This is a genomic window from Pseudomonas sp. 1152_12, from assembly GCF_052850675.1.
This window is the reverse complement of the sequence record NZ_VXCW01000017.1, coordinates 1-89800: the sequence shown is the minus strand read 5'-3', so window position 1 is coordinate 89800 and position 89800 is coordinate 1. Positions and strand designations below refer to the sequence as shown.

Here is an 89800-nt window from a genome sequence, read left to right as displayed (position 1 = left end):
ACGAATGCGGTGTATCAGACAGAGCATCTGTAACTGACAGACCGCTATCGCAGGCAAGCCATCTCCCACAGTTTTTTATCGTATTTCCAGGCCCATAAAAAAACGCCGACGCTATACGAGCCGTCGGCGTTCAAACCTTGAAAGGGGGGTTGGCTTACATCAGAACGCTGGCACTACCGCGCCGTTGTACTTCTTCTCGATGAAGGCTTTAACTTGCGGGCTGGTCAGCGCCTTGGCCAGTTTCTGGACCGCGTCGCTGTCCTTGTTGTCCGGGCGAGCGACCAGGAAGTTCACGTAAGGCGACTTGGCATCTTCGATGATCAGCGCGTCTTTCGCCGGGTTCAGGCCGGCTTCCAGGGCGTAGTTGGTGTTGATCACGTCCAGGTCAACCTGGTCCAGCACGCGTGGCAGAAGGGCCGATTCCAGCTCTTTGAATTTAAGGTGTTTTGGGTTGGCAGTGATGTCTTTCGGCGTCGACAGTGCATTGGTCGGGTCTTTGAGCGTAATCAGACCGTTCTTTTGCAACAGCAGCAGGGCGCGGCCACTGTTGGAGCCTTCGTTCGGGATGGCGACGGTAGCGCCGTCTTTAAGCTCGGAAATATTCTTGATCTTCTTCGAGTAGCCGCCGATGGGTTCAACGTGCACACCGATCACAGTGACCAGGTTGGTGCCCTTGCCCTTGTTGAAGTTTTCCAGGTAAGGCAGGGTTTGGAAGTAGTTGGCGTCCAGGCGTTTCTCGGCAACCTGTGTGTTGGGTTGTACGTAGTCAGTGAAGACTTTGATCTCCAGGTCCACACCTTGTTTGGCCAGGGTCGGTTTGACCAGCTCAAGGATCTCGGCGTGCGGGATCGGGGTGGCGGCAACGATCAGTTTCTCGTTGGCCTGGGCGAAGCTTGCAGTCAGGGCAGCCGCCAGTGCGGTAAACAACAGAACCTTTTTCATGCAGTGTCCTTATCGAAATTCCGGGGCGTCTCTGACGACCGTTTTTTGTGGTGTGCCAGCGAAGTGCTATCGCGGCATGGAATGGACAATACCTAGATTTTTTATTCCCGAACAATATCTTTTATTCACTGTGATATTCCATTTTGCTCATGCAGGAAATTCAGCAAGGTTTGCTGCTCTGCGAGGCTGGCACTCGCGAAAATCCGCTGCACCTGCGCAAGGGGCGAGCCCGCAGTCGGCAGATTCAGATGCTCGGGTAGGATCTCATCGCCGCTGCTCACCAGCAACGCGAAGTGAATAACGTTTTCCAGCTCACGGGTATTGCCCGGCCAGCTGTGATGTTCCAGCACACGTTGGGCAGCGTCGCTGATCAGCGGCACCGGCAGGTCAAGGCGCTGGCTGTAGATGCCGAGGAAGTATTCGGCCAAAGACAGGATGTCGCCGACGCGCTCGCGCAGGGCCGGCAGGTCGAGTTGGCCTTCGCTCAAGTAATGGAACAAGCGCTCGTGAAACTTGCCGACGGCCACGGCCTGGGCCAGGTCGATGCTGGTGGCTGCCACCAGGCGCACATCCACCGGGCTGGGCTGATGGGCACCGACGCGGGTGACTTCGTGGTTCTCCAGGGCAGCGAGCAATTTCACTTGGATCGGCAACGGCAAGTCACCTATCTCATCCAGGTACAACGTGCCGCCGTTGGCTGACCCAAACCACCCGGCCCGGCTGCTCGCCGTGCCACTGTGGCTGCCTGCGGCGTAGCCGAATAACTCGGCATCGGCGTAGGTCGGGCTGATCGCACCGCAGTTGACGGAGACAAATAACCCGCTGCGGTCGCTGCCACGGTGAATATGCCGCGCCAGCAGCTCTTTACCGCTGCCCGTCTCGCCACGAATCAGCACGGGTAAGGCACGTGGTGCGAGGCTTTCCAACGCTTCGCGCAGTTGACGCGAGCGCGGGTCGACAAACACCAAGGCCTTGGCACGGATGCTCAGCGGGCTTTTTTCGGCGTCGGGGAAGGTCAGCAGTGGCTGGCCAAAGGTTTCATGACTCATGGCACGCTCCCGCCCCAAATCCACTCAGGGACGGGGCGTTGAAAAGAATTTAGGCGCTGCGCCGGGCGTGGTGCTCAAGGCGGCTTTGCAGGCGATAGAGGTAGGCAAAACCCTGCTCCCAACGCTGGTGGCCGGACTTCACGTTGATATGCCCGGCACCGGAAAGAATCCCGGCCTCGGCCCCCCAATTACGCGCCAGCTCAAGGGCCCTTGGGGCGCTCACGGCAGTGTCGTTGTCGGAACTGACCACTTGGCTTGGAAACGGCAACAGATCGGTCGGGATCGGCGCGAAATTGCGCAAAGCCGGTAAGCAGGCTGGGCGTTCGACATCCGCCGGGGCCACCAGCAAGGCGCCGCGTACCCGCCGCAGGCAATGCACGGGAGCAGTGGCCGCCCAATGGGCGACGGTGATGCAACCCAAGCTATGGGCGATCAGGATCACAGGTGTGCTGTCGGCGGCAATGGCCTCGGCCAGCGCGGCTACCCAGTCCTCGCGACGTGGCGTCAACCAATCAGCCTGCTCCACCCGCGCACTGTTGGGCAAACTGTTTTGCCAATGACTTTGCCAATGATCTTCTGGCGATCCTTGCCAGCCCGGCACGATCAGATAACGAATCGACTCGCTGTGCATGGGGGTGCCCTCCTGCAGCATTTAACGTTGCGGGTCAGTATAGGGACACGGTTTATATTCGTTAAGGAATAAGAAGCTATTTGTTAATAACCAAAAACCATTAACGCCAAAGATTAAAATGTGCGAGGGCGCCCTATTCCACATCCAGACTCGCGCCAGAGCCTGAATTTCAGGCAACGCCGCAAAAAGGCACTTTACGATGGGTTGTTGGCACATAAATCGAGCAATTGACGCTGCAATGTCTGCCCCGCCGCGCCCAAACCACTGCGGCCGTACAACGCCAGGCGCACGCCTTGCACCATGGGTAAACCACTGTCATCGCCAAGCACCACATGCCCAGGCTGTACCACCCGACATGGCAACAAACTGATCCCCAACCCAGCCGCCACTGCCGAACACACACTGGCCAGGCTGGCGCTAGAGTAGCCGATGCGCCAACGCCAACCGCCTACTTCCAAGTGGTGAAGCATTTCATTGCGATACAACCCGCCCATCGGAAACGCCACCAAGGGCAGCGGGTCGCGCCCCAGCGATGGCGTGCGGCGGCTGTCGACCCAGCACAAAGGTTCCGGCCACGACGCCACGCAGTCATCGCTGTCGCCCATCTGCTTGACCAGCAACACGTCGAATTCGCCCGCGCGGTACTGGCGCTGCAATTCCGGGCCGAGGCCGCTGGTGACTTCCAGGCGCAGCCGCGGGTAGGCCACCACGAACGCCGAGAGCAACGGCATCAGACGTTCTGCGGCAAAGTCCTCGGGTACGCCGAGGCGCAGCACACCGTCGCTTTGCTGGTTGATCAACACGTCGGCGGCCTCCTCATGCAACGCGAGGATGCGCCGTGCATACGCCAGCAGGCGCTCGCCCTCGGCGGTGACCACCACGCAGCGCTGGTCACGATCGAGCAACTGGCACGTCACCGCTGCTTCCAAACGCCGGATCTGCTGGCTCACGGTAGATTGAGTCACGTGCAGGCGCTCGGCGGCGCGGGTGAAATTGCCGCAGTCCACCACGGCGACAAAACTGCGTAACAACACGGGGTCGAACATGCACTTCACCATTCCATTTGCCACTGGTTGGCATGGTTATATTTAATTTCAGAATACTCCCGCAGCTGGCCATACTTCATCTTTCATTCTGCCCAGAGGGTTATTCATGACCGCTGATCATCAGCACCTGCAACGCGCTATCGCCCTGGCTCACGCCAATGTGGCCCAAGGCGGCCGCCCGTTTGGTGCGGTGGTAACACGCAACGGCGATGCGCTGGTCGAAGCCGTGAATGAGATCCACCTGACTCAAGACCCCACCGCCCATGCCGAACTGCTGGCGATTCGCGCCGCAAGCCAACACGTCGGTGCGCGCCTGAACGGCTGCGTGATCTACGCCAGCGGCCAGCCCTGCCCGATGTGCCTGAGCGCCATGTACTTGTGTGGCGTCGAACGCGTGGTGTTTGCCGCCAGCAACGAAACAGCCGAGCCCTTCGGCTTGTCGACTGCGGCGATTGGTCAGCAAGTCGGCCTGCCGCTGACGGAGCAATGCCTATCGATTCAGCACCTGCCCGACGCGGCCATGCCCGCGCTGTATCAGCAGTGGAAATCCCTGCATGCCCCTGAATAAATCCCTCGCTGGCTGGGGCTTGCTGGTGGTGCTCGGCCTCAACCTGCGGCCGATCCTCAGTTCCATCAGCCCGTTGCTCGGCGAAATTCGCCAGGCTACCGGGCTGAGTTTCCAGAGCAGCGCCCTGCTCACCAGCCTGCCGGTGGTGTGCATGGGCCTGGTGGCGTTGGTCGGCGTGCGCGTGGAAGCACACTTGGGTGAACGGCGCGGTATTGCCCTTGGTCTGCTGATGATTCTGCTCGCGTGCCTGGCGCGCTGGTTGATGGGCCATGCGTCGGCACTGCTGGTCACGGCCTTGCTCGGCGGCGCCGGTGTGGCGCTGATCCAGGCGTTGGTGCCGGCGATGATCAAGCGTGAATTTCATCACCGTGTGCCGGTGGCGATGGGCGTGTATTCGGCGTCGTTGATGGCCGGTGGCGGGTTGGCCGCGCTGCTCAGCCCGTTAGTGGCCGCGCACTTCCAGCTATGGCAGGCGGGGTTGGGCGTGTGGCTGTTGCCGGCGCTGGGCGCATTGTTGTTGTGGGCGTGGCTGCCGTTGGGGGCGCCGAGAAAGTTGCAGGCAGCCCCCGTTTTCAAAGACCTGCGCAATCGCCGCGCCTGGCTGCTGGCGCTGTATTTCGGTTTGGTCAATTGCGGCTACATGAGCCTGGTAGCGTGGCTGCCTGCGTACTATCAGCAACTGGGCTGGGGCGTGTTGCCGAGCGGTTCGTTGCTGGCCTTCATGACCATCTTCCAGGTAATCGCCGCGCTATTGATGCCCGTGTTGGCGCAACGCGGCATCGACCGCCGCCCACTGCTCAGCATCAGCCTGTTAGCGCAAACCATAGGCTACCTCGGCCTGATCATCGCGCCGCAAGCGTTTGCGCACGTGTGGGTGGCGTTGTGCGGCTTCGGCCTGGGCGCGTGTTTCGCCCTGAGCCTGCTACTGACCCTCGACCACCACCGCGACCCACGCCAAGCTGGGCAACTGGCGGCTTTCGTGCAAGGCGTGGGCTTTTTGATCAACGCGGTCTCGCCGTGGCTGACCGGTTGGCTACGCGAACTCACCGGCAGCTTTTTCAGCGCCTGGGTGGTGCTGACGGTCACCGTAGTGGCAATGCTGGTGGTGACGCGGGGGTTCAGCCCGGCCACCTACCGCGCCGGGTCAGAAGTCGTAGCGCCCGGTCACGCCTGACGTGCACAGGTTGCCCATTTTTTGGTGATTTTGGCCGATGATCAGTAGGCAGGGAAAGGCTGCAAAGCCCAAACCTGCTTGCTGATTACCGGAGAATCACCATCACACCGGCGCAGCCTGTTTCACTTGAGGCTGCGCCTGCTCCCCGCGCTCAAAGCGATTGGCCCGGGCGAACGTCCCAAAATCATTGAAGCGAACGCCCATTTCCGCCATCACAGGATGCGCCACCCTGGCCGTCATCTGGCGGATGTAAAACGGCTCCTTCACCACAAAATGGTGGATGCCATGGGTGCTGCCGAAATTGAAGCAGAACGCTTGCAGCGGCCACATCCACCAAGGGTTGAGCACCTGGGTTTGCTGGATCACATTGCCCAGTTCCACATCGCCGTAGTAGTGCATGTTGGAGCTGACAAAGTGCAGGCAAAAGGTGCGCAGCACGTTGGGGCCAATAATCACCACGGCGCCGATATTGATCACCTGCATCATCTGCAAGGTACTGGCCGACCACCCAATCGGTGTGCCTAGCAGGCTGGCAATGCCATTGGCGGCATGAAAGCCCAGGAACACATACCACGCGCCCCAATGCAGCAACGCCAGCGGCGCGTAGACCAGCAGCGAGCGCTTGAGGATGCTGAGTTTGTGCTTCCAGGTCTTGGCGCGCAGCATGCGGATGAACGCCGACATGAGGTTGTCACCCACCATTAGCAAGCGCGCGATGCCCCACGGCTCGCCATTGGTGATGGCGCGCTCTTCCATATCGGTCTCGGTGCCCGACACCTTGTGGTGGTTGAGGTGCAGGTGCCGGCGTATCCAAGGGTTGATCGTGCTCGGCCGCGCCAGCCACACCAGGCCCATCATCAGGTTGTGCGGCACACGTTGCTTGCGAAAGTACATGCTGTGGATCAGGTCGTGTTCCAACTCATGGGTCAGCGAGGCGAAGAAGGCATTGAGCAGCAGGCACACCCACCAGGCCATGTGGCCGGTGATGTACAACGCTGCAGAGCCGAGCATGCCGATCAATGCAAACGCCAGAATGCCCGCACCCAGCGCGTCCTGATGCAGCAGCCACGGGTGCTGCTGGCGTAATCTGACCCCTTCGCCGAGGACCACTTCGCGGATATACGCTGAACGCTGTTGTGCGTTCATCTGCTGGGGACTTGCAGAAGTACCGTCCATGCTTCCATCCTCTTGTCTATTGATGCGCCCATCCTGCCCCAAGCGATCTCGCAGGACGCTAGCTCCGGACGCCAACCTGTTGACCGCAAGCGCCAATCGTCATGACCGAACCCACTTCCCTCGCCAGCTGGACCCGCGCCCTGCGCAAGCAGCTCGACGCCCTTGGCCTCGACAGTGCCGCGTTGTGCGCCCAGGCCGGGCTCGACCCGCAGCACATGGACGACCCCAACGCGCGCTACCCGCTGTCGGCCACCACACGGTTATGGGCGCTGGCGGTGCAAGCCAGCGGTGACCCGGCCATCGGCTTGCGGGTGTCGCGTTTTGTCAGCCCCACCACCTTTCATGCGCTGGGTTATGCGTTGGTGGCCAGCGGCAGCTTGCGCGAGGTGTTTGAGCGAATCGTGCGCTATCACCAGGTGGTCAGTGATGCCCTGACGCTAGAGCTTAGCCGAGATGGCGAGCGCTATCGCTTTCGCCTGCTGCAACCGCCGGGCAGCCCGGCGCCGGCGCTGGAAGCGATTGATGCGTTTGCGGCGATCTATGTGCGCACGTGCCGGAATCGGTTGGGCCGTGAATACGCGCCGCTGGCTGTTTATTTGCGGCGTCCGCAACCCATTGATCCAAAGCCCTGGCACACGGTCTTTCGCGCGCCGGTGTTCTTTGACGCCGAAGAAGACCGCCTGGAATTTGCCGCGCACGACTTCGACAGCCACTTGGATGATGCCAACCCCGAGTTGGCCGAACACAATGAAACCGTGCTCAAACGCACCCTCGCACAGTTACAACCGCTGACCTGGGAACGCAAGGTGCGCGCAGCCATCGAGGCGCAATTGCCGGAAGGTGAGCCGAGCGCCGAGCGAATTGCCCAGGCGCTGCACTTGAGTTTACGCAGCTTGCAACGGCATCTGGCCGATGAAGGGTGCCGGTTTGATGCGCTGCTGAATGAATGCCGGGAGAATCTTGCACTCTTGCATCTGCGAGACCTGCAGTGTTCGTTGGCCGAGATCAGCCATTTGCTCGGCTTTGCCGATACCAGCAGTTTCAATCGGGCGTTCAAGCGCTGGACGGGAATGACGCCGGGACAGTTCCGCGATGGGTTGCGGTAGGTAGAGGTGCGGTGCGTCTTAGGGCCTCTTCGGGAGCAAGCCCCCTCCCACATTTGATCTGTGAACACTTTCAAATGTGTGCGCGGGCTTGCCTGCGATAGCGACGGTTCAGGCAGTACACCTATCGGCTGCGATCCCGACGCAGTAACTTCCTTGCCCGCGCCACCAGCGCCTTGGCCTCAAATGGCTTGAGCAAATAATCATCCTCATGCAATTCCAGACCGCGCAGCCGGTCTTCAATCCCGCCCGGCGTGGTCAGGAATAACACCGGCGTCTCGCCCTTCAAGCGAATAGCCTGCTGCAACTTCCAGGCATTCAACCCCGGCAGCATCACATCAAGGATGACCAAGTCGTACTCGGCGCTTTCCACAAAACGCGACGCCGCCATGCCATTGGCCGCGACTTCAACGCTGTAGCCGGCCTCGTTCAAGCCCTGAGCCATCCGCTGTGCCTCTTCGGGTTCGTGTTCCACTAACAGGACGCGCATAACACACCTCGATTGATCAGGCTTGCAGGCTAACACCCTCAGGTGCGCGCCGCCTCACGCAGTCGTTGGGCATCCAGGATTTCGATCTCGCCATACCCCAGGCGCACAATGCCCTGGGCTTGCAGGTCTTTGAGCAAGGCGTTGGTGGTCTGGCGTGACAGGCTCAACATCGCCGCCAGGTCTTCCTGGGGCAGTTGCAGCACACGTTTTGAGTGCTCGGTATCGCCGTAGCCTTCAACGATCATTAACAGACGATGGGCCAGCCGCACCGAGGCCGGCATCAGGCTCAGGTGTTCGATATTGATGAAACTCAGGCGCAGTTTCTGGCTCATCAACAAGGCCAGGTCGCGCCAATATCGCGGGGTTTCATCGAGGGCTCTCAGCAGCGCCTGGTGCGGCACCTGCAACAGCGTGCACGGCCCCACGGCGCAAGCGTCGTGCGTACGCGGCAGGCCGTCGAACAGGGAAATTTCGCCGAACCAGTAGGGCAATTCCACCAGGCTCAATAGCGCTTCCTTGCCGTGTTCATTCACCGCACTGATACGCAGCGAGCCCTCAAGCACCGCATACAAACCACAGGGCGGGTCGCCACGTTTGAACAGGTATTGCCCCGCTGCCAGCTGGCGCTGCCGGGCGTGGGCCAGCAGGCTATGCTGAAAAGAGGCAGGTAACTGACTGAACCAATGACCGGCGGCCAGCCGTGAGTGCCACTGCTCTGCGTCCATGAGAACTCCGAAGATTGTCGCCCAGCTGACAGTCAGTCATAGGCTGACAGGGCATGATCAAACATCCTACAGGAGGAACAACAATGAAAAGCCTCGTCGACCACCTCAGTCAATACGCCGCCTACCATCGCGACCCGCGTAATATCGCCAGCCACTTTATCGGCATCCCGTTAATCGTCGTCGCCGTGGCGGTGCTGCTTTCACGCCCTGAATGGGCAGCCGGCAGCCTGTGGATATCTCCGGCGGTGATTGTCGCGCTGTTTTCGGCATGGTTTTACCTGCGCCTGGAGTTGGCGCTGGGGGTACTGATGACGCTGCTGATGGGCTTGTCGGTATGGGCCGGGCACGTGTTGGCGGCGCAGAGCACGGCGGTGTGGCTCGGCAGCGGTATCGGCATGTTTGTGGTGGGCTGGGTAATTCAGTTTGTCGGCCACTACTACGAAGGCAAGAAGCCGGCGTTTGTGGATGACGTGTCGGGGCTGATCGTCGGGCCGTTGTTTGTGGTGGCGGAGCTGGCGTTTATGGTGGGGTTGCGGGATGAGCTGAAGCAGCAAATTGAGCAGCGGTCTGGGCCGGTGGAACGCCGTGATCTAAAGCCGAGCAAGGTCTAAATGTGGGAGCGGGCTTGCTCGCGAAAGCGGTGTATCAGTCGGTATATCTGTTGACTGACACTCTGCATTCGCGAGCAAGCCCGCTCCCACATGGGTATTGCAGTAGGCTTAGGCTTTTTGCCAGACCTTGGGCTTGAAGAACAGCGTCTCGCCACGGGCCAGGCCGGTGAGGCTATCGTGGTCTTTCACCACTTCAGCTTCAATCAGCTCGCTCTGGCCTTCCACCTTCAAGGTCACCCGTGTAGTCGCACCCAGCGGACGAATATCGCGCACTTCAGCCGCATGGTGGTCTTCCAGCTCATGCCGCGACAGCGACACTTCGTGCGGGCGGAACAGCACGTGCTTGTCCTCACCCAGGTGCAGGCGGTTAGAGTCGCCGAGGAAGTGGTACACAAAATCGCTGGCCGGGTTTTCGTAGACGTCGCCCGGTGAGCCGATCTGCTCGATCACGCCCTTGTTCATCACCACGATACGGTCGGCGACTTCCATGGCTTCTTCCTGATCGTGCGTCACAAACACCGACGTCAGGTTGATGTCTTCGTGCAGGCGCGCCAGCCAGCGGCGCAGTTCTTTACGGACCTTGGCGTCGAGGGCGCCGAACGGTTCGTCGAGCAGCAAGACTTTGGGCTCCACCGCCAGCGCACGGGCCAGGGCGATACGCTGGCGCTGGCCGCCGGACAGTTGCTCCGGGTAGCGATCCGACAGCCAATCGAGCTGCACCATGTTCAGCAGTTCGTGAACCTTGACCGCGATCTGGCTTTCGCTCGGGCGCTGGTTTTTCGGCTTCATGCGCAGGCCGAAGGCGACGTTATCGAACACGGTCATATGGCGGAACAACGCGTAGTGCTGGAACACAAACCCCACGTTGCGATCCCGCACGTCGTGGCCGGAAACGTCTTCACCGTGGAACACAATGCTGCCGTCATCCGGCGTTTCCAGCCCGGCGATGATCCGCAGCAAAGTGGTCTTGCCGCAGCCGGACGGGCCCAGCAACGCCACCAGCTCGCCACTCTGGATGTCCAGATTGATGCTGTTCAGGGCCTTGAAGGCGTTGAAATTCTTGCTGACATTACGGACTTCAATCGACATGACTTATTCCTCACCGGCGCTTTTGCGCAGGCGGTTGATACGGTTCTCGCTCCACTGCTTGAGCAGCAGGATGAAGAGCGCCAGGATCAGCAACAGGCTCGCGACGGCAAACGCGGCGACATGGTTGTATTCGTTGTAAAGGATCTCGACGTGCAGCGGCAGGGTGTTGGTCACGCCACGAATGTGACCGGACACCACCGACACCGCGCCGAACTCACCCATGGCACGTGCGGTACATAGCACCACGCCGTAGATCAGGCCCCATTTGATGTTCGGCACGGTAACGTGCCAGAACATCTGCCAGCCATTGGCACCGAGCAAGCGCGCCGCTTCTTCTTCCTGGGTGCCCTGCTCCTGCATCAGCGGGATCAGTTCACGGGCCACGAACGGCACCGTCACGAAGATCGTCGCCAGCACGATGCCGGGCAAGGCGAACACGATCTGGATGTCATGGTCTTGCAGCCACGGGCCGAAGAAGCCCTGAGCACCGAACATCAGCACATAGACCAAACCCGCGATCACCGGCGATACCGAGAACGGCAGGTCGATCAGCGTGACCAGGATGCTCTTGCCTCGGAACGAGTATTTGCTCACGCACCACGCGGCGCTGACGCCGAACACCACGTTGAGCGGCACGGAAATCGCCACTGCGATGACCGTGAGTTTCAACGCCGACAACGCATCGGGCTCCAGGATCGCGGTGAAGAACGCGCCGAGGCCATTCTTCAAGCCCTGGGACACCACGATAAACAGCGGCAGCAACAGGAATAGGAAAAACACCAACCAGCCCAGGCTGATCAGGATACGTCGCGACACCGCGCTGCCACGACGGGCAGCATTGGCCGAGGACGCGGCGGAAATAGACGATTGGGACATGTTCCGCGCCTCCTTATGGACGTTCGATGCGCCGCTGCAATAAGTTGATCAGCAGCAGCAAGACAAAGGAAACCACCAGCATCAACACGCCAATGGAGGTGGCGCCGCGGTAGTCGTATTGGTCGAGCTTGACCATGATCAGCAGCGGCAGGATCTCGGTTTTCATCGGCATGTTGCCAGCGATGAAAATCACCGACCCGTACTCGCCCACGCCACGGGCAAAGGCCAGCGCGAAGCCGGTCAGCCAAGCGGGCAGTAAGGCAGGCACGAGGATGTAGCGGAACACCTGCAGCGGCTTGGCGCCCAGGCAGGCGGCGGCCTCTTCGATTTCCCGGGGGATATCGGCCAGTACCGGCTGCACGGTACGCACCACAAACGGCAGCGTGACGAAGGTCAGCGCCAGGGTGATGCCCAAGGGGCTGTAGGCGATCTTGAAACCCAGGTCAGCAGCGAACTGGCCCACCAAGCCGGTCGGCGTGTACAACGCGGTCAGCGCGATACCGGCAACCGCCGTGGGCAGGGCGAAGGGCAGGTCGATCATCGCATCGATGATCTTGCGGCCGGGGAAGGTGTAGCGCACCAGCACCCAGGCCAACAGCGTGCCAATCACGCCGTTGATCAGCGCGGCGTACAACGCGGTGCTGAAGCTCAGTTTCAACGCCGCCAGCACGCGTGGTGCAGAAATAATGGCCCAGAACTGATCCCAAGTGAGTTGAGCGGCGTGCACGAACATCGCCGCGAGCGGGATGAGTACGATCAGGCTGAGGTACACCACGGTGTAGCCCAGCGTCAGCCCGAAGCCGGGTATGACGGGGGAAATACGACGCGACATAAGAGTCCTTGGTTGGCGGTTAGATACCACTGTAGGAGCAGGCTTGTGGGGCGCGGGCTCCCACAGAAAGCTGGCTCCTACAGTTTAATTTTGCTTACTGCGCCGAGTAGATCTGGTCGAACACGCCACCGTCATTGAAGAATTTCGGCTGGGCAGTTTTCCAGCCGCCGAAGTCTTTGTCGATAGTGACCAAGTCCAGTTTCGGGAACTGCTGGGCGTACTTGGCGGCGACTTTCTCATCGCGTGGGCGGTAGAAGTTTTTCGCCGCAATCTCCTGGCCAGCGGGGCTGTACAGGTGCTTAAGGTATGCGGTGGCGATTTCGGTGTTGCCCTTTTTCTCGGCGTTCTTGTCGACCACGGCCACAGGCGGCTCAGCGAGGATCGACAGGGAAGGCACAACGATGTCGAACTTGTCGGCGCCGCCGTCTTCTTTCAGCGCCAGGAACGCCTCGTTTTCCCAGGCCAGCAACACGTCACCCTGACCGTTGTTAACGAAGGTGATGGTCGAACCGCGCGCGCCGGTGTCGAGGATCGGCACGTGCTTGAACAGCTCTTTCACATATTCCTGGGCCTTGGCTTCGCTGCCACCGGATTTGAGGCCATAGGCCCAGGCGGCGAGGAAATTCCAACGCGCACCGCCGGAGGTTTTTGGGTTCGGGGTGATGACGGAAACGTCTTTTTTGATCAGGTCGCCCCAATCCTTGATGCCTTTAGGGTTGCCCTTGCGCACCAGGAACACAATGGTCGAGGTGTACGGGGTACTGGCATCCGGCAGGCGGTTTTGCCAATTCTCCGGCAGGGTCTTGCCCAGCTTGGCGATTTCATCGATGTCACCGGCCAGGGCCAGGGTCACTACGTCGGCGCGCAGGCCGTCGATCACCGCCCGGCCTTGTTTGCCCGAACCACCGTGGGATTGCTGGATCTTGACGTTGTCGCCGGGATGGGACTGTTTCCAGTAATTGGTGAACTCAGCGTTGTAGTCCTGGTACAACTCACGGGTAGGGTCGTACGAGACGTTGAGCAACTCGTAGTCCTTGGCAACGGCGGAACCGGCAAACACGGCACTGGCCAGTGCGGCCAGCGCGTAACGGCGAATCGACGACATAGAAGGCTCCTGAAATTCTCGGTGTTGGCTTTTCTTATAGTTGCGGGGGGTCTATCGCCGTCAGTGCTTAGCTCGGTTTGTTACCCGGGTTCTGCAAACGGAATTTTTCCTTGCGTTCGATCTGTACGACTTGAGCGTTATGCACAGTGATTTCCACCGCGCCAAACCGCAAATCGCGCAAGGCGCTCTGGATCTCACGCAAAATGGCTGCTTCGTCCTGGCCGTCGACGCTACGTAGAGATGCGCTCATGGTCTCGCTCCTGAAGTGAATAGTGCCTCGCAGTGGCGGCACTGCTTGCGGCATGAGGGCGATAGTAGATAAGCGTTGATATTCTTAAAAAGACTATTTAAGAATGCTTATATAACCAGAAAGAATTTTCTGACAGGGCGTGGGCTTGCGAGCGGAATCCAACGACCAATACCGACATTAAACGTTGAGAAGATTCAAAGGTGGGAGGGAGCGCCCCTCCTACATTTGACTGAATTTCAGATTGAAACGCGTCGACTATAAAATGGCGGGCGCCCGCTCCCAGTCAATTTCACTTGCGGGCATCGGCCGCCCAAACCAATACCCTTGCCCCATATCGCACTCCTGCTCTAACAGGAACCGCGCCTGCTCCACTTGTTCAATCCCTTCGGCATGCACCTGCATGCCCATACTTTTGGCCAGGGCGATCACCACGCGTACTATCGCCGCGTCGTCTTGATCCCACGGCACCCCGTTGACAAAACCCTGGTCGATCTTGAGTTTCTGCACCGGCAAGCGCTTGAGGCGCAGCAGCGAGGAATAGCCGGTGCCAAAGTCATCGATGGCCAGACGCAAGCCCAGTTCGCGCAGGCGGTGCAACTGCTCAAGGGCAACTTCCGGGTCATCCATCACTGCGCTTTCGGTGACTTCCAGCTCAAGGAACGCCGGATCGAGGCCGGTGGCGTGCAGCACTTGGGCAACTTGCTCGTACAGCTCACGCCGGGCGAACAGGCGGCTGGAAACATTCACCGCAATAAAGCTCAACGGCGCGCCCTCCGTCAGCCATTGGCACATCTGGCGGCAGGCCTGGTCCATCACCCAGGCGTCAATGTCGGCAATCAGGCCGGTACGTTCGGCGATGGGAATGAAATCACCCGGTGGCACCAGACCGCGCTCCGGGTGTTGCCAACGCACCAGCGCTTCGACGCCTATCAAGCGGCTGCCGTGCAGGTCGTGCACCGGCTGGTAGTGGACGCGCAGCTCCTGCTGCTCGAGGGCGCGACGCAGCTCACTGGCGATTTCCACGCGATTCTGCGCGTGGGCAGTCAGCTCTTCGGTGTACAAGGCGTAACTTTCGCGGCCAGCGCTCTTGGCCTTGAACAGCGCGGAGTCGGCGTTGCGCAACAACTGCTGGGCACTCAGGGCATCGCTGGGGAACAGGCTGATGCCGATGCTGGCGCTGATAAACAGTTGATGGCCGTCAAAGATGAGCGGCTGCTTCATCGCATCGAGCATGCGCTGGGCCAAGGCAGCGGCCTGCACCACCTGTGGACAACTTTCAGCCAGCACAGCGAACTCGTCCCCACCCAGGCGCGCCAGGGTCACACCGGGGCCGAACAGCCCCTTAAGTCGCTCGCCCACGGCCTTGAGCAAGCGGTCGCCGACGTTATGGCCAAGGCTGTCATTGATAATTTTGAAGTGGTCCAGGTCCAGCAACAGCAAAGCACAGCCGCGTTTGTGCACTTGCGCCGAGGCCAGCGCCTGCTCGGCGCGGTCAGTGAACAGCAAGCGGTTGGGCAAGTCCGTGAGTGGGTCATGATGGGCGAGGTGCGCCAACTCGTGCTCGGAGTCCTTGATCGCGCTGATATCGGAAAACACTGCGACGTAATGGCTGACCTTACCTTGGTCGTCGCGCACAACGCGGATGGTTTGCCACTGTGGATAAATTTCACCGCTTTTGCGCCGGTTCCAGATTTCGCCGCTCCATTCGCCCGTGCACTCGAGCGCCTGGAACATATTCTGATAAAAGTTCGACGAATGGCGCCCGGACTTGAATAGGCTCGGCCGCTCGCCCATGACGTCTTCGAGGTGGTAGCCGGTGATCTGGATAAACGCTCGGTTGACGTGCACGATCAACCCTTGAGTGTCAGTGACCAGCACGCCCTCGCGGGTGCAATCGAACACGGCAGCCGCCTGGCGCAGGCGCTCGCGGTTTTCTTTCAGGGGTTGCTGCAACGAGTGAACACGGGCAAACCGGGCGCAAATCAGATACAAGATCAACGCGCTAAGGCTCACCCACACACAGCCACGCACCTCCAGCCAGTGCCCCAACTCCCACGGGTCATCGAGAAAGTCGATCAATAGATGATGGCTGAGCTGAAACCACATAATGGAAACCAGCAGGTATACCAGCCCCACACGCAGGGCACCTCGGTATGAAAACAGCATATGGTCAGTAATCCTTACCAAAAAAACAAAATCGCCCTACAAAGGCTGCGGATTATAGAATAAGAAACATCCAGTCACTCCTATCTGAAAGGGCGGCTGGTTTTCTCTGTAGGCTTAGTGATAATGCGTGAGCTGTTTTTTACTTTATCTGAGGGCCATACAGCCTATGTGGTACAACGGTTTTCTTGACCTGTCAGCCTGGCAACTGGTGGCAGTCACTCTGTTGATGACCCACGTGACCATCGTTGGGGTCACGGTTTATCTGCACCGCTATTCAGCCCATCGCTCCCTGGAGCTCAATGCCGGCCTGAAACACTTCTTCCGCTTCTGGCTGTGGCTGACCACGGCGCAGAACACCCGCGAGTGGACCGCCATCCACCGCAAACACCACGCCAAATGTGAAACCGTCGACGACCCGCACAGCCCGGTCATCAAAGGCCTGTCCACCGTATTGCGTAAAGGTGCCGAGCTGTACCGCGCCGAGGCCGAAAACCCTGAGACGCTGCGCATCTACGGCAAGAACTGCCCGGACGACTGGATCGAACGCAAGATCTACACGCCCTTCCCGCTGCTGGGCGTGGCAATCATGGGCGTGATCGACCTGCTGCTGTTCGGCACCATCGGCATCACCATTTGGGCGATCCAGATGATGTGGATTCCGTTCTGGGCCGCCGGCGTGATCAACGGCCTGGGGCATGCCATCGGCTATCGCAACTTCGAATGCCGTGACGCGGCCACCAACCTGGTGCCGTGGGGCATCATTGTCGGCGGCGAGGAGCTGCACAACAATCACCACACCTACCCTAACTCGGCCAAGCTGTCGGTGAAAAAGTGGGAGTTCGACCTGGGCTGGGCGTGGATCAAAGTGTTCAGCTTCCTGCGCCTGGCCAAAGTGCAGCGTGTAGCGCCTATCGCACACCGTGTCGAAGGCAAAGGGCATCTGGACATGGACACTGCCATGGCGATCCTCAACAACCGCTTCCAGATCATGGCCCAATACCGCAAGTTGGTGATTGGCCCGCTGGTCAAGCAGGAGCTGGAGAAGGTCGATCATTCGGTGCGCCACCAGTTCCATCGTGCCAAGCGCCTGCTGTCGCGAGAAACCAGCTTGCTGGACGACCGCCACCACGTGCGTATCCAGAGCATGCTGGAACACAGCCACGCGCTCACGGTGATCTATGAGAAGCGCCTGGCGTTGCAGCAGATCTGGCTGAAGACCAGCTCCAATGGCCATGACATGCTGGCGGCGATAAAAGAATGGGTGCACGAGGCTGAAGCCAGCGGCATCCAGTCCCTGCGTGATTTTGCCCATCAACTGAAGACCTATTCGCTACGCCCTGCAGTGGTCTAACGGACCTGTGGGAGGACTCGCCCTCCCACACACCCTCTTTTTGGCGCCATTTTCCGGGCACCGCCAATCCGCGCCGTTCACGGAACTTCACCGCATTTACCCTCTCTCAAAGAACACTTCGCCATCATGGTGACCCCTTGTAGTGACCGCTGCTCCATCCTACGGCGCGCCCAGAGAGAGTTGTACCGATGGTCCACGAAAAGCCTTACTTACCCGACGCCCCCATTGCTGAGCCTACCCGCCCGGCTGCGGCGGCAACCCTGTTGGCGCTCATGCACGCCCAAGGTGAAGTCGAGCGGCTGAGTGAGCGCGAGCAACTGCTCAGTTCACTGCTGGTCAGCGTGAACGCCGTGCTATGGGCTATCGATTGGGAAACGCGTCGCCTGCTGTATGTGAGCCCGGCCTACGAGCGAGTGTTTGGCCGCTCGGCCGGTTTACTGTTGGCCGACCATCGTGAGTGGCGCAACAGCATTCACCCCGAAGACCTCGACTACGCTGAATACAGCCTCGCCCGTGTGCTGGAGCAAGGCGCCGTGGAGGACCGCGAGTACCGCATCATCACCGCTGATGGGCAGATTCGCTGGCTGAGCGACAAGTGCTATATCAATCAGCAGGTCGAGCCCGGTAAGCCAGTGATCGTGGTCGGCATGGCCGAAGACATCACCGAAAAGAAACAGATGGAGCTGGAGCTGCATCGACTCGCCACCACCGACGTACTGACCCAAAGCAGCAACCGCAGGCACTTTTTCGAATGCGCCAACCAGGCCTTTGACAGCGCTTGTGCCCAGGGTGCGCCCCTGGCATTCCTACTGCTCGACATCGATGACTTCAAGGACGTCAACGACACCTACGGCCATCTGGAGGGCGATCAGGTGTTACGGCGTATCGCCGACAGCGGTCGCGGTGTACTGCGCCGTGGCGACTTGTTTGGGCGCATTGGCGGCGAAGAGTTCGCCGCGATACTGCCCGGTTGTGCACCGCATATGGCATTGCAGGTGGCCGAGCGGTTGGGCAAGGAAATCCAGGCGCTGAGTTTCAGCTATGAAGGCCGGCAATTCAACGTGACCGTCAGCCAGGGTCTGGCCAGCCTGCGCGAAGAAGATTCGACGCTCGACAGCCTGTTTGCACGGGCTGATGCGGCGATGTACGAGGCCAAACGCCAAGGCAAGAACCGCGTCATTGCGAGTTAACACCCATCAACTTGTGGGCGCGGGCTAGGCTTTGCGCACCCGCATCAACTCCGACAACCCGACCCTCAGCAAGCGCGCCGTCTTGCTGCCAGCCAGTTCTTCCAGCCCTTCGTGCTCGGTCAGTCGCGCCATTTGCGCTGCCAGATTCATCACCAGCGACTCGCGTGAATACACCCCACCTTCGAGTGAGTAGATCGCCGCAATCAACTGGCGCAGCTCCAACGGCAAGCGCCACCGCGTGCGCAATGCTGAACCATAGGCGGCACCAAACGTATCGAGAGACTCACCAATCGCTTCGTCATCCAGCGCCCCGCCGCCCTGGCGCCAGTCTTCCAGGCAACGCAACAACGCCAAATCACCGAGCCGATGCAGGATGCCGGCGCTGTAGCAGCGCTCGTGGTCCAGCTCGAGCATGCGCGCCAGGCGGCGGGCATAGTCGGCAGTGTCCTGGGACAGTTGCCAGTGGCGCTCGGCATAGGCCAGCAGCGCCGAGTCGCCCAGCACCACGTTGTGCTTGAGGGCCAGGCCCAAAATCAGGTTCATGCTCTGCCCGGCCGCCAGTGTGTGCAGCGCAGCTGACAGTGTTTGCACAGGGGTGCCGTGGTGACCTGCGCTGTTGGCAGCAGCGATCAGGACAGCGGTAATTTGTGGGTCCGTGCGCACCTGGTCTTCCAGGCGCTTGAGGTCCAGGCCATCCGGCTCAAGGCTGTGTTGCACGGCGGCTTTCACATCGACGCGCAACGGCGCGCCGTCAGAGACCTCGCGGCGCCGCTCCAGAAACACCGGCAAGGTCATGCCGGGCGCCAGCGGCGGAATTTCGCAATACACGCTTTCGCCCTCGTTAAGCAGCAGGTCTTGCAGGCGCTGGGTCAGGCCTTCCATGTTCAGCGGTTTGGTCAGGTACGCCGTAGGCGCCAGAGGCAAGGCTTCGCGCACGCTGGCGGTATCATTGCGACTGCTCAGCAGAATAAACGGCAGTGAAAGGCGCTGCTGGCGCACGCTGCGCAGCAAGCTCAGGCCATCGACACCCGGCAGTTCCCAGTCCGCGAGGATGAGGTCGTAGGTTTTTTCTCGTAACAGCGTGGCGGCTTGCTGCCCATCAGCACACACATCCAGCCGTGCGTCGCAGCGCACATTCAATAACACTTGCTTGAGCAGGTCCCGCGACCAAGGGTCCGCTTCCGCAATCAACACTCGGGGTACAGCCGGTAAATCAACAGCAGTCATCCAGCACGCTCCATCGGCAATGCTTGCACCTTAGACAATCAAGCCGTCTGCGTACAATGAACACGGCCTGAATGTGCTGCATCGGGCACAAAAAAAAACCCGCCGGAGCGGGTTTTTCTGTCGATCAAGTCAATCCGCTTACAGCTCGCAGAAGCACTCTTCGATGATCGCCAGGCCTTTGTCCAACTGCTCGTCCGGCGAGGTCAGCGGAACCAGCACGCGCAACACGTTGCCGTAGGTGCCGCAGGACAGCAGGATCAAGCCCTTGTCACGCGCCTTGGCCACCACGGAGGCGACGGCAGCGGCGTTCGGCTTGTGCTTGTCGCCACCTTCGAACAGCTCGACCGCGATCATGGCGCCCAAGGCACGCACTTCGCCGATCACCGGGTACTTGGCCTGGATGGCCTTCAGACCGGTCACCAGACGCTCGCCGACCGCTTTGCAGCGGTCCAGCAGGTGCTCTTCTTCGAACACTTCCATCACCGCCAACGCAGCCGCGCAAGCGATCGGGCTACCCGCATAAGTGCCACCCAGGCCGCCCGGAGCAATGGCGTCCATGTACTCAGCCTTGCCGCACACACCGGCCAGCGGGAAACCCCCAGCGATGGATTTGGCGAAGGTGGTCAGGTCGGCGGCAACGCCCATCTGTTCCATGGCGAAGAACGTACCGGTACGGCCGGCACCGGTTTGCACTTCGTCGGCGATCAGCAGGATGCCGTGCTTGTCGCACAGTTCGCGCAGGCGCTTCATGAAGGATTTAGGCGCGACGTAGAAACCGCCTTCGCCCTGCACCGGCTCAATGATGATGGCCGCGATATCACGCGGCTCGGCATCGTTTTTGAAGATGCGTTCGATGCTGGCGATAGAATCGTCGTCGCTCACACCGTGCAGTTCATTCGGGAACAGCGCACGGAACACGCCGCCTGGCATCAGGCCCATGCCGGCCGAATAAGGCACGACTTTACCGGTCAGGCCCAGGGTCATCATGGTGCGGCCGTGGTAGGCGCCGGTGAAGGCGATCACACCAGCACGGCCAGTGGCGGCACGGGCGATTTTCACGGCGTTTTCGACAGCTTCGGAACCAGTGGTGACCAGCAGGGTTTTCTTGGCGAAATCACCTGGAACCTTGGCGTTGATTTTCTCGCACAGCTCCACATAAGGCTCGTAGGCCAGAACCTGGAAGCAGGTGTGAGTCAGCTTGTTCAACTGCGCAGTCACAGCGGCGATGATTTTCGGGTGCACGTGGCCGGTGTTCAGCACGGCGATACCGCCGGCGAAGTCGATGAACTCGCGACCTTCAACGTCGGTCACGGTGGCGTTCTTCGCGGATTCGGCGAAGATCGGGTGAATCTGGCCAACACCGCGCGGTACAGCGGCTTCGCGGCGTTTCATCAGGGATGCGTTGGTCTTGCTCATAAAGTCCTCATTCGCCACTCATCGGGTGGCGTGGTCCAAGGAATACGTGGCGGGGAGGCAACTACGGCAGCATGCGATGATCGACTGCCGCAGCGTTCCCGGCCACTACGAATAACCTCTTGAAACACGCAAAGGGACAGCGCTCTCGTGCCCTCTGCGTTTGCTGCAATCTCTTGCTGAGCTTAGATGCCCAAGCAGAGGTATTTGATTTCCAGGTAATCTTCGATCCCGTACTTGGAGCCTTCACGGCCCAGGCCCGAAGCCTTAATGCCGCCGAACGGCGCCACTTCGTTGGAGATCAACCCGGTGTTCACGCCGACCATGCCGTATTCCAGGGCTTCGGCCACACGGAACACACGGCCCAGGTCGCGGGCGTAGAAGTAGGAAGCCAGGCCGAACTCGGTGTCGTTGGACATCGCGATCACTTCGGCTTCGTCTTTGAAGCGGAACAGCGGCGCCAGTGGGCCGAAGGTTTCTTCCTTGGCGACAGCCGCGTCTTTGGGCACATTCACCAGAATAGTCGGTTCGAAGAAGTTACCTTCCATGACCTTGCCACCGGCCAGCAGCTTGGCGCCTTTGCTCAGGGCATCAGCAATGTGCTCCTGAACCTTGGCCACGGCTTTTTCGTCGATCAGCGGGCCGGTGGTGGTGCCTTCTTCCAGACCGTTGCCGATCTTGAGTTTGGCCACGGCCACTTTGAGTTTTTCGGCGAACGCGTCGTACACAGAATCCTGGATGTACAGGCGGTTGGCGCAGACGCAGGTTTGGCCGTTGTTACGGTATTTGGAAATGATCGCGCCTTCGACGGCCTTATCCAGGTCCGCATCGTCGAACACGATAAACGGCGCGTTGCCGCCCAGCTCCAGGGACACTTTCTTGATGTCCTTGGCGCATTCGGCCATCAGCTGGCGACCGATTTCGGTGGAGCCGGTGAAGGACAACTTACGCACAATCGGGTTGCTGGTCAGCTCGCTGCCGATATCGCCGGCGCTGCCGGAAACCACGCTGAACACCCCTTTTGGAATGCCCGCGCGCTGGGCCAGTTCAGCCAGGGCGAACGCCGAGAACGGGGTTTGCGACGCAGGCTTGAGCACCATGGTGCATCCGGCGGCCAGGGCCGGGCCGGCTTTGCGGGTGATCATAGCGGCCGGGAAGTTCCACGGCGTGATGGCGGCGGTAACGCCGATCGGCTGCTTGATCACGATCAGACGCTTGTCCGGCTGATGGCCGGGAATCACATCACCGTAGACGCGCTTGGCTTCTTCAGCGAACCACTCGATAAACGAGGCGGCGTAAACGATTTCGCCTTTGGCTTCGGCCAGCGGCTTGCCCTGCTCCAAGGTCATCAGGCGAGCCAGGTCGTCCTGGTTCTCGATGATCAGCTCGAACCAACGGCGCAGCTTGTTGGCGCGGTCCTTGGCGGTGAGTGCACGCCAGGCCGGCAGCGCCTTGTCGGCGGCTTCGATGGCGCGGCGGGTTTCGGCTGCGCCCATCTTCGGCACCGTGCCGAGAATTTCGCCCGTGGCCGGGTTATTGACCTTGATGGTTTGACCGTTGTCCGCATCCACCCAAGCGCCGTCGATAAAGGCTTGTTGGCGGAACAACTGGGTATCTTTGAGCTGCATGTCGGCTTTCCTTAACAGCACCGCGCGCACGCGGAGCGAATTAGAGTTGTTGAAAGGCGCCTTGTGGGCTGCCGTCAGGGAAATCAGCCCCAGCGCGCGGAGAAAGTGAAAGAGCGCACGGGAGACAGAGCGTTTGAAATCTCAAACGAATCCTAGGATCAATGGGGGTACAGGGCAATAGTCTGTTCGAAAAAAAGAACGAAAACGGCGCATTTGACTCATCTTTCAGATCAAACGACAACACCCCCTTCGCCTTGCGGGCGACGGGGGTGTTGAGGGCTGCGGTCGCTACTTAAGGTTGGAACGATTTGAGGATGGTCAACAGACTGGTCAGGTTGTCGGCCACGCCGCCTTGGGCGACTTTTTCGGTGGCGGCGGCGCCAGCGGTGGTGTCGACGCTGTAGATCTGCATCACGCCCTGGTTGGTAGCGGCCTGTGCCAGGGTGTTTTGCTGCTGCTGGGCCGAGACCGAGTTCTGGAACAGGATCGCCGTGGCCTGGCCCATGGATTGGTAAATCGTGCTCATCGCCATCGCTGGCGACTCGGCCACGACCTTGACGTTGGTTTGGGTGACGGCATCGGTGATTTGCGGGCTGACTGTGCTCATGGTTGGAACTCCTGGGTTGAGAAAGAACAACATCCGTTATCGCTCAGTGCTTAAGCCTGGAAGGACTTGAGCACGGTCAACAGGCTGGTGAGGTTATCCGACACGCCGCCTTGGGCGACTTTTTCGGTAGCGGCCGCACCGGCCGTGGTATCGACACTGTAGATCTGCATCACGCCCTGGTTGGTGGCTGCCTGGGCCAGGGTGTTTTGCTGCTGCTGGGCCGACACCGCGTTCTGGAACAGAATCGCCGTGGCCTGCGCCATCGATTGGTAAATGGTGCTCATCGCCATCGCTGGCGACTCGGCCACTACTTTGACGTTGGTCTGGGTGACCGCGTCGGTAATTTGCTCGTTAACAAATGCCATGATCAATTTCCTTATTTAGTACACGGTGCATTCCGTGTTCATGAATGAACGTTGCCAAGCAGGCGCTGTGAAACGTGGGGCGTTCAAGGTTTGGCAGCAGGGCCCAACGCCGCTTCAATCTGCGTGATCAAGCCTTGGATCAGTGCCTGCACTTCCTTGCGTTGCGCGTCCTTATCTGGGGCCGCGCCTTCCAACACCTGGCGTAGCGCCGCCTCACGCTGATCGGCGGCGGCTTTGAACGCTTGCTCATTGGCCTTCGACTGCTCAAGCACTTGTGTGGCCCGCTTGAGGGTTTCATCGACGATGGCTTGTGGCGTTCCGGCGAAGATCTGCGGGTTGCGCAGCATCGCTTCGAGCCGTTGGCGATCAGCGGTGGACAAGACCGACGGTTTGGCTGAGGCCGTCATTTCAACCTCCTCGGGCAGTACGTTGCTGGCGAAAGGGCCGCTAAAGCCGCACCTCGACGTTGTCCTGCCAGAAGCCCGAGAAGTAGAAATACGCCGAGGCATCACAGAACGTCGCCAGCTCCGCAGGTGTAATCGCGCTGGGTTGGTTGCCGAAAATCGCCGGCGGTGGCGGCAGCAGGTTGGCGGAGTTATAGAGGTTGCCCACTTCATAGCAGTTGGCCGCGAACTGCGAACAGAACGAGCCGCTGCCAATCGCCACCGACTCGTTGATGCGTTCCAGGAGGCTGGTGTTGGAGGTCCAACGCCGGAATGCAGAAATCATTGCGTTCCACACGCTGTAACGGCCACGGATATCGCCGCTGATCTTGTCGAAATAGAACTGCTTGGCCGCCACGACTGCCGCTTCGCCCAACTCACTGCTCACGCAAGAAAAGACCATCGCCGAGCGCGGCGGCTTCTCGATGCTGAGATCGGTCAGCGACAGCCCCTCACCCACGCTTTCAATCACCAGGGTGTCGCTCACCGCTATCGCTGGATGCACCACATTCAAGTACGTCGTGTCCTGGGAAAACACCTTGGCCTTGACCAACTGGCCCGCGCGAATAAACGCCCGCGTCGCGCTGTCGTCTTCTTGCTTCACCGAAAAAATAATATCTCCAGGCTGCATGATGTCGCTCCTCACTTAAGAAAAGTTGCTTTCAAGTTGCTGTTGCACCGCTTCAGAAGAACGCTGAAGCGCTGTGCTCGGTTCAGGCCGCTGGCGCAGCCCGGTTGGCCAAGGTGTCGGCGTACTTGGCGATGCTCTGGTCGATCTTATCGATGGCTACGCTGGCGGCTTCGGCTTCCATGGCACCGGCAGCGGCGGCCACGGCGGCAGCGGCGCCCACCAGCAAGTCGGTGGCTAAGGCGCCCAAGGCGTCTTCGGCAGCGGCCGGCAGGTTGTCCTTGACGATGTTCTCGGTCATTTGCTGCAGCAGCACGGCCTGGGCCGCCAGCGCGATCTTGCTGACGCCGTCGAAATACCCCGCCGCCGCCTGAGCCACCAGCCCCGCCGCCTGGCTGATCATCATGTCGGCTGGCACCGCAATCTGCGCCGGTGCATAGGCAAAGTTCTGTGCATTGGTGAACTGCACCGCCTGGACAATCTGACTGTTGAGGGCCGCCGTACTGTCGGCCGACGGCGTACTCACCTGATTGAGCAGATGCTCGTTCATGCGCGCCATGACGGAGCGCGGGGCCGGGCTTTCAGGTGCGGGCGGAGTGGCCGCCGAGGCCGCTTGTGCTGAGGCAGGTTTTTTTCTGCTGAACCACGACATAATGGATCTCCCCAGGGCTCAGCCCTTCTCGCCAATCTGCATGATCAGCGCCACTGCCTTGGAGATCACGGCATTGGAAATCTGGTTCATCGCCTGCTGGCTGTTGACCGCGTTCTGCAACGACAGGCCCGCCGCACTACTGGCCACCTGGTACAGCGACGCAATGGCCTGGGCCGGCGCCTCCGCCACCACCTTGACGTTGGTTTGGGTTACCGCGTCGGTGATCTGGCTGTTGACCTCTGTCATACATCTCTCCTTGATGGCATTCACCCAGGCATGGGCGTGGATGGTGGCGGCGTGGCGCACTCATACAACTAGAACGCCCCGCGCCAGCCTTTGTGAATCCAGCTCAGCGCAAGGCACTTCGCAGCAGTTGCACACGCTTACGCACCAGAGGCAGCTTGACCTGCAGTTCGGCGGCGATTTGTGGGTAAGGCAGGTCGTCGACAAAACGCATCTCAAACAAACGCTGCTGCAAGATCGGTAACTGCGCCACATGCGCCTCGACATGCTCCAGGCGCTCATAACACTCCACCCGCTCCAACACCGAAGCGCAGGGGGCGGCGAGCACGGCGAGGTGATCGTGCTCAAGATCAATCGAATGATCGAACAGCCGCCCCTCGCGCTTGCTGCGTCGCAGGCTGTCGAGAAACACATGGTCGAGCACCAGAAACAGAAACCCCTCAGGGTCGCGAATGCGTTCCGGCGAGCGGCGAAAAAACAGCAGGGCTTTGATGGCTGTGGCCGATAACCACTCCTGGCCCTGGTCCTGATTGCCCTTGGCACGCCGCAGGGCGCGGCGCTTAAGCTCGCCCTGGACTGCACGCCAACTCGCTTCGAACAAGCGGTCATCGGCGCCCCATTGATCCTTGAACGGAACAGTCATCCCCATCGCAAGCACTCCTGTGCATCCTGAATGAAGGGCCAGTCTGCAAGGACTCGACAGGAGGGCGCTGTTACCTGGGGAACACTGGCGCGACTAATTCAAGGCAAATGCCTTGCGCCGCAAATGCTCGAGATCGTTGATCACCATCCGTTCCAAACTGCCGCTGATCAGGCCACTGCGGCGCCACAATTGCAGTTGAACATTGAGCTTAGGACGACTGGTGTTGAGCATAGACGCCAACACCCCCTGGCTACCGGGCAATGACACGCAGGGCATCGCAAGAGCGCGGTCGATATCGCCCACATTGGCCAACAGGAACCGCGCCAACCGCGACTCCAGCCGGTGCAGGCACACCAACTCCAGCAACTCGATGGCATGGAGCAAACGCACCATCATCAGCATCAACAAACGCCGCAGAAACACCGGCTCCTCAAATAGCCGTGCAAAATGTCGGCGCCCTAATTGCAGCAAACGAGTGGGGCTGCTGGCGAAGGTCGAAGACTCGCGACCATGGCCATTGATCAACGCTGTTTCCCCCACCACCTGCCCGGCGCCCGTACAGCCGATGATCTGCTCCCGGCCATCTGGCCCGTGCACCACCGAATAAATCCGGCCCTCCACCACCAGGGCAAGAAACTCGAGCGTGTCGTCCTTGAAATAGAGCAGTTCACGATCCTCCAGCGTGCGCTCCACCATATGGGTGGCGACGTAGCGCAAGAGGTGCTCCGGCATACCTCGAAACAGATCGGAGCGGGCAAGCAGGGTTTGTTTCAGCGGGAGATCGAGCATCACGGTTCCTTTGGAATGCATGCGTTCACCTGGCCAGGGGAGGAGAATTGCGGCGTGACAGCGGTGCTAAAGCCACAAGAGCAAAGCAAACAAAAGGACGTACGGTGCAGCGAGTTGTGAAAGGTTCTGGCAAATAGCCACTTTTTTGCTAACACAGCCTACGATAGTCAGCGAAAACGCCGGAATGGACGCACCTGGCGGACATGGGTATGATGTCGCCCGCACAAGCATCCGTAGCTCAGCTGGATAGAGTACTGCCCTCCGAAGGCAGGGGTCGTGGGTTCGAATCCCGCCGGGTGCACCAGATACAGATGAAAAAGCCCCAGGTCGAAAGGCCTGGGGCTTTTTTGTGGGTGTCGATTTAACGCTTCTGCAACGCCTCCAACCGTACCGGCAAATCCTCCTTGGGAAAGCGTTTATACAGCGCCAGCAGCTTTTCATCCGCTGCTCTGGTTTCCCCCGCCAGGCGCAGGTCCACAATTTCCTGCAGCCCTTGCTCCAACGATGGCAACGCCACCGCCGCGCGCTTGCTGAGTTTGGCTGCCGGCTCATCCGCCAACGCGTCGGCGACCTCAGCCTGAACCGGCGGCGCGGCGGCCATGCGGGCCATGGGCGCGGGTGCAGGTGCCGAGAGCGCTTGCGGCGCCGGGCGGGCGGCTTCCGGGTGGCGCGCGGTGAAGGTGGCTGTGGATATCTCTGGCTGCGGTACAGGCGAACGCATGACTACGCCGATCATCAGCGCCACGCCTGCGACGGTGGCGAAGGCCATCTGCCAACGCGGTTGGCGGCAGGCCTGTAGCCAGCGTTGCCACAGGCTCAGCTGTGGCGCCGGGGCTTCGCGGCGAGCGGTGTTGAGGATGAAGGCGTCGAGGGACGCAGGCGGTTCGCCTGTGCTGTGTTGACGAAAGTGTTGGAGTATCACGTCGTCGGGGTCCTGGGTGTGTCGGGAGTCGGTCATGCGGGTATCTCCTCGGCCAGCAGGCGGCGCAGTTTCTGCTGGGCGTAACGCAGGCGGCTTTTTACGGTTTCCAGCGGGGCGTTGGTGAGGGCGGCGATTTGCGGCACTTCGAGGTCGCCGTGCAGGCGCAGCAGGAAGACTTCGCGCTGGTCTTCAGGCAAGTCTTGCAACGCCGCGTCAAGGCGTGCCTGGTCGCGGCTCAGGCTCAGTTGCTGATCCGGCCCGGCGCTGTCGTCGGGCTGGGCGTGCAGTTGCTCATCGTAGCTGTCGTGCAAGGGGGTGTGCACGCCGTGCTTGCGCCAGTGGTCGATCAGGCGGTTGCGGGCAATCTGGAACAGCCATGTCCGAAAGCTCGCCCGCCCTTGTGGCTGGGTGCTGCTGCGAATCAGGCTGAGCCAAGTCTCCTGAAAAACTTCTTCCGCCAGTTCGACCCTGTTGCTCAGCGACACCAGAAACCGGTACAGGCCTTGGCGGTGCCGTGCGTACAAGACCTCGAACGCGGCACCGTCACCGGTTCGATAACGGGCCAGCAGCGCTTCGTCGCTGGGTGAATCATCTGGAACGGCCATGTAGGTGGCGAACTCCTTTCTAGACGTAGAAACCTTTCAATTGTGGGAGCCGGGCTTGCCCGACTCACACACTGGATCTTCATTGGACCCAATGATTAGTGTTTGAGGCTCTGCGCCAACTCCACCATTTGCACGAACTCGTTGCGCAGCCCGAACGGGTCATCACCTCGGGCTGAGCGGGCCAGTGCGGCGGTGTCCTGCAGGCGCATGCTGCCAGTGTAGCGGCCATCGCCCTTGAGCTGTTGGGCGAAGGCTGCAACGGCCGCCGAGAAGCGCAGGTCATCACTGCCTTTGGTCGACTCGGTGCTGATGGGCCGCTCAATCAGCTGGCTGTCACCGCCCGCCGCCGGTTTGTAGCGCACGCGCAGCATCGCCAACTCAGTGGAGGTGTTTTGCGTCGCAGGGGCGGCGGCGTAGCGCAGAGGCTCCAGCCAGCCCTTCTGGCCCTTCGGCACAATTTCGTACAGCGCGGTGACGGTATGCCCTGCGCCGATCTCACCGGCGTCGACCTTGTCGTTGTTGAAATCTTCACGTTTCAAGGCGCGGTTTTCATAGCCCAGCAGCCGGTATTCGCTGACCTTGGCGGGGTTGAATTCCACCTGCAATTTCACATCCCGCGCGACAACGGCCAGGGTTGAGCTGAGCTGATCCACGAGCACTTTTCGCGCTTCACGCAGGTTGTCGATGTAGGCGTAATTGCCATCGCCTGCGTCGGCCAATTGTTCCATCAGGTGTTCGTTGTAGTTATCCACACCGAAGCCCAGGGTGGTCAGGGACACGCCGCTTTTACGCTGATCGGCGGCCATCTGCTTGAGGCTGTCGAAGTCGCTGACGCCCACATTGAAGTCACCGTCGGTGGCCAGCAGGATGCGGTTGATGCCTCTGTCGATATAGCCTGTGCGGGCCATCTGGTAGGCCAGCTCGATGCCGGACGCGCCCGCTGTGGAGCCGCCCGCCGCGAGTTGGTCGATGGCGTTACGGATCTTGGTTTTGTCGCGGCCGGACGTAGGTTCGAGCACTACGCGAGACTCACCGGCATAGACCACCAGCGACACACGGTCTTGGTCGCGGAGCTGGTCCACCAGCAATTTCAGCGTGCTTTTGACCAGCGGCAAACCTTCGCGTCGGTCCATGGAGCCGGACACATCCACCAGGAACACCAAGTTGGCCGGCGCCAAGTCAGCCACCGCGCTGTCGGATGCCTTGATGCCGATGCGCAGCAGTTGGGTGTGCGGGTTCCACGGCGTGGTGGCGACTTCGGTGGTCACACCAAAGGGCGAGCCGCCGGTGGGGCGGGCGTAGTCGTAGGGGAAGTAATTGACCATTTCCTCCAGTCGCACAGCACCTTCAGGCGGTAGGCGGCCCTGGTTGAGAAAGCGTCTTACGTTGGCATAACTGCCAGTGTCGACATCGACACTGAACGTCGAGACGGGGGTTTCAGCAACACGATGCACCGGGTTGTCCGGCAGGTTTGCGTATTGCTCGCGGGGCTCGCTGCGGTAGGCCATCGCCGCCGAATCCTGACTCAACAGGCGCATGGCCATCGGCGCAGGCATCGGCATACGTTTGCTCAGCGCCCCCTGCACAGGTTCGCTTTGCAGTTCTGCGACAGGTGCAGCGTGCTCAGGCTTGGCGACATCACGGGAAGAAGACAACCCACAACCGGCCAGTGCAACCAGCAAGGTAACGGTAAAGCCCTGGGCGACAGGACGCACGTGCAAAAGAGGGCGGGACATTGGCTTAACCTCGTGAATGAATAATGCGATCACAAGGTAAGACGCGAGGCCTTAGAGGTTCGGGTTAATTCCTGGCGTCTCTTGGGAAAATCGCCACAAACCGATAGCACACGTCAGCCTCCTATCGCCCCCCCCAGCTGTGACGAGCCTAAACGTTAAGAACCAGCAGCACGGGTATAAACCCCCAGCGACTTCATGACGTTATGAATCACACGCTGAAGACTTACTGAGTCACATATTGGCCTTTGAAAATGTCTTCTATCACTGCCAGCGTTGCGCTTAGCGCAACGGACTTTGCGAATTTTTTTGTAGGGAGAAACGCAACTAAACACTGGGAATTATCACGTTGAGAATAGATTTCAGAGCGCCCGCCTTCTCCGCCCAACCAAATGCCGCACATCAGCCCCAAAGGCCCCCTCGCCTTTCTTTTTTTGGGGCGATGTTCCGGCCATTTACTCCCCCTGCAAGGGCGCATCGTTTTGTGCGTGCGCCTCAACAGCAAGACGCTCAAGCGCACCGCCGTTGGGACGCTTCTAGGGCAAGCCCGGGTAACACGATTGGTGGCAGTTATGACGCTACCTTGCGCCAAAACGATCCGTATATAGCCAAAATCAACAAGTGGTCCTTTGATAGACAGCGGGTTATTGAACAGCTCACACGGGGAACGGGCACATGGCAGGACGTTAACCGTAACAACAAGACTGAGATTTCTTACTACTTCAATAGCAGCTGGGGTAGCCCATTCAACGAAAACCAAAAACAACAGGCCCGGCGCTCAATCCAATCGTGGGGCGATGTGGCGAACATAGCCTTCACTGAAAACGGCGGGCGGGCAGAAGGACGGTTGACCTTCAATATTTCCGAGGAGATCCATTCCGCCGTGGGCCACTTCCCCGGTAACGCTTGGGACAGCGGCGATACCACTTACAACCCAAGTCGGGTGACACGCCACGACTTGACCCACGAAATCGGTCACTCATTAGGTCTGACCCACCCAAGTCATTACAATAGCGGCAAGCGAGACAGGCGAACTCACGACGATCTAGACAGATTGCGTGCCCATGCTCAGGACTCCCACCCCCACACTGTCATGAGCTACTTGCCAGACAGATACAGCGCAAAATCTATTGGACAACTACCAACGGCCCCAATGATGGATGACATCAGTGCCATCCAACACAAGTACGGCGCCAACTATCAAACCCGCAGGGAGAACAACACCTATGGTTTCAACTCCAACACCGGGCGGGATTACTACTCACTGAACAGCAACCGCGACATGGCTGTTTTTTGCATCTGGGACGGCGCCGGCAACGACACCCTGGACGTCTCGGGCTATGACACTGACCAAGTGATCAACCTCAAGGCCGGTTCGTTCTCTGATGTGGGCCACGGCCGGGGCAACGTCTCCATCGCCCGGGGCGTCACCCTCGAAAATGCGATAGGGGGCTCAGGCCATGATGCGCTGATCGGTAACGACGAGAATAACCGGCTCACGGGCGGCGGCGGTGCCGATCGATTACGCGGTGGCAGAGGTGCCGATAGTTTTGTGTATAACTACGCCAGCGACTCCACACCGCAAAATCCGGATGAAATCATGGATTTCACCAGCGGCAGCGATAAGATCGACGTGACGCAGCTGTTGAGAAATGCGGGCCTGTCCTCACTGTCCGTTGTGAGTGCCTGGAGCGGCAAAGCCGGTGAGGCGCTGCTCTCCTACGATGAAAGAAGCGGTATGGGCTCTGTGTCCATCGACCTCAACGGCAATGGCAGAGCAGACCTGTTTATCAAGACCCATGGGCAAGTCAGGCCAACTGACCTCGTGCCCTACAGAGCTGGCGGGGTAAGAACACGTAGCCTGCCCCCACTGACTACAACGCGCGCGCAGCCACGTGTGAGTACCCCCGTGGCAGAACCGCGTTTCATCTTCAACAGCGCCCGCGATTCGACCTTTTCCAATGCTCGGTTACTGACGGATTTCACCACCGGCACTGACAGTATTGACCTTCGCGGGGTGGAGAAGGAGGCCAACACGCGCCTCACGCACGTCAATGAGTTTACCGGGCGTATTGGCGATACCCGGGTGAGCTACAACCCGCAAAGCGGCCGCTACTTCATCGCCATCGACCTGACCGGCAACCGCACCACGGACTTCCTAGTGAAAAGTACGCAATGGATCAGGCCCAAAGATATCATTGTGCACTGACGGCGATGCGTGATGCTGGCCTATAAGAGCCAGCAAACGCTTTTCACGGGCACACAGGCAAATCAGTCGGTGCCGTACTTCGGGTTACGTGGGCCATACAGAATCCCGGTGCGTTGCCCCGCCGACAGCAGACGCGCACTGGTGATACCGGCAATCGGGTGCGCCGCATCAGTGGAGCTGTTGATCACTTGCTTGACCGCCGCCGTGATCAGCATGCCCACCAGGCCGCCGCCATTGTTGTTGCCTTCCTCGCTGGACGCCCGCGCCGAACCGGTCCACAAGGTGGTGCCGGTGCGCAGGTCCACCAGTTTGGCCGAGGCCGTCACTGAGGTGTCGCTGGAGATCAGCATGTACTTGGTGCCGTACTCACTCACCGTGATGTACAGCGCCGCGTCGGCGCCAAAGATGTCATGCAGTTTGGCCGGTGCCACGCCTTGGATATCGTTGGCGGTGGTCAAGCCGTTCTGGCGGAAGGTTTCGTCCACCAGGGCAATCGGCAACACGTAATAGCCAGCTTCGGCCAACGGGTAGGTGACCTGCGACACCATGCTGTAGGACGCCTGCACTTCCGGTGACTCATTGATCGGCGGCAGTACCAGTATCGACTTGGGCCGCGCCTGTTTGTATGCCGTGTAATCAATGGTCTTGGGGGCTGCGCAACCGCCGAGCAAGGCCAGGGCCAGCAAGGCACCAGTGAGTTTTAACAGGCTCATTTAGTGGCGACTCCGGTCTTGGCGTTTTTCAGCAAAAAGTCCATGTACGAGGCGGACTCGGGGAACAGCGCCTTCTCGGTGCGAAACTCCTGCACCATCTGGTCATCCTTGCCCATGGTCATGTACAGCATGCCCAGGTGGGCGTGGTAACCCGGCGGGGCCTTGCGACCACTGGCGTTGATCTTTTGCAGATCGCGCTCCAGTGCCTCGACCTGCGCTTCCTTGGGCTCGCCCTTGAAGTACTCGTAAACCTGCGGCTGGTAGCTTTCCCATTGATACAGGGGTTGGGGCGCCGTGTGGCACCCGGCGACCGTCGCGATTGCTGTCAGCATCAGCGCCAACTTAACTGCCTTGCTCATCCGTGTACTGCTCCTTGAGGTGCTGCTGATCAGTTGCGCGGGTTCCAGGCGCCGGCATTGATGCCGTCGACGAGGCGGTTGATGGCTTCGCGCATGGCCAGGTCCAAGACCTTGCCATTGAGGGTGGAGTCGTAGCTGGCGGTGCCGCCAAAGCCGATGACTTCACGGTTAGACAGGGCGTATTCACCGGCGCCCTGGGTGGAATACACCACTTCGGACGTACTGATGTTGACGATATTCAGCGCGACTTTGGCGTACGCCACTTGAGTCTTGCCACGGCCGAGAATGCCGAACAACTGGCGGTCACCGGTTTCTTTGCGGCCGAACTCGGTCACGTCACCCGTCACCACGTAGTCAGCACCTTTAAGCTTTTGCACGGTGCCTTTGATCGCGGCTTCCTGGGAGATTTCACCCATGTTGTCGCGGTCCAGCACGCTGAAGCGGTTGGTCTGCTGCAGGTGGGTGATCAGGATGGTCTTGGCCTGGCCACCGAGGCGGTCAACACCGTCGGAGAAGATGCCGCGCATGTAGCTGGAGCGGTTATCGAACTTGCCTACGGCAATCGGCACGCGCACGCCGGAATAGGCAATGTTGGCGCTGGCGACCTGTTCTACCGGCATCGCGCGGTTGCTCTCCGTGGCGCAACCGGCCACGGTCAGCAGCGCTGCGGCGGTGAGGCCCGACAGCAGGATTTTGGACAGTGTTTTCACAGAGTGCTCCTAGAATGAGAAATCGGGTGCGGCAGATAACGCTAGCGGGACGGAATGTCGCGTAAGTCATCGACAATGAAGCGGCTCAACAAACCGGTGTAGAAAGGCTCCACACTGGAATTGCCGGTGTTGGTCAGCGCACCGGCCATGGTTTTCATGTTCTGCCAGTCGCCTTTGTAACCCTTGGGCATCAGTCCTTGGCGCGCCTGGGAAAAGTGCAGTATCTCGGCACCGGCCTTCTTGATCTTGACCGAATAATTGAAGTCGACACTGGCAAGGATCGTGTTGTCGTCGACGATGGCCGTCATGAAGCCGCCTTGGGTGTCTTGGATGCGCCGCGTGTAGATAACGCTCACATCCAGCAGGTAATCGGCCTTTTCCTTGCTGGTGGCGTAGCGCTTGGCCTTGAGCAGGCGGTCGATCAGATCGACGCCCAATTGCTGGCGAACCTTGGCATCCGGCATAAAGCGCTCGTTCTTGCCCACCACCTCAACGTCGAAGGTGTCGAGCCAGTAGGTAGCTGTCTTGGGAATGGTGACCGGAGCCGGGGAGATGTAGTAATCCGGCTTGGAGGCGCAGCCCAGCATGAGGCAGGCGGCGAGTAATACGGCAAAGGCGCGCATCTCTGATTTCGTCCCTGAAAAGTATCGTGTTTAAAACAATCGCGGTATTTTACGGGGTTGAGAGGGCTTCTCAAGCTGTTTCGGTGACCGTCTTGCAGTCACGCATACGCCTCAAGTTATCGACCGCCCGGTCGAGACCCTGACTTGGCTCGTTCATTAATAGGGAAATTTTGTGCTGAACACCCTCTGCCGCGCTGCGGCGCTGATCGCGACGCTGTCGATGACCGGCTGCGTCTCTTATACCGTCACCGGCCCCATTGGCGCCCCGCTCCACCCCGCCACTAGCAGCAGCCCGCGCAGCGCGCAAATTGCCGATGTGGCGGTGAACGCCGCCGACGTTAATGACGTCAACAAAACCGCGATCAGTCGCTCGCTCACCGCCCAGCTCAACCAGTACGTGCGCGCAGCGGGCTATTTCAAGCAAGTCACCGAGTACCCCACCCGTCTTGAAGAGAACGACGTGGTGCTCAAGTTCAACATGACCTCGCTCAAAGGCCATCGCGCGCCGCACCCGGCCTACATCCCCGGCGCCTTGCTGACGCTGACGATCTGGATCTGGGTCAACGGGCCGATCTATGTGGACAGCTTCGAGGTGGCAGGCGACCTGGTGATCGTCGACCGCAACGGCAAAGAACTGGCCACGGCCAAAGAAAACCTCAAGTTCGAACACAACGTGGGCCTGTACGGCCGCGAATACTGGGCACCATCCATGGGCGCCCAACAACTGAACACACTCGTCGCGCAACTGCTCGACACTGCCACCGCCAAACTGGCCAAACCCTGAATTCAAGGAGCAACACATGCAAGGATTGATCAAGCACAGCCTGGTACTCGCCGCCGTCTTACTGACCGGCTGCGTGTCCTACTCGCAACACGAACTGCCACCGGTGCAAACCTGGCCGCCGACCGCCAACGCGCCGGCACACAAACCGACCGCTTACGTGCGCACCACAGCGCTGAGCCAGGTCAACGGCGGCCCCGGCAACGCCACCGCCGGCGCGCCTGCGGCCCTTTGGGAAAAATCCGTGGCCGATGCGTTTCGCCAGTCCAACCGCTTTGCGCGGGTGAGCACTGATAAGGTCGACTCGGACATCTACGCCGACGCCACGCTGTACAACAACGAACAGTTCAGCATGGCCTCGGCAATCATCACCGGCGTCACCTTCTTCATCATCCCGTCCACGGCGAAGAACACCTTCACCCTGGAGACCGTGTTCAAGGACAAGGACGGCAAAGAGCTGGGCCGGGTCAAGAAAAGCGAATCCGTGCGCACCTGGATGCACCTGGTGCTGATCGTGGGTATTCCGTTCCAGGCCAATACCGGTGAAGTGGTTGAAGCGTTGACGCGCAGCACGTTGGATGAGGCGGTGCAGCGCAAATTGCTGTAAAGCCTTCGAACGCGGGGCGCGCGACCTGTGGCGAGGGCGCTTGCTCCCGTTGGACTGCGTAGCAGTCCCATTTTTTTGCGCCAGGGTTCTACGACTTACTGATCCGCCGATAGCGCTCACAAACAGCCGCGTATGAAAGGTTCACCGCGTCAACATCGCTCAAGGTGCAGTCCCACGTGCGGCCGAACCCCTAAACGAACCAATCACAAAGCGCCCTGGAACCATGGGTGTGCCCTAACTGGATTTCGATCAGGCTCTGAGGCTGCGCCCCCCAAGTGTTCAGCCCACTCAAACACATCCTGCTCAGCATAAAAATCAGCCCATTGCTCAACGGTTAACAGCCCCAAGTATAAATCGCCCTCATCCTGACTGATTGACCCACGAGAGGGTTTGCCAGCACTGGCGGATCCACCTAACGACTCGATAAACGCCGCAAACGTGCGCTCATTCATTTCAGCAGCGCAGACAATCATTGCAGAGTCGCTCATAGCCTGACCGATCCCTACATGAGAGCGCAGCGCCGGTTTTTCCGCCGCCATCTGATAGGTTTATTTCGGCTCCCGCTCGCGCTTCTCCGCGCAAAATGGCTCCCAGCCTTTCACGACAGTGCCGGAGTACTCGCCACAGCTCGCCCCCTCCAGGCTCTCGTCGAGCGCGTCGCGCTCAGGTGCAAACCACACCGAGTCGACCAGGTACGCCGCGCCCGCTGCCAGCATGAGCACCACCGCCAAGCGCGTCACCATATAGCGCGCCGTGGCCCGAGGCGTGCGCGAGCGCTCGAATACAAACGCGAACAACAGCCCAATGGCGCCCATCAGGAAAACACCCAGCGCCGAGCCGAAAGCGCCGGAGGTAGAGCTGTCGAAGTAGGCCCACGCCAACATAGAGACGCTGGCACTGACGAACATCAGCAGCAGGCAAATTCCCTGCGCCAACCGCCACCCTATTACCGCTAAACCTGCCATTGAAACCTCACGCGTCATGGGAACCTCGTACCAATGCGCACCGGTTCATTCGAGAACCAGATGCCGGTGACTTTGCCGACAACATCCTCAACAGCCACCTGGCCCATGAAGCGGCTGTCATTGCTCACATCGCGGTTGTCGCCCAGCAGGTACACGTGCCCCGGCTCGACCAAAAACGGCGCCAGTGTCAAGGAGTAGTCCTTCTTCACCCGCTCGGCCGGGGCGTGGAACAACCCCAGGTTTTCGCCATTGCGGATCAGCTCGCCGTTGACGAGGGCCAGCGTGTCGCCGCCGACACCAGCCACACGCTTGACCGCCTCGGTGCCGTTCCAGCGATACACCACGATATCGCCGGCCTTGGGTGCGCCGGGGCGCAAGTCGGACACGATGTAATCACCAATCGACAGCGTAGGAATCATCGAACCCGACGGTATGTAATAGTTTTTGAAACCCAGCAGCGGCGCGCGAGACGCGTCAAATATCAGCAAGGTGATCACGATCAGTACGCCCACATACAGTACATGGAAACGCTTGCGTGGCACGCCCGGTGGGCCGTCGTAACGGCGGGCCAGCACCGCGGAGGCAATCGCGGAGGCCAGCTTGACGAGGATGGTGAACGCCAAGAGCACGTAGAGCCCGACAGGCGTGGCGGCCAACCCGGTGACCCCCAGCAACACCACGCCGACATACAGCAACGCCGCAACCCGAATGCCCCATTTGATGCGGCCGACATACACCAACCCCCAGCCGACGACCAGGCAGGACATCAGGAAGGCGAGAAGGGAGAACTTGCTGGATTTCATGGGTCTTCCTTGATTAAGCAACTCATCCTCTTAAAACGAGGGCGAGAGAAAATAATAAACAGAGCAGCCTGCCAGCGCAGTGCCTGTGGCGAGGGAGCTTGCTCCCGCTGGCTGCGCAACAGCCCCATTTTTCTGGCGACCGGCACCACCCACCTTCAGGCATTGGCGCACTCAACCGACTCACTCGTTGCCTTGGGCAAAACCCAATACGCTGCGCCCCCCATTGAGATCCCGCCATACACAAAACACAGCAACGCGGGCATCAAGCCCCCCATCATCCGCGCCTTCCCCCCATCATTTGTAAGGCTCAACAGCAAAAAAACCGACCACGCCGCCGCGACCGTGGCACCCACCAGTGAAACCGTCAGGTAGACCCTTTTTGAGCCTCTGGCCTTGAGCAGCGTTACAACGAGCGCCATGACCAATGCGGGGATAAAAAACAGGATTTGCGCCAGGATCGGAGTGCTGAAAAAAATCGAGAACGCCTGCAAGCCATTGATGCCGCCAAGCAAGTGTGGGCGGGTGAGCATCGTGGTAACGAGCGTGAGCAGCATCAAAGGGACGACTGCCAAGCCGGCAAATAAGGGGCATAACAGAAAGGCGAAAAATACTTTTACGGCTGGGTAACCACTGCCACTCATGGGCTATTCCCTTAGCTGCGTGAACAACAACACGTTGAAACCTGAGCGACCACTCTCAAGCAGTGCCGGGCTTCCCGTCGTCATAGATGTCGGCAAGGCTGCGGACCTTGGTCAAGTGGCCGGTTTGAATCACGATGGTCTTGGCGAACATATCGCCGAGACGGGTTCTGGACTCCAGAAAAATCCACACCCAGTCGATGATCACCAGCACCCCGGCATTGCGGGTGAACGACTGAGAAATGCTGCAGCCCTTACGGGTTTTACGGTCGACGACCGCGATGCTCAGCCAGCGCTTGCCCAGGCTCTGACCATTGGGCAGCGCGTCTGCGAGCAAGAGGTAGGCAAAGCCTGCGAAGAACGCCGCGAGGAACCCGCCCTTGGCCGTCACGGCGGGGACGAACGCCGACAGCGCCTCGGCGCCGAACTTGACGATGAAAAAGATCAGCACCGCGATGCCAGCGTCGATGATTCGCGCCAGCAGGCGACGGCCGATACTGGCCAGAATGGTCGGCCGTTTAGCGGGGGAAATTGTGTTCATGCGGTGTCATTCCGGCTTATGTCGAGTGTCAGTCAAAGAGGGTTGAGAGCGCCGGCGATTGACCGGCGCGGGCGCTTTGATACGTTTAATCATCGCCAGTGTGTCGGCCATGGGTCTGCATACATGAGGCCTTGTGCGTGGGCCAGTACTTTGATGCCTTGCGTGGGTTTGGGCACGGGGCTTATAGTCCGGGCCGTCGCCCAAATGGCGATCAGGTTTGGCGACCTGACAACAGAGTGCAAAAGCAACCCGCTTCTATGCAGGTGTTTTTGCACCCGCAAAGCTGTGCATGTTATGGCGGCTGTGCGCGGGAGACCTTCGGGTCTGCCGGTTTTCTCTGTTGCCGGTTCGCCAACCTGCGTACAGCTGCCACCCTTTCGTTTGGCGACGAATGAGTGGTGGCTTAATCCACTAACAGAGAACTGAAAATGAACCAATACATGCCCCTTACGGGCCACGACAGCACCGTCCCCGCTCTGCTCATCGACACTTGTGCGCCCCTCGACGTCCTCCACGACGCCGCCGTGTACCGGATTCGAGCCGTCACCCAACTGCTGGAAAACCTGGCCTTTCGCGAACAACTCAGCAGCGATGCTGTGGTGCTTCAAGACTTCGCCCAATTGCTGGCTATTCCGCTGCGCGATGGGTGTGATTTGCTTGATGTCATCATGCGCAGGCTCCATGCCGATCCATCCTGAGTAAAAGCCGGGCGGCCCTGGCGCCGCCCAACTGATACGCGCAACGTCACCCATACAACTGACGAAAATACGCATCAACCCAATCGCTGGACCAAAAAGACAGTTCAGAAAATTCAAACGACTCACACACCGCGATGCACCCTCTGAGTGGCGCAGGTATATCCTCAATGCTCGCCGTAATAGTGGGCAGCAAATACCTGAAATAATCCCCTATCTGGCTCTGCCCCTGATAGCCCACCGGGTAATCTTCATTGGGCACGCTGCCTTCCACCCCATGATAAACATAGAACCCTTTGATCGACGGCACGTTATATTCCGTCAACGCCAACTCCGCTGACGAGCGCTCACCGATGAATGCTTCTACGTCTGCTCTTCGGGCAAGGTGCCGATAGGTGCGAGCGGAATACAGGCCAAGTATCGTTTCACCCTGTTTGCTCTCAGGGTAGGTATCGAACTCGGCAGACTCCTCCCACAGGTATTCGCTCAATCGATCCAACTTCGACTCTACATCAGGCAGCGCTAACACCACGGCCGGCAAACCGCCAAAGCAGTTATTCACCATCACGGCGATTGCGCCTGCCTTGTCCATGGCGAACCATGTAACGATCTCGCCGAACCCAGGAACCCAGTCTTTGTTGATAGACATTTATTGCCTTCCGTTCGTTTATAGCTGTTTCGATAAGGGAAGCGAATCTATTTTAAAGAGAGATATTGCAACACGTGGCCTGAATTCTATCCCCCGTGCTTTATCAACTCCATCCAATAATCATAGGTTTCTCGAAGCCGCCCGCTTGTTCGTGAGCCGTCAGCAAGGCCGCACGCAAATGCATTAATAACACGCACCGGATTGGTCGGGAGTGTACCGGAAGCAGATATGACAGGCTGGCCATAATCCGCTTGCTTTTTATTACCCTTCAACTGCGACCACGTAAGCCGCGCATTATTTCTAACGGCGACCTCACCGTAATACATACCGACCAAAACAGTTAAAGACTTTTCTTCATCGGTTATATCAGGTGCCTCATCGCCCGCCGCACTGGCCATTGAGTCCTCTGCGAGTGTGCTGCCTTTCGACGACCGGTTGGTCTTGGTCATTTGAGAAGCCAACCACTCTGCTAATAGACCCAGAGACTCCGGGGAGAAATCTGCACGCCAATCCTCATACCCAGGCGTCTGCCAAACAGCTTGAATTAAATCATCTAAGCAGTAGGGTTTGTTAAGCATAAACCACTCGTAGAAATCATCGAGTTCTTTCGTGGTCATAGACGCAAACGCTGTGGTCACTGGCGTATAGGCTGTGGTGTGCATCATCACTAACTCACCTTCATCTTTGCGGGGAAATAGAGGTCAAACCACCATCTTCTCTATGCGTTTTACTCACACTTTTGGGTTCCTGATACACCCAAAAACGTGGTCTACACCCTATTTCTCTCACGGATAAAAAAATTTGTCTTCACCTGACCACCGACAGTGTAACTCATCACAAATGAACGCCAGTTTTCACCGCGCGAAGCAGCACTAGCTTTCAGTTCATTGACGAGCCGATACAATATTGCCCCATTAAAATCCGTTTTTGGACTTTCATTTAATATTCCATTTTTTTCAATGGAGATTTCTTCAACCATATAGCCTTCACATACTTCTGCTTCGTACCTGAAGGCGTCATAACCCTCAACAATTCCAGACTGAATCAGCTCAAAAATTTTTTTAACAGTTTCTATATCTTCAGTAATCATTTTTTATGCTCCGGAATTTAGCGAGCTTCATTTTCAAAGCGGGCAGTTTGACGCGCCCCATCAATTGTATAAGTAAAATCCAACGTATCTGGCCGGGTAAATAGGGAGTCAGACTACGATTACACGGCCAACAAACAATCGTCTTCGGACGTCCCGCCAACCCTCGGACAACTCGTTTGCCCAAGGCGAGTAAGCAATTGTAAAATGGGGTCTGCCCCCTATTTCCCTATTTCTTCGCCCCCTTTGCTTCTGCGAATTCTCAATCCACTTTTCCCTCAATCAAAGACTAAAAAAGTCAAACACCTCAACAAACACTCTTTTAACCTCTGGCAATGCATCAAGATTGGCAAGCGCTTCATCTGGGGATACCGGCATATCATAGGTTTCAAATCCTCGACCGACCGCAATGCCGTATAGTGCATATTTATAGGCGTCAGAATGCTCCCAGTGAGGCACGTACCCAATCAATTTACATATTTTGATCGCTAATACAATTCAGCGAACTTAAAATATAGATAGCGAAAAAGATCAGCCAATCTCACTCTCTCCTAAGGCCTTTGACGCCTACCCGCTTTCTTTTTTGATGACGATTAATTTTCCGGGCATTTTCAGCTATTTCCGTATCGGAGAGACCTAATCGCCCTCCCCATTCAAGGTAACGATTTAAAGCAGGCTCACCCTCTAGTACATATTCCACATCATAACAAGTACTTGAAATATGTTCTTCGTGAGTGGCGATGTAAAATTTCAGCAATGAGACAACATGACGCTCATGCACCAGCACCTTTAAATCTTCTTCAAACTCGCACTCTGAAAATATGTATTCCCCAGCGACCCCCACCGTATGGGCGTTACCAGTTCCTAAATATCCTTTTGACTCTGCACTTTCCAAAGCTTCCAAACGCGCAACCCATCCAATTGCTGACAAATGGCTATTCACATCATCAGATAACCAAGCTGCAATTTCTCTAACGCCCACACTCTGCGGTGAAGATATCCGCGGGTCCGCGTTTGGCTCCGTGGCCAAGACCTCTAAACGATTGAATTTAGAGGACCTTACAAAATAAATTTTACCGTTAGCCATACTGATCAATTTATCCCTTGATAGACCGGCCAAGCTGTTGTGCCAGGACCGTTCGGCTTGCCGTAATAACCTTCTATCTTCAACCCACTTGGAGAGGCTCCCTGCCACTTAGATGCACCCGGCATGGGCGTGGAATTTTGGAACGCCCCTTCAATCTCCACCTGAGTCGGTGTAAATAGGGGTCAGACTACGATTACACAGTTCTATTTACACGGTAAATCTCGAAACGTAAGAACCCGTATCTTTTTTCGAAAAAAAACAAATAATATTTTATCAAAGAGCCAAGTCTAAAATCATATTCATAAAATCGTGGCCTGAACCCGTTCTAGCGTTTTATTTATTCTCCTGTCGCTTTTGGACTAGGCCTTTCTCAAACATTTTTCATCGCACAATCATTATTCAACTGAAAGAAATTATTCTTTTCTCTAAGAGCTCGATAAAATTTTTCGCATACAAACTAGAAGTTTTATTAGAAAGATTAAGCCTATAAACAGGATACTCCCCATCATTAAGACCATCGCCTGTGGCGAAATAAAATGACTCCCCCGCACCCGGCGGCTCACAGATAAACAGCCTATCCTTCCCACACAACCCATTTCGACCGTTAACGATTGACATATAAACGATATCACCACCACATACACTATCAAAATCCATTTCGTAAATACTATAAATCTCCTCCCCCGATATTTCCCCGCCAGAATAACACTTCAACCACCATTTATAGCTATCAGGCAATTTCAACGCAAGACGAGTTTCAGCTTTATAAATCCACTCATCAGCAATACCGTCCCCATAATCAGCAAATTCAACGAAATCCGACTCTTTAATAATATCAATTATTCTTGAATAATCCACGCCTAATGACTCCCCGCTTCGAGCCCGTAATCTCCAATAATCCGACTGATAAGAATTAAACTCTTTAGCCTGTTTCGTCAAATTTTTTGCATTCAAATCCGTAAGAACTGAAACATAGTCAGCCGCAGGATTTCTGTATTCTGCAGCGCCTTTGAAACGAGTATACCTAAAGCTTTGAGCGGCATTAGATGGGACATGAAGAACACTGTTATTCTGGCTATGGAAAACAGAACCAACTTCTGCAAGTGAACCACGATCACCCACTAATCCACTAATTGGGTGGTATGCCGCCCTTTCCTCCAACAGGTTGATAGGTTGGCTAGCACCTGCTGTCGCTTTTGCACCAGATAAATGCGCGCCCTTTCCACTTTTTTAGGCTCAGCACGCTATTATGCCTAATCCGATAGGGTGTAAGAAATATCTCCCGAGTCGCGCCAAACTCCATTCGCAAAGCTTATCGGCCGCTGTGGATAACATACCAACACCCCTTCGATGAACTGACGAAACGACAAGTCAAGTCGCGTTATCCAACGCATATTGTCGATTTCCAACAATCGCCAGTTGTCTCCACTGTCGAAACCGAAAGCAGTCCCGGTGCTATCCCAACCGAACAGCCACACCTCGCCCTTAGCACACGATTCATAGGGTCCGTCTTTATAAAACCCATCATCACCAAAGTAGTCTACCGCCGGACATAATGTGGGTTGAATCGTCAAAAGCGACAGCGCGAAGTCGTCCTCCTTTATCTCACCATGCCCCCGCTCCTGCATAAAAGCAAAGTATTCATCGGGAGCCGCTGGCCACTGCTGTCGCATCCCACTCACGTCACCAGAAGAAACAGGGTTCAGCCGCTCTAATAGCACGCATGCGAGTGCATTGAAGGCCTCTAATTTTTCGTACATGGTCATGGGCGCCTCGGAGGTTTCTGCGCAAATGCTGTAGTTGTTGGACTTGCTGGGGCATGAACGCCACCTTGGTGAGCACTCCCACCAGGCACCGGATGCAAATTCCACCATTGGTTAGGTCCACCATACTGCTGTGGTATCACATGGTGCGCTTGGAAATCCACACCACTCTCCGTCTTGGGCTATGTCAAACCAGTATTCAACTCCCACTCACGCTTGAGATTATTTCGCTGCCTATTGTATTCACGCTGTAAGGCTTGATAGTCGCTTCTGGGCGCGACATAAGTGTGATCCACCTGACGCAACTCCTCTGCGCGTTGCGTGTGCTGGTTAGAGGGTATCGGCACACCTGAATGGTACTCGACGTCCCGGACCACCGCGCGAGCGTCAATCGAGATGCTCGTCCATCCTGATGTGGATGTTGCTGTCAAACTTGCATCATAAGCCGCAGCTTTACCAGTTCCTACAACTCCAGTTTCTCCAGAAACCAAACTGGATGGAGTTGCTTTTGTACCCCTAAAAATGCAACGCTGACAATCAGCCCGCTGCGCGTCTTTCAACTAACGACTTGACGTGCTTCAACCGTCCTAAGATAAAATCAGAAAAACTTGACGCTAACACATCAACCTCATCCAACTCAGAGCTAATCTCTACGATCTGCCAATTATTTTTTGCGTCGAAAGCATATAGCACATCACTCGAATTCCCACCGAACACATAAAACCCCTCATAACCCTCAACTTCTCGACCACATACAGTTGAATACTTCTCCGGGCCATCATCGAGATGAAATGCCGCATCTAATTCGCCGAAACCAAACTCAGTAAGAAACTCCAGATAGTCAGCCGGGGCCTGCTGTCGATCTGATTCATCAACATTGCTTAACATCGCACTCGTGCCTGTTATGCGATAGCCGTAATTACCCTCGTACTCTTTTGAGTACATTACAGCTTCAACCAACGCTTTTAACTCTTCTTTATTTTTCATAATCACTTACCAAGTATTTTTTCCGCTGGCCCTTGAACCCTGTGAATATCACCTTGGTGCTCCACACCTCTCATGGCGGGCAGGGGCATAGGAGTCGGGAAATAGGGATCAGGCCACCATTTTCTCTATTCGTTTTACTCACACTTTTTTGGGCGTCCTGATACACCCAAAAAAGTGGTCTGCCCCCTATTTCTCCAATCTTATTACACCTCCATCTTTGCAAACCGTCGTTTACCCACTACTTCCCGCAAATACAATCAACGACTAACACTTCTTTATTCTTCATGATCATTTACGCAGATAAGAGGAAGCGGGTGTACTTCGAGTTATCGCATCACCGTCCGCCACGTCACCAGCCCGTCCAAGCCATGTTCAGACTTCAGGAATTTGAGTAGTATCGGCGGTCATGCGAGCGACCCAACCGCTGCGACCTCTCAAAGCAATCGGCTCCACTTGCGCCCCGCAGTGCTTACAGCGAGAGGCCGCCGCCTGGATGGATTGGTTGCAGGCTGGGCAAGGCCGCAGGTCCGGGTGCACCAGGGCATCAACACCGGTCTTCGCCAGCCGGGGCATTAATAACTCGGCAACCAGGGCAACACAGGGAAGAAAGAGCGAGATTGCAAACCACCGGGGCCCTGAGCGCCCGCGCGTACTTGCAACGTAAGCCGTGACGGCTGTGATGATGAGCCAGAAGGGGAGTGGGATGCCCATTGAACTTCCTTGTTTAATGGTTGAGGGCTTCGCCCTGTGAACGAGTCGCTAAGAGGAATATAAAGGTGGCAGATTCATTCAAGTCGCAAAGGACTTAAGTACTCAAATAAATCCGCCGCTTCTCGCTCATAGTTCAGGTGTTAAACAACTCTTTCCTCAGCGACGCCTGCCTCTCAGCCTGAGCCCCTGCGGCGTTAGTGAAAAACGTTACTCACCCAGTAGCGCCTTTAATCGTTCACCCGCGCTCATTATTTCGTTGGAGGACAGAGGAGTATAACTAACGACAATCAATACGCCCCCCGCGAGCTCGGAAACTTCTTCAACGTGCCCCTTTAAGCAGTCAACGACCTGTTGCGGACTTTTTCCAAAGGCGCGAAGGCACAATTCTCCATCAAAAAAATTAGCCGCATTTATACGAAAAACACCGTCTCTACCATTAATATCTTTCTGGGTAGCATCGCAGGCAGCCACAACTTCGGGCCAATCGCCTCTCGTAATAGACCAATCATGCAGCGCCGCCCTGTAGGCGCCAAAAGCCTCTACATACCTAGGGAAAACTCTTTTCAATAAATCTGAGTAATCAACTTTATTGCTTGAGAACTCAACAAAGAGCGTGTCATCAAATTGAGCGTCATCTTCTAAATATTTCTCACTCCGGAGCGCATATGAAACTCGCCCCTTCACGCCCGACGGGAGCACCTTGTCTAACGAGACAGAGACAATAAGCTCGCTCCCACTATCTGGAGCTTTAGGAGTACCGGCCAAATCCCATGGAGAACCTAAGCTAGACAACTTTTCCAGAAAGCGACTGTGCCTACCTTCAATAGGCTCTGAAAATAGGGGTCTATGACGAAACTCAAGTTTGTACTTAGTCATTAGGGTGCCACCCTCACAGTAATGTTTCTGATATTTTGCTCAATCAAAATATTAGTTGCTCTATCAGCCGCTTTTTGATTTGGAAATTCAAAAACCGCTTTTATGCCAGGATTTTGCTTCAACGCACTCGACACTCTCTGAACGCTTTGAATTTGTTTATCAAACGATGTAAGTGCTGTTTTTCGGTCAATTAAAGTGATGCCGCCAATGTCTTCTACACCGTCAAACTTCACGAAATTGTTACCGTTGGGATTGGGGTTGTCAAACCGTATCGCAGGTACTGCCTTACGCTGCGATAGGACATCGGAAAATGCTCCCGTTGTACCCGCTTCGAATTTCACGAACGGCTTGCTGAAGTCACCTTGAGGCTCTTGTACAAAGATTAAACCTTTATTTTCGCCCTCAAGCTTGCGCGCATCCTTAATGGTCAAAACGTCGACCTTCGACAGGTCCAATCCACCCTTAACAGGCGCTGGGATCTCTTTCGGTACTACCTTGTTTGTCGCAGCAAGCTCTCCAGCTAGCTGACCACTAAAGTATTTACTGGCTCCACCAAACAGAGCCGCCTGAGCCGCGGATTTTGCCGCTCCCCATGCCAAGTCAGACGTTGCGCTCGACTCGCCAGGAAAGGTTTGCGGAAAGAAAGAAGCCATTACTCGGTCGGGCTCGCTGGACTTGAAATCCGCCGTAATCCGGCTTGCAGAATCCCATGCCCCCACCATCGAGGTGGTGCCAAGCGCGCCCAACCCGATCGGCAAGGCACACGTAACAACACCAACACACGCGGGTGACGACAGCAACATGCCCGTATAAGCGGTGGCCCCTCCCGCAAGACCCAACGCAGTGTCTTTGCTTGCGCCAATGACCTGCACCGCCTTGCCATGAGCATTGAGCGTATCGTCGCTCCAATCTTGCCAACTACGCCCGCCGAACTGGCCGGTCGATTCAAGCAAGGCGATCTCCGCAGCATAAGTCGCGCCGCGATCCTGAAGTGCCTTGAAGTCCTTATAGGATTCATGGTCGGTCGGGATCGACTCGGCGCAACCCACCAAAGCACAGGCCGCGGCATTCAAACGATCAGCTCTTTCCGGATGGAAGCGTCGCTGCTCATCCAGCGCATCGGCTTGAGACTTGTGAAGTTGATGGTTGTACTGCGTAGCGTTTTTTGCCACCCAGCCGCCCTTCTCCAGCTTGCTCGCGTCCGCATCTTTTTGTGTGGCCGCTGCCAGCACGCCGACCAGTTGAGAACTCATGGACAACAATGTCTTGTCGCCCTTCACTATGTCGTTCAGTTGTACAACAAGTGCCTCATTGGCCCCGGCTGCCAATGCGCCTGTACGGAAGTCTCCACCTGTGGCTTCGGCCAACAGGCCACCGACCATTGCATGGATCGCAATCTTCGGAATTGAACCGTTATCGATGTTCCATTTTTTCGTGTAGTCGCCGACGGCATTGAAGCTTGCCGCTGCCAAGGTATTGAACAGCGCAGTTTTCAGTGCCTCACTTCCGCTACCGCCCTGCCCCAACGCTTTACTCAATAGCGTTGAAGTCCCGCCTTGCAATGTCTGGTTCGCGGCAAACTGCCCTACACCTGTCCATGTGTTGAGCTGTGGCCCCGTAATTTGCTTGGTCGCCTGATCAGTATGAGTTCCGGTCCAGCCATCAAAATAAGCTGCGGTCAATCCAGCGGTGACACCGGAAATCGCATACCCCTTCAAAGCATCCGAAGAGGTGACATCCTTGAATACCGCGCCCAAGTTGCCGCGATTATTAACCACGCTGACCGTCGCATTGGTCGCAGCACCCGCGGCTACGGCCCCCGCTCCCGCCGCGACGGCTACGCCAGCTCCGGCACCCGCGGCAGCAGTCATTGCCAACGGCCCGACAAATGCGGCCATCAGGATCGCAATGACGATCTGCGAACCTGCACCTAAGCCGGAATTGCTGTATTTGAAGCTATCGTGGATCTCTTTGACTTGGCGCCAATCCACGTCACCGCGCTTTTCAGCATCCTTGAGCCAAGCCATATTCGGATCGGCTTTGACCATGGTATCAATGGTCTGACTTACCGTTTGCTGGTCCACCTGCCGGACATCGATCTTCAACCCATCGACCGCTTTGATAACGACCTGCCCTTGAGCGATCATTTCACTCTGGCGAAGTGTTTCGTCGGTGTTGCCTTTACCCTTGGCGCTGAACCAGGCCAGGTCGCCCTTGCTCTTGGTATGGCTTTCATCATGAAGGTCTTTGACGCCTTCAAAAGCGATGGCCCCGCCACTGTTGAGAATGATGTCCTTACCACTATTCAGCTTGGCGACCTGGTAACGCTGATCACCTTCACTGATCAAGGTGAGGTTGCCGCCAGTCTTGATCTCAGTGCCGACGTTGGTGGTTTGGGTGACTTCGTCGCGCTTGGCTTTTTTCGCGCCCCACCCACCGTTCTCCTTCATGTCATACAAGGTATGCGTGCTGTTCTGCGCCGCCAGCAGGTTCAACTTATCCCCGCTGTACAGATACGCCTCATTGCCCGCACTGATCTTGCTCGCCACCAACGTGGTGTCGCGCCCGGCCTGGCTGGTAAAGTCGCCGCCCGCCGTCAACACGCTGGCCACTTGCGTGGTCTGCTCGTCCGCCGTCTTGATGCGTTTTTTGCCGTGTTTTTCTTTGCCCTCGACGTTGTGCATGTCGCTGACGGAGGCGACGTTGAAGTCGCGCCCAGCCTGGATATTCAGGTCTTTGCCGGCGGTGGCGTTGCTGCCGATGATGTTGACGTCTTGCCCGGCTTGCATGTTGAGGTTGCCGCCTGCCGTGACGGTAGCGGCGAGGTTTTTGACGTCGGTGGTGATGCTGGATTTGTGCCCGCCGTTGCTGAATTCATGTTTCACGCTGGTATCGCTGGCGGCGACGAGGTTGAGGTCGCGGCCAGCAGTGAGGGTGGCGTCGTTACCGGCGACCAGTGCGCCGCGGTTGGTGAGGTCGCGCCCGGCATCGATGGCCAGGTTGCTACGCGCGGTGATAGTGCTCGCGCTGGCATCGGTGAGGGTGCGCATGCCCACGCCGTCACGTACTTGGATCGCGGTGTTGTCGTTGGTGATGTCGCCTTTGATGGCAGCAAGGCTGACTTGGCTGCCACGAATTTCGCCGCCCATGGCGTTGCGGATGCTGTCTTGGGCCAGCAGGCTCAGGTTGTTGCCGGCTTCGATCAGGCCGCCGTTGTAGATGCTGCCACTGCTGACGGCGGAGAGGTTGTTGCTGGCGCGCAGGGTGCCGACGTTAACCAGGTCGCCACCGGTGACGAGGTTGAGGTCGCGACCCTGGATCAGGCTGTTGCCACGCACGTTGCGCGATTCGGCCTGGGCCAGGTAGAGCACCGGCACGAGCACGGTTTGGCCGTCGACCACGCGGTTTTCCATCCACACGATGTCGTGGGTCAGGGCGCCGACTTGCTGGCCGGTGAGTGTCACGCCGACGCTCAGGCGCAGCGCGTCTTTGCTGGCTAAGGCGTTGTCCATCAGGTAGCGGAACTGGTCGGCGTCGCTGAGCAGGCCGCCCGCCAGGAAGCGCTGGCCGGTTTGTGCGAGTACCGCGTCGCGAATCAGGCGGGTCTCGTATTGGCCATCGCCGAGGCGGCGCCAGGCGTTGTCGGCGGTGTAGCCGAGTTTGCCGAGCATGTAGTCGGAGCTAAAGAAGCCCGATGCGGTGGTGAACTCGGGGTTGGTTTCGATCAGGTAGTGGCTGGTGGGGTCGGCGCTTTTGACGAACAGGCCATAGTCGCCCTTGGGCAGTTGGAAATACGGCGAGGTGGTGGGGTCGACCGGGGCGAACGGCGTGCCGGTGTAGTCCACGGGTACGAAGCCGCCGCCCGGCGCGAGGGTCACCACGGGCAGCACGGAGCCTGGCGCTTGGGCGCTGGCATCGTTGGCGTGCTTGCTGAGGCTGATATTGATGCCACCGACGGGGATGCCGGTCTGGTCGTCGCCGAGGGTGCCGGTCAGTTGTGCTTTTTGGTTTTCAAGCAGCGTGCCGTTCTGCACGTTGTTGGCGACTTTGGACAGGTCGACGGTGCCACCTGCCTGCAATGTGGCGTTGTAGGCATTGCCGTCGTTGGCGGTCCAGGTGGTGACGTTGCTCATCTCCACAAATCGCTCATCGCTGGAGCGTGCCTTGAGCGCTTCGAACTTCGCCAGGTCAAAACCGCCCGCTGCGACGGCAGCGTTGTAGGCCGGAATCTCGGTGAACTGCACCAGGTCCCAGTAATCCTTGACGATCTTCATGCGGTTGCCGATGACGATGTGGTTCTGCCCGGTACGGGTGCCTGCGCCTTGGTTGAGCAGGTCGTTGGCGATGATGCTCAGGTTGCGGTTGGCGGCCATCAGGCTGTAGCGGTTCTGTACGTTATCGCCCTGGATCAACAGGTCGGCCCCGGCTACAAGGCGTGCGGCGGCCGAGTCTTTGATCGCCGATTCAACGTAGGTTTGGTCGATAAAAGTCTGGCCGCGCTTGAACCAATCATGCCCCTTGCAATGCTGGATGCACTGCCACACCACGCTGCCGCTGGTCAGGGTTTTACCCAGTTCGAATTCAGCCTTGGCGTTTTCGACGAACGCGGCGCTGATGCCGATGTTGCCCTCACTTTCGACAGTGCCCGACAGGTTGCTGAATGCCACCGCCCGCCCGCCATCTACGCCCGCAAACGTGAGGTTGCCTTTGCTGTAAACATCGCCATAGGTGTTGCTGAAGCCATTGGCGCGCAGCGTCAGGTCGCCACCGCTGAACAGCAGCGAATCGGCGCCGTTGGTGATGCCGTTGACGGCAGTGAGGTTCACTGCGCCCTGGGCGCCCATCGTGCCACGGTTGCCGATTTGTGCCGCCGCGATGTCCAGCTGCTGACGCGCAGTAAGGAAGCCGAGGTTGTCGAGGGTGCCGCTCAGTTTGAGCTGGGTGTTGTTGCCCGCCAAGCGCCCGCCATTCTGGCTGAGGTTGTTGGCCGTCACGCTGAGGTTTTGCTGGGTCGCAATGCGGCCGCTGTTGTTCAGGTCGCCGCTGAGCGTGATGCTCACGTTGCCGTCGCTGAGCAGTTCGCCGCTGTTGTTCAGGCTGGCCACGTCGAGGGTCAAGCCCTTGCTGCTGGCCATGCGGTCGCCGGCCTTAAGGTTCAGGCCTTGGCTGCTTTTGTAGGTGAGGGCTTCGTTGAGTTGCACGCGGCCCAGGCCATCGACGTTGCCAAACGCCCAGTCAGCCGTGCCCAGGCCATTGATGTTGCCCTGGCTGCCGGTGAGGCTGGCGGTGTTGATGCGGAACAGGCCGGTGCCCGCGTGTTGCAACTGGCCGCCTTGGTTGTTCAGTTGCGTGGCGTCGAGGCTGAACGCCGCGCTGCCGAATTCGAGGGTGCCGTTCTGGTTGTTGAGGCTGTTACTGAGGTTAAGGCTGCTGCTGGCGCCGCCCAGCGCGCGCAGTTGCCCGCCTGCGCTGTTGTCGAGGTTGCCGCCGTTGAGGGTCAGGCCCTGGTTGGCTTCGATCAGGCCGCCTCGGTTGGTGAGCGTGTCGCGTGAGATGAGGTTGATCTGGTTGCCGCTGATCTGGCCGCCCGCGCTGTTGTCGAGGGTGGCGCCGGTGATCGCCACCTGTTCTTTACCGAACAGCTTGCCGCCACGGTTGGCCAGGGCTTCGACGGTCAGTTGCAGGTTGCCGAGCAGGCTTGCCATCAAGCCGCCGCTGCTGTTATCGACCGTGTTGGCAGTGACGGTCAGGGTGTCGCCTTGCACGGTGCCGCCGAGGTTATCCAGGCTGGCGGTGTCGAGCTGAGTGTGCGCGCCGCCGCTGAGGATCAAGCCTTTGCGGTTGCTCACGTCCTGGCCGCTGTAGCTCAGGCCTTGCTTGCCGGCAAGCAGTTGGCCGCCGTCGTTGTTCAGGTGCTGCGCGGCGATGTCGAGGCGCTTGCCGCGCAAGGTGCCGCCGCTGTTGTTCAGGGTGGTGAGGGCTTTGACCAGCACGCTGCGCTCGCCCGCGTCGATCACGCCGCCAGCATTGGTCAGCAGGTTGCTGACGTTGAGGGTTACGTCGCCGTCGTTGCTGACCAGCGAGCCTTTACTGCTGTTGTTGAGGTGCTGCGCGGTGACGTCAACCGACGTGCCGATCAGGATGCCGGCGCTGTTGTCCAGGCGCTCGCCTTGCAGCTGCAACAGGCCTTCGCTTTGAATGCGGCCTTGGGCGTTGAGCAATTGGCCCGGGCCTTTGAGCAGCAGGCTCACACCCGGCGCACCACCAGCAAGCAGGCCGGTGTTGCGGTTGTCGAGGCCCGAGGCGCGCACGTCGAGGTGGTCACCCACCACGCGCCCGGCGCGGTTGTCGATGTTGCCGCCCGTCACGTCGAGCAGCAGCTGCTTGCCGACGATCACGCCGCTTTGGTTATCCAGGTTCGCCGCATGCAGCTCGACATCGCCCTGCCCGGCCTGCAAGCGGCCCTGGGCGTTGTTGAGCTGTTGCGCGGTGGCGAGGGTCAACTTGCCGGTGTTGGCGCTCAGCACGCCGTTGACGTTGCTGCTGAGGCTGCCGGCGTTGAGGTTCAGGTCGGTGCCCGCCTGGGCGAAACCCTGGCTGTTGTTGAAGGCATTGGCGACGCTGAGGTTGAGCGCGCCATTGTCGGCCTGGATCAAGCCCTTGAGGCTGTTGTCGAGGTCGCCGGCATTCACGGTGAGGGCACTGGCCACCAGCACGCCGTTCTGGTTGTTCAGGCTGCCCGCGTTGACGGTCAGGTTGTTGGCGATGACTTGCCCGCCGCTGTTATTGAGCGCGGTACTGGTCAGCACCAGGCTGCCGCCGGCCATTTCGATGCGGCCTTGGCGGTTGTCCAGGGCGGCGCTGTCGAGGGTCGCGGCCTGGCCTTCACCGAAGCGAATCAGCCCGCCAAGGTTGGCGATGGCCGGTGCGCTGAGCGCCAGGTTTTGCTCGCCGTACAAGCGTGCCGTGGTGCCTTGGTTGGTCAGGTTGGCGGTGCTGACGCTGACGGTTTTGCCCTGAATGATCGCGCCCTGGTTGGTCAGCGCTTGCGCGGCAGTGATCGCTAAGGCGCGGCTAGCCAGCAAGTTGCCGCTGGTGTTGAGGGTTTGCGCGTTCACCACCAGGTCGCCGGTGGCGTTGCGGGTGTTGTCCGCCGCTACGCCAGCTTCGATGATGCCGGGGTTGGTGACGGTGGCCGCGTTGAGTTCGATGCGTTGGCCGGCAGCCACGCTCTGCTGGTTGACCAAGCCTTGGGCGCTGGTGACCTGCACGTTGCCGGTGGCGTAGACCTTGTCGGTGAGGTTGACGTTCTGCGCGGTGACCTTGACGTTACCGGTGGCCGACGTCTGCGCCATGCTCAAGTGGCCGTTGGCATCCAGCTGGATATCGCCGCCGCTGGCGGCCAGTGTGCCGTCGAGTTTCACGCCCACACCGGCTTCGGTGCCGACCAGTTTGATCGCACCGGCGTACATGCCGCCCAGCGCCGAGGAATCGATGGCCAATTCTGGTTTGGCGCTGCCGTCGTCAGCGCGCGCGGTGGTTTTCAGGCTTTGCGCATCGACGTCGTTACGCCCAGCGATCACGGTCAATTGGCGCGCGTTGATCTGCGCATTGATCTTGGCCGAGCGGGTGATGATTTCGAAACGGTCGACGTTACTGGCGTTGAGGCCCTGGCCGTCGATGGTCACGGCGCCGCCGTCGACCTGATAACGCTGCAACTGGCCGCTCGCGTCGAGCACCGGTTTGCCGGTGGTCAGGGTCACGTTGGGGGTGTTGATAAAACCGCAACCGCTGCACGTGATGCCGTAAGGGTTGGCGACGATGACCTTGGCCGACTGCCCCGCCACTTCGGTGTAACCGCGCAACTGGCTTGGGCTGCCGCCGTTGACTTCGTTGAGGATAACGCTGGCCGCGCCGCCCTTGAGGTTGGGGTTGCCGATGATATAGCCGCCCAGCTGGGTGTTGGTCACCGCGCCCGTGGCGTTGTTGAGGATCACGCCGTTGGGGCCGACGTTGTAGTCCTTGAATTGGTTATGCGACAAGCCACTGCCATTGGGCGTAGCGATGTTCACCACGGGCACGCCATTGCCGGCTTGGCCGACAGTGGTACCCGGCGCGCTGACCACGATGCCTTCGGCCTGGGCCAGCAGCGGCTGCCAGAACAGCGCGTTAGCCAGGATCAGCACCAAGCCACGCTTGGGCAGGCCGAAGAACGAATCTCGCGGCTTCAGCGCAGCAGAAGGTTGGCGGGCCAGGAAGGCAAAGTGGCGAACATCCATTGTCATAGTCTCGATGTAACGGGGCGTTGAATTACAGGAAGAAATCCATACGGAAGTAGATCGGCGCTTCGCGCTCGCTCATCACTGCCGGGCGTTCCAAAGAGTGCGCAAAGGTCACGCTGGTGCTGACGTATTTGCCACGGGCGAACAACTCCAACGAGTTGCTGGAGACCCGGCCGTGCAGTTCGCCGTTGTAGCGGCCGTTGCTGATCACGCCTTGGTCGTAGCCGACGCTGGCGCCGTACTCGGCAAAGGCTGGGCGCATCCAATCCCAGGTCACCGGGCGGGCCCAGCGCACGTCGTTGCGCCAGTAACCGCCGCTGTCGCCGTTGAGTTGCTGGTCTTTGAAACCGCGCACCGAGGCCGAGCCACCCAGGCTCATGCGCTGGGGGCTGAACAAGATGTCTTCGCTGTGTTGGCCGGTGGCCAGGCTGGAGAAGCTGAACGACTCGCCCCACAGCGTGAACGGCTGCAGGTAGCTGACGGTGGCCGTGTATTTGCGATAGCGCGCACTGGGCTGGCGATTGCCGTACTGATCCCGCTCATCGTTGGCTTGAGCATCGAAGGCACCGATGCCGTTTTGCATGCCCAAGTCGAGGTTGACGAACGCATTGCCGATACGCCGGCCATGGTTGATGCCCAGTTGCAGTTCGCTGAGGCGGTTGCTGCTGGTCTCGAGGTGAGCCTCATTGATGTAGTTGTTGGTGCGCAGGTGCGCCAGGCCAACGTTGAGCGAGGTCTTGCTCACGTCGTCACGATGGATCACCCGCTCGGCGCGAAACTGGTGGTTCTGGTTGTCGCCCGACTGTTTGAACTTGAAGGTGTTGGTGTAACCCAGGGCGCGGTAATCGCTCTCGCTGTAGGTGTAACTGAAGTTCCACCAGCCCCACGGCACGTTGTAGTAGAGCATGCTGTTTTTCGAGGTTTTCTGGTGGTCGCTGACGGCATCGTGGCCGCCGCGCAGTACCAGTTGGTCAGCCAGGCCGAGCGGGCTGTCCCACTCAAGGCCAGCGCCCCACTGCTGTTCGCCGGTGCTTTTCTGGCCGTCGTTGTTACGCGACAGGCTGGCGCGCCAGGGCTTTTGCGCGGTGTTCTTGACCACCACGTCGCTGCCGCCGATCTGGCGGCCGGGGGTCAGTTCCATTTGCGCCTGCTTGGAGGGCAAGCGATTCAGTTGGTCCACCAGTTGCTCGACTTCGCGCAGGTTCAGCGCCTCGCCGACCTTGCCGGGAAAGGCCATGGCCAGTTCGCGGTCGGTCACCGTGCTGCCTTCGGCGCTTTTCAAGGCTTCGAGTTTGCCTTCGACCACCAGCACTTGCAGATGGCCGCTGGAGAGGTCTTGTTGCGGCAGGTAGGCGCGGCTGGTGACGCGGCCTTTGGTGATGTAGTAGTCGGTGATGACCTTGAGCAACTCATTGAGCTGCGAGACGCCCAGGCACTCGCCGATATAGGGCTTGAGCAGACGCTCGCGGTCGGCGGCTGCCAGGCTGTCGGCGCCCTTGAGTTCGATGTCTTTGATCGGAAAGCAGCGCGTGTCTGCCGGCAAGGCCGGGGCCTGGGGCTTGGCTTCTTTGCCGGGCAGGTCCTGCAGTTCTTGCAGGCGCCGTTGTTGCTCTTCGAGCAAGCGGTTTTGCCGGTCACGGATCAGGTCTTGATCCCCTGGCGTGGGGGCGGCCATGGCAGTGTTCAGGCTCAAGTAAGCGAGCAGAAAAGTGCACAGCAAGTACCGAGTCCGTGGCAATAACGAAGACATGTTCGATCCATCGAAAATCAAGGGGCGGCAAACTAACATCGAACTTGCGCTTATCCAAGAAACTGGATTAGTTGCACATTCGTACTAGCTAAACCTGTAAACCATTGATAGATAACAATAAATAATCATCAAAAAAGAGTTGCAGCCTGTTTCTGGAAGTTTTATTCCGACAAGCGGCAACTGTTTTGATAGCGGTCCGAACAAGCGTTGACAATAGGACATTAGTTAGCCATCAAGTGCTTGCCGAGTTAGGTTAGTACCGGGAAATACAGAAAAGTTCGCGGTGGTTTTGTGAATTGGATCCCATTTATCGGATTAGTCTGGCGCAGTGCTTCTTGTGGAGACAGAGCTTGTTTTAGCCAGCGGGCTTCCTGTGGCGAGCGGGCTTGCCACAAGGCGCCCAGTGCTTCTAGCCTGCGTCTTTGTCCTTTTGCGCACCCGGCACCAAGGTCAGCCCTGGCCGCTCCACATCGCGGGACACGTGCGACTTCACGTCTTCCACCCCGCCCTCCTCGTCGTTATGGATCACCAGTACACCGGGCTTGCGAAACTGCTCCAGGTGGCCGTCGCCCAACTTGAAACTTTCGCTCAGGTTCTTGTCAGTGAGCGCATTGGCCTCGGCGCGACGCTGGGCAAACTTGCGGCCGCGACGTTGTTGATAACGCGCCCAACTGATCAAGATCACGGCATTGAACAGGGCGATCCACAAATAGATTTGCAAGGTATTGAGCGCCGCAAAAATCGGCGCTTCAATGCGTGGGCCGCCGTGGGTTTCCAGCATTGCGGTAATACCACGCGCCAACAGCCAAATCAGCCCGGCCCAGGCCAGCAATGTCAGCAGCACATCGATGACCCACATCACTGAGTTCTGGCGAGTTCTGACCAGTTTCATGGTCACGCCTCCTCTTCACTAGGTTTAATACCGCGGTCTGGGCTGACCCAGCGCGCACGTTTCTGGTGCTGGTTGAAGAGCACCTTGGGAAAGCTGACCAAGGTGGTGAGCAAGCTGACCAGCCAGAACACCATCGGGTACCACACGGTCCAGAACAGGGTTTTCCACAGGTCTTTTTCGTAGCGCCGGTCAATCAGGATGCTCACCGCAAACTGCAGCAAGCACACCATCGCCAGCACCAGCCCGGTAAACGCTGGCGGCACCAGCGAGTCCACGGCAATCGCCTGTGGTAGCACCACGAATTTACCCACGCCCCAGAAGATCACCGACAGCAGGAAGGTGAAGGCCCAACCGGTGGACAGGCAGTATTCAAACAGCAGCGGCCACAGGTAGCGGTGGCGCCATTGCCAGACGCCACGGATGTTTTTGAACAGCACCTCGGCACCGCCCTGAGCCCAGCGCAGACGTTGTTTCCAAAGGCCACCGACGGTTTCGGGCATGAGGATCCAACACAAGGCGCGTGGCTCGTAGAAGATCGCCCAGTGATCGAGTTGCAGCTTCCAACTGACATCGATGTCCTCGGTGATCATGTCGGTGCTCCAGTAGTCGATGCGGTCCAGCGCCTTCTTGCGAAACGCCACCACCACACCCGACACCGTGAAGATCCGACCGAATACCCGCTGAGTACGCTTGATCAAACCGATGATCGAGGAGAACTCGCCCACCTGCACGCGGCCGATCAAGGTTGAGCGCGTGCGGATACGTGGGTTGCCGGTGACGGCGCCCAGGCGCGGGTTGTCGAGCATTGGCGCCACCATGTAGGCCGCCGCATTTTTATCGAGCAAGGCATCGCCGTCGATGCACACCAAGTATTCACTGCGCGCGGCCACGGCGCCCATGCGCAAGGCCACAGCCTTGCCCTGGTTCTGCGCCAGGTGCAACACCCGCAGGCGTGGGTGCTGCAATGCCAGGGCATCGAGGACCGCAGCGGTGTTGTCTTTGGAGCCATCGTTGACGGCGATTACTTCGATGTTCGGGTACAGCTGGCCCAGCGCCGCGTGAATCGTTTCGGCGGCGTTATCACCCTCGTTGTAGCAAGGGATGATGATCGAGATCAGCGGGTTGCCGGCCAGAGTCGGCGCGGGAGTGTCTTCTTTCCAGGGCCAGTGGCGCTCCCAGTGCAACCAGAAGTACAGCCCGCCAGCGATCCACAGCGCCGACATGAACAGCGGGTAAAAAAACACGAAGTCCATCAGGAACTGCCCGGTGACCAAAAAGATCAGGCCAAGGGGCACACCCAACACCAGTGCCAACACGAATAATGCCAGGAGTCTGTCGAACATGGTCAAGGGTTCCATTGGTTGGACAAGGCCGGACGGACTGTCTTCAGGTCCGGCGAGTTTTCCAGGAAGTTGTCCGGGTAGTAGCCAAAACTCTTGACTCCCTGGCGCTTGAGCACACCCATCCATTCGGCCATTTGCGCACCGCTGAGGTCTGGGGCGGCAGGCGTACGCCAGTCCTTGGCTTGCAGCTCGAAGACAGTTTTATCCAGTGCGCCGGGGCGCGCCTTGACCGTGGCGACCAATTTTTTCAGCCAAACGTTGGACGTTTTCAGTTCCTGCCCTTCCATCAGTGGCATGGCCATCGGCGCGGTCCAATCGTAGGCCTGGAGGAAGTCATCGAGGTTCTGTGCAAACCAGGTTTCGCTGGCCGGGTTGAGCATTGGCTCGGCGAAGATATTGCGCGCGGTCAATATCTGCGGGCCACCGATGGCGCGGACCTTGGCGGTCAGCTCATGGGTGAAGTCGATCAGGTAGCGGCTCTTGAAGCGTGTCCAGCGTTGCATCACCGCCGGGTCGGCGCGCAACGCAGCGATGCTGTCCGGCAAGCCGTTAGCGGCATAGGCCTTGAGCGCGGCAGGGCTGGCGTCTTCGAAGTCGGAGAGCACCGCATCGTCGTGGTACAGCACACCGTCGATGGCACTGTTGCGCGCCAGGTCTTCGTAGATCTCGCCAATGATCTTGCGTACCTGCGGGTCAAACGGCGACAAGCGCTTGTATTGATCCGGGTCGAGGCCAACCTTGCCGGTTTCCGGGTCCCAGCGGGTCACCCGTGGCAGCTTGGCGTCGAGGGCAAAACTGAGCACGGGCATCCACGCATACACACTGGCATGGGCGCGAGTGTGCAGTTGCCAGGAGACACGGTTGAACAGGTCGGCGCGCACCGGCAAGTGGCGGTTGGGGAAGTACAGCGAATGCACCAGGCCGTCACCCTTGGGGTCGGCGAACGCTTGCAGGAACACAGTGCCTGCGCCCATGTCCACCACCCGTTGCACCAGTTGGTCGAGGTTGCGCGCCTGTTGGGCCGGGTCCGGGTCGTAGACGTTGTCCAGGTCCACGTGCAACACGCGCAGCGGAGCCTGGGCTTGCACCGCCACCATACTGTTGGCGAAGTGCTCGCCGTCCGGGTCGGAAGCTACCAGGAAGCGTGGGCTGTTCATCAGGTTGCCGAGGCTGTCGAGGCCGTCTTCCAGGGTCAGGGCCATCTGATAGCCCTGCTCACCGACGATCTCCAGGGACGTGCCCTTGGCCGCGCCATATGGCCACACCCATACACGTGGTGCTTTGCCGGTCACGGTGCGGATCTTGTTGGAGATCGCCGCGACATCAGCCCGCATGCGCGCATCGAATGTCGCCTGGTCCTCATAACGCCCAGTGGCCGGGTCGAAGCGCAGGCTGGTGGCCGCCGGTTCCAGGTTGCCCTGCGGGTTGGCGAGGATCCCTTTGTGGTTGTTGTCGGTGTGCGCGGCGATTTCTACCAGGCCGGACTGGGACACCTCGCGGATCTGTTGCCAGGTGAGGAATTCCCCACGTGGGCGCGGCGAGCCGGCGAAGTCCACCGGTTGATTGAGCGGCGTATCGATCCAATACCCCACCGGCGCCAGCAAGGCCGGCCAGTGATAGGCGCGCAGAATCGGCATGACACGGGTGTAGAAGCTGGAGTAGCCGTCATCGAAGCTGAGCATGATGGCTTTGGGCGGCAGCTCGGGTCCGCCACGACGCGCGGCCAGGATCTGGTCGACGCTGACCGCTTGGTAGCCGTTCTCGCGCAGCCAGGCCAGTTGCTCGATCAAACGCTCGGTACGCACCGCCACCACCGCCTGATCAGGGTCGCGGTCTTCGACATCGTGGTAGGCGATGCCCAGGAAATGGTTTTTCGGCCACGGCGCTTCATTGGCCAGGGTCGGCCGCTCGGCGGGTGGAGTAAAGGGCGCGGGTTGCTGGGCGCAGGCAGTGGCCAGCAATACACCCAGTACCAACAAGCAACGGCTGAGGACGGTCATGGTCAGGCTCTTTTAGAAACGGTAAGTGAGGTCGACGAGCAAGCGCAGATCGCGCTCGCGATCACCGTCATAAGGTCGGCTGATCAGGCTCAGGTTCGCGCCAGCTTCAAGCACATCGTTCCAGCGAACGCGCTGGCCATAGCCGATCAAGCCAACACCACCAGTGGAATAGTCCCGTTGGCTATACGTACCCGCACCGACTTGGAACTGCTGACTCCACTGGGTCTCGTAGCGGTGATAGAGCACGTGGTTGACCGTGACGGTGGGCAACACGCTGAGGTCAGACTTGGGGTTGAAGTACACCGCGTCTGTTTTGGTGTTGCGGCTGGCGCCGACTTCCAGGCCCAAGTCCACTTGCACGCTCGGCGAGCTGTAGATGCCCTCGCGGCCGGTGAGCAACGCTTCGAGCCGGTTGTTACCGTCGCTGAAGTGCGACGGGCTCAAAGACAGCTTCCACTCGCGGCTTTCATTCGCGCGCCAGCGGATAAAACCACTGCCGCCGTTGGCCGTGACATCGGCGTTCAGTGCCCGCAACGGTGTGGTGGCCAGCAGGTAGCCGAGGCTCGCGCCGTACTGCCAGTTGTCGTTGATGTCGCGAGCAATCGACACGCTCGCGCCTTGCTTGGAGCCATAGCCATAGGAGTGATTGGAGACTTGCGCCTGCAGAGTCATGTCGCGGGTGCGACGCTCCACGCCGACACGCTGCCAGCGGTGCTGGCCGGTGCCTTCGGTGAAATCGGCAGTGGCATAACCGGCTCCAGCGAACAGGCGCCAGTCTTCGTCGATGGGCGGCGTGTAGAGCACGCTTTCGATGCCCCAATCACGGCTACCGGCGACCGCGCCGGTGTCGCCGTTATTGCCGCCGCCGTAACTTTTACCGGTGTAAGCCTCGACGCGCAGCTCCGCCATGTGGTGCACATCACGCAAGCGACGCAGGCGCTGCACCTGGCGGCTGTCCGGGTTGCGGGCCAGCACGTCATCGGTCAGCACATCCATTTGCCGCCACTCCTGCAGGTCCATGGCGGTGTAAGCCTGGTTCACTTCCAGGCCTATATCACGCGGGGCCTGGACTTCAGTTTCCTTGAGGGTGCCTTCGGCGCGGCGCGGCCAGTCACGGGCGCGGTACATATCGGCCTGGGCCAGGCGCAAGCCCACGTTACCTGGGGCTTTTGCCACCAACGCTTCCAGGCCGGCTTCGCTGCCAGGCAGGTCGCCACCGTAAGTGCCGGCCTGCGCCGACAGTTGTTGCGCGTCCATCCAGCTGTCGTTGGGGTTGCCGATGGGCAGGCCCTTGAGTTCGACGCGGGGGTTCTGGGTGTTGGCCAGGTTGCTGGCGACTTCACGTGCTTCTTTGACCTTGTCGCTTTCGAGCAGGGCGTAGAACAACGCAGTGCTGTCTTCGACGTGATCGCCCGGGTCCGCATCCGGGGCCGTCAGCGCCTGGCGATACAACGGCTCGGCTTTTTCCGGCTGACGTTGATCGAGGTAAGCGGCGGCCACCCAGCGCACGGCGTAGGTGGGCAACTGCACGCCTTCGCCTTTAAGGATTTCGTACTCGCGGACCACATCTGCCGTACGCGCCCGCGCCTTGAGGGCACCGAGGCGGTCGATGCGCCAGCGCACTACGTCTTCGCGGGCGCTGGGGTCCGGTGTCCAGCGCGTGAGCAGCGTGTCGTAATCGTTGAGGGCACGGTCGGCGATCACGTAACGTTCTTTTTCGGTGCGCGTGGCAAACTCGGCCATGCGCACGCGCTCGGCGGCGAGGTCGCCCTCCAGGCGGCGCTGGGTCACCGCGTCGAGTAGGCCCGGATGCTTGGCCGACAGGCGCAACGCCGGTTCCGGCAGGCGGGCCCGTTGCAGGGCGATGATGTATTCGCGGACCACTTCAGGTGTGTCGCCCGCGCGAATAAAGGCCTGGTCGAACTCGAACAGGGCGTCGTAGTTCAGCCCCGAGCGGGTCAGCGCATAGCCCAGGGCCATGCGGCGGTTGGGGTCGTTCGGTTGCGCCGCCACCAATGCACGTGTGCGTTGCACCGCTTCATTGGTTTGGCCGCCGTCGGCCTGGGTCAGGGCCTGGCCGAGTTGCAGGTCGACATTATTCGGCTCGCGCAGCAGCGCTTTTTGATACACCGCCAGGGCCTGCGGCCACTGCTTTTGATTGCGATAAGTACGGGCCACTGTGGCCAGTGCCTCGGGGCTCAGGTTGCGATTTTTGCCCTGGGCCTCATACACCTTCAACACTTCGGCGTCTTGCCCGGCCCAACCGGCAATCACAAGGTGATCGCTGATCTGGCCTGGCGTCTGGCGCTCGGCAGGCAGTTGGCGTAATTGAGTGAGGGCCGGCGTGAAGTTGCCGTTGCGCGCCTGAATGATCAGGGCATCGTAGGCGGGATCGGCCATGGCAAGGCCGGGTATCAACAATTGACTGCATAAGGCGGCCCCGATGAGCAGTCGCAACCGGCCTAATGCACTGATGGGTAGGGTTTGCAACATATCGTGAGCTTCCTTACACACGGAAAGCTATAACGATAGGTGGTCCTGAGCAGTTCGCATCAGGGCGCCGGCGTCTAATGACCCGACCAAGCTTTCCTGTAGGAACTATCCCTTATTGGTTTAGAGAAAAGTCCAATTCAGAACAATTGTTCAGAATTGTCCAAGCAACAGAAAAGCCAATGGGGGAGCAGACTTGCCTGAGCTAATCGGTCAGCATCGGCCTATACGCCGACGATTTGACCGCTGCCTCAAGCAACGCTGCTCCCCCACTATTTATTTCTTAACGATGTAAGAAATCTTACTGAGCGCCGCTGACCGCACCGACTTTGGCCATCACGAAACCCATGAACTGCTCAACGGTCATCTTCTGGCCGTTGAAGGTCACTTCATTGTTGGCGTAATGCAGCTTGGAGACCACGTCAGTGCCCACCAGGGTTGCCAACTGCGTGCCGACCGCCATGCCGCTGACCATCTCGGCCGCCATCTGCGATTGCTGCTCGATGGCTTTAGGGTCAGTCACGCCGCCCACCTGCGCTTGCAGTGCCGCCACGTCGCCGATCATTGGCTTGGACAGGGTCAGGTTGGCATCCAGCATCGCGATAACCTGTTTAGCCAGCTCTACCGGCGGCAGTTCCATTGAGGCTGGTTTGGTCAGGTCCATCACCAGGTTGAATTTGCTTTCGCCATGGGTGGTTTTCAGCGACAGGTTTTCCACCGCCACTTGCGGTTTGGCGGCCAGCACTTGGTTGACGTTGGCCTCGGCCAGGGTCTGCTCGGCTTCGGTCAGTTGCAGCTCAGGCACCGGCTGGCCGGCAGCGGCGGCGGCTTGCACCGGCTGCATCTTGTCCTGGTAAAGCCTGGTCAGCACCAGCATCGCCGGAATGTCGACGTTCTTCATGCTCAGGGCCATGGCGGCCGAGCCCACAGGCTTGCCCTGATAACCGATCTCGTCGATCTTGTAGTCGATGCGGCCGGCCAGGTTGTTGTCCTTGGTCTCGCTGGCGTCTTTCTGCTCAAAGCCCTTGAGGGTCAGCACAGCTTTTTGCGGACCGAAGGTAACTTTGGTGTCGGTCAGCTCAACAGTGTTTTGCCCGGTGTAGAAACCGAAGGTGGTTTTTTCCAGGTTGCTCGCCACAGTGAGGCCGGATAGTTCAGCTTCGAAGGGCACGCCATTAGCATCGATCACTGCGACCTTGAGGCTGTTCATGTAGCCATCAGCCTTGACCTTCTGGCCTTCGGCGGTGCCGTCGAAGTTCAGGTTGGCGCCGGAGAAACTTACCGAGGACTTGTCGTCCTTGATCTCCAGGGGCAGCAGTTCGACGTTACCGCTCACCGAACGGCTGTAGCCGATGTTAGCCACACCTTTAAGTGGCGATACATCTTTGCTGGCGGCGAACCATTTTTCAGTGGTCGCGTTCTTTTCCAGCTCATAGTGACTGGTGGCCATGACCGGCAGCCACTTTAGCGAAACCAGACGCGAGAACGGCAGCGGGCCGTGTTCGATGTGGTCGACAAACAGCAATTCAGGGTTCGGGTTGTCTTCACCGAACACGCTGCCTTGGCCTTTAAGTCGGTAGTGCGCGGTGCTGCTGAACAGGCCACGGTCCAAGGACACCAGCTCCAAGTTCACGCTGCCGTCGACACCCGCCATGGAGGTCTGCAGTTCCTTGTTGGCGTTCTGGATCGCGGTCTGCAGCACCGGCTCCAACTGCTTACCGGTGTACCAGGCGCCGCCTGCACTGACGACGCCGACGGCGACAACGAAACCCAAAAGAACAACTGCTGGCTTATTCATGAAGTGACCTGATCAAATCCTGTGAGAAGTGGGCTGTCTTCCTTGGCCCCAAGAGGGGTTGGCTCGAACCCGCCGAAAACGGGGGAAGATTAGCACTGGCGGCCGAGAACGGCCCAGCTTTTCAGAGAGATCAGGTCAGCCGTTGGTTCACGAGTACTCCAATTCAATCTCGTCGAGTTGGTGATCAAAACTCTTCAAACGTGCGGTCCAGGTGTACACCAACACCTCAAACTCTCGGTGTATCACCGCGTTGCTCGGGGTGTCGGCCTTGGGGTCGCAGAAATCCAGTTGGTAGCGCTCGCGGGCCATGGCGTTAGCCACGTCGGACAATTCCCGAGCGTTATTCAGCCAATGCCTACCTTCGTCTACCTGCTGGTCGAGCAGCACACATTGCTTTTTCAGGGCTTCGAGGCTTTTTTCCAGGGGCGTACCGGTGAGTTCACCCATGACTTCCTGGAAGGTGCGCCCAGGCTGCCAGTAGCTACCCCAGAAATAGCGGTCGAACACGGTTTCGACGCGGCGCAGCGCGACCTTGGTGTCCCAGATCGCCACCCGGGTCTTGCCCTGTTCGAGGAGCTTTTTCTTCACGCGCTGGCTTTGGTAAGACGCCCACGCCACCACGCCAATGGACAAGGTGCCAATCACCAGGCACGCGCTGTCGAGAAACACCAAGGCCTTGTCAATTTGATGGGCGAGCATGACGCCGTAGAAATAGGCAGCCGATAACAACACCAGTGCGAAACACACGCACCAGAAAGCGGGAGCATAAGGGTTTTTCATTATTGGAATCCCCATGAGCAAACGCGAGCAGTGTCAGGCGGGCCTCACTGTGGCCCGCCTGTCAAAGCATAGCTATTCGCTCAGGGTTTGCCGGGCTGTGACGCGTGCGTTCGTCCGCTTTCCCAGCCGCCGCCCAAGGCCAGGAACAGATCGATCTGGCTCATGGCAACCTGGGTGTTCGCTGCCGCCAGTTGCGCGCGCACATCGGTGTAGGTGCGAGTGGCTTGCAGGTCGGCCAGGAACGAGGCGCGCCCGGCCTGGAAGAAGCGGTGCGTCTGCTCCGAAGCTTTTTTGGCGGACTGCCCGGCATCGGCCAGTGCATCGCGGCGTTGCAACTGCGCGGTGTATTGCGCAAGGCCGGTCTGGGTTTCGCGAATGGCGTTGAGCACCACGCCGTCGAAGTGGGCCAGGGCGCCCTGGGCCGCGGCTTCAGCTTCGTGGATACGCGCACGGGCACCGTTGGTCGGTACCGACCAACTGATCAACGGGCCAAAGCCCCAGCGGTTGGTCGCAGGCGTACCCAGGTCGTCGAGAAGACCGACCGTGCCCACGGTGGCGCCGATACTGATATCCGGGTACAACGCGCCAGTGGCCACGCCGATACGCGCGGTGGCGGCAGCCAATTGGCGTTCAGCCTGGCGCACGTCGGGGCGACGCTTGAGCAGGGTCGCGCCGTCACCCACGGGTAACAACTGGGCGATGTGCGGCAGCTCGGCGCAGGTGCCGGTACCGGTCGGCAGTTGGTCTACCGGCTTGGCCAGCAGCATCGACAATCGGAACAGGCCCGCCTGACGCGCCGCTTCGTAGCGCGGCATGTCGGCGCGCAACGATTTGTATTGGGTTTGCGAACGCGTGACCTGGGTCTCGTCACCGCGTCCGGCGTCCCGCAGGCGCTGGGTCAATTGGGTGCTCTGGGCTTGCAAGTCAAGGGATTCGTTGGCAATCGCCAGTTCTTCGTTGGCCGCACACACTTGGGTATACGAACGCACCACATCCGCCACCAGCGTAATGCGCGCGGTGTCAGCGGCGGCCTGGGCGGCGTCGGTGGTGGCCTGGGCGCTTTCGATGCCGCGCTGCAAGGTGCCGAACAAGTCGAACTGATAGGAGGTGCTGATGCTGGCGCTGCCGATGTTGCCGACCGGGACTTTTTCCGTCAGCAAAAACGCTTCACCCGATTCCTGCAAACGTTGGGCCTCAGCCTTGGCGCCGGCGCTCCAGCCGCCTGCGGATTGCGCCTCCTGGGTCTGGAAACGCGCGCGTTGCAGGTTGGCGGCGGCTACACGCAGGTCGGTGTTGGAGGCCATGGCCTGGCGTACCAGCTCATCCAGGCGCGGGTCTTTGTAGAGTTTCCACCAATCGGCTGGCATCGGCGCCGAGACCACGTTGCTGCCCTCGCCTGCGATCTGCCCTTGCAGATCGCCACGGTTGATCGCGGCCTTATCCGGCAGCTTGTAATCAGGCCCCACCACTTGGCAGGCCGACAGCAGCAAACTCAAGCTGGCCGTGGCCAGCAACGCCGCCGGTTTCATGGTTTTTCTCCCTGCTGCGCTTTTTCTTTGGCGGCGCTCTTGTCGTCGATGATCGACACCGTAGCCGTACGCCCGGCGATCATGCGGAAGTCCGCCGGCACGTCATCAAAGGCAATGCGCACCGGAATCCGCTGGGCCAGGCGTACCCAACTGAATGCCGGGTTGACGTTGGGCAACAGGTTGGAGCCGCTGCTGCGGTCGCGGTCTTCAATACCGGCGACGATGCTCTGCACATGGCCGCGCAGGCGCGCCTTGTCGCCGATCACCCGAATATCGACGGCCATGCCGATGTGAATGCCATCAAGCTTGGTCTCCTCGAAGTAGCCGTCGATGTGGAAGGAATTACTGTCCACCACCGACAACACCGGGCGCCCGGCGGTGACGAACTCCTGAGCACGCGGCGCGCGGTCGTTGACGTAGCCGTCCACGGGGCTACGGATCACCGAGCGGTCGAGGTTGAGCTGCGCGGCGTCCACGCTCACCTGCGCTTCGGCCAAGGCCGATTGAGCGCGGGCCACGCGCGACTGGCTTTCTTCCAGTTGTTCGCTCGGCACCAGGTTACCCAGGCCACGGTTTCGCTTGTTCTCGCGCTGCGCCTGGGCCAGGGTTTCCTGGCGGTCAGCCACGGTGGCCTGGGCTTGGCGCAGGGCCAGCTTGAAGCGGTCTTGGTCCACGGCGAACAGCACCTGGCCCTTGGTCACTAACTGGTTATCGCGCACGTCGACTTGCTGGATCAGCCCGGATACGTCCGGGGCGATCTGCACAATGTCGGCACGGATATGCCCGTCACGCGTCCAGGGTGCAAACATGTAGTACATGACCATGCGCCACACAACGACGACAGCAAAGGTCACTATCAATAACGTCAGGACTACACGGCCGATGGTCAAAAAAGGTTTTTTCATGTCATCAGGTATCGACTGAGTGAGTCCACCGCGCCCAGCAACAGCGCGTAGAGCCCCACATTGAACAATGCCCGGTGCCAGACCAGGCGATAGAAGTGAATGCGCGTCAACAGCCCGTGCACCACCAGAAACAGCACATACGTAATGCCCATCAGCACCAGCAGCGTGGGCAGGAACACCCCGCTGATATCCAGATCACCGATCATAAAGGTGCTCCATCAGGCAGCGGCGCTTCCATTTCGGTGCCGCCAATAAATTCCACGCCGGGCAGCAACGACAGGCGCAAGCCGGCCAGTGCGTGCAGCAGATGCAGGCGGGTGTCGTCTTCGTCTTGCAGACCTTGGCCGTTGAGGGCGCGGCGCGTGCGGTCGAGGGTCATCAGCAGACCGCTCGGCGCGGGCAAGCGTTCACCCGCGTTGAGGCAGGCTTTGAAGTAGCCGCCGACACCTTCCACCACCTGGTTGAGCAGCACCCGTGGCACGCCGTAGATGCGCGGCGAGTAAGCCAACAGGTCAAGCAGGTTCAGCGCCACGCGCAAATCGCGCAGGGCGGTGCCGGTGTCCTGGCCGATAAGGCCCAGGCGCGGCAAATGCTGCATCAAACGGTCGAGCATTTGCGCGGCCATGTGCCGGTGTTCGGCCAGGGTCGCAGGCTCGGTCATGCTGACGATGTCGCGCCAGCTGAACCGGGTCAGGCGTTTGGCCGCCAGTTCGGCGCCGAAAGGCCGTGCAATCAACGTCCACACAAATGCAAACAGCAAGCCGACCGGCCCGGCCAGGTTGACGTTGGCGAAGTTCAGGAAGTCCGCATCGTAGGCGCCCTGGATGCTGATGAATGACGAGGTGTTGACCAACGTCAGCAGCATGCCGAGGTAGAAACGCGGCTGCACGGTGAGCGTGCCGATGCAGATAAACGGCACGGCAAACGCCAGCACCAGCATCGGAAAATCGTGCAGGTTCGGCAGCACCAGAAACAGATAGAGACTGGCGAACAGCACCGACATGGCGGTCCAGAAAAAGAACCGGTAGATCTGCGGCGCCGGGTCGTCCATCGAGGCGAAGAAGCTGCAGGCCACGGCCGCCAGAATCACCGCGCTGCCACCGTCGGTCCAGCCCAACAGAATCCACAGCACCGACGCGACGATGATCGCCGTGACCGTGGAAAACGCCGAATAGAACATCAGGCCACGGTCGAGGAACGGCGTCAGCCGGCCCAGACGCCAGTGGCGGTACACGGCGCGCCAGGTGTCCTGGCTTTCGCATTGGATGGCGGCTTGCAGGCTGCGACAGTCTTGCCACAGGTCGACCCATTCGCCGAGGCGATAGAGGGCGTTGGAGAACAGCAAGGTGTGGCGGTCGTCCAGTGCTTCACCGCAGGGCTGGGCGGCGTCGATCTTGTCGCGCAGCACACGCCAACGTTCGAGGGGCGCCTCTTCGGTGGCGCTTTGCAGCCAAACATTGGCCTCTTGCAGCAACGGCGTGAGCTGATCAAGAAATTCCGGGGCACGGTGCTCGATTGCGTAGACCGCGTCGTCAAGCGCATCGATCACCGGCAACAGGTGAATCATCCGCCCGCGCAGCTCCTTGGTGTTGCGCACCGTCTGCGGACGTGCGCCTTCGTGGGGCAACTGGCCGATCATCAATTCCAGGGTGTTGAAAGTCGCGACCATGCCGCCGCGCAAGGTGCTGACTTCTTCAGGCACCACGTTGCGCGTCAAAAAGCGCTGGCTGTAGACCTGGGCATCGGCGAACCACTTAACCACCGAGCCGTCAAACACCGGCATCAGCCGACGCGGCCAGAACATCGCGCCCACCACGGCCGCCACGGCGATGCCGAGGAAAATTTCTTCGGTACGCGCCTCGGCCACATCCCACACTGCCAGCGGGTTGTCCACCACCGGCAGCGCGATCAACGGCAAGGTGTAGCCGGCGAGCATCAGCGCGTAGTTGTTGGCGGTACGCAGGTGCATGGACAGGAACAGCAAAATGCCCGTCCACAACGCGATCACCACCACCAGCACGTACGGCGCCTGCACAAACATCGGCACAAAAATCACCGCCGCCGCCGCGCCCATAAAGGTGCCGATGGCGCGGTACAAGGCCTTGGAGCTGGTAGGGCCGACAAACGGGCTGGAGACGATGTACACCGTGGCCATCGCCCAGTAAGGACGCGGCATTTGCATGAGCATGGCGATGTACAGCGCGATCATCGACGCTGCGAACGTACGCACCCCATAGAACCAGTCGCGGGCGGGCGGGAAGCCGGCAAAAAATCCCTTCAAGGCGTCGCAACCCCTGCCGCTTCAAACGCCCGCAGCACGCGCAGGGCGGCTTCAAGATCGCTGTCAGCAATATCCGCCAGCACTTCGCGGCGCAGGCGCACCAGTTGCACTTCCACCGCCTGCACCAACTCGCGGCCGCGCTCGGTGAGGCTCAAGGCCTTGGCGCGACGGTCGTGGATGTCTTCGGTACGGCACACGTAACCGTCATGGCACAGACGATCAAGCAGGCGCACCAACGACGGGCTTTCCATCCCGGACGCCTGGGCGACTTTCACCTGATGCACACCGTCGCCCAGGCGGCCGATCATCAACAGTGGCACGGCGCAGGCTTCGGAAATACCGTAACTCACCAGCGTGGTCTGGCAGATTTTGCGCCAATGACGAGCGCCCACCACCATGCTGCTGCTGAGGTTCATGTGGAGTTGTTCGAGGGTTTGAGGCACTGGAGCGCTCGCATACAGTTAGTTTGCTAACTATCAATATGGTCGATGGATCTAGAGCAGTCAAGTTTTGAAACAAATTTGTGATGGGTGGCGCGGGGTTGGCGTAAGGGTTTCCAACAGTTCAGTGCCGATACGCACGCGGCTACGGGCCGTTCGTGGAGCAGGTGTGAGGGTGCGAAGGTGTTGAGAAGATCTCCCGCGCACAGCCAACGCGAGACATCGCGTAACCTCAGAAAAAGTTCACCTACGCGAATAAAGCCCAGTTTTTTCAAGTTCTGGCCTTTTTACTGAGTTTTTTGCACCCCTCTTCCAGTTCGCAACAATACATTCAACTCATCCACCACCTCCGCCCAATCCGCATCGTCCAGCATCCCATCGCGCAAAAAAGCGCGCTGACTGGGGGTCCAGAAAAACGCATCCGCCAATTTCAAATCTGGCTTGAGCGGCGAATGAACCGCCACAAACTTCTCAATACTCACCGGGTCATCCGGCAGCCCCAGCTGTTTGAACAGTGACGGCAAGCTGTGCACAGGCGATTCCATGGCAGGCTCCAGATGAAGAAGTGTTTACTGAGTCTAGTGGCAAGCTTCGGGTTGCGGCGGCGCTACGTTGCACAGCACGAACAACCGAGCCCTGGCACCGCCGCCATCCTGACGACTCAGCTCGCGCCAACCTTCAGGCAACGGGGCGAACTCATCCGGCGCTTCGTTGCTGCTGATCAGCCACACACGTCGGGTTTCGGCAGGCAGCGCCGTCAGGCGGTCGAGGTAAATACGCCCACCGTCCTGGTCCACCAGCGTACCGAAGCCGTAGGCATTTGGCCGGGTCGACGTTCCGTCGGGCTTGGGCGGCGTGTAAAGCTGCAACTGGGCATCGGTCTCGTCGTAATACACGTAGGGGAGGTACCACAACATGTCACTGAGGACGATGCGGTCATCTTCCTGGTAATTGCGGTTGACGAACTCCACCGGCACGTTGAATTGATCATGCTCATCGACGGTGAAGTTGTTTTTCAGCCCCGCCAGTTCCATACCCACGAACACCACTAGCAGTGCCGCGCCTAGCAGTGACAGGCGCGCGGGCAGACGGTCAATAGCCAAGGCCACAAGGATTGGCAAGCCCAGTGCATACACGGTGAGGTAGCGCTCGATAAACACTGGCGAAATGAAAGACACCCCGTACACAAGCAGCAGCGGCAGTAAAAAAAACAACGCCAAAAGGCTAGCCAGCCTGTAGCGTTCGCGGTCTCGCCAGGCAGTCACCCCAACAACCGCGACCAGCATTGACGGAAACAGCCAGAACAACGGCGGCCAGAGGCCAACACCTTCGTCCTGGAGCAAAAACTGCCAGATCATTGACGGCAGTGAGAACAGGTTGACCGGGGCCTCCCAGCCAATATCACCGCCTACCTTGAGCGCATCAACGTGATGCATCAGGTCCAGCAGATTTGGCAGCCACGGCAGGTACAACAACACGATCGCGCAGTTGGCCACCCACCACGCCGGGCGCTTGATCAAACGCGGGCATGACAGGCGAGAGGCGCCCAACAACCCCAGGTAGGCCCAATGCACCAACACACACAGCGCAGTGAAGTAATGGGTGTAGAAACCGGCAGTCATCAGCAGCACATAAGCCACCAAATAGCGCGTGCGCTCGGGTTGCCGCACCCAATACACCAACGCCAGCGTAGCGCCCAGAAGCCACACGCCCAGCAACGAATACATGCGCGCTTCCTGGCTGTAGCGCACCGCTGTCGGGAACAGCGCCAATAGGACGCCGGCCAGCACCGCCACACGACGGGTCGACAGTTGCCGCGTCAGCCAGATGCCCAGGCCCACGGCAACTACGCCGGGGATCGCACTCATGCCGCGAAGGGATAAAATCCCATCGCCAAACAGCCCAATCCAGCCGCGCAACAAGAAAAAATACAACGGCGGGTGAACATCATGGGCGGCGTGAAACCACAAATCGCCCGCAGCGTATTCGCTGAGCAGCAGGCTTGAGGCTTCATCCCCCCAGATAGCGGACGCCGTCAGGCCGTAAAAACGTAACCCCGCAGCCAGCGCCAGGAGCGGCACCCACCACAGCAGGCCAATCCAAGCAGCACCTGCCCCAGACTGCGAGAGGTGATTGAACGCGGGTAATGAACCCACTTTATCGTCTTGCTCTGCCACAGAACGTCGCACCTCGATTCCCCTACCATTGCCTTTTTGGGCCGGCAAATAAGCCCTATGCGTGAATGACCGCCACTCTAGGACAAAAGCCCATTATTCGCTGCTGGTATCCGACAAATCAGCGATTTGTGTAGGCATTTACCGAAGCATTTGTCAGATCACGCTATGATTGCCTCCCTCCAAGGACTAAGGATCAAGGACACGTCATGCGCATCGGTTTTTTCTCACCTCTGGCCCTGGCACTGCTCACCGGCCTTTCCTTCCAGGCCCAAGCCAGTGGCGATGACTCGTGCTACCCCGACTGGCGAGTATCCCGCGACAGCCTCGAAGGGTGCAGCAACTTGCCCTTTCTGAGCCCAGGCAATGACAGCCGGGTCAACCTGCGCCTGTTACTGGCCGACAAACAGGTGGCGCCCCTGACGCCGAATGCGCTAAGTGAAACCGATCTGGAAGAAGGCTTTGGCCCGGTGCCGTTCCCGGTGTATCGCCTCACGCCGATGACCGATGGCAACGTCGAAAAAACTGACGCGACGCCCACGCCCAGCCAACTTGATGAATTGCTGGCCGCGCAAGGTATCGCGCGTGAAAACGACAAAGCCGCGGGGGATGCCTTCCTAAGCGGCGAAGGCAGCCGCTGCCGCAGCAATGACGACAGCAGCGCAACGGCGTTTGTCAGCCAAGTAGTCAAAGCCGATCTACCTGAAGCGGAACGCCGCTTGCTGATCACTGGCCGCTTGCAACTGCTCGGAGCTTGTACCTGGGAAGGCGCAAGCCTGGGTGACCCGGAGCAAATCCAGTCGGCCCCTGGCCGCGAGCTGCGCACTTACCTTCAAGCCGCTGGCGACTTTTACAGCGGCCGGTTTGGCGACGCGCAACGCGGCTTTGTCGCGGCCGCCAGCGGCAGCCTGCCGTGGGTCAAGGAGACGGCGCTGTACATGATCGCCCGTACCGAGCTGAACCAGGCCCAGGAAAACGCCTTCGACGAATACGGCATGCCACAACTGGAGCGTGTGGATAAGTCCGTGCTGTCCAATAGCGGGGCCGCCTTCAACCTGTACCTGAGAACATACCCACAGGGCGAATACGCCGCCTCTGCCCAAGGCTTGTTGCGCCGGGTGCATTGGCTGGCGGGCGATACCGACAAGCTGGCAAACGAGCTGGCCGCGCAATTGAGTGCTGAGCCGCGCAATGTGTCGTTGGATGACCTGGTGCAGGAAACCGACAACAAACTGCTGAGCGCTACCCAAACACCTACGGCCAACCCACTGATGCTGGCGCTCAATGACTTGATGTGGATGCGCGCCGGCAACCCGCCCAAGCTGACCCGCGAGGCCTTGAGCGAACAAAAGGTGGTGTTCGCCCAGGAACCGGCGCTGTACGACTACGTTCAAGCCGCGTTTGCCCTGTATGTCGAGCACCAACCCGACAACGCCTTGAAACGGCTGCCTCAGGACGTGCCTGCGAGCCTGAACTACTTCGCCTTCAGCCAGCAGACCCTGCGCGGCCTCGCCCTGGAAGCCAAGCAAGACTGGAAGAGCGCCGAAGCGTTGTGGCTAAAGCTGTTGCCACTGGCCAAGCAACCCTTGCAGCGCGATCAGTTGGAGCTGGCCCTGGCGATGAATTACGAGCGCAGCGGCCAACTGGCCAAAGTGTTCGCGGCCGACTCGCCGATCAGCGCCAAACAGGTGCGCTATATCTTGCTGCGCAATATCGCAGGCCAGGAACTGCTGCGTCAGCAGATCACCCAGGCCAGTGACCCGGCCGAACGTGAAACCGCGCAGTTTGTGCTGCTCTACAAAGACCTGCTGCGCAGCCAATATGCGACCTTCGCCGACGACCTCAAGCAACTGCCGGCGCCGGTGCCGCAGGGCAAACTCGGCACCAGCCTGGGTTATGTCTATGGCGATGGCCACTCGTTGCAGTTGTTCCAGTGGAACGGCGCTAAGGCTGAAGCTGGCTACGCCTGCCCGAGCATTGCGCAAGTCGCCAGTACCTTGCAAGCCGATCCAAACAGCCCCAAGGGCCTGAACTGCCTGGGTGAGTTCATCCTGAGCAACCATCTGGATGGCATGCCGCTGGACCAGGCGCGCGCCGCCGGCAGCCTGGGCAGCAGCGCCTCGCTGTTCAAAGGCGAAGTCTTTTCGCGACTCGACGGTTACCGCCAAGTTATCGCTAATCCCAAGGCACCACATAACGACAAGGCCTATGCGCTGTTTCGCGCAATCAACTGCTATGCGCGGTCCGGCTATAACAACTGCGGCGGTGAAGATGTCGACAAGTCCGTGCGCAAAGGCTGGTTCCGCCAGCTGAAAACCGGGTTTGCCGACACCGAATGGGCCGAGTCGTTGAAGTACTACTGGTGAGGCACCTGTGGCTCGGCTTGCTGTTGCTGGCAAGCCCCGCCTTTGCTGCGGTTGATGCCCGTGATTACGACGCCTTCTGGCTATGGAGTGGCGTCGCGCCGCAGCCGGTGCTCAAGCAGGCGAAAACTCTGTACATCCTGCAGGGCCAGATCAATTCCACCCGCCGTGCGCCACAGCGCGGCGTGCAGTTCATCGCCCAGGGCATCAGCGTGCCACGCATTACCCAAGGCGACGTCTGGGTGGTGTACCGCGCTCACACCCTGCACTGGCCAGAACAGGTCTACACCCAGTTGTTCGGCCAGGTGCAACGCTGGCGCGACGCGGGCAACCCGGTGGCGGGCATCCAGATCGACTTCGACGCCCGCACCCAATACCTTCACGAGTACGCTGGCTTCCTGCGCGACCTGCGCCGACGCCTGCCCACTGACCTGCGCCTGAGCATCACCGGCCTGATGGACTGGAGCAGCAATGCCGACCCCACCGCCATCGCCCAGCTCAAAGGCGTGGTGGATGAAGTAGTGGTGCAGACGTACCAAGGGCGCCACAGCATCCCGGATTACGCGGCGTATTTGCCGCGGATGAGCCGGCTCGGGCTGCCGTTCAAGGTCGGGTTGATTCAGGGTGGCGTATGGGACGAACCGGCGTATTTGAAGGGGAGTGAGTGGTTTCGGGGGTATGTGGTGTTTTTGCAGAACCCGTAATCACGCAATATCCCCTGCGGCGGCGTTGTATTCAGCCTGCAGGAAGGGAGGCGGTTTCAGGGTAGACGGATTGCCAACCGCCGCCCAACGCCTTGTACAACCCGACCATGGCCAATGACACGCCCGTGGAGCTTTCAACCCACTGTTCCTGGGTCGCCAACAACGCGCTTTGCACAGTGAGTACGTTGACGAAATCCACCACACCTTCGACGTACTGCTGTTGCGCGGTGCTTAAAGCGATCCGGTTCTGGCGCACCGCTTCGGCGAGACTATCGCGGCGCAGTTGGCTGGCATTGTAGCGGGTCAGTTGGTCGTCGATTTCATGCCAGGCGCGCAGTACGGTTTGTTGGTAGGCCAGCGCGGCTTCCTGTTGCTGCGCTTCGCGCAGGTTCAACACGCCTTGCAGGCGGCCGCCATTGAACAGCGGCAGGCTGAATTGCGGGCCGAAGGCGAACGCACGGGAGCCCCATGTGCCGAAATCCGAGAGCTGCATAGCCTGTGAACCGAGGCTGCCGGACAAGGTGATACGTGGGTAGAAGTCGCCCTTGGCCACGCCGATGTTGGCGGTGGCCGCGTGCAAGCGCGCCTCGGCCTGGCGGATGTCGGGGCGGCGTTCAGCCAATTCGGACGGCAGGCCGATGGCGACCTGGCGCGGGGTTTGCGGCACGTCGGCGTCCTTGGACAATTGCGCGTGCAGCGCTTGCGGCGGCTCGCCCATCAACAGGCTCAGGGCGTTGATCAGTTGGTCCTGGCGCTGCTGCAAATCCGGCAGACGTGCTTCGATGGCGGCCACCTGGGCAGCGGCTTCCGCCACGTCCAGGTCGGTCGCTACACCGTCGGCAAGGCGCAGTTGCGAGAGCGTGAGGCTATGGCGCGCGACGTCGAGGTTTTGCTCAGTGACGGCGCGGGTGTTCTGCACGCCGCGCAGTTGGATGTAGTCCTGGGCGGTCTCGGCAAGTACCGACAGCAGCACCGCGCGGCGCTCGTTTTCGGCGACTTGCAAGGTGGCGTCGGCAGCTTCGGTCTCGCGTTTGACCCGGCCCCAGAAGTCCAGCTCCCAGGCGGCGGAGAAGCCCATGTCCCACTGGTTGAACGCCGAACGGCCATTCTCGCCGGAGGGGTCGCTCAAGCCTTTGCCGCTATTGCGTCTGCGCTGGTAAGCGCCCGTGGCATCGACATTGGGATAACGCTCGGCGGTCGTCACCTGGCGCGCGGCACGGCTTTGTTGCAGGCGGCTGCTGGCCAGCTTCAGGTCGAGGTTGTCGGTGATGGCACGGCGTGTGAGGGCCGAGAGCTGCGCGTCGTGGAACACGTCCCACCAGCGCTCTTGCACAGGATCGGTGACGACGCGGCTGACGGCCTGTCGGCCCTGGGGCTCGCTCCATTGGGTGACTTGCGGGCTTTGTGGCCGCTGGAAATCCGGGCCGACGGTGCACGCACTCAGGCTGATCAGACTCAAGGTGAGCCAGGCTAACTGTCTCATTGCTGGGCCACCTCACGCGACTGGGTGACCGGCTGGGTGTCGACGCTGGCTTCCACCGACATGCCGACGCGCAGGCGCTCGGTCAATGGCTGGTTTGGTTCGAGCACGATTTTTACCGGAATGCGCTGTACCACCTTAGTGAAGTTACCGGTGGCGTTGTCAGGCTTGACCGAGGCGAACGTCACGCCGGTGGCTGGCGCGAGGCTTTCCAGATGGCCCTTGAGCAGTTCGCCGTCGAGGCTATCGACGCGCACCTGCACGGCTTGGCCGGCGTGCATATGCCACAGCTGGGTTTCCTGGAAGTTGGCCACCACATAAGCCTCGGCCAGCGGCACCACGGCGAGGATCTTGCTGCCGGGCGTCACATAAGCACCGACGCGCACCGCGCGCTCACCGACCATGCCGTCCACCGGCGCAACGATGCGCGTGTAGGACAGCTGATAGCTGGCCATTTCCAACGCCGCCTGGGCACGCTTGAGCCCACCTTCGGCGGCATCACGCTGGGCGGTGAGGATTTCCACCTGCTTGCGCTCAGCCGCCAGCACCGCGGTGGCATTGGCCAGGCGTGCGGTAGCCTGGTCGATACGGGTCTTGGCTTGCTGGGCGTTCTGCACGGTGCCCGCGCCCACGCCAGCAAGGTGGTTGTAGCGGTTCAGTTCGTGCTCGGCGAACGCCACTTCGGCGCGGTCTGCCGCCACGGTGGCCTGGGCCTGGGCGATCACCGAGCTTTGGCGCTCGAGGGTCGCGGTGGCGTTTTTCAGCTGGGCCTGGGCGACGAGCGTGTCGGCGTCGGCCGCCTGGGCGGCGGCGCGAAAGTCGCGGTCGTCGATCAGCGCCAGCAGTTGGCCGGCCTTGACCCGCTGGTTGTCTTCTACCAGCACCTCCTTGATAAAGCCGGCCACACGCGGCGCCACCAGGGTGAAGTCGGCGGCGACGAAGGCGTCGTTGGTGGTCTGGCGCTTGCTGCCCAACAGGCCGGGCGCGACCAGGTAGACCAGCACCCCGACAGCAAACACGGCGATAACGGAGACGGCAATTTTGTCTTTGCGCTTCATGAAAATTCCTTGTGGCTAGGTCGGTGCGCGCGGCGGAAAGATCCGCGTGGGCATCCAGAAAATCAGCAGGATCAACGCCATTGCGACACCCGCCATGACGTAATAAAGGTCCGATGAGGTCAGCACCACGGCCTGCTCATGCAGCCGGTGCGCCAGGCCCGGCGCGTCGCCGTCGGCCAGGGGCGAGTTGCCCAGGCGGTCCACCAGCATGGTCGAGTGGAAGTGCAGGCGTTGGGTGGTCAGCGTGTCCAGCACGGCGGTGGCAATCACGGCCGCAAGGCCTTTGACGGTGTTGAACCAAGCCGAGGCGAACGGCCCATCCATCGGTTGGATGCTGCCGGTGGACAGCATCAGCAGCGGCAACACCGCCATGGGTTGCCCGAAGATTTGCAGCAAGTACAGGCCATAGAAATCGTCACGAATCCACTCCGAGGTCAGGTGCGCGCTGCCAATGCAACACAGCACCAGCATGCTCAACCCGATCCCCAGTACCCACCGGCAATCGACCCAACGCAGGTTACACAGCGCTGCCACCAGCGGCAGCGCGATCAACTGCGGCAACGCCATCAGCAGCATCAACGGCGCGGTTTGCAGCGGCCGGTAACCCTGGACCTGGGCGAGGAAACTCGACGGGATGATGATCACCGAGGTCATCACCATCAGCACGCCCGCCAGCACGATCAAGGCGAAGGCCAGGTTGCGCAGGCCAAGCATCTGCAACTTGAAAAACGGAATCGGCTGCGACCATTCATTCACCAGAAACAGCACCAGCAGCAGCGTGCCCGCGCTCAACAAGAAGGTGATCAGGCCGGACTCGAACCAGTCCAGGCGATTGCCCTGCAACAGGCCGATCACCAGCATGCAGATCGCCGGGAAGCCCAGCAGCAGACCACGCCAGTTGAACTGCTTGAAGCGCTCCAGGCGCAGCGGGTCTTGCGGCAAACCATAGGCCACGGCGGCCATCGCCAGCAGGCACGGCGCGACGATTTGCCAGAACGCCCACTGCCAGCCGACGTATTCGGTCCACAAGGCGGCCAGCGGTGTGCCCAGGCTTGGGCCAAAGGTGGCGGTGAGCGCGTAGCCGGCCAGGCCGTACAGCTTGACGTTGGGCGGCAGGAAACGCAGGGCCACGGTCATCAACATTGGCGGCAACGCGCCACCGGCCAGGCCTTGCACGGTGCGCAGCAGCAACAGGCTTTCGTAGTTCGGCGCAAACGGGCACAGGATGCCCAGCACGGTGAACAAACCAATCGCGCACAGGGTGAAGCGGCGCAGAGAAAACGTCACTGCACACCAGGGCGCGAAGGCCATGGCCGCCACGGACGTCGCCGTATAGGCCGCCACCAGCCAGGTGCCTTCGTCAAAACCGATGTACAGCGCACCCCGGATATCGGCGAGGGCAACCTTGGTGACCATCTCGTTGAGGCCGGACACCAGCACCGCCAGCAACACGCCGACCAGGCCGATGATGATCCGCGGGCCGAATACGGGCGGGTTGAGCGCAGTAGGTTTGGCTGCAGCCTGTAGGGCCGGGGCAGCGAGGGATGTCATGAACAGGTAACTCGGGATTAGAAATACCCGAGCAGTTTAATCAGGCACACACATGACAAAAAAGTTACTTGTCGGCAGGTTATAAGTGCGTCAGGCGCAATCCTGAATCCACCACCGGGCTAATGTGGGAGGGGGCACTTAGGTGGGTTGCGCTTCCAGCCAAGTGGCATGGCAGCTCTCGCGCATGGTTTCGCGCAGCCATTTGTGGGCGGGGTCTTTGTCGAAGCGTGGGTGCCAGGACTGTGCGAGCACCAGGGTCGGCAGGGAAATCGGCAGCGGGAACGAGCGCAGCGGCAGGTTCAGGCGGGTGGCGCTCAAGAGCGCTTCCTTGGGCACCGGCAACAGCAGGTCGGAGTCGGTCAGCATGAACATCGCGCCATGGAAGCCTGGGGCGATCATCGCGACGCGGCGCTCAAGACCCTGGGCATTCAGCGCGGTGTCGATCGGCCCACGGGCGATACCGCGACGCGAAATACTGATGTGGGAATAGCTGGCGAAACGTGCGGCGGTGATTTCTTCGTCGAACAACGGGTGATCTTGCCGCGCCAGGCCGACAAAGGTGGTCGAGAATAGGTTCTGCACCTTCACTTCGGGGCTGGCGGGCATAGTGTTGCTCACCCGCAGGTCCAGCCGCCCTTCGCGTAGCGCCTCGTCATCGGTGTTGCCTTCGGGCACGAAGCACAGCTCGCACAGCGGCGCCATGCGCTCCATGGTGTCGAACAGGCGACCGCCATACACACCGATAAAGAAGTCATTGGCGCGCACGCTGAAGCGTCGGCGCAAGGTGCTCAGGTCAACCTGATCCGCCGAGCGAAACAACAACGCCGCCTGCTCCACCACATTGCGCACCTGGCCTTGCAGTTGCAACGCCTTGGGTGTTGGCACCAGGCCGCGACCGGCGCGCACCAGGATCGGATCACCCACTGCCTCGCGAATGCGCGTGAGGGTGCGGCTCATCGCCGCCGGGCTGAGGTTCATCCGCCGCGCGGCGCCGACCACGCTGCCCTCGTCGAGCAAGGCGTCGAGGGCGACCAACAGGTTCATGTCCGGTAGTTGCATGCCAAGCACTCGTGATCAGTGGGGAGTGTATTGCGTGCAATCGTAGCAGGCTGAAGCGTCGCGGTTACAGGCGCACGCGCACGGTTTCGGGTAGGTGATCGATGAAGCGCCCCTTAGGTTGGCTGCGGCACTTGCGCACGACCTCCGGCAACGCGATATCGAAATCGTCCGTGGCCGACAGGCTGGCGGGGTATTCAATGCTGCCGCTCAGTACTGGCAACACCAAGTAGGCATGAACCAGCGCGAAGCTGCGCATTGCACGGAGTGGGCGGCTGGGCTGATCGTGGCGCCATTGCGCGACCTCATCGTTGAGTGCACGGCAGGTTTGCGATACCACGGCGGAGACGGGTTTTTGAAACGGGATGGTGATGTCGTTCTGCGGTGCAAAGATCATGTCGTTGTTGGCGTCGATGATCGCAGGCATATCGGCAGAGGGCGTCCACGGTTTGAAGCGCCACAATTTGGCGGCGTTGATAGCGGCCTCGGCAAAGGCCGGATGGGTGGCATTGAGCACCTTGACGTCGCTGACCGAGCCGTCGTTGTGCAGGTTGAGGCTGATTCGCGCGTGGCCGCGAAGGTTGCTCATGCCCTCCGGGTACACCGGCTTGGGCATGTATAGCGCCTCCGGGCTGGTGATCGCCCACACCTGAAGTGAGCAAACTAACGCCGCCGCTAACACCAGAAATCGCATGTTCGTAAATCCCTTTACCAGACCATTGCGACGCCCTCAAGGCGTCGGACTCAGTCGGCATTATCGGGGCCATAAGCACCGCAGGGCAATTATTCCTATTTAGCGTAGTTGTGCCCGGCCATGCGCAGGGTTTCGGAGACGCCGAGAAACCCGGAATAGGTGCTCAGCGCACGGTCTTCAGCTTCGGGACGCTCAAAGTTTGCGACGCCAGCAGCGGCGTGGCAGCGTTCAGGTGGCAGGCTGCGTGGCCTCGCAGGGGCGCGTTCATTTCAACTCTCAGAGCCTGGGATTAGAAAGGCGCACCGCCCTGAATGGTGGTTCGAAACAGCTTGCGGCACAGGTGCTCGTGCGTGATGCGCTGGTCGCAGGCCACCACGACGCGGTGATCCAGGCCGATGATCCAGGCGCCAACGCTGCCGGGGAATGGGCCAACCTTGAAGGTCTGAGCGGTAAAGGTGACGGACCCTTCGGGACAATCCCCCTCCCACATTTTGATGTGTGAATACATTCAAAAATGTGGGAAGGGGCTTGTCCCGTTGAGGTCCCGGCAGGCACTAGAGATCAGCGCTCGTGCAACGCCTCGGCCCGGGCCTTGATGATCGGCTTGAGCAGATAGCTCAGGATGCTTTTCTTACCGGTAATGATGTCCACCGAGGCGACCATGCCGGGGATGATCAGCAGTGGTTTCTCATCGGTACCCAAGTGGCTGCGGTCGGTGCGCAGGGTGATCATGTAGTAGGTGGTTTTCTTGTCTTCATCGGTGATGGTGTCAGCGCCGATGCGTTCGAGCTTGGCCTTCAGGCCGCCATAGATGGTGTAGTCATAGGCGGTGAATTTGACGATCGCTTCTTGCCCGGGGTGCAGGAAGGCGATGTCTTGCGGGCGGATCTTGGCTTCCACTAGCAAGGTGTCGTTAAGCGGCACGATTTCGACCATGTCGCTGCCCGGCTGGATCACGCCGCCGACGGTGTTGACCAGCAACTGCTTGACAATACCGCGCACAGGCGAGGTGACCAGCGTGCGGCTGACGCGGTCTTCCAGGGCGCGGCCGGTGGATTCGGCCTTGTTCAGTTCGGTGCGGGCTTCGTTGAGCTGGGTCAGCGCTTCGCTGCGAAATTTTCCACGGGTTTCGTCGATCTTGCGCTGCACTTCCTTGATCGCCGACTCGGCGCGGGGAATCGCCAGGGTGGTGGCGTCCAGTTGCCCACGGGTTTCCATTTCGGCACGCTTGAGGCGCAGCACTTCCACCGGCGATACCGCGCCCTGAGCCACCAGCGGCTCGGACATGTTGATTTCCTGGCGTTGCAGGGACAACTGGCTGCGGTACTGACCTTGCTTGGAGGTGAACTCGCGCAGTTCTTGCTGACGCTGCACCAGTTGCTCTTGCAAACCACCGACTTCGTCTTTCAACTGCTGGCGGCGGCTTTCATACAAGGAGCGTTCGTTGGCGGCCTGGTTGGGCGCGGCCTTGAGCACATCGTCGGGGATGTTCAGCGGGCGGTCATCCACCTGCGCACTCAAGCGCTCAACACGCAGTTGCATGGCCAGGCGCAAGGCTTCGGTTTCACCGGCGTTGGAGACAAACCGTGTGTCATCGAGGCGTATCAGCGGCGCGCCGGCTTCGACAATCTGGCCTTCCTTGACGTACAACTCGGCGACGATGCCGCCTTCCAGGTTCTGGATTTTTTGCAGCTTGGACGAAGGAATCGCTTTGCCATCACCTCGGGTCACTTCATCGATGCTGGAGAAACCTGCCCACACCACCAGGAATATGAAGAACCCAATGATCGCCCAGATGGTCAGGCGGATCACCCGCGGTGCATCTTCGATCAGCGCCTTGTTGACCTCTGGCAGGGGTTGGCCCTGCAGCGAGTCGGTGCCTTTGAAGTAGCGGCCGACCGCGCTTTTAATGGAGTTAAGCAACACTGATCTGCCCCTTTTTCAACGCTTCCATAACCACGGCTTTCGGACCGTCCGCGAGGATCTGCCCACGGTCGACCACCAGCAGGCGGTCCACCAGAGAGAGCAGTGAGGCTCGGTGGGTGACCAGCACCACGGTCTTGTTTTGCACCACGGCTTGCAGGCGTTGTTTCAAGCGTTCTTCACCAGTGTTGTCCATCGCACTGGTGGGTTCGTCCAACAGCAGGATGGGCGGGTTGAGCAACAGCGCGCGCGCCAGGGCGACGTTCTGCCGCTGGCCGCCGGACAGGTTCTGCCCGCGTTCGCCGACTTGCAGCTCATAGCCTTGCGGGTGCAGGCGGGCGAATTCGTGTACACCGGCCAGCTCGGCGGCTTGCAGGACCATTTCGTCCTCGACGTAGCGTGCACCGCAAACCAGGTTGTCGCGCAAGGTGCCGGCCAGCAATTGGATGTCTTGCGCGACGTAGCCGATGTTGTGGCGCAACTCGCTCACGTCAATCTGGCGCACGTCAACGCCATCCACCAGCAAAGCGCCGGAATCAGGCTGGTAAAGCCCCACGATCAGTTTCGCCAGGGAGCTTTTACCCGAGCCGCTGCGGCCGATGATGCCGATTTTTTCGCCCGGTTTGATCACCAGGTTGATGTTCTTCAGCGCGGCGTTCTGTTGGTTCGGGTAGGTGAAGTTCAAACCACGGCATTCGATGGCACCTTGCAGGGTGCGACGGCTCATCGGGCGCTCGTCGAAATTGCGCTCCTGGGGCAGCTCCATCATCTGGTCCACCGAGGTCATGGTGACCTTAGCTTGCTGGTAGCGGGTGAGCAGACCCGACAGCGAAGCCAGTGGGCTCAACGCGCGGCCACTGAGCATGTAGCAAGCAATCAGGCCGCCCATGCTGAGGTTACCGTCGATGATCTGGTACACGCCAAACACGATCATGATCACACCGGCCAATTGTTGGATCAGCAAGGTTATGTTCATCGACAAGCCTGAGAGCAATTTCACACGCAGCTCGAGCCGACTCAGAGTACCAATGGTCTGTTCCCAACCGTACTGGCGCTCGCTCTCGGCATTGTTGACCTTGACCGCGTCCAACCCGGCGAGGGTTTCGATCAGGCTCGACTGGCGCTCGGCGGCGAGGGCCATGGTGCGCTCCATGGTCGCCACCAGCGGTTTTTGCAGAGCGTAGCCAATGCCCAGGGCGATTGGGAAAGCCAGCACCGGGACCCACACCAAGTGGCCGCCGAGGATGGCGATCACCAAGAAGATCAGCAGGGTAAACGGCAGGTCGATCAGGCTGGTGAGGGTCAGCGAGGCGAGGAAATCGCGCAGGCTCTGAAACTCATGGATGTTCTGCGCGAAGCTGCCGACCCGTGCCGGACGGTATTTCATGGACATGCCGACAATGCGTTCGAACAGCGTGGCCGAAATGATCAGGTCGGTCTTTTTACCGGCCAGGTCCAGGCACAGGCTGCGCAGGCTTTTGAGGATGAGGTCGAACAGGTACGCACCGCAGATGCCCACAGCCAGCACCCACAAGGTCGCCGTGGCCTGGTTCGGCACAACGCGGTCGTACACGTTCATTACAAACAGCGGCGCGGCCATGGCGATGATGTTGATCAGGAAGCTGGCGGCAATGGCGTCGGTGTAGAGCCAGCGAGAACGCTTGAGGGTGTCGCGAAACCACGAACGCGCCCGCGGAATCAGGGTGCCGTGGTTGACGTCGAATTTGTGCTGCGGCTGGGCAAAGAAGACTTTGCCGATGTAGTCATCGGCCAACGCCTCGCGCTTGATCAGCACTTCACCGCCGTCGCTTTCGCTGAGCAGGATCCGTGCTTCATCTTCGCCTTGCCAGCCCACCAGCACGGTACTGCGACCGTCCTTGAGCAGCAACAGCACCGGCAGTGCGATCGTCGGAATCTGTTCCAGTTTGCGTTGCAGCACACGGCCTTGCAGCCCGGCGCGCGCGGCTGCACGCGGCAGCAGTTCGGCACTGAGTCGCTGCGAGGGCAACGGCAAGCCCGTGGTGAGCATGGCCGCGCTGGCCGTTTTTTGATGCAAGGCACAGAGCGCCAACAACCCGTCTAATAACGGGTCGTCGTGCAGCGTGCGTGGATCATGACTGAGATGAACTCGACCGACTTCGGATTCCACGCGCTGCACTCTCGACTAACAATTGGGCTATAGGTGTAGCTCAATTCATGCCAGGCAGTTGGACTTTTGGCTTCACGTCGTTCTGCACGACGGAGGCCATCGGTGCGACCACTCCCTGGCTCTTGAGCAATTCGCCCATGGTCGCCTTGATTCGATATTGAGTAAATAACTGAATGTTCTTGATCTCTTCCAAACGACGCGAAGCGGTGAACAATTCGTTCTCGCTGTCGAGCAAATCCAGCAGGGTTCGCTGACCCAGACTAAACTGCTGCTGATAGGAAGTACGCACACGGGTGCTGTGATCCACGTACTGCTGGGCCACCGGCAACTGCGCATTCGCGTTGTTCAAGGCGTTCCAGGCCAGGCCCAGTTCTTCGTTGAGCTGGCGCAAGGCGTTGTTGCGGATGTCCAGTGCCTGGCTTGCCTGGTACGACTTGGATTGCAGGTCAGCCTTGTTGCTGCCACCGGCAAACAGATTGAAGCGCATGCGCACCATGGCTTCCCAGCCGTTGTTGTGGCTGGCATCGCCGGAAACATTGTTGTCGGCGTTGGTGCCAAGCTCGGCATCAAAGCGCGGGTAGAAGGTGGATTTGGCGGCTTCGTACTGGCTTTCGGCGGCGGAGATATCCGACTCGGCCGAACGCAGGATCGGGCTGTTGTCGAGCATCTGGCGACGCGCTTCATTCAGGTCCGCCGGTAGCATGGCCATGAACGGCGCTGGGCGCTCGAGCTGGTCGGGCATCTGGCCGACGGCGCTGAGGTAGTTGACCTGCGAGTCGGCGAGGTTGGTCTGCTCGGTAATCAGGTTGTTGCGGGCCTGGGCCAGACGCGCTTCAGCCTGATCTTGGTCGGCACCGTTACCGACGCCGCGCTGAGTGCGCAATTTGATCTGGTCGTAGATGCGTTCGTGGTTGCGCAGGTTTTCTTCAGCCAGGCGCACGAACTCACGACGAGTCAGCACGTCCAGGTAGACCTGGGCTACGGTCAACCCGGTGCGCTCGGACGTGCCAAGCAAGGAGTAAGCACGGGAGTTGACATTGGCTTGTTGACGGCCGACTTCGCTGGACGTGGCGAAGCCGTCAAAAATCATTTGCTGCAGGCGCAGGCTGGATTCGCCGCGGTTGAGCGTGTCCCAGTGGTTGCCGTTTGGGCCGTTGGCGGCGCGGGTGGTGGAGTTGTCGGTACCTTCACGGCCGTAACCGGCGTTCAGGTCAACCCGAGGCAGATAACCACCTTGGGCAGCGCGCAATTGGTAATCGGCGGCGATACGGCTGTTCACGCCGGCTTGAATCTCCGGGTGCACATCTAAGGCCTGCTGCATGGCTTGGGGCAATGTTTGGGCTTGGACAAAACTGGCGGCGAGAGCGAACGGTATTGCCATGAACAGGTGCAGACGCATTTAAAATTCCCCAGGACTTCTTGTCTCAAATCACAGCGATTGGCCTCGCTGAGTCGGATAATGGCTACCGTAATGACCGTACGTCGGAAAGTTCGAAAAGCGGAACTGCTTCACATATGTAGGACGGTTCGCCGCATAAATATCAATGTGACATTACGAGGTCAATTGTTTAGGATGGCGACCAGAAGGTCAATAGTTTGGCATAAACTAGATTACTAAAAAATCTAGCCAATTATTTGACGTCATTAACATCATAGACTACGCCCCTCCTGTCTGGCGTCCTAACTTGGGCTGCCATATGGATTTCATCAGAACGGAACGCCGGAGAAAATTTTAATGAGCAGTGTTGTGGCCATCGTCAAAAGCATTGTTGGTCAAGTTTTCGTTATTTCTCCGGAGGGGGCGCGTCGCGTTCTGGTTGAGGGCGATCGCCTGTTCGCGGGTGACCAGATAGACACTGGCATGTCCGGCGCGGTGAGCCTGGAACTGGCCGATGGCCGCACGCTGGACTTGGGTCGGGATACGCAGTGGAGCGCCGATCTGCCGGACTCCAGCCTCGACCTGGCCGCCGCCGCCGAGCAAGCAGCGCCTTCGGTTGCCGAGCTGCAGCAAGCCATCGCCGCCGGCGCCGACCCGACCACCGACCTGGAAGCCACTGCCGCAGGCGCAACCGCTGCCGGTAACGGCGCGGCGGGCGGCGGCCACAGCTTCGTGGTGCTGGACGCGACCGCTGGCCGCGTCGACCCAACTATCGGTTTCCCGACCGGCCCGCTTGGCCAAGGTGCCTCAACGCAAACCCAACTCACGGGCGCCCAAGGCTCCAACGAGACAGGCAACCTGGTGTTGCAGGCTTCGACGCTCACCCTGAGCGCGACACCGACCATCACCGAAGCCGGCGGTGTACTGACGTACACCGCGACCGTGACCCAGGCGCCGTCCAGCGACCTGAGCATCACCCTGTCCAATGGCGCGGTGATCACTATCACGGCTGGCCAGACGACCGGCACCGTCAATGTTCCGCTGGCGCCAAATGACAGCCCGTACATAGACCCAAGCCAGATCAGCGTCACCGTCACCGGCACCACCGGCGGCAACAACTTGGTGCTGACCATCGACCCTAACCCGGCCGTGACTCAGATTACCGACACCATCGACACCACCACCGTCACGCTGACGGCGGGCGAGACCGTGACCGAAGGCGGCCAGATCACCTACACCGCCACCTTGACCAACCCCGCGCAGACGCCGGTGACTGTCACGTTAAGCAATGGCTCGGTGATCACCATCAAGGCTGGCGAGTCGGTCGGTACCGTAGTCGTCGACACCCCGCCGAATGATGTCTACGTCAACGGCAGCACTGTCAGCACCACCATCACGGGCGCGACGGGCGGTAACTTCGAAAACTTGGTGCCGAGTACTACACCTGCCGTCACCACCATTACTGATTCGATCGACACCACGACCGTGACGCTCACCGCGCCGACCGAGGCGAACGAAGGTGGCCAGATCACCTACACCGCTACGCTTTCCAATAAAGCGGGCACTGACGTAACGCTGAAACTCGACAACGGCTCGACCATCACCATCAAGGCGGGCGACACCGTCGGGACCGTTACTGTCCCAGCTCCGAGCGATGACGTGTTCATCGATAAGAGCACTCAGACGGTCAAGATCACCGACACT

Annotated in this window: 82 protein-coding genes and 1 tRNA gene; 14 read left to right on the top strand and 69 right to left on the bottom strand. The window is 59.5% G+C overall.

Going from position 1 to position 89800, the window contains the following annotated elements; all coding sequences use genetic code 11:
• Nucleotides 1-159: 159 nt before the first annotated feature.
• The 4 genes from FW764_RS25320 to FW764_RS25305 form a co-directional block, all read right to left on the bottom strand.
• The gene (locus FW764_RS25320; RefSeq protein ID WP_446436268.1) at nt 160-942 is read right to left on the bottom strand and encodes a MetQ/NlpA family ABC transporter substrate-binding protein; all 783 of its coding nucleotides are present in this window, start codon (nt 940-942) and stop codon (nt 160-162) included.
• Nucleotides 943-1067: 125 nt separating this feature from the next.
• Entirely contained in the window at nt 1068-1991 is a 924-nt protein-coding gene (locus tag FW764_RS25315) for a sigma 54-interacting transcriptional regulator (RefSeq protein WP_446436267.1), read from the bottom strand.
• Between the two features lie 49 nt (nt 1992-2040).
• Nucleotides 2041-2622: an alpha/beta hydrolase gene (locus FW764_RS25310; RefSeq protein ID WP_446436266.1), complete on the bottom strand. Its 582-nt coding sequence runs from the start codon at nt 2620-2622 to the stop codon at nt 2041-2043.
• A 194-nt stretch (nt 2623-2816) separates the two neighbouring features.
• The gene (locus tag FW764_RS25305) at nt 2817-3668 is read right to left on the bottom strand and encodes a LysR family transcriptional regulator (protein WP_446436265.1); all 852 of its coding nucleotides are present in this window, start codon (nt 3666-3668) and stop codon (nt 2817-2819) included.
• A gap of 106 nt (nt 3669-3774) precedes the next feature.
• Here FW764_RS25305 and FW764_RS25300 point away from each other — a divergent pair, with 106 nt between their 5' ends.
• Nucleotides 3775-4236 (top strand): nucleoside deaminase, encoded by a 462-nt coding sequence (locus tag FW764_RS25300; protein ID WP_446436264.1) that lies wholly within the window; start codon nt 3775-3777, stop codon nt 4234-4236.
• Nucleotides 4223-5410, top strand: a complete 1188-nt coding sequence (locus FW764_RS25295) for a CynX/NimT family MFS transporter (protein ID WP_446436263.1) — start codon at nt 4223-4225, stop codon at nt 5408-5410. Before FW764_RS25300 ends, FW764_RS25295 begins: the two co-directional genes overlap by 14 nt.
• A gap of 102 nt (nt 5411-5512) precedes the next feature.
• Here the strand turns inward: FW764_RS25295 and FW764_RS25290 are convergent, their stop codons facing one another.
• Entirely contained in the window at nt 5513-6586 is a 1074-nt protein-coding gene (locus tag FW764_RS25290) for a fatty acid desaturase (protein WP_446436262.1), read from the bottom strand.
• A 101-nt stretch (nt 6587-6687) separates the two neighbouring features.
• On the opposite strand from FW764_RS25290, the gene FW764_RS25285 reads away from it, so the two are divergent.
• Complete coding sequence (locus FW764_RS25285; protein ID WP_446436261.1) at nt 6688-7692, top strand: AraC family transcriptional regulator; 1005 nt, start codon at nt 6688-6690, stop codon at nt 7690-7692.
• A gap of 121 nt (nt 7693-7813) precedes the next feature.
• Here FW764_RS25285 and FW764_RS25280 read toward each other — a convergent pair whose 3' ends face one another.
• Nucleotides 7814-8179, bottom strand: a complete 366-nt coding sequence (locus FW764_RS25280) for a response regulator (protein WP_446436260.1) — start codon at nt 8177-8179, stop codon at nt 7814-7816.
• A gap of 38 nt (nt 8180-8217) precedes the next feature.
• Entirely contained in the window at nt 8218-8904 is a 687-nt protein-coding gene (locus FW764_RS25275) for a Crp/Fnr family transcriptional regulator (protein WP_446436259.1), read from the bottom strand.
• An 83-nt stretch (nt 8905-8987) separates the two neighbouring features.
• On the opposite strand from FW764_RS25275, the gene FW764_RS25270 reads away from it, so the two are divergent.
• Entirely contained in the window at nt 8988-9515 is a 528-nt protein-coding gene (locus FW764_RS25270) for an Mpo1 family 2-hydroxy fatty acid dioxygenase (RefSeq protein WP_446436258.1), read from the top strand.
• Between the two features lie 108 nt (nt 9516-9623).
• On the opposite strand, the gene FW764_RS25265 is transcribed toward FW764_RS25270, so the two are convergent.
• The 6 genes from FW764_RS25265 to dibA all read right to left on the bottom strand — a co-directional run bounded on the left by FW764_RS25265 (nt 9624) and on the right by dibA (nt 15833).
• Nucleotides 9624-10604, bottom strand: a complete 981-nt coding sequence (locus FW764_RS25265) for a sulfate/molybdate ABC transporter ATP-binding protein (protein ID WP_034101869.1) — start codon at nt 10602-10604, stop codon at nt 9624-9626.
• Between the two features lie 3 nt (nt 10605-10607).
• Nucleotides 10608-11480 (bottom strand): sulfate ABC transporter permease subunit CysW, encoded by an 873-nt coding sequence (gene cysW / locus FW764_RS25260; RefSeq protein WP_116627616.1) that lies wholly within the window; start codon nt 11478-11480, stop codon nt 10608-10610.
• 13 nt (nt 11481-11493) lie between these two features.
• Nucleotides 11494-12312 carry a sulfate ABC transporter permease subunit CysT gene (gene cysT / locus FW764_RS25255; RefSeq protein WP_064450147.1) on the bottom strand — a complete coding sequence of 273 codons (819 nt, stop codon included), beginning with the start codon at nt 12310-12312 and terminating at the stop codon, nt 11494-11496.
• Nucleotides 12313-12406: 94 nt separating this feature from the next.
• On the bottom strand, nt 12407-13417 hold the full coding sequence (locus FW764_RS25250; RefSeq protein WP_446436257.1) for a sulfate ABC transporter substrate-binding protein: 1011 nt from the start codon (nt 13415-13417) through the stop codon (nt 12407-12409).
• Nucleotides 13418-13484: 67 nt separating this feature from the next.
• Entirely contained in the window at nt 13485-13667 is a 183-nt protein-coding gene (gene oscA / locus FW764_RS25245) for a sulfur starvation response protein OscA (RefSeq protein ID WP_003170956.1), read from the bottom strand.
• Nucleotides 13668-13922: 255 nt separating this feature from the next.
• Nucleotides 13923-15833 (bottom strand): phosphodiesterase DibA, encoded by a 1911-nt coding sequence (gene dibA / locus FW764_RS25240; protein ID WP_446436256.1) that lies wholly within the window; start codon nt 15831-15833, stop codon nt 13923-13925.
• A gap of 166 nt (nt 15834-15999) precedes the next feature.
• Between dibA and desA the strand changes: the two genes are divergently transcribed.
• Both desA and FW764_RS25230 read left to right on the top strand, forming a co-directional pair.
• On the top strand, nt 16000-17184 hold the full coding sequence (gene desA / locus FW764_RS25235) for a delta-9 fatty acid desaturase DesA (protein ID WP_446436255.1): 1185 nt from the start codon (nt 16000-16002) through the stop codon (nt 17182-17184).
• 188 nt (nt 17185-17372) lie between these two features.
• Nucleotides 17373-18374, top strand: coding sequence for a GGDEF domain-containing protein (locus FW764_RS25230; protein WP_446436254.1), 1002 nt, complete (start codon nt 17373-17375; stop codon nt 18372-18374).
• Between the two features lie 24 nt (nt 18375-18398).
• On the opposite strand, the gene FW764_RS25225 is transcribed toward FW764_RS25230, so the two are convergent.
• From FW764_RS25225 to FW764_RS25175, 11 genes are all read right to left on the bottom strand, one after another.
• A complete protein-coding gene (locus FW764_RS25225; RefSeq protein WP_446436253.1) occupies nt 18399-19601 on the bottom strand; it encodes an HDOD domain-containing protein in 1203 nt (400 codons plus the stop codon).
• Nucleotides 19602-19739: 138 nt separating this feature from the next.
• Nucleotides 19740-21017, bottom strand: coding sequence for a 4-aminobutyrate--2-oxoglutarate transaminase (gene gabT, locus FW764_RS25220; protein WP_446436252.1), 1278 nt, complete (start codon nt 21015-21017; stop codon nt 19740-19742).
• Between the two features lie 182 nt (nt 21018-21199).
• A complete protein-coding gene (gabD, locus tag FW764_RS25215) occupies nt 21200-22642 on the bottom strand; it encodes an NADP-dependent succinate-semialdehyde dehydrogenase (protein WP_017136690.1) in 1443 nt (480 codons plus the stop codon).
• Nucleotides 22643-22934: 292 nt separating this feature from the next.
• Nucleotides 22935-23249, bottom strand: coding sequence for a RebB family R body protein (locus FW764_RS25210; RefSeq protein ID WP_104995182.1), 315 nt, complete (start codon nt 23247-23249; stop codon nt 22935-22937).
• Nucleotides 23250-23299: 50 nt separating this feature from the next.
• Nucleotides 23300-23614 carry a RebB family R body protein gene (locus FW764_RS25205; protein WP_083355834.1) on the bottom strand — a complete coding sequence of 105 codons (315 nt, stop codon included), beginning with the start codon at nt 23612-23614 and terminating at the stop codon, nt 23300-23302.
• 83 nt (nt 23615-23697) lie between these two features.
• The gene (locus FW764_RS25200; RefSeq protein WP_446436251.1) at nt 23698-24021 is read right to left on the bottom strand and encodes a hypothetical protein; all 324 of its coding nucleotides are present in this window, start codon (nt 24019-24021) and stop codon (nt 23698-23700) included.
• Nucleotides 24022-24061: 40 nt separating this feature from the next.
• Complete coding sequence (locus FW764_RS25195) at nt 24062-24688, bottom strand: hypothetical protein (RefSeq protein ID WP_446436250.1); 627 nt, start codon at nt 24686-24688, stop codon at nt 24062-24064.
• A gap of 82 nt (nt 24689-24770) precedes the next feature.
• Complete coding sequence (locus FW764_RS25190; protein ID WP_446436249.1) at nt 24771-25337, bottom strand: hypothetical protein; 567 nt, start codon at nt 25335-25337, stop codon at nt 24771-24773.
• An 18-nt stretch (nt 25338-25355) separates the two neighbouring features.
• The gene (locus FW764_RS25185) at nt 25356-25583 is read right to left on the bottom strand and encodes a RebB family R body protein (protein ID WP_003187543.1); all 228 of its coding nucleotides are present in this window, start codon (nt 25581-25583) and stop codon (nt 25356-25358) included.
• 103 nt (nt 25584-25686) lie between these two features.
• A complete protein-coding gene (locus tag FW764_RS25180; protein WP_446436248.1) occupies nt 25687-26229 on the bottom strand; it encodes an RNA polymerase sigma factor in 543 nt (180 codons plus the stop codon).
• 87 nt (nt 26230-26316) lie between these two features.
• Nucleotides 26317-27033, bottom strand: a complete 717-nt coding sequence (locus tag FW764_RS25175) for a Crp/Fnr family transcriptional regulator (RefSeq protein ID WP_446436247.1) — start codon at nt 27031-27033, stop codon at nt 26317-26319.
• Nucleotides 27034-27239: 206 nt separating this feature from the next.
• On the opposite strand from FW764_RS25175, the gene FW764_RS25170 reads away from it, so the two are divergent.
• Nucleotides 27240-27316 (top strand) — tRNA-Arg (locus tag FW764_RS25170).
• Between the two features lie 57 nt (nt 27317-27373).
• On the opposite strand, the gene FW764_RS25165 is transcribed toward FW764_RS25170, so the two are convergent.
• From FW764_RS25165 to FW764_RS25155, 3 genes are all read right to left on the bottom strand, one after another.
• Nucleotides 27374-27970 (bottom strand): hypothetical protein, encoded by a 597-nt coding sequence (locus tag FW764_RS25165; RefSeq protein ID WP_446436246.1) that lies wholly within the window; start codon nt 27968-27970, stop codon nt 27374-27376.
• Nucleotides 27967-28539, bottom strand: a complete 573-nt coding sequence (locus FW764_RS25160; protein ID WP_446436245.1) for an RNA polymerase sigma factor — start codon at nt 28537-28539, stop codon at nt 27967-27969. The genes FW764_RS25165 and FW764_RS25160 overlap by 4 nt, the downstream gene beginning before the upstream one ends.
• A 95-nt stretch (nt 28540-28634) precedes the next feature.
• Entirely contained in the window at nt 28635-30275 is a 1641-nt protein-coding gene (locus FW764_RS25155) for a vWA domain-containing protein (protein WP_446436244.1), read from the bottom strand.
• A 580-nt stretch (nt 30276-30855) separates the two neighbouring features.
• On the opposite strand from FW764_RS25155, the gene FW764_RS25150 reads away from it, so the two are divergent.
• Entirely contained in the window at nt 30856-32481 is a 1626-nt protein-coding gene (locus tag FW764_RS25150) for a M10 family metallopeptidase C-terminal domain-containing protein (RefSeq protein WP_446436243.1), read from the top strand.
• Between the two features lie 62 nt (nt 32482-32543).
• Here the strand turns inward: FW764_RS25150 and FW764_RS25145 are convergent, their stop codons facing one another.
• Genes FW764_RS25145 through FW764_RS25130 form a run of 4 tightly spaced genes read right to left on the bottom strand, consistent with a single transcriptional unit; the run spans nt 32544 to nt 34886 of the window.
• Nucleotides 32544-33194, bottom strand: coding sequence for a DUF799 domain-containing protein (locus FW764_RS25145; RefSeq protein WP_106577342.1), 651 nt, complete (start codon nt 33192-33194; stop codon nt 32544-32546).
• Nucleotides 33191-33553, bottom strand: a complete 363-nt coding sequence (locus FW764_RS25140; RefSeq protein ID WP_110622924.1) for a DUF4810 domain-containing protein — start codon at nt 33551-33553, stop codon at nt 33191-33193. Before FW764_RS25140 ends, FW764_RS25145 begins: the two co-directional genes overlap by 4 nt.
• A 29-nt stretch (nt 33554-33582) precedes the next feature.
• Nucleotides 33583-34263 (bottom strand): CsgG/HfaB family protein, encoded by a 681-nt coding sequence (locus FW764_RS25135; RefSeq protein ID WP_406999584.1) that lies wholly within the window; start codon nt 34261-34263, stop codon nt 33583-33585.
• A gap of 41 nt (nt 34264-34304) precedes the next feature.
• Nucleotides 34305-34886, bottom strand: coding sequence for a hypothetical protein (locus tag FW764_RS25130; protein ID WP_446436242.1), 582 nt, complete (start codon nt 34884-34886; stop codon nt 34305-34307).
• A gap of 172 nt (nt 34887-35058) precedes the next feature.
• Here FW764_RS25130 and FW764_RS25125 point away from each other — a divergent pair, with 172 nt between their 5' ends.
• Together FW764_RS25125 and FW764_RS25120 are read left to right on the top strand one after the other, a co-directional pair.
• Nucleotides 35059-35670, top strand: coding sequence for a hypothetical protein (locus FW764_RS25125; RefSeq protein ID WP_446436241.1), 612 nt, complete (start codon nt 35059-35061; stop codon nt 35668-35670).
• Between the two features lie 16 nt (nt 35671-35686).
• A complete protein-coding gene (locus FW764_RS25120) occupies nt 35687-36274 on the top strand; it encodes a hypothetical protein (RefSeq protein ID WP_446436240.1) in 588 nt (195 codons plus the stop codon).
• A 203-nt stretch (nt 36275-36477) separates the two neighbouring features.
• Here FW764_RS25120 and FW764_RS25115 read toward each other — a convergent pair whose 3' ends face one another.
• From FW764_RS25115 to FW764_RS25095, 5 genes are all read right to left on the bottom strand, one after another.
• Complete coding sequence (locus FW764_RS25115) at nt 36478-36762, bottom strand: hypothetical protein (protein WP_446436239.1); 285 nt, start codon at nt 36760-36762, stop codon at nt 36478-36480.
• 60 nt (nt 36763-36822) lie between these two features.
• On the bottom strand, nt 36823-37257 hold the full coding sequence (locus FW764_RS25110; RefSeq protein ID WP_446436238.1) for a hypothetical protein: 435 nt from the start codon (nt 37255-37257) through the stop codon (nt 36823-36825).
• The gene (gene lepB, locus FW764_RS25105; RefSeq protein WP_446436237.1) at nt 37254-38042 is read right to left on the bottom strand and encodes a signal peptidase I; all 789 of its coding nucleotides are present in this window, start codon (nt 38040-38042) and stop codon (nt 37254-37256) included. Before lepB ends, FW764_RS25110 begins: the two co-directional genes overlap by 4 nt.
• Before the next feature lie 155 nt (nt 38043-38197).
• On the bottom strand, nt 38198-38683 hold the full coding sequence (locus FW764_RS25100; protein ID WP_446436236.1) for a hypothetical protein: 486 nt from the start codon (nt 38681-38683) through the stop codon (nt 38198-38200).
• A gap of 55 nt (nt 38684-38738) precedes the next feature.
• Nucleotides 38739-39221 (bottom strand): RDD family protein, encoded by a 483-nt coding sequence (locus tag FW764_RS25095; RefSeq protein ID WP_446436235.1) that lies wholly within the window; start codon nt 39219-39221, stop codon nt 38739-38741.
• Nucleotides 39222-39661: 440 nt separating this feature from the next.
• Here FW764_RS25095 and FW764_RS25090 point away from each other — a divergent pair, with 440 nt between their 5' ends.
• Nucleotides 39662-39919 carry a hypothetical protein gene (locus tag FW764_RS25090; RefSeq protein ID WP_083360333.1) on the top strand — a complete coding sequence of 86 codons (258 nt, stop codon included), beginning with the start codon at nt 39662-39664 and terminating at the stop codon, nt 39917-39919.
• A gap of 46 nt (nt 39920-39965) precedes the next feature.
• Here the strand turns inward: FW764_RS25090 and FW764_RS25085 are convergent, their stop codons facing one another.
• The 24 genes from FW764_RS25085 to FW764_RS24970 all read right to left on the bottom strand — a co-directional run bounded on the left by FW764_RS25085 (nt 39966) and on the right by FW764_RS24970 (nt 73755).
• Entirely contained in the window at nt 39966-40565 is a 600-nt protein-coding gene (locus FW764_RS25085; protein ID WP_406999577.1) for a hypothetical protein, read from the bottom strand.
• An 86-nt stretch (nt 40566-40651) separates the two neighbouring features.
• Complete coding sequence (locus tag FW764_RS25080) at nt 40652-41230, bottom strand: hypothetical protein (RefSeq protein ID WP_446436234.1); 579 nt, start codon at nt 41228-41230, stop codon at nt 40652-40654.
• Between the two features lie 104 nt (nt 41231-41334).
• The gene (locus tag FW764_RS25075) at nt 41335-41655 is read right to left on the bottom strand and encodes a hypothetical protein (RefSeq protein WP_446436233.1); all 321 of its coding nucleotides are present in this window, start codon (nt 41653-41655) and stop codon (nt 41335-41337) included.
• 279 nt (nt 41656-41934) lie between these two features.
• On the bottom strand, nt 41935-42111 hold the full coding sequence (locus FW764_RS25070; protein ID WP_446436232.1) for a hypothetical protein: 177 nt from the start codon (nt 42109-42111) through the stop codon (nt 41935-41937).
• A gap of 82 nt (nt 42112-42193) precedes the next feature.
• Nucleotides 42194-42739 (bottom strand): hypothetical protein, encoded by a 546-nt coding sequence (locus tag FW764_RS25065; RefSeq protein WP_446436231.1) that lies wholly within the window; start codon nt 42737-42739, stop codon nt 42194-42196.
• 399 nt (nt 42740-43138) lie between these two features.
• The gene (locus tag FW764_RS25060) at nt 43139-43582 is read right to left on the bottom strand and encodes an SMI1/KNR4 family protein (RefSeq protein WP_446436270.1); all 444 of its coding nucleotides are present in this window, start codon (nt 43580-43582) and stop codon (nt 43139-43141) included.
• A gap of 410 nt (nt 43583-43992) precedes the next feature.
• The gene (locus FW764_RS25055) at nt 43993-44505 is read right to left on the bottom strand and encodes a hypothetical protein (protein ID WP_130908819.1); all 513 of its coding nucleotides are present in this window, start codon (nt 44503-44505) and stop codon (nt 43993-43995) included.
• A gap of 534 nt (nt 44506-45039) precedes the next feature.
• On the bottom strand, nt 45040-45489 hold the full coding sequence (locus FW764_RS25050; RefSeq protein WP_083355855.1) for an SMI1/KNR4 family protein: 450 nt from the start codon (nt 45487-45489) through the stop codon (nt 45040-45042).
• Nucleotides 45490-46407: 918 nt separating this feature from the next.
• Nucleotides 46408-47076, bottom strand: coding sequence for a hypothetical protein (locus FW764_RS25045; RefSeq protein ID WP_083355856.1), 669 nt, complete (start codon nt 47074-47076; stop codon nt 46408-46410).
• Nucleotides 47076-55355 (bottom strand): two-partner secretion domain-containing protein, encoded by an 8280-nt coding sequence (locus FW764_RS25040; protein ID WP_446436230.1) that lies wholly within the window; start codon nt 55353-55355, stop codon nt 47076-47078. The genes FW764_RS25045 and FW764_RS25040 overlap by 1 nt, the downstream gene beginning before the upstream one ends.
• Before the next feature lie 31 nt (nt 55356-55386).
• Nucleotides 55387-57108: a ShlB/FhaC/HecB family hemolysin secretion/activation protein gene (locus FW764_RS25035; protein ID WP_446436229.1), complete on the bottom strand. Its 1722-nt coding sequence runs from the start codon at nt 57106-57108 to the stop codon at nt 55387-55389.
• Between the two features lie 409 nt (nt 57109-57517).
• Nucleotides 57518-58000 carry a poly-beta-1,6-N-acetyl-D-glucosamine biosynthesis protein PgaD gene (gene pgaD / locus FW764_RS25030; protein ID WP_446436228.1) on the bottom strand — a complete coding sequence of 161 codons (483 nt, stop codon included), beginning with the start codon at nt 57998-58000 and terminating at the stop codon, nt 57518-57520.
• A 2-nt stretch (nt 58001-58002) separates the two neighbouring features.
• Complete coding sequence (gene pgaC, locus FW764_RS25025) at nt 58003-59343, bottom strand: poly-beta-1,6-N-acetyl-D-glucosamine synthase (RefSeq protein ID WP_446436227.1); 1341 nt, start codon at nt 59341-59343, stop codon at nt 58003-58005.
• 2 nt (nt 59344-59345) lie between these two features.
• Nucleotides 59346-61343 (bottom strand): poly-beta-1,6-N-acetyl-D-glucosamine N-deacetylase PgaB, encoded by a 1998-nt coding sequence (gene pgaB, locus FW764_RS25020; RefSeq protein ID WP_446436226.1) that lies wholly within the window; start codon nt 61341-61343, stop codon nt 59346-59348.
• A 12-nt stretch (nt 61344-61355) separates the two neighbouring features.
• Nucleotides 61356-63836: a poly-beta-1,6 N-acetyl-D-glucosamine export porin PgaA gene (gene pgaA, locus FW764_RS25015; protein WP_446436225.1), complete on the bottom strand. Its 2481-nt coding sequence runs from the start codon at nt 63834-63836 to the stop codon at nt 61356-61358.
• A gap of 298 nt (nt 63837-64134) precedes the next feature.
• A complete protein-coding gene (locus tag FW764_RS25010; RefSeq protein ID WP_446436224.1) occupies nt 64135-65631 on the bottom strand; it encodes a YdgA family protein in 1497 nt (498 codons plus the stop codon).
• A gap of 147 nt (nt 65632-65778) precedes the next feature.
• Nucleotides 65779-66411 (bottom strand): NADH:ubiquinone oxidoreductase subunit N, encoded by a 633-nt coding sequence (locus FW764_RS25005; RefSeq protein WP_446436223.1) that lies wholly within the window; start codon nt 66409-66411, stop codon nt 65779-65781.
• Between the two features lie 80 nt (nt 66412-66491).
• Complete coding sequence (locus FW764_RS25000) at nt 66492-67940, bottom strand: efflux transporter outer membrane subunit (RefSeq protein ID WP_446436222.1); 1449 nt, start codon at nt 67938-67940, stop codon at nt 66492-66494.
• The gene (locus FW764_RS24995; RefSeq protein ID WP_446436221.1) at nt 67937-68845 is read right to left on the bottom strand and encodes an efflux RND transporter periplasmic adaptor subunit; all 909 of its coding nucleotides are present in this window, start codon (nt 68843-68845) and stop codon (nt 67937-67939) included. Before FW764_RS24995 ends, FW764_RS25000 begins: the two co-directional genes overlap by 4 nt.
• Nucleotides 68842-69051, bottom strand: a complete 210-nt coding sequence (locus FW764_RS24990) for a DUF1656 domain-containing protein (protein ID WP_016969155.1) — start codon at nt 69049-69051, stop codon at nt 68842-68844. The genes FW764_RS24995 and FW764_RS24990 overlap by 4 nt, the downstream gene beginning before the upstream one ends.
• Nucleotides 69048-71126, bottom strand: coding sequence for an FUSC family protein (locus tag FW764_RS24985; RefSeq protein WP_446436220.1), 2079 nt, complete (start codon nt 71124-71126; stop codon nt 69048-69050). The genes FW764_RS24990 and FW764_RS24985 overlap by 4 nt, the downstream gene beginning before the upstream one ends.
• Complete coding sequence (locus FW764_RS24980; protein WP_446436219.1) at nt 71123-71542, bottom strand: MarR family winged helix-turn-helix transcriptional regulator; 420 nt, start codon at nt 71540-71542, stop codon at nt 71123-71125. Before FW764_RS24980 ends, FW764_RS24985 begins: the two co-directional genes overlap by 4 nt.
• Before the next feature lie 311 nt (nt 71543-71853).
• Complete coding sequence (locus FW764_RS24975) at nt 71854-72111, bottom strand: DUF2789 domain-containing protein (protein WP_446436218.1); 258 nt, start codon at nt 72109-72111, stop codon at nt 71854-71856.
• Nucleotides 72112-72144: 33 nt separating this feature from the next.
• Complete coding sequence (locus FW764_RS24970) at nt 72145-73755, bottom strand: glycosyltransferase family 39 protein (protein WP_446436217.1); 1611 nt, start codon at nt 73753-73755, stop codon at nt 72145-72147.
• A 194-nt stretch (nt 73756-73949) separates the two neighbouring features.
• Between FW764_RS24970 and FW764_RS24965 the strand changes: the two genes are divergently transcribed.
• The gene (locus FW764_RS24965) at nt 73950-76106 is read left to right on the top strand and encodes an outer membrane assembly lipoprotein YfiO (RefSeq protein WP_446436216.1); all 2157 of its coding nucleotides are present in this window, start codon (nt 73950-73952) and stop codon (nt 76104-76106) included.
• Nucleotides 76103-76807, top strand: coding sequence for a DUF3142 domain-containing protein (locus FW764_RS24960; protein ID WP_446436269.1), 705 nt, complete (start codon nt 76103-76105; stop codon nt 76805-76807). Before FW764_RS24965 ends, FW764_RS24960 begins: the two co-directional genes overlap by 4 nt.
• A gap of 31 nt (nt 76808-76838) precedes the next feature.
• On the opposite strand, the gene FW764_RS24955 is transcribed toward FW764_RS24960, so the two are convergent.
• From FW764_RS24955 to FW764_RS24915, 9 genes are all read right to left on the bottom strand, one after another.
• The gene (locus FW764_RS24955; protein WP_446436215.1) at nt 76839-78290 is read right to left on the bottom strand and encodes an efflux transporter outer membrane subunit; all 1452 of its coding nucleotides are present in this window, start codon (nt 78288-78290) and stop codon (nt 76839-76841) included.
• Nucleotides 78287-79345, bottom strand: a complete 1059-nt coding sequence (locus tag FW764_RS24950) for an HlyD family secretion protein (RefSeq protein ID WP_446436214.1) — start codon at nt 79343-79345, stop codon at nt 78287-78289. The genes FW764_RS24955 and FW764_RS24950 overlap by 4 nt, the downstream gene beginning before the upstream one ends.
• 15 nt (nt 79346-79360) lie before the next feature.
• Nucleotides 79361-80896 carry an MFS transporter gene (locus FW764_RS24945; RefSeq protein ID WP_446436213.1) on the bottom strand — a complete coding sequence of 512 codons (1536 nt, stop codon included), beginning with the start codon at nt 80894-80896 and terminating at the stop codon, nt 79361-79363.
• Between the two features lie 138 nt (nt 80897-81034).
• Nucleotides 81035-81955, bottom strand: coding sequence for a LysR family transcriptional regulator (locus FW764_RS24940; RefSeq protein ID WP_446436212.1), 921 nt, complete (start codon nt 81953-81955; stop codon nt 81035-81037).
• A 64-nt stretch (nt 81956-82019) separates the two neighbouring features.
• Complete coding sequence (locus FW764_RS24935; protein ID WP_446436211.1) at nt 82020-82646, bottom strand: TonB family protein; 627 nt, start codon at nt 82644-82646, stop codon at nt 82020-82022.
• Between the two features lie 289 nt (nt 82647-82935).
• Nucleotides 82936-83154: a hypothetical protein gene (locus FW764_RS24930; RefSeq protein WP_446436210.1), complete on the bottom strand. Its 219-nt coding sequence runs from the start codon at nt 83152-83154 to the stop codon at nt 82936-82938.
• A gap of 53 nt (nt 83155-83207) precedes the next feature.
• Nucleotides 83208-84572, bottom strand: a complete 1365-nt coding sequence (locus tag FW764_RS24925) for an HlyD family type I secretion periplasmic adaptor subunit (protein ID WP_446436209.1) — start codon at nt 84570-84572, stop codon at nt 83208-83210.
• The gene (locus FW764_RS24920) at nt 84562-86718 is read right to left on the bottom strand and encodes a type I secretion system permease/ATPase (protein ID WP_446436208.1); all 2157 of its coding nucleotides are present in this window, start codon (nt 86716-86718) and stop codon (nt 84562-84564) included. The genes FW764_RS24925 and FW764_RS24920 overlap by 11 nt, the downstream gene beginning before the upstream one ends.
• Nucleotides 86719-86758: 40 nt before the next feature.
• Entirely contained in the window at nt 86759-88117 is a 1359-nt protein-coding gene (locus tag FW764_RS24915; RefSeq protein WP_083355879.1) for a TolC family outer membrane protein, read from the bottom strand.
• A gap of 336 nt (nt 88118-88453) precedes the next feature.
• On the opposite strand from FW764_RS24915, the gene FW764_RS24910 reads away from it, so the two are divergent.
• Nucleotides 88454-89800: retention module-containing protein (locus tag FW764_RS24910; RefSeq protein WP_446436207.1), on the top strand; the 1347-nt coding region annotated here is incomplete at its 3' end.

Excerpts from the sequence above, each read along its gene's own strand:
- FW764_RS25320 (WP_446436268.1), bottom strand. The coding sequence starts at position 942 with ATGAAAAAGGTTCTGTTGTTTACCGCACTGGCGGCTGCCCTGACTGCA.
- FW764_RS25315 (WP_446436267.1), bottom strand. The coding sequence starts at position 1,991 with ATGAGTCATGAAACCTTTGGCCAGCCACTGCTGACCTTCCCCGACGCC.
- FW764_RS25310 (WP_446436266.1), bottom strand. The coding sequence starts at position 2,622 with ATGCACAGCGAGTCGATTCGTTATCTGATCGTGCCGGGCTGGCAAGGA.
- FW764_RS25305 (WP_446436265.1), bottom strand. The coding sequence starts at position 3,668 with ATGTTCGACCCCGTGTTGTTACGCAGTTTTGTCGCCGTGGTGGACTGC.
- FW764_RS25300 (WP_446436264.1), top strand. The coding sequence starts at position 3,775 with ATGACCGCTGATCATCAGCACCTGCAACGCGCTATCGCCCTGGCTCAC.
- FW764_RS25295 (WP_446436263.1), top strand. The coding sequence starts at position 4,223 with ATGCCCCTGAATAAATCCCTCGCTGGCTGGGGCTTGCTGGTGGTGCTC.
- FW764_RS25290 (WP_446436262.1), bottom strand. The coding sequence starts at position 6,586 with ATGGACGGTACTTCTGCAAGTCCCCAGCAGATGAACGCACAACAGCGT.
- FW764_RS25285 (WP_446436261.1), top strand. The coding sequence starts at position 6,688 with ATGACCGAACCCACTTCCCTCGCCAGCTGGACCCGCGCCCTGCGCAAG.
- FW764_RS25280 (WP_446436260.1), bottom strand. The coding sequence starts at position 8,179 with ATGCGCGTCCTGTTAGTGGAACACGAACCCGAAGAGGCACAGCGGATG.
- FW764_RS25275 (WP_446436259.1), bottom strand. The coding sequence starts at position 8,904 with ATGGACGCAGAGCAGTGGCACTCACGGCTGGCCGCCGGTCATTGGTTC.
- FW764_RS25270 (WP_446436258.1), top strand. The coding sequence starts at position 8,988 with ATGAAAAGCCTCGTCGACCACCTCAGTCAATACGCCGCCTACCATCGC.
- FW764_RS25265 (WP_034101869.1), bottom strand. The coding sequence starts at position 10,604 with ATGTCGATTGAAGTCCGTAATGTCAGCAAGAATTTCAACGCCTTCAAG.
- cysW (WP_116627616.1), bottom strand. The coding sequence starts at position 11,480 with ATGTCCCAATCGTCTATTTCCGCCGCGTCCTCGGCCAATGCTGCCCGT.
- cysT (WP_064450147.1), bottom strand. The coding sequence starts at position 12,312 with ATGTCGCGTCGTATTTCCCCCGTCATACCCGGCTTCGGGCTGACGCTG.
- FW764_RS25250 (WP_446436257.1), bottom strand. The coding sequence starts at position 13,417 with ATGTCGTCGATTCGCCGTTACGCGCTGGCCGCACTGGCCAGTGCCGTG.
- oscA (WP_003170956.1), bottom strand. The coding sequence starts at position 13,667 with ATGAGCGCATCTCTACGTAGCGTCGACGGCCAGGACGAAGCAGCCATT.
- dibA (WP_446436256.1), bottom strand. The coding sequence starts at position 15,833 with ATGCTGTTTTCATACCGAGGTGCCCTGCGTGTGGGGCTGGTATACCTG.
- desA (WP_446436255.1), top strand. The coding sequence starts at position 16,000 with ATGTGGTACAACGGTTTTCTTGACCTGTCAGCCTGGCAACTGGTGGCA.
- FW764_RS25230 (WP_446436254.1), top strand. The coding sequence starts at position 17,373 with ATGGTCCACGAAAAGCCTTACTTACCCGACGCCCCCATTGCTGAGCCT.
- FW764_RS25225 (WP_446436253.1), bottom strand. The coding sequence starts at position 19,601 with ATGACTGCTGTTGATTTACCGGCTGTACCCCGAGTGTTGATTGCGGAA.
- gabT (WP_446436252.1), bottom strand. The coding sequence starts at position 21,017 with ATGAGCAAGACCAACGCATCCCTGATGAAACGCCGCGAAGCCGCTGTA.
- gabD (WP_017136690.1), bottom strand. The coding sequence starts at position 22,642 with ATGCAGCTCAAAGATACCCAGTTGTTCCGCCAACAAGCCTTTATCGAC.
- FW764_RS25210 (WP_104995182.1), bottom strand. The coding sequence starts at position 23,249 with ATGAGCACAGTCAGCCCGCAAATCACCGATGCCGTCACCCAAACCAAC.
- FW764_RS25205 (WP_083355834.1), bottom strand. The coding sequence starts at position 23,614 with ATGGCATTTGTTAACGAGCAAATTACCGACGCGGTCACCCAGACCAAC.
- FW764_RS25200 (WP_446436251.1), bottom strand. The coding sequence starts at position 24,021 with ATGACGGCCTCAGCCAAACCGTCGGTCTTGTCCACCGCTGATCGCCAA.
- FW764_RS25195 (WP_446436250.1), bottom strand. The coding sequence starts at position 24,688 with ATGCAGCCTGGAGATATTATTTTTTCGGTGAAGCAAGAAGACGACAGC.
- FW764_RS25190 (WP_446436249.1), bottom strand. The coding sequence starts at position 25,337 with ATGTCGTGGTTCAGCAGAAAAAAACCTGCCTCAGCACAAGCGGCCTCG.
- FW764_RS25185 (WP_003187543.1), bottom strand. The coding sequence starts at position 25,583 with ATGACAGAGGTCAACAGCCAGATCACCGACGCGGTAACCCAAACCAAC.
- FW764_RS25180 (WP_446436248.1), bottom strand. The coding sequence starts at position 26,229 with ATGGGGATGACTGTTCCGTTCAAGGATCAATGGGGCGCCGATGACCGC.
- FW764_RS25175 (WP_446436247.1), bottom strand. The coding sequence starts at position 27,033 with ATGCATTCCAAAGGAACCGTGATGCTCGATCTCCCGCTGAAACAAACC.
- FW764_RS25165 (WP_446436246.1), bottom strand. The coding sequence starts at position 27,970 with ATGACCGACTCCCGACACACCCAGGACCCCGACGACGTGATACTCCAA.
- FW764_RS25160 (WP_446436245.1), bottom strand. The coding sequence starts at position 28,539 with ATGGCCGTTCCAGATGATTCACCCAGCGACGAAGCGCTGCTGGCCCGT.
- FW764_RS25155 (WP_446436244.1), bottom strand. The coding sequence starts at position 30,275 with ATGTCCCGCCCTCTTTTGCACGTGCGTCCTGTCGCCCAGGGCTTTACC.
- FW764_RS25145 (WP_106577342.1), bottom strand. The coding sequence starts at position 33,194 with ATGAGCCTGTTAAAACTCACTGGTGCCTTGCTGGCCCTGGCCTTGCTC.
- FW764_RS25140 (WP_110622924.1), bottom strand. The coding sequence starts at position 33,553 with ATGAGCAAGGCAGTTAAGTTGGCGCTGATGCTGACAGCAATCGCGACG.
- FW764_RS25130 (WP_446436242.1), bottom strand. The coding sequence starts at position 34,886 with ATGCGCGCCTTTGCCGTATTACTCGCCGCCTGCCTCATGCTGGGCTGC.
- FW764_RS25120 (WP_446436240.1), top strand. The coding sequence starts at position 35,687 with ATGCAAGGATTGATCAAGCACAGCCTGGTACTCGCCGCCGTCTTACTG.
- FW764_RS25115 (WP_446436239.1), bottom strand. The coding sequence starts at position 36,762 with ATGAGCGACTCTGCAATGATTGTCTGCGCTGCTGAAATGAATGAGCGC.
- FW764_RS25110 (WP_446436238.1), bottom strand. The coding sequence starts at position 37,257 with ATGACGCGTGAGGTTTCAATGGCAGGTTTAGCGGTAATAGGGTGGCGG.
- lepB (WP_446436237.1), bottom strand. The coding sequence starts at position 38,042 with ATGAAATCCAGCAAGTTCTCCCTTCTCGCCTTCCTGATGTCCTGCCTG.
- FW764_RS25100 (WP_446436236.1), bottom strand. The coding sequence starts at position 38,683 with ATGAGTGGCAGTGGTTACCCAGCCGTAAAAGTATTTTTCGCCTTTCTG.
- FW764_RS25095 (WP_446436235.1), bottom strand. The coding sequence starts at position 39,221 with ATGAACACAATTTCCCCCGCTAAACGGCCGACCATTCTGGCCAGTATC.
- FW764_RS25090 (WP_083360333.1), top strand. The coding sequence starts at position 39,662 with ATGCCCCTTACGGGCCACGACAGCACCGTCCCCGCTCTGCTCATCGAC.
- FW764_RS25085 (WP_406999577.1), bottom strand. The coding sequence starts at position 40,565 with ATGTCTATCAACAAAGACTGGGTTCCTGGGTTCGGCGAGATCGTTACA.
- FW764_RS25080 (WP_446436234.1), bottom strand. The coding sequence starts at position 41,230 with ATGATGCACACCACAGCCTATACGCCAGTGACCACAGCGTTTGCGTCT.
- FW764_RS25075 (WP_446436233.1), bottom strand. The coding sequence starts at position 41,655 with ATGATTACTGAAGATATAGAAACTGTTAAAAAAATTTTTGAGCTGATT.
- FW764_RS25065 (WP_446436231.1), bottom strand. The coding sequence starts at position 42,739 with ATGGCTAACGGTAAAATTTATTTTGTAAGGTCCTCTAAATTCAATCGT.
- FW764_RS25055 (WP_130908819.1), bottom strand. The coding sequence starts at position 44,505 with ATGACCATGTACGAAAAATTAGAGGCCTTCAATGCACTCGCATGCGTG.
- FW764_RS25050 (WP_083355855.1), bottom strand. The coding sequence starts at position 45,489 with ATGAAAAATAAAGAAGAGTTAAAAGCGTTGGTTGAAGCTGTAATGTAC.
- FW764_RS25045 (WP_083355856.1), bottom strand. The coding sequence starts at position 47,076 with ATGACTAAGTACAAACTTGAGTTTCGTCATAGACCCCTATTTTCAGAG.
- FW764_RS25040 (WP_446436230.1), bottom strand. The coding sequence starts at position 55,355 with ATGGATGTTCGCCACTTTGCCTTCCTGGCCCGCCAACCTTCTGCTGCG.
- FW764_RS25035 (WP_446436229.1), bottom strand. The coding sequence starts at position 57,108 with ATGTCTTCGTTATTGCCACGGACTCGGTACTTGCTGTGCACTTTTCTG.
- pgaD (WP_446436228.1), bottom strand. The coding sequence starts at position 58,000 with ATGAAACTGGTCAGAACTCGCCAGAACTCAGTGATGTGGGTCATCGAT.
- pgaC (WP_446436227.1), bottom strand. The coding sequence starts at position 59,343 with ATGTTCGACAGACTCCTGGCATTATTCGTGTTGGCACTGGTGTTGGGT.
- pgaB (WP_446436226.1), bottom strand. The coding sequence starts at position 61,343 with ATGACCGTCCTCAGCCGTTGCTTGTTGGTACTGGGTGTATTGCTGGCC.
- pgaA (WP_446436225.1), bottom strand. The coding sequence starts at position 63,836 with ATGTTGCAAACCCTACCCATCAGTGCATTAGGCCGGTTGCGACTGCTC.
- FW764_RS25010 (WP_446436224.1), bottom strand. The coding sequence starts at position 65,631 with ATGAATAAGCCAGCAGTTGTTCTTTTGGGTTTCGTTGTCGCCGTCGGC.
- FW764_RS25005 (WP_446436223.1), bottom strand. The coding sequence starts at position 66,411 with ATGAAAAACCCTTATGCTCCCGCTTTCTGGTGCGTGTGTTTCGCACTG.
- FW764_RS25000 (WP_446436222.1), bottom strand. The coding sequence starts at position 67,940 with ATGAAACCGGCGGCGTTGCTGGCCACGGCCAGCTTGAGTTTGCTGCTG.
- FW764_RS24995 (WP_446436221.1), bottom strand. The coding sequence starts at position 68,845 with ATGAAAAAACCTTTTTTGACCATCGGCCGTGTAGTCCTGACGTTATTG.
- FW764_RS24990 (WP_016969155.1), bottom strand. The coding sequence starts at position 69,051 with ATGATCGGTGATCTGGATATCAGCGGGGTGTTCCTGCCCACGCTGCTG.
- FW764_RS24980 (WP_446436219.1), bottom strand. The coding sequence starts at position 71,542 with ATGAACCTCAGCAGCAGCATGGTGGTGGGCGCTCGTCATTGGCGCAAA.
- FW764_RS24975 (WP_446436218.1), bottom strand. The coding sequence starts at position 72,111 with ATGGAATCGCCTGTGCACAGCTTGCCGTCACTGTTCAAACAGCTGGGG.
- FW764_RS24965 (WP_446436216.1), top strand. The coding sequence starts at position 73,950 with ATGCGCATCGGTTTTTTCTCACCTCTGGCCCTGGCACTGCTCACCGGC.
- FW764_RS24955 (WP_446436215.1), bottom strand. The coding sequence starts at position 78,290 with ATGAGACAGTTAGCCTGGCTCACCTTGAGTCTGATCAGCCTGAGTGCG.
- FW764_RS24950 (WP_446436214.1), bottom strand. The coding sequence starts at position 79,345 with ATGAAGCGCAAAGACAAAATTGCCGTCTCCGTTATCGCCGTGTTTGCT.
- FW764_RS24945 (WP_446436213.1), bottom strand. The coding sequence starts at position 80,896 with ATGACATCCCTCGCTGCCCCGGCCCTACAGGCTGCAGCCAAACCTACT.
- FW764_RS24940 (WP_446436212.1), bottom strand. The coding sequence starts at position 81,955 with ATGCAACTACCGGACATGAACCTGTTGGTCGCCCTCGACGCCTTGCTC.
- FW764_RS24935 (WP_446436211.1), bottom strand. The coding sequence starts at position 82,646 with ATGCGATTTCTGGTGTTAGCGGCGGCGTTAGTTTGCTCACTTCAGGTG.
- FW764_RS24930 (WP_446436210.1), bottom strand. The coding sequence starts at position 83,154 with ATGTATTCACACATCAAAATGTGGGAGGGGGATTGTCCCGAAGGGTCC.
- FW764_RS24915 (WP_083355879.1), bottom strand. The coding sequence starts at position 88,117 with ATGCGTCTGCACCTGTTCATGGCAATACCGTTCGCTCTCGCCGCCAGT.